We start from the raw sequence: 113,342 nt of genomic DNA on the forward strand, positions 1-113,342 counted from the left end.
TCGAAGACATGGCCGGTCTCGTGCGCGAGGACGAGGCGGTCCGGCGGGTGCTTCTCGAAGACCGTGACGACCCGGCGGATGTCCTTGCCGTCGGCGCGCAGCGGTGCGTCCAGGTTGACGACCTTCGTGGCGTCGGAGTCGACGCCCGGCGCGTCCGGGTCGGCGACGAAGTAGACGACGTCGTAGCGCGAGAAGTCGACCTGTGGGTCGGACACGGCGAGGGCGTCGCGCAGATAGGCGGCCCGGTCGGTGGCGTTCCAGTCGCGCTGTATGGCGTACGAGGTGGAGGGGTGCGGCATCTGGATCCAGGCGCGCTGGGGGTGCGGGCGGACCGTGAACCTGCCGTACGAGGCACGTTCGAAGAAACGGCTGGTGGCGGGGAAGTAGTCGCCGGTCAGCTCGGCCGGCGTGGTGGTCGGGGTGGAGTCCGGGAACGACAGGAACACCATCACGGCGTCGAGGGGACGGGTGGGGCGCACATAGGAGGAGTTCCAGGTGTCGGCGCCCTCCGAGTGGTGCGCCTCGGTGCGCGTCAGGGCGCAGGGGTCCGCGAGGGGCTCGGCGAGCGCGGGGCCGGGCACCAGGGAGGTCGCGGCGAGCGCGGTCATCGAGGTGAACGCGGCCGCGTTCCTGCGCCAGCGGGGCAGCCCTTCACGGGCGGGGCCGCGCAGGGCCCCACGAGTGAGAACCCCCAGGGGGAGCGGACGCGGCACGTCGACCTCCGGATGCGGATTTCGGGACACCGCACCCAGCCTGTGTGTATTTGTATTACTTCGCCCTGTTTGTCTGCACCAGAAGAGTGAGAGGGCTGACGGGGCGACACCCCCGGCCACTCACGGAACGTCACATGCGGTCGGCAGAGGAAGGAACCCGTCCAGATGCAGGCAGAAACGATCTGTCAGAACGGGTGGTTGTTCCGGGACACTGGACAGGGGCTGCACCGTTCCGAGGCCAGCCTCTATGATCGGCACACTTTCCTGCACCGACACGGCTTGTGCGGCCGCCCAGTCCGGCCGACCACCCGAGAGACCCATACGAAGAACGACTGCACTGCGGGAGCGAGCGGTGAGCGGAACGTCCGAAGGGCCGGCGCCCGCGGGAGACCTCGTCCGGCCGACCGTCACAGAGCGTCACGTCGACACGTCTTCTCGTCCGTCCGCCGGGTCCTCCCCCGGCACATCCGCCCCTCCCCCACCACCCGTGTCCTCCGGGTCACCGGGGACGGCCGTGGAGCCGGCGGCCCCCGACGGAACGTCACCCCGCGCCTTCCAGGCGGCGTTCGCCACCGCCCCGCTCGCGATGGCCGTCGTGGACCGCGACGGCACCGTCGTCACCGCGAACGAGTCCCTGGCCCTGCTGCTGGGCGTCGAGGCGCGCGCGTTCGCCGGGCGGTCCGCCTCCGATCTGGTGGACCTGGCCTCCGACGCCCGGACCTGGCACGCCTACCGCGAGGTGCTGCGCGGCCGGCAGGCACGACTGCGCTGCACCCGCCGGCTCAAGCACCCCGACGGCCACTCCCTCTGGGTGCAGATCACGGTCACCCCGCTGCCCCCGCAGGAGGAGGCGGTCCTGGTGTCGGTCGCCGACATCGGTCCCCGGCGTGAACTCCAGGCCCGGCTGCGGCACTTGCAGATGCACGACCCGGTGACCCGGCTGCCCAACCGCACGCTGTTCTTCGAACGGCTCACGGCGGCCCTGGAGGCGGAGGCGTACGAGGACGGCGGCACCGGCCGGATCGGGCTCTGCTATCTGGACCTCGACGGCTTCAAGGCGGTCAACGACACACTCGGCCACCGGGTCGGGGACCGGCTGCTCGCGGCCGTCGCGGAGCGGCTGACGCGCTGCGCCGACGAGGCGGGGCACGCCCGGGCCACGTCACCCCTGGTGGCGCGGCTGGGGGGCGACGAGTTCGCGCTGCTGGTCGAGGACTCGACCGGCACCGAGCAGGTGGCGGACCTCGCCGAGTCCGTACTGAAGGCCCTCCAGGCGCCGTTCGACCTGTCGGGTCAGCGGCTGTCCCTGTCGGCGTCCATCGGGGTCGTCGAGCGGCGGGCCACCGGGACGACCGCGACGGGACTGATGCAGGCCGCCGACACCACGCTGTACTGGGCGAAGGCCGACGGCAAGGGCCGCTGGACGCTCTTCGACCCGGAGCGCAACGCGCACCGCATGACGCGCCAGGCACTGTCCTCCACCCTGCGTTCCGCCGTCGAGCGCGGCGAATTCGCCCTGGAGTACCAGCCGTTGGTGGGCATGGAGGACGGCGGAGTGCACGGGGTGGAGGCGCTGGTCCGCTGGAACCATCCGCGATTCGGCATGCTGACGCCGAATCGGTTCATCGGACTGGCCGAGGAGGACGGGTCGATCGTGCAGCTCGGCCGCTGGGTGCTGGCCACCGCCTGCCGGCAGGCCCGCCGCTGGCAGCTGGACCATCCGGACGCGCCGCCGCTCTTCGTCAGCGTCAACGTCGCCGTGCGCCAGGTGTGGGACTCCGATCTGGTGGCCGACGTGGCGGAGATCCTGGCGGAGACCGGACTCGCCCCGCATCTGTTGCAGTTGGAGCTCACGGAGTCGGCGGTGATGGGCTCGGCCGGGCGCCCGCTCCAGGCCCTCCAGGCGCTCAGCGACATGGGCGTCCGCATCGCGATCGACGACTTCGGCACCGGCTACTCGAACCTCGCCTACCTCAGCCGGCTCCCCGTGTCCGTGCTGAAGCTGGACGGTTCCTTCGTCCGCGGCTTCCAGTACGAGAACGCCGACGGGACCTCAGCCCACCCGAACCCGGCCGACGAGGTGATCGTCGAGGCGCTGATCCAGCTCGCGCACCGGCTCGGACTGACCGTCACCGCGGAGTGCGTGGAGACGGCCTCGCAGGCGTCCCGGCTGCGCGGGATCGGCTGCGACACCGGACAGGGGTGGCTCTACTCCCGGCCGGTGGCACCGGACCGCATCTCCGCGCTGCTGACCTCGGGCGCCTGCCCGCTGGCCTGACCGGGCGCGGGCGGGGCGGCCGGACACGGCCACCCCGCCCTTCCCCGCCTCACCCGGTCCCCCGGGTCCGCGGACCTGCCCTCAGACCCCGGTGTCCTGGGCCTTCGGCAACCCGTAGGCGTCCGCGATCAGTTCGTAGGAGCGCAGCCGCACGTCCCCGCCGTGCGCGTTGCCCGTGATCATCAACTCGTCGGCCCCGGTGCGCTTCTGGAGGTCGTCGAGTCCGGTGCGCACCTCGTCGGCGGTTCCGTGGATGACATTGGCGTTCCAGGAGTCGATGAACTCCCGCTCCATCGGGCTGAATTCGTACGCCTCGGCCTCCTCCGGCGTCGGGACGAGTCCCGGGCGGCCGGTGCGCAGGCGGACCATGTTCAGGGCGGCGGCCAGCACCTGGCGGCGGGCCTCCCGCTCGTCGTCCGTGGCGAGCGCGGAGACGCCGATGAGGGCGTACGGGGCGTCCAGGACCGCGCTCGGCCGGAAGGACTCGCGATAGAGGTCCAGCGCCGGAACGGTGTTCTGCGCCGAGAAGTGGTGGGCGAAGGCGAAGGGCAGACCGAGCACTCCGGCGAGCCGGGCGCTGAAGCCGGACGAGCCGAGCAGCCAGATCGGCGGCCGGTGCGGGGACTGGACGCCGCCGGGCGAGGTGGACTGGACGGGGCCCGGCACGGCGTGGATCCGCGCGTACGGGTGACCGTCGGGGAAGTCGTCGTCCAGGAAGCGGGTGAGTTCGGCGAGCTGCTCGGGGAAGTCGTCGGCGCCCTCGTTGAGCCGCTGGGACCGGCGCAGCGCCGCGGCCGTGGCCCCGTCCGTTCCGGGGGCACGCCCGAGGCCGAGGTCGACGCGGCCCGGGGCCATCGCTTCGAGGGTGCCGAACTGCTCCGCGATGACCAGCGGAGCGTGGTTCGGGAGCATCACTCCGCCGGAGCCCAGGCGGATGCGGTCCGTGTGGGCGGCCAGGTGGGCGAGGATCACCGCGGGCGAGGAGCTGGCCACGCCCGGCATCGAGTGGTGCTCCGCCACCCAGTAGCGGTGGAAGCCGCGGGATTCGGCGAGGCGGGCGATCTGCACGCTGGTGCGCAGGGCGTCGGTCGCGGTGCGGCCCGCGCCCACGGTGACCAGGTCCAGTACGGAGAGGGGGACCGGGGCGGTGCCCTGTGTCGTGCCTCGGATCTCGCCCGTTTCGGCCGTCTCGTCCACCGGGGGTGCCTCCTGTTGCTGCGCGGTCGTTTCCTCTGCGCTGCCAACAGGAGGATGGCTCCGTTTATTCCTCCCACTCCTCCGGGGGCTGGAGCCCCGGGAGGCCGGAGGTGGGCGGGAGGACGTGTCTTCTTCGTCCCCTCCACCCCTGCCCGTCCCGTCCCCGGGACTCCGTGCCGGACCCCGCTCCGCAAGCGCCGGAGGGGGCTGGAACAGCCCGCGATCGCCCTACGCCTGGACGATGGGTTCCCTGGTGAAGAGGGCGCCCAGGCGGGGGGCGTTCACGCGGCGGTCCGTCAGGCGGAGTGCCTCCCAGACCGAGACCTGGTTGGCGGTGAGGACCGGTTTGCCGAGTTCCTTCTCCAGGTCGGGGATGTGCGCCACGGTGTGCAGGGCGGTGTCCGGGAGGAGGACCGCCTCGGCGTCCGGGCGGTCCACGTCGCGCGCCAGGGCGAGCACCTGGTCGTACTCCCAGGTGCCGACCTCGGCCGCGGTGACGACGCCGGAGGCGCTCACCGCCACCACCTCGGTGCCGGCCTCCTTGAGGAACGCGGCGAAGAGCGCGGCCACGTCCTCGGGGTAGGTGGCCCCGATCGCCACGCGGGTCGCCCCGATCTCCTGGACGGCGTGCGCGAAGGCGAAGGACGTCGAGGAGGCGGGGAGGCCGGCCGACCGGGCGAGGCCGCGGACCTGCTCGTGGGCGCCCTGCCAGCCGCGGACGAAGCTGCCGCTGGTGCACGCCCAGACCACGGCCTCGGCCCCGGACAGGCGCAGCTCCTCGACACCCGCCTCCAGGCGTTCCGCGGACCCCATCTCGAGCAGGGCGTCCACGCGGTGGGCGTCCTCCCCGATGTCCGTGTGGACGACGGTCAGGCGGACGTCGCTGCCGAGCAGCTGCTCCATGCGCGGGTAGTCGTCCTCGGCCGAGTGGCCGGGGTAGAGGAATCCGAGTGCGGTCATGCCCAACCTTCCTGTTCTTCCGGCAGTACCGGGTCCCTGCGGGCGGCGGAATCGATCAGCCGTTGATAGGGGCCCACCGCTCGGGTACCCAGTTGGCGCAGTGCCGCCCACATCGTCACCTGGTTGGCCGAGATCACCGGGATCCGCAGCTCGGCCTCCAGCTGGGGGATGACGTCGTACGTCGGAAGGTTGGTGCAGCTGATGAAGAGGGCGTCGGCGTGGCCGCGCGCCGCCCGGCGGGCCATGTCGGCGACGTCGCGGTACGGGACCTTCCAGATGTGCCGGGTCAGGCCCATGAAGGCGCGGTCCGTGACGGTGATGCCCGCCTCGGCGAGGTACTCCTCCAGGGACTGGGTGACGGAGACGGTGTACGGGGTGACCAGGGCGATCCGGCGGGCACCGAGTTCCGTGAGGGCGTCCAGCAGGGCACCGGAGGTGGTGAGCGAGGGGAGGGCGCCCGCCCGGGTCATCGCCTCGCGCATGGCCTTCTCCCCGGCGACCCCGCCGACGAAGCTGCCGGAGGTGCACGCGTACGCGACGACCTCGGGGGCGACCGCGTTCAGGGCGCGTACCGCGTCGCCGAGGGTCTCGTGCTCGGAGACCAGCCGGGCCAGGTCGAGACTGACTTCGACCGGCACGAACGGCGTGCGGGTCAGATGCAGGGAGACCTCGGCCGGGACCCAGCGCCACAGCTCACGGTCGAGGGCGAAGTCGAACGGGGCGACGACACCGACCCCACGCTGCGGATGCGGACCGCCGAGAAAGGAGACGTCCATGGCTGACACCGGCCTCACGAAGGGAAACAGGTGGGCAACGGACCGTGTGCGGGCCCGTGTTGACGAAGGTAGGTTCGGGTGCGAGCGTGGTCAATCCGCGCATCTCAGACGGCTTCGACCCCTGTTCGCCCGCACGTCCCCCCGGGCATCTCGCCTCAGGACACCCCAGAGAAGCGGACTCGCATTGCGAAACGGTTTCCTCCGATGAACGCCCGTATGTCCCCCACCCCGTCCTCCTCCTCGCCCCCCGGGACCACCCTGCTCGTCCTGGACGCCGATCCCCTCCCCCGCCTCGGCCGTCTCACCGGCCGCGTGCGGGTCGAGCACGCCGACGCCTCGACCCTCGCGGAGAAGCTGCCGTCCGCGGACGCGCTGCTCGTGTGGGACTTCGCCTCGGACGCCGTGCGCCGCGCGTGGCCGGGCGAGGGTCCGCGGCCCCGCTGGGTACACACCGCGAGCGCCGGTGTGGACCATCTGATGTGCCCCGAACTCGCCGCCTCCGACACGGTGGTGACGAACGGGCGCGGGGTGTTCGACCAGCCGATCGCCGAGTACGTGGCGGCGCTGGTGCTCGCCATGGCGAAGGACCTGCCGCGGACCTGGGACCTCCAGCGTGACCGTGAGTGGCGCCACCGCGCGTCGCAGCGGGTGGCCGGCACCCGGGCCTGCGTGGTGGGATCCGGGCCGATCGGACGGGCGATCGTCCGCACGCTCAAGGCACTGGACATCACCACTGCCCTGGTCGGCCGCACACCTCGCACCGGGATCCACGGGCCCGCGGAGCTGGACCGGCTGACGGCCCGCGCCGACTGGGTGGTGTGCGCCGCGCCGCTCACCGACGAGACGCGCGGCATGTTCGACGCGCGGCGCTTCGGGACGATGCAGCCCTCGGCCCGGTTCATCAACGTGGGGCGCGGTCAGCTCGTCGTCGAGCGGGCGCTCGCCGAGGCGCTGTCGAAGCGCTGGATCGCGGGCGCGGCCCTCGACGTCTTCGAGCACGAACCGCTGGGACCCGACAGTCCGTTGTGGCAGGTCCCCGGCCTGATCGTGTCGCCGCACATGAGCGGGGACACCATCGGCTGGCGGGACGAACTGGGCACCCAGTTCCTGGAGTTGTACGACCTCTGGGCGGCGGGTAAGCCCCTGCGGAACGTGGTCGACAAGAAGCGTGGGTACGTACCCGGGCACTGAACCGCCGTGGAGGGGCCGATGTCGGAACTCACCGAGCTGACCGCCGTACAACTCGTCGACGGGTACCGCAAGGGCGAATTCGGCCCCGAGGAGGTGACACGCGCCGCCCTGGACCGGGCCGAGCGGGTGCAGCCCGCCGTGAACGCGTTCGTCCGCCTCCTCGCGGACGACGCCCTGGCCCGGGCCCGCGCCTCGGCGGACCGCTGGCGGCGCGGGGAGCCGGCGGGCCTGCTGGACGGGGTGCCCGTCACGGTGAAGGACATCCTGCTGCTGCGCGGGCATCCGACGCTGCGCGGCTCGAAGACCGTGAACGAGCAGGGGCGTTGGGACGAGGACGCGCCGTCGGTGGCCCGGCTGCGCGAGCACGGCGCGGTGTTCCTCGGCAAGACGACGACGCCCGAGTTCGGCTGGAAGGGGGTCACGGACGCGCCGCTGTCGGGCGTGACCCGCAACCCGTACGACGTCGCGCGCACCGCGGGCGGCTCCAGCGGGGGCAGCGCGGCGGCCGTCGCGCTCGGCGCGGGTCCGCTGTCGCTCGGCACGGACGGCGGTGGCAGTGTGCGCATACCGGCCGCGTTCTGCGGGATCTTCGGGCTGAAACCGACGTACGGGCGGGTGCCGCTCCACCCGGCCAGCGCCTTCGGGACGCTCGCGCACGTGGGGCCGATGACCCGGGACGCCGCCGACGCCGCGCTGATGCTCGACGTGATCGGCGCGCCGGACGCCCGCGACTGGTCCGCGCTCGGACCGGCGAACGGCTCCTTCGTGGACGCCCTCGACGGCGGCGTGCGCGGGCTGCGCGTCGCGTACTCGCCGTCCCTCGGCGGACAGGTCGCGGTCGCCCCCGCGGTCGCCGCGGCGGTCCGGCGGGCGGTGGAACGCCTCGCCGGACTCGGCGCCCATGTCACCGAGGCCGACCCGGACTTCACCGATCCCGTGGAGGCGTTCCACACCCTGTGGTTCAGCGGGGCGGCCCGGGTGACCCAGCGACTCGGGCCCGAACGGCGGGCCCTGCTCGATCCGGGGCTGCGGGAGATCTGCGGCCGGGGCGCGCGGTACAGCGCGCTGGAGTACCTCGCCGCGACGGACGTCCGGATGGCGCTGGGCCGCCGCATGGGCCTGTTCCACACGAGGTACGACGTGCTGGTCACACCGACACTGCCGCTGACGGCGTTCGCCGCGGGCGTCGAGGTGCCGCCCCGCTCGGGGCTGCGCCGCTGGACGGGCTGGACGCCGTTCACCTATCCCTTCAACCTGACGCAGCAGCCCGCCGCGACGGTCCCCGTCGGCCTGGACGGCGACGGACTTCCGGCCGGGATGCAGATCGTCGCGGCCCGGCACCGGGACGACCTCGTCCTGCGGACCGCGCACGCCCTGTACGAGGCGGGCGCCGCCGGGGTGGCGCCCCCCGCGGCTCCCGCGGCGTAGCCGACGGGCCTCCGGCACGGGCGAGGCCGGTGCCGGAGACCTGCGCCCGGCCTCAGGCCCGCCGGAAGCTGAGCGTCTCCCCCGCGGCGCCGGTACGCCACAGGTCGTTGCAGGCCTCGGCCATCTCGTCGAGGCCCTCGACCAGTTGGCCCCAGACGATGCCGGGGATCCAGCCCACGTCCCCGTTCAGGAGCAGGTTGTTGCGCTCGTAGAAGAGGGCGAGGTCGACCACCGTCGTACCGGGACGGACGTCCGCGTCGTAGCCGTACGCCTTGGTACCCAGCTCCGTTCCCGCGAAAGCGAAATAACAGAGGTCTCCCGGAATAGGGGTAACTGTCGGATTTTCCAGGGGTGGCTCGGATATCGCGAAAGGGGGGAAGAGAGCGTAGATCTCATTGCGTGCGTATTTCGCGTGGTAGACGTCGCCGCTCAGCGGAAGGGCGTCCCAGACCGCCGCACAGGTGATCGGCGCGCGGTCGTCGAGGAGTTTCGCGGTGCAGTGCACATCGCGCTTGACCAGCGAGACTTCGATGAATCGATCAGCCATGCATTCCATGGTCCCCCCGAGGTCAAGTGCGCGTAGGGCACGTACGGGGCTGAAATCGATCCGAATACTTCGCATGGTCTCGGGTAGCCGCGCGGCCATGGCTCCACCTTTTGGGAAAGCACAGGAAAACAGCCGCGCACACGACAGACACCCATCCGGAACCACGCGCCGGTCGCTGCTCGCGGGGGTCGCGGCGCTCGGTGCGGTCGGTGCCGCCGGCTGCAGTCGGGTGGACACCGCGTCCTCGACCGACGGCGGCGATCTCCTCGACCGGCTGAGGGCGCAGGGCGTCGTCCGTCTGGGCATCGCGGGCGAGATCCCCTTCGGGTACATCGACCGGGACGGCCGACTCACCGGTGAGGCACCGGAACTGGCCAAGGCCGTCTTCAAGCGGCTGGGCGTCGACCGGGTCCAGCCGGTGCCGACCGAGTTCGGCTCCCTCATACCCGGGCTCAACTCGCAGCAGTTCGACGTCGTGTCCGCCGGGATGTACATCAACGCCGAGCGGTGCGAGCAGGTCATCTTCGCCGACCCCGACTACCAGATGCTCGACGCGTTCATCGTGCGCAAGGGCAATCCGAAGGGGCTGCACGACTACAAGGACGTCGTGGCGAACAAGGCGAAGTTCGCGACTGGCACGGGCTACGCGGAGATCCAGTACGCGGTCGAGGCCGGGTACAAGGAGAGCGAGATCCTGATCGTGCCCGACCAGGTCGCCGGGCTGAACGCCGTCGAGGCGGGCCGCGCCGACGTCTTCGCGGGAACCGCGCTGACCGTCCGCGAAGTGGTCAAGAAGTCCGCCAAGGCCGAGAGCACCAAGCCCTTCGCGCCGCTGGTCAAGGGCAAGCCGCACGTCGACGGCGGCGGTTTCGCGTTCCGTTCGCCGGAGACGAGACTGCGGGACGCCTTCAACGTCGAGCTGCGCAAGATGAAGGAGAGCGGCGAACTCTTCCGCATCCTGCGGCCGTTCGGCTTCACCAAGGCCGAGATGACCGACATGACCGCGAAGGAGCTGTGCCGCGGATGACATCGGGACTCTGGGAACTCGTACTCAAAGGCATCTGGGTCACGGTCCAACTGCTCTTCTGCAGCGCCCTGCTGGCCGGTGCCATGTCCTTCGTGGTCGGCATCGCGCGCACCTCGCGCCGATGGATCGTCCGCTTCCTCGCCGGCTTCTACACCGAGGTGTTCCGCGGCACCTCCGCCCTGATCATGATCTTCTGGGTGTACTTCGTGCTGCCGCTCGCCTTCGGCTGGCAGCTCGTCCCGCTGTGGGCGGGCACGCTGGCGCTGGGGCTGACGTACGGCGCGTACGGCTCGGAGATCGTACGCGGCGCGCTGAACGCGGTCGACCCGGCGCAGCGTGAGGGCGGGATCGCGCTCAGCTTCACGCACTGGCAGCGGATGCGGCTGATCCTGCTGCCGCAGGCGGTGCCCGAGATGGTGCCTCCGTTCAGCAACCTGCTCATCGAGCTGCTGAAGGGCACGGCGCTGGTCTCCGTGATGGGGATGGGCGATCTGACGTTCAGCGCCAACCTGGTGCGGCTCGCGCTGCAGCAGAGCGCGGAGGTCTACACATACGTCCTGCTGATCTACTTCGTCATCGCCTTCCTGCTCACCCGCCTGATGCGCGGTCTGGAGAAGCGGCTGAAGGCCGGGGTCGGCAAGGAGCCGGACAGCATGCCGGCGCGCGAACTGAAGCGGGCGGAGACGACCGGCGTGGGTGCCGGTGCCGGTAACGCGGGAGGTGCCTCATGACGTGGGACTGGAACGCCGTCGGCGACTTCATGCCGCACTTCTGGGACGGCCTGCTGGTCACCCTGCAGGCGCTGGCCCTCGGCTCGGTGATCGCGTTCGCGCTCGGTCTGGTGTGGGCGCTGCTGATGCGGACACCGACGCGCTGGGTGCGCTGGCCGGTCGGGGTGGTCACCGAGTTCGTCCGCAACACCCCGCTGCTGGTGCAGCTGTTCTTCCTCTTCTACGTGCTGCCCGAGTGGAACATCACGTTCTCCGCGCTGACCACCGGTGTCGTCGCGATCGGGCTGCACTACTCGACGTACACGATGCAGGTCTACCGGGCCGGTATCGAGGGCGTGCCCGCCGGCCAGTGGGAGGCCGCCACGGCGCTCAGCCTGCCGGTGCGGCGCACCTGGACGGCGGTGATCCTGCCGCAGGCGATCCGCCGCGTGGTGCCGGCCCTCGGCAACTACGTCATCGCCATGCTGAAGGACACCCCGATGCTGATGACGATCACCGTGCTGGAGATGCTCGGGGAGGCGCGGCTGTACTCGCAGCAGCACTTCCAGTTCACCGAGCCGCTCACGGTCATCGGCGTGGCCTTCATCCTCATTTCCTACCCGGCTTCCCTGCTGCTGCGAGCCCTGGAGCGACGCCTTGTCCGCTGACACGAACACCGACACCAGCCCCCTGAAGGACCTGGCCAACCCCAAGGTGGACGGCAGCGAGCTGATCCGCTTCGACCAGGTCACCAAGCGGTTCGGGGACAACACCGTCCTCGACCACCTCGACTTCCGGGTCGACTCGGGCAAGCACGTCACGCTGATCGGCCCGTCCGGCTCCGGCAAGACGACGATCCTGCGGCTGCTGATGACGCTGACCAAACCGGACGAGGGCACGATCACCGTCGCCGGCGACCGGCTCTTCCCGGCGGGCGAGAAGGAGGTCCGCGAGGTCCGCAAGAAGATCGGGATGGTGTTCCAGCAGTTCAACCTGTTCCCGAACATGAGCGTGCTCAGAAACGTCACCGAGGCGCCGGTGACGGTCCTCGGCATGTCGAAGGACGAGGCGGAGGTACGGGCCCGGGAGCTGCTCGACCTGGTCGGCCTCGCGGACAAGTGCGACGAGCGGCCGAGCCGGCTGTCGGGCGGCCAGCAGCAGCGGGTGGCGATCGCCCGCGCGCTGGCGATGCGGCCGCAGGTGCTGCTGCTGGACGAGGTGACGTCCGCGCTCGACCCGGAACTGGTCGCGGGCGTCCTCGACGTCCTCCGGGACATCGCCCGCACCACGGACATCACGATGCTCTGTGTGACCCACGAGATGAATTTCGCCCGGGACATCTCGGACCAGGTGCTCATGTTCGATTCCGGCCACGTCATCGAGTCCGGTCCGCCGGAGAAGATCTTCAGCGATCCGGAGCAGGAACGGACCCGGGAATTCCTCAGCGCCGTGCTGTGACGAGGGGGAGTGGACCGGGGGCGGACGACGGGGGTGGGCGGGAAGGCACGAGGTCCGGCGGGCGGGGCATGCCGCACGGGCCGTGACCTTGGCATATGCCAGAGTGGTGCGCTCCTGCTGAGCGCCGTGGAGCGCACCACCAATCTCGTCAACAGGCGCTCACAGAGAGCAGCTTGACGGCTATCGTGGGGTGAGCCCAGCCGTCCGGACCGACGTCTTTTTTGAGCCGGGCCATGAAGCGCAGGGGGAAACCGTGGCGCTGAAGAACGAGCCGACCGCGCCGTACCACTCGGCTCAGGACGCCCTGCGCGTCCTGGAGACGGTGGCGCGGCAGTCCACCGGCGTCACCGGCGCCGAGCTCGCCCGCCGGACCGGCCTCGGCGGTGACCGGCTGACCGCGCTGGTCAGGATGCTGCGCCGGGAGGGGTACGTCGAGCAGGTCGCCGACGGGGCGTACGTGACCGGTGCCTCCCTCAGCCGCCTGGGCTCCGCCGAGGGCCGCGACCAGGCCGTGCGCGAGACGCTCCAGCAGACCCTCGACCGGCTCCGCGACTCGGTGGGCGCGGCGGTCTACGTCAGCCGGTACATCGACGGTGAGGTGCACGTCACCCAGTACGCGGAGAGCCCGGCGACTCCCGCGGTCAACGAATGGGTCGACTTCCGTTCCGCCGCGCATGCCAGCGCGGTCGGCAAGAGCCTGCTCGGCCAGCTCGACCACAACGGCCGCCGTGACCACCTCGCCCGGCACAAGATGGCCCGCCTCACCTCGCGGACCATCACCAGCGAACGACTGCTGCTGTCCCGCCTGGACTCCCAGCCGGCCACCGTGCCGGTGCTCGACCTCCAGGAGTACGCGATCGGCACGGTCTGCGCGGCCGTCCCGATCACCGCGGGCTCCTCCGTCGGCTGTCTCGCCCTGTCCCTCCCGGTCGAGCACGCCCACCGGCTGCGCCGCGCCGCGGACACGCTGAACCGCGGAGCGGCCCCCGTCCTGCTGTCCCTCTCGATCTAGGGCCCGGCCCGCACGGCATCCCCGGACCCGGCACCCGCCGGTGCCCCCCGGGGGTGTCGCGCGGGTGGTCGGAAGCACCCCTGAGGACCAGGTAGTATTTCTTTTGTCGCCGCCCGCGGAAGCGGGAGGCGAGAGTCATGCGCCGCTAGCTCAGTTGGTTAGAGCAGCTGACTCTTAATCAGCGGGTCCGGGGTTCGAGTCCCTGGCGGCGCACCTTGATGAAGGCCCCCCAAGCGTGTGGGGGGCCTTCATGCGTGTCGGCCTACGCCGACGTGACGAACTCCGTCAGCACCCGCGCCAGCAGCCCGGGGTCCCGTGCCCCGCACAGCTCGCGCGCCGAGTGCATCGACAGCCCCGCCACCCCCACGTCGACCGTCGCCACACCGAGCCGGGCCGCGGTGATCGGGCCGATCGAGGTGCCGCAGGGCATCGCGTTGTGCGAGACGAACGGCTGCCAGGGCACCCCGGCCCGCTCGCACGCTCCGGCGAACGCGGCGAATCCCGTGCCGTCGGTGGCGTACCGCTGGTTGGCGTTGACCTTGATGACCGGGCCGCCGTCGGGCAGCGGGTGGTGGCCCGGGTCGTGCCGCTCGGCGTAGTTGGGGTGCACCGCGTGGGACATGTCGCAGGACACACAGAGTGCTCCCGCGAGAGCCCGGTCGAAGTCGTCCGCCCGCCCGCCGCGGGCGGTCACCGTCCGGCCGAGCACCCGTTCCAGGAGAGGGCCCTGGGCACCGGAGTCGGAGCCGCTGCCCACCTCCTCGTGGTCGAAGGCGGCGAGCACCGGGATGTGCGCGGGCGGCCGGCCCGCGCCGGCGGCGGCCACGAGGGCCGTGACGCCCGCGTGCACCGAGATCTGGTTGTCCAGGCGGGGTGCGACGATGAACTCCTCGTCCGCGCCCAGGTACCCGGGCGGCTGGACGTCGTGGAGCATGAGGTCCCAGCCGAGGATCTCCGAGACGTCGGCGCCGGCCGCCTCCGCGACCCGGCCGAGCAGGGCGCCGGGCCGCGGGTCGCCCAGCCCCCACAGCGGGGCCATGTGCTGCTGCCGGTCCAGGGCGAGCCCGTCGTTGACGGTCCGGTCCAGATGGATGGCGAGCTGCGGCACCCGCAGCAGCGGCTTGTCGACGCAGACCAGCCGGGTCGATCCGTCGCGCAGGGCCAGCCGCCCCGAGACCCCCAGGTCACGGTCGAGCCAGGTGTTGAGCGGCACACCGCCGTACACCTCGACGGCGATCTGCCGCCAGCCAGCCGAACCGGTGTCCGGGGTGGGCTTGACCCGCAGGTTCGGGGAGTCGGTGTGGGCGCCCACGATCCGGAACGGGGTGTGGGCCGGAGCGCCCGGCGGCACGTACCAGGCGAGCAGCGCACCCGCGCGGACGACGTACCGGCCGCCCTCGGCTCCGGCCGTCCAGTCGTCCCGCTCGCGCAGCTCCGCGAAGCCCGCCTTCTCCAGGCGCTGCGCCGCGCTCGCCACCACGTGGTACGGCGAGGGGCTGGCCCTGACGAAGGCGAGCAGGTCGTCGGCGTGGCCGCGGTCGAGCGGGTCATGCGTGGGGGACATGAGTGCCTTTCGGGTGCTGTCGAGGGTGGGTGGGGCACCGCCGGACCGTCGGGCCGGGTGCACGGTCCGGCCCCCAGGGGGTCTCTCCGATCGGTTCGAGGACCCGCCTGGGCTCGGGCGTCGGGCACGCGGGCCCCATCGGCTCACGTGTCCCGGTATCCTCCCCGCGCGAACCGGCCGGGACTCCTCGGCACGGCATCCTTCACAGCACTCCGGACGACCTCACCGGTCCTCAACTACCCCCGCAGATAGGCGAGTACGGCGAGAACCCGACGGTGTGTCCCGGCGGCCGGCGGCAGGTCCAGCTTTCCCAGGATGTTGCCGATGTGCTTGCCGACGGCGGCCTCGGTGACGACCAGTTCCCGGGCGATGGCGCCGTTGGAGCGGCCCTCGGCGACCAGGCCGAGGACCTCGCGTTCGCGGGGTGTCAGCGTCGCCAGCGGATCGCGCCGGCGGCGCAGCAGCTGCCGTACGACCTCGGGGTCCACGACGGTCCCGCCGGCCGCGACCCGCTCGACCGCGTCCGCGAACTGCTCGACCTGCCCGACCCGGTCCTTGAGGAGGTAGCCGACGCCGGTTCCGTCACCGGTGTCGAGGAGGTCTGCGGCGTAGGCGCGCTGGACGTACTGGCTGAGCACCAGCACCGGGAGGCGCGGGTCGGCGGCGCGCAGGGCGAGGGCCGCGCGCAGCCCCTCGTCCTGGAACCCGGGCGGCATGCGGACGTCGGTGACGACGAGGTCGGGCGCGTTCGCCGCCACGGCGTCCCGCAGTGCCTCCGCGTCGCCGACGGCCGCGACCACCTCGTGTCCGAAGCGGTTCAGCAGCCCCACCAGTCCCTCCCGCAACAGCACGCCGTCCTCGGCGAGTACGACTCTCAGCACGGGATCTCCATACGCAGCACGGTGGGACCGCCCGGCGGGCTGTCGACGGCCAGTGTTCCATCGAGGACGGCGAGGCGGTCGGCGAGCCCGGTGAGGCCGGAGCCGGCGCGGCCCTCGGACCCTCCCGTCCCCCCGGCCGCGTCGCCGGGCGGTACGGCTCCGCCGCGGCCGTCGTCGCGCACCTCGATCCACAGCCGCCGTCCGTGCCGGTCCCCCGCGGTGCAGCCGGCGCTGATCCACGCCCGTGCGGCACCGCTGTGCCGGGCCACGTTCGCGAGCGCCTCGCGGACGGCGAAGTACGCGGCGGACTCGACGGCTTCGGTGAACCGGGGCAGCTCGACGTCGGTCTCCACCGGGACGGCCGAGCGGTCGGCGGCGTCGGCGATCGCGTCCCCGAGGCCGTAGTCCGCGAGCACCTGGGGATGGATGCCGTGGATCAGCTCCCGCAGCTCGACCAGCGCTTCGTCGGCCTCTCGGTGTGCCTGCGCGAGACGGTCCGCCAGTTCGGGCGGGGCGTCGAGGCGGGCGAGCCCGAGGCGCACGCTCAAAGCGACCAGCCGCTGCTGGGCCCCGTCGTGCAAGTCCCTCTCGATGCGTCGGCGTTCGGCCTCGAAGGCGGCCACCAGCCGGGCCCGGGACTCCGTCACCTCGGCGAGCCGTGTCTCGGTCTCGCGTGGCGCGAGGAGCAGCCGGGCGAGGGCGGCGCGGGCCCGGGCGTAGAACGCGAGGGGCCACAACAGGGCGAGGAGCAGCAGGAGTCCGCCCGCGGCGATCAGGGACGCCTGCGGATAGCCGTCGACGAGCCAGAGCTTGGCGACGCGTGTCTCGTCTCCGGAGAGGGCGAGTTGGGCCGGGGCCGTGAGCAGGGCGCCGGGGACGGCGAACACTGCGGCCAGGACGAGCAGGTCCAGCGGCCACAGCAGGAAGGCGAGCAGCACGGTGTAGGCCAGTTCGCGCCAGGTCGCCTGCTCGGTGAAGCGGAGCCTGGCCCAGGGGCCGAGTCCCGGCCCGGCCGGGGTGCGGTGCGGGTCGACGGGTGCGGGGCCGTGCGGGCCACTCGGGGCGGGGTCCCGCACGGCGGGCCGGTCGAGCCACGCCACCCGCCGGCGTTCGAGGACGCCGACGGGTATGCCGGACAGTGCGAGCAGGCCGAGCAGGGGGAGCCCGACGAGGACGGGGGTCAGCGCCGCGCCGAGGGTGCCGAGGATCAGCAGTCCCACCGACAGGGGCGCGCCGACCAGCACGCCGCCGACGAGATATCCCGTGTACGCCACCGGTCGGATCATGCCGAACACCGTAAGGGGGCCCGTTGACCGCGCACCATCCGGCCCGCGGGAGCGCACGGGGTGGATCCGGCCACCTTCCGGCGGCCGCCGGCCGGAGCGCGTCCGGCTACGTCCGCGGGGCCCGCCCGGTCGGCGACTCCCCCGCTCCGTGGGCCGGTCGGGAGAGGAGATCCTCCCGGCCGTGGGCCCGGTACCGGGCGACGAGGCCGTCGGTGTCGGCCGTCGTCAGGGGCCGGTACGCCAGCTCGCCCGGGGGCCGCCACCACACGGGGTCCGGGCAGTGGAAGCCCTCGCTCCGCAGGCCCGCCCGGTGGATCTTGTTGGTGGCGGTGACGGGCATGCGCTCCGCGATCCGCAGGAAGCGGGGGGCCATCTTGGTGCCCAGGTCGGGCTGGGCGTCCAGGAACGCCGCGAACTCCGCGGGGTCGAAGGAGGCTCCGTCCCGCAGGGCGAGCGCCGCCATGACCTGGTCGCCCGCCACCGGATCCGGCACGGCGTACACCGCGACGGCGGCGGCGCGCCCGTACCGGGCGAGGATGTTCTCGATCATCGCGGCGGCGAGGTTCTCGCTGTCGACGCGGAGCCGGTCGTCGGTGCGTCCGGCGAAGTAGAGGTAGCCGTCCGTGTCCCGGTAGAAGAGGTCGCCGGTCCAGTACCAGTTCCGCTCCGCGGCGGGGGCGTCCGGCCGGGGGTCCGTCCCGCGGCGCCGGGCCGCATCGGCGGCGGGGTTGCGCCAGTAGCCCTCGAAGGGGCTGGCGCCACGGTTCACCAACTCCCCTATCGATTCTGCCCCGTTGAGCAGTCGGCCGTCCGGGGAGAAGCGGGCCGGCGGGCAGACGCGGCGGGTCCGTGGGTCGATCACCGCCAGGTCGTCTCCGGGGGCCGCCCGTCCGATGGCCCCGGCGGGAGTGCCGGACGTGCGCTGGATGGCGGCGCCGCCCTCCGAGGATCCGTACCCCTCCACCAGTCGCGTGCCGAAGCGTTTCTCGAAGGCCGCCGCGTCGACCGCGCCGGCCTCGGTGCCGAATCCCACGCGCAGCGGGTTGTCCCGGTCGTCGGGCCGGGCGGGCGTGGCCAGCAGGTACTGCACCGCGCGGCCCACGTAGGTGAAGTAGGTGGCGCCGCAGGCGCGGACGTCGGGGAGGAACCCGGACGCCGAGAAGCGGCGCCGCAGCGCGACGCGCGCCCCGGCCGCCAGGGCGGGCGCCCAGTCGGCGATCACGGCGTTGCCGTGGAACATCGGCATGCAGATGTAGTGGGTGTCGTCCGGGCGCACCCCGAAGTGGCCGGCGAGCGAGAGTCCGGCGGACGCGATCCTGCCCTGGGTGCAGATCGCGGCCTTGGGGGCGCCGGTCGAGCCGGAGGTGAACAGCAGCAGGAACCGGCTGTCGGGCCGCGCGGCGGAGGCGTCGGGCGTCGCCCCCTCGTACGGCGCGAGGAGTTCGCCGTAGGCGTCCGTGTCGGTCACCAGGAGCCGCACGCCGGGGAGTTCGAGGCCGGTCAGCAGCGGCAGGTGGGCCCGCTCGGTGATCAGGACGCGGCATTCGGTGTGCAGGATGTCGCGGGCGAGTTCGGCTCCGCGCCGGGTCGGGTTGATCCCGGCGACGGTGGCTCCGGCGAGGGCGGCGGCGCCGAGCCACATCGGGTACTCGGGGGTGTTGTCGAGCAGCACGCCGAGGTGCGGCGGGGCGCCGGGCGGCAGCAGTTCGGCGAGCAGCGCGGCCCGTCGGGCCGCGCCCGCCGCCATCTGGTGGTGACTGACGGTCCGGCCCTCGAACCACAGCCCCGGCCGGTGGTCGCCCCACCGCTGCGCCACGAGTTCCCCGACGGTGTGCCTGCTGGACCCCATGGGCGCGTACGGTAATTGACGGTTCGTCAGATGTGGAGAGTCGTGCGTGCGCCGTCCGCGACGGTCCTACATGCCACCGAAGAAGGAGTCCCCCGCGAACACCTCGTGGTAGGTGATCATGAAGCCGACGCAGAAGGCGACGAGGACGCCGCAGAACGCCAGCACGGCGACGGTGGCCGCCGCCGCCTTGACCGGGCTCGGCGCGTGGGCCGTGGCCTTCTCGGGGTGTGCGGCGGTGTAGTGCACGGTGACGACGTCCCCCGCGACGGTCGTCGGGCGGCCGTTGTCCTCGTCGAAACGGACGGTGCGGCCGTCACGCGTCGTGAACTCGTAGACGTGGTGCTGCGTCGTGGTGACGGAGGAATCGCCGCTGCCGCCGCTGGTCGTGGTGTAGGCGCGCAGGCAGTGACCCTCGGCGGTCAGGCCGCTGCTCCAGGCGCTGCGCAGTTCGAGCGAGCGGCGCACCACCTTGACCGCGAGGAGCAGCACCCCGGCGATGATCAGCACGGGCACGGCGTAGAAGAACACACTCATCAGGACCCCCCGGTGTTCGGACCTTGCTTCCCCGCACGCCGTCCCGGTCGGGACGGCGTGCGGGGAACCTACCCGCGCCGGGGGTGTCCGCGCCTCAAGGGAGGCTCAGAACCGTGCCGGTCTCAGAACGTCACGTCCGCACAGGAGTAGAACGCGTTCGTCGTGTCCGCGACCGTCCACACCCCGAGGATGATGTGGTGTCCGCTCTTGCCGCTCGGCAGGGTGCCGGTGTGCGAGAGCGTGGACGGGGGGCGCTGTCCGTTGTAGGGGACCGTCAGGAACGGGGTGGTCTCCAGGTCCGCGCGGGTCAGCGCGTGGTTCTGGTTCCAGCCGGTCTTGGTGATGAAGTACTTGAAGTCGGTCGTCGCGTGCATGGCGGTGAACTGCCAGCGGAAGCTGTAGCTCTGCCCCGCGCTGACCTTGGTCGTCGGCCAGGCCGCGCCCCCGGGGGTCTTGGGCTGGTCGAGCTGGCTGAAGTTGGTGTGGCCCGCGGAGCAGATCTGCCCGTCGGCCGGGCCCGCCGCCGGGAAGCCCTTGAGACCCTCGACGCTCTGCGGCTCCCACTGGATGGCACCGCAGTTGGCGACGCTGCCGCCACTGGCACACATCTTCTGCCGGCTGAGGGGCTGGTCGGTGTAGCCGTGGGCGCTCGCCCCGCCACTGGAGAGCACGAACGTGCCCGCCGTGGCGAGGCCGAGAGCCGCCGCGTACATCTTCGTCTTGCCGCTGATGAGGGACTTGTTCGTCCGTTTGCGCATGCTGCCGCTCCTGGAGGACGTGGGGGAGGTTCTCGTGAGCCGTGCGCGCGGTGTTCAGGTCTAGACCAAGTCCCAGATTATTGCGGGTAGTTGAACATGTCCATACCAATCACGGACCCGCCTACGACGACACCTCTCCGCGCCCCGTGCAGAACGCCACCGTGAGGTCCTTCACCAGCGCCTTGCGCTCGTAGTCGTCCAGTTCGACCAGTCCCCGCATGGTCAGCCGGGTCACCGTGTCCTCCACCGAGTCGACGACCGAGCCGAGCACGCTGTCCCGGTGCTGCGCGTCCAGGGCCGCGATCCGGCGCCGCTGCATCACGGCGGCGATCTCGGGCGCGTACTCGATCCGCGTCGGCTGGGCGGAGAAGACCTCCAGGCCGACCGGGGCCGTGTCCGCGGCCACCATCCGGGTCAGCGCCTCACCGACCGCGTCCGTGTTGCGCAGGGTCAGGTCCTTGACCACGGCGGGGGGCAGTTCGGCCGGCTGCTGCGAGAGCACCCGCGACAGCGCCGCCTCCACGCACTCGCGCAGATACGTCTGGTGGTCGTCGACCCCGAGCGTGGCCCGCGCGGTGTCCTTGACGCGCCAGACGACGAGCACCACCACCCGCAGCGCGACGCCGTTCGCGTCCACCACGGACATCGGCTCGCTGCGCCAGTGCCGCAGCCGGACGTCGACCCGGCGGCGCAGCACCAGCGGGTTGACCCACATCAGCCCGGTGCGCCGGACGGTGCCGCGGTAGCGCCCGAAGAGGCCCAGCACCCAGGCGCGTCCGGTCCGGCCGCGGGCGAGACCGCCGAAGCCGAACAGCCCGAGGGTGCCGGCCCCGACGTACGCCGCCCACTGCGCGGGACCGAACCCGGCCCCCACGGTCTGGGGCAGCTGCAGGGCGTCGAGGAGGGCGGGCGGCAGGACGCCGGCCCACCACGAGGTGACGGCGCAGCCTGCCACGCCGCAGGTCCCGGCGAGCACACCCGCCAGTCCCGGGAGTACACGGGCGGGCCGCTCCACGAGGCCGGGGTCGGCCTCCGGGACGGGGCGCGGCGGTCTGCCGGCTGCGGGCCGCCGGATCCTCGGCTGTTCACCGGTGCCGCGCCGCCGGCCCACGACGGCGGGCGCGAGCGGCACCGACACCGGGTCGGGGTCGTCACGGAAGAGCAGGTGGACGGGGATCTCGGTGGTCACCTCGTTCTGGATGAGCCGGACGGCCCGGGCGCCGCCGACCTCTGCGGGACCCTCGGGCCGGGGCTCCGGCGGGGTGGGCCCCCCGGGCTCGGGGGTGTGTTCCGGGGTGTGTGACGTCGTCGTAGTCATAGCTGCCTCCATGCCTCCGCGCCTGGAAGTGTGTTCACGAGCCGTGGGCGGGTCCGGCCGGTCCGAGGGGGAAGCCGGCCGTCCGGGGTCCGGGTCCTGCGCGCTCAGGAGAAGAGCCGCCGCCAGGTCTCCGGCCCGGGGTAGCCGTCCGCCGCCCCGCCGCGCCAGCCCTGGGCCCGCTGGAACGCCTCGACGTTGCGCCGGTCCGCCTCGCCCCAGCGGGACCCGGGGCCGGTCGTGTAGTGCGTGCCGAACCCCTTCTTGACGAGCTGCTTCCCGAGCTGGGTGACGTACGCGTTGTTCGCGCCGGGCCGGAACATCGCGCGCCCGGGGTAGGCGGGCACGGGGTGCGAGGTGCCCGTGCCCGGGGCTCCGGGGCTTCCGGCGACGGGCGGGATGTCCTTGCCCTTCTTGCCGGTCAGATAGGCCCAGGTGGTCGGTCCGGGCCGGCCGTCCGCGTCCGCGCCGGTCCAGCCCTGCGCCTTCTGGAACGCCTGGGTGGCCCGCTGGTCGGCGCTCGTCCAGCGCGGTCCGGGTCCCGTGGTGTAGAACCGGGCGCCGCCCCGCTCGACCAGGAGCTTGCCGAGCTGGGTGACGTAGGCGTTGTTCGCTCCGGTCCCGAAGTAGGCGGTCCCCGGGAATCGGGTCGCCGTGCCCGGGGTGGCCGGCGGCGTCGGTGTGGACGGCTCGGCACCGCCCGCGCCCTCGGCGAGTCCCTTGTAGCGGTAGGGCACGTAGTGGTCCGAGTTCGACCAGTACGCGTACGGGGTGGACTGCTTCCTCGCGTGCGGCGGGGTCTGCTCGTAGGCGACGTAGTAGGTGTGGGTGTAGTCGGTCCAGCCGCCGAAGATGACGACGTGCGAGCCCTTCTCCGGGTTGTCCGGGTTGTGGAAGAGCAGCATGTCCCCGGGCTGCAGCTGGTCGCGGGTGATCCGCACCCCGAAGCTGTCGAGGCTGCCCGTCCACTCGTTGCCCGGGAGCCCCCAGGCCATCGAGACGAAGCCGGAGCAGTCCTGCCGGTAGCCGTCCTTCCAGTACGCGCTCATGCTGTACGGCACGTCCGCGTCGATCCAGGTCTTGGCCCGGTTGATGATCTCGGCCCGGGTGGTGGTGGGAGCCTTGGCCGCCTGGCCCGGCTCGGCCGCCGCCGGTTTCCCCGAGGGGCCGTGCAGGGGCGCCTTGCTGCCCTGCGGCGTGTCGGGCTCGTCACCGGCGGGAACGCCCGGCAGGGCGGGTCCGTGCGCGGCGGCGACCGCCGGCACCGCCTGCCCGGCCGCGAGGACGGCGCCCGCCGTGGCGGCCAGCGCGAGAGCCACGGGAGTCCGCCCGGCCCGGGCGAGGCCGCGTACGTGGGAGAGGGTCGCCGGGTGGCCCACGGGGCCCGTCGCCCGGGACCCTGGGGGCAGGACGCGCCGCCAGTGAACGCATCCGGGGCAGTCGCAGTCGCTCGCGGGATCGAGTTCCTCGAATACCGGAGTCTCCATGCGCTGCCCCTCACACTCCAGATGGAAATGTCCGCATTTCTGCACAATCGTCAGTTTCTCAACTGTCGTCCGGTGTCGCATGTTGACGGTCCGAATGATGTACGGGAGCCCTCCCACCTGCTGCGGAGCACGCCCCCGCGGTCAGGAGCACCCCCGCGGGTCGGGTAGAGTTTTCGCGTCAGCAGGCGCCGCTAGCTCAGTTGGTTAGAGCAGCTGACTCTTAATCAGCGGGTCCGGGGTTCGAGTCCCTGGCGGCGCACCGACCGAAGAGCCCCCTCGTCGTGACGAGGGGGCTCTTCGTCATGCCCCGGGACCCCCGCGCGGACGCCCCCATGTGCCCCTTCTTCGCACACGCGTCCCAATTAGCGCGTATGACCGGTTAACACCGCGTTTCGCGTCTTGCGATCATGAAGGGAGACGTAGAACCCTGGGCCCGCAAGAGGCTGTCGATTTATGGCAGTTGAGAGAAGTGGGGGGCTTGGCCGGTTGCGGCATGGGGGGTTGGGGGCCCCGTTCATGGCCGGACGCCGAGGGGGGCGTCGCGCAACCGGACGACCGGGGTTCCACGTCCATACGGTGTGGACGACGCGCTGGCCCCGGTCTGCCATTGACACGTCCGCGAAGGGTCGAGGGGGACCCCCGGCGGACGAAGAGAACCGACGAACACGCGCCCGACGGCGCGTGTTGGGGGGATGACTCATGACGTCGACGCCGACGGGTGCCCGAAAGGATTTCGACCCGTCCGAGACGACCCAGCTGCGCATGCCGTCACACCGCACCGGCAGCATCCGCAGGATCAAGAACACACTGCCGAGATACGACTACGAGCACTACAGCCGGCTCGCCGGCCCGCTCACCCAGCCCGACCCGGCCAAGCCGTACCGGGTGCAGTACCGCTCCCTGCTCTCGCAGGAACCGCACCGCCTCAGGGCCGCGCTCATGCTGGGGGCCGCGCCGCTGCTCTCGCTGGTGCTGCTCGGCTGGCTGCTCCAGCCCGAGCACTGGACCGAACGCGACTATCCCGCCTACGACTTCCTGCCGGCCCTCGACATCGTGATGCTGGTCTCGATCGGTCTGATCGAGTTCTTCCGCTGCATGAACGTGCTGTCGAACGCGCACGCCACCCTGGTCGCCCGCGACCCGGTCCCGGTGGTGCCCGAGACCGGCACCAGAGTCGCCTTCCTCACCTCGTTCGTGCCGGGCAAGGAACCGCTCGCCATGGTGACGAAGACCCTGGAGGCCGCCGTCAGGCTGCGCCACCGGGGCCTTCTGCACATCTGGCTCCTCGACGAGGGCGACGACCCGGACGTGAAGGAGGTCTGCGCGCGCCTGGGCGTGCACCACTTCTCCCGCAAGGGCGTCGAGAAGTGGAACCGGCCCAAGGGCGCCCATCGCGCGAAGACCAAGCACGGCAACTACAACGCCTGGCTGGACGCGCACGGCGACGCGTACGACTACTTCGCCTCGGTCGACACCGACCACGTGCCGCTGCCCAACTACCTGGAGCGGATGCTCGGCTTCTTCCGCGACCCGAACGTCGGCTTCGTCATCGGCCCCCAGGTGTACGGCAATTACGACAACCCCATCACCAAGGCGGCCGAGTCCCAGCAGTTCCTCTTCCACGCCCTCATCCAGCGGGCCGGGAACTTCTACGGCTCCCCGATGTTCGTCGGCACCTCCAACGCCGTACGCATCAAGGCGCTGAAGCAGATCGGCGGCCTGTACGACTCGATCACCGAGGACATGGCGACCGGGTTCGAGATGCACCGCGCCAAGAACCCGGCGACGGGCCGCAGATGGAAGTCGGTCTACACGCCGGACGTGCTGGCCGTCGGCGAGGGACCGGGCGCCTGGACGGACTTCTTCACCCAGCAGCTGCGCTGGTCACGGGGCACCTACGAGACGATCCTCAAGCAGTACTGGAAGGGCTTCGCCACCATGCCTCCGGGCAAGCTCTTCAACTACACCATGATGATCATCTTCTACCCCATGTCGGCGCTCAACTGGATCCTCGCGGCGCTGAGTTGCGCCCTGTTCCTCGGGCTCGGCGCCTCAGGCGTGAACATCGACCCGACGGTCTGGCTGATGCTGTACGGCAACGCCTCGGCGCTCCAGATCGGCCTGTACATCTGGAACCGCCGGCACAACGTCTCGCCGCACGAACCGGAGGGATCCGGCGGTGTGGCGGGCATGGTGATGTCGGCGCTGTCCGCGCCGATCTACGCACGGTCGCTGATGGACACCGTGCTGCGCCGCAAGAGCTCGTTCGTGGTGACGCCCAAGGGCGACTCGGCCAGCCCCGACACCCTGTTCGGGACGTTCCGGATCCATCTGTTCTTCATCCTGGTCTTCGCCGGCTCGATCACCGCCGGCTTCGTCCTCGGCCACTCACACCCGGCGATGATCACCTGGGGCGCCGTCGCCCTGCTGATCACCGCGTCGCCGATCCTCGCCTGGCGCTGGAGCCTGCGGCAGGAGCGGCGCGGGGCGCGGACGGTGCCCGAGAACGTGGCCGTTCCGCAGCAGGCCCCGGCCCCGCCGCAGGAGCAGCACGCCCCGCACGCGCCGCAGCACAAGCCCAGTTGGGCCGCGGCGGGCGGGAGCGGTGACCAGACCGTGCAGATCGCCCTTGGGGGACGTAAGAAATGAAGGACGGTGCCCGTCGCCGCCGTGCCCGCCGCCTCGGGATCACCGGGGTGGTGGTGCTCGCGCTGGCCGGGATGAACGGACCGTGGCTGTACCGCTTCGGGACGGACAAGTACCACCAGTACACGATCAACAAGCCGGAGTACAAAGCCGACAACGGACACTGGGACGTCATCGAGTTCCCGAAGCGGGACCGCCTCAACACGATCCACGCGGCCCTGCTGCACACGGGGAAGATCCTGCTGATCGCCGGTTCGGGGAACAACCAGCAGAACTTCGACGCGAAGAAGTTCGACACGCGGATCTGGGACCCGGTCAAGGGCACGGTCAAGAAGATCCCGACGCCCGCCGACCTCTTCTGCACGGGCCACACCCAGCTCGCGAACGGCAACCTGCTGATCGCGGGCGGCACCAAGCGGTACGAGACCCTGAAGGGGGACGTCACCAAGGCGGGCGGCCTGATGGTCGTCCACAACGAGAACCCGGACAGGCCGATCACCCTGCCGGCCGGCAGCACCTTCACCGGCAAGGAGAACGGCAGGACGTTCGTCTCCAAGGACCCGGTGCTCGTGCCGCGTGCCAAGAAGGTCTTCGACAAGAAGACCGGCGCGTTCCTGCGCAACGACCCGGGACTGGGCCGCATCTACGTCGAGGCCCAGAAGAGCGGCCAGAAGTACGAGACCGGCACCCAGGACAACTACCGGATCCGCGGGCTGAGCGGCTCCGACGCCCGCAACACGTACGGGATCGCCCAGAAGCTCGCCCTGGACAAGAAGGACTTCCAGGGGATCCGCGACGCCTACGAGTTCGATCCGGTCGCCGAGCGGTACATCAAGGTCGACCCGATGAACGAGGCCCGCTGGTACCCGACGCTGACCACCCTCGGCGACGGCAAGGTCCTCAGCCTCTCCGGCCTGGACGAGATCGGCCAGCTCGTCCCCGGCAAGAACGAGGTCTTCGACCCGAAGACCAGGAAATGGACGTACACCAAGGGCATCCGGCAGTTCCCCACCTATCCGGCGATCTCCCTGATGCAGAACGGCAAGCTCTTCTACTCGGGCTCGAACGCCGGCTACGGCCCCGACGACGTGGGCCGCGACCCCGGGGTGTGGGACCTGGCGAGCAACACGTTCACCAAGCTCGGGGGCCTGAGCGACCCGAACATGATGGAGACGTCCGGGACCGTGCTGCTGCCGCCCGCGCAGGACGAGAAGTACCTGGTGATCGGGGGCGGCGGGGTCGGCGAGTCCCAGCTGTCCAGCAGGAGGACCCGGCTGATCGACCTCAAGGATCCGCACCCGGCGTTCGTGGACGGTCCCGAGCTGGAGAAGGGCACCCGCTATCCGCAGTCCTCGATCCTGCCCGACGACACGGTCCTGGTGTCGGGCGGCTCGGAGGACTACCGGGGGCGCGGCGACTCCGACATCCTCCAGGCGCGGATCTACGACCCGAAGGCGAACAGCTTCGACCGGGTCGCCGATCCGCTGGTGGGCCGGAACTACCACTCGGGCTCGATCCTGCTGCCCGACGGCCGCGTGATGTTCTTCGGCTCCAACTCGCTCTACGCGGACAAGGCCAACACCAAGCCGGCCACGTTCGAGCAGCGCATCGAGATCTACACGCCGCCGTACCTGTACCGGGACTCGCGACCCTCGCTGTCCGGCGGCCCGCGGACGATCGCCCGGGGCGCCTCGGCGACGTTCGCCTCGGCGCACGCCTCGTCCATCAGGACGGCACGTCTGATCCGGCCGAGCGCGTCCACCCATGTCACCGATGTCGACCAGCGGTCCGTCGCGCTGGACTTCACGAGGACGGCGAAGGGGATCTCGGTCACCGTGCCGAAGAACCGGAACCTCGTCGAGTCCGGCTGGTACATGCTGTTCGTGACGGACGACCAGGGCACGCCCAGCAAGGCCCAGTGGGTCAAGGTGCCCTGACAGGAGGGGCGTTGACGGGGAGGGCGCCCTCCGCTCCGGCGGAGGGCGCCCTCTCGCGTACCGAGGGGTGCCGCTACTTGGAGGCTTTCGCGAGCTTCAGCGCGTAGTCGGCCCACCAGTCGCCCGCCTTCGGGCCTCCCCTGCAGGTGCCGTCCGACTCGCCGGGGCGCTTGATCCACAGATAGGCGTCGACGAGCGGGTCGGCGGTCTTCGTCGTCGGGTTCTCGCCGAGCGCGCGGCCCGGCGGGTTGCACCAGTTCTCGTCGGGCTTGCCCCCCGTGTACGGGCCGTTGCCGTTGCGGCTGGTGTCGACGACGAAGTGCTTGTTCCCCACCTTCGACGCGAGCTGCTTGCCGTAGGCGATGGAGTCCCCGGTCGCGTAGAAGTTGGAGACGTTGACAGCGAAGCCGTCCGCCCGGTCGATCCCGGCGGCGCGCAGGGGCTCGAAGATCTGGTCGGGGTGTCCCCAGCCGGCGTTGCCCGCGTCCAGGTACACCTTCGTGTTCTTCAGGGACGTGAGCCGGGTGACGGCGCCCTTGAGCAGGTCGTAGCGCTCGCCCCGGAACTCCTCCGGGGTGCACTGGTTGACCAGGTGGAGGATGGCGTCCGGCTCCAGGATCACCGTGGCGGGGCGGTCCCCGATGCCCCGGGCCACCGCCTCGATCCAGGTCCGGTAGGCGTTGCCGTCGGCGGCGCCTCCTTGCGAGAACTGGCCGCAGTCGCGGTGCGGGATGTTGTAGAGGACGAGGATCGCGGCCCGGTCGGCCTTGTCGGCGGCCTCGGTGAAACCGCGCGCCTCCTGCTCCGGGTTCTCCGGGCCGATCCACTCGCCGGTCGGCTGTCCCGCTATCTTGCGGATCTGCGCGGCGTCGTCACCGCGGCCCGCCTTCGCGTAGGCGGCGACCTGTTCGGCCGCGTTCCCGTCCGGGTTGACCCAGAACGGGTCCGCGTTCTTCGGCTGCTGCGTGACCGGTGCCCCGGATTCCTCGTCCGTGCCGCCGCCCCCGGAGGAGCACCCCGCGAGCAGCAGTGCCGCTCCCAGCACCGCCATGGACGCCCGTGCCCCGGCACCCTTGTTGCCGTACATCCGACTCCCCCTTGGGTGCACCGTCCTAAGGGTCAATCGTGACATACCCACCGTCCGCGCCGCGGGGTCTCCGGTCCTTGTCCGGGAGCTGTTACAGCCCCGACACGACCCGGGCCGAGCCCCGGGCCCCGTCCGTCACCGGGCCCCGGGTCAGGCCGAGTTGGCCTCGGACGCCCTCTAGGCCCGGTCGCCCGTTCCCTCTAAGGTGGCCCCCAACGGCCCCAGCCCCCGGCCGGTTGTCCCGCCCCTCCGCCGAGTCCGGCGGACGGGGACCCAGACCTCCCGCGTCAGTGCCGGGTTACTCCCGCGATCCGTGCGCGCGCGGTCGAGGACCAGCCCGGTCGGCGGCTTCTCGGGGGGAGCTGGTCGCCGACCGGGCTGCGGTGACGGCGCCGGTCACCGGCCCGTGGGTGCCGGTCGGCGCGTCGGCGGTCCGGGCGTCCGGTTCACACGCCGCGTCCGGTGAGGTACGCCGACACGACCACGTTCGCCGTGTAGTTCCCGGTGGTCCTGTCGAAGGTGCCGCCGCAGGTGACCAGCCGCAGCTCGGCCCGCCCCGACTCCCTCGGCCCGTAGGCCTGCCGGGCGTCGAAGTGGTCGCGCGGGAGTACCTCGACGTCGTCCACGGTGAACTCCGCGACCGTCCCGTCGTCGCGGGCCACCCGGACGGTGTCGCCGGGCTTCACGGAGCTGAGCTTGTAGAAGACCGCGGGCCGGGTGTCGGTGTCGACGTGTCCGACCATCAGCGCGGTGCCGACCGCTCCCGGTTCCACGCCCGCCGCGTACCAGGCGACGACACCGGGCTGGTCGTACGGGGGCGGGTCGATGGCGCCCGCGCGGTCGAGCCCGCGGGCGACCACGGGGGCCTGCACGCCCATAGCGGGGATGTCGACGCGCTGGGGGCGGGCGTTGCCCAGCGGCTTGACGGCGTGCGGCAGCCGGACCTCGGGCGGGCGTCCGACGGCCGCGATGTCCCCGGTGGTCGGCGCCGACACCCCGAGCCGGATGTCCGTGACCCGGCTCCCCCACAGCCACAGGCCGAGCAGCAGCACCAGCCAGGCGATTCCGGTGAGCAGCCGGCCGGCGCCGGAGGAGCGTTCGCGTTCGGCCATGTCAGTCGCGGCCGTCCTGGCCCCGGCGTGCGCTGCGGATCGCGACGGCGACCGCGGCGACGCCTGCGAGGACCAGGCCGGTCACGGCCTGTTTGGTGCCGGGGCCGGCCTCCCGGGCGTCCACCGAGCCGAAGTGGGCGGTGGCGCCGCCGCCGGCGTGCACGGGTGCGACGGGCGAGGCGGGCGCGGTCACGGCGGGTGCGGGCGAGGCGGCAGGGTCGGCGACGGTGACGGTGCCTCTGACCCGGTCGGTGTGTCCGTCGCAGTCGATCTCGACGGGGTAGCTGCCGGGGTGCAGAGAGGTGCGGACGCGGGTCTCGCCGACCAGTCCGCCGCCGCCGGGACCGGTCAGCCGCGCGGCGGAGACGAACGCGTCGGACACCGCGGTCCCGGTCCGGCCGGCGCAGCCCATGGCGCGCAGCCGGATGTCGCTGCCGAAGGCGGGGCCCGCGGGCGTCACGGAGACACCGCCCGGTCCCGCGTCGGCCGCGTGGGCGACGGGGGTGAACGCGGCCGCGACCACCGCACCGGCACAGAGAGTGAGTCGCACTGAGCGCATCGTGAAACCTCCAGACATCTGGAGAGTCCCCCGCGCGACGGTGGCCCGCATCCTCAGCGGGCCGCCGTTGCTCCGAACGGGTCGGTCCGGCGCGTTTAGGGTTTCGGGCCCGCCGCGGGCCCCCCGCTGGTCAGACGCGCTCGACGAGGTCGGCGATCGAGTCGACGACCTGCGACGGGCGGTACGGGTACTGCTCGATCTCGCCGGGTGTGGTCAGTCCGGTCAGGACGAGGAAGGTCTGCATCCCCGCCTCCAGCCCGGCCAGCACGTCGGTGTCCATGCGGTCACCGATCATCGCGCTGGTCTCGGAGTGGGCGCCGATGGCGTTCAGTCCGGTCCGCATCATCAGCGGGTTCGGCTTGCCGGCGAAGTAGGGCTGCTTGCCGGTGGCCTTGGTGATCAGTGCGGCGACGGCGCCGGTGGCGGGCAGCGGGCCCTCGGTGGAGGGGCCGGTCTCGTCCGGGTTGGTGGCGATGAACCGGGCGCCGCCCTTGATCAGCCGGACGGCCTTGGTCATGGCCTCGAAGGAGTAGGTACGGGTCTCGCCGAGGACCACGTAGTCCGGCTCGTGGTCGGTGAGGACGTATCCGATGTCGTGCAGCGCGGTGGTCAGGCCGGCCTCGCCGATCACGTACGCGGTGCCGCCGGGCCGCTGGTCGTCGAGGAACTTGGCGGTGGCCAGGGCGGAGGTCCAGATGTTCTCGACCGGCACGTCCAGGCCCATGCGCCGCAGCCTCGCGTGCAGGTCACGGGCGGTGTAGATGGAGTTGTTCGTCAGGACCAGGAAGGGCTTGCCGGACTCCCGCAGCTTCTTGACGAAGGAGTCCGCGCCGGGGATCGGCACCCCTTCGTGGATGAGGACACCGTCCATGTCGGTGAGCCACGACTCGATGGGCTTGCGCTCTGACATGTGCTGGGTCTCCTGCCGTCCTGTGGCGTACGTACGCACTCGATCCGGGGGCGCCGGAACGACGGTGTGCCGACGCCCCCAGCCTAGTCAGGACCGTGTGATCCCGGCCGGGCCGGGATCACACGGGCGCCGATCAGCCGGCCTTGAGCGACACGCCGTCGATCACCCAGTACCAGTTGTTCCCGCCGGTGTAGCGGAACCGGACCCGGGCCGTCTTCGCCCCGGCCGGGACCTGGAGGGTCAGCTTCTCGACGCGGGAGGACGTGTCGGCGGTGTACGTCTTCACGGCGACCGGCGCGGCGCCGTCGTAGGAGACGAGGACCTCGCCCTTCTGCGGGGACTCCTGGCGGTAGTACGTGGTGTACGTGAGCGTGGCGGCGGCGCCTCCGGTGACCGGGTAGGCGGGGCTGACGAGGGTGGAGTCGAAGGTGCCCGAGAAGGTCTTGTCCTCCCATTCGTCCCCGTCGGCGACCGCGAACACGTTGCGGGCCCGGACGTTGCCCTCACGGTTCTGGTCGGCCTGCGCCTTGGTCCAGAACTCGTCCGTGGTGAAGGACCAGCCGCGCCACTCGGTGACACCGCCGGTGCCCATCGCGGAGTTGTCGACGGACCAGCCGCTCGGCGCGGTGTGGGTGAAGCCGATCACCGTGGCGCCGATGCCGGTCTCGTCGACGCGGGTGGCGAGCTGCGGGCGCAGCGTGTCGAAGTCGTCCGGGGCGGGCTGCTGCACGGGCCGTCCGTCGAGGCCCCAGGCCGGGTCGATGGCGACGCCGAGATGGGCGAGCGCGGAGGCGGCGATGTCCGGCATCTTGACGTCGTGGCGCACCGAACCGGCGGCCAGGGTCGGGCCGGTCGCGATCATGAAGGTCTGCCGTTCGGGCCAGCTGGAGCCGCCGTGGCCGCCCGCGTCGGTGTGCCCGTGGTCGGCGGTGACCATGATCAGCCAGTCCTCGGAGGCGTACGTGGCACGGGCCTTGACGGCGGCCACCATCTGCCCGACCTGGGTGTCGACGCCGTGGATGGCGTCCAGGTACTGCTGACTGGCGGCGCCGTAGCTGTGGCCCGCGTGGTCGACGTTGTCGAGCTGGACGAACACCGCGTCGGGGTTGCCGGTGCGGAGCCGGTCGACGGCGCGCGAGGTGGTGCCGGTGTCGTACTCGGCGCTGGGGGTGGACACGCGGGTGTCGACCGTGGAGGAGAAGACGGTGTCCGTCAGGGGCGCCCAGGAGGAGACGGCGTACGTGGACAGGGACGGCTTTGCGGTCTCGATCCGGGTGAGGAAGTCCGGGTACCGCGCGAAGTTCTGGCCGGTGAAGTTGTTGTCCTTCACGTTGTGCTTGTCGGGCCAGACGCCGGTGATGAGGGTGGACCAGCCCGGGCCGGAGAGGGTCGGCGCGAACGGGTTGGCGTAGATGCTGCTGGGCGCGGTGAGGCCCGCGGCCATCAGGGCGTCGAGGTTGGGGGCGTCGGCGTCCTTGACGCGGTTCAGCAGGGTGCCGTCGAGGCCGATGACGAGGACCTTGGGGGTCTTGGCGGCGGCGCGGGCGACGGACGCGAGCGGTCCGGCGGCGAGGGCGAGGCCGGCCGCGGAGGCGAGCAGGGAGCGACGGGACATGCGTGACGACACGTGATCCTCCGGGAGGGGGACGAGGGTGTGGAGCACGGATGGAACAGCGAGGGGTGACGCGGTCGGGCACGGCGACGCCCCGGCGGTTCGGGGCCAGGGGCGTCGCCGGTGTGGTGCGGGCGGCACGAATGGTGCGGGCGCGGCCAACGGCCGCTCGGAAGACGGCCGTTCGAGGTCCGGCTGTTCGGCTGCCGACGGTCCGGCCGACGGTGGTTCAGCTGCCGGTGGCGGACTTCCAGTCCTCGACGTACGTGGTGAGGTTCTTGTCGATGTCCGCCCAGTCGGGCTCGAAGACCTCGACGCCGTCCATGAGCTTGGTCAGCGCGACGGCGTTGGCGTCGGTGGCCTTCACGTCGGAGCGCGCGGAGAAGCCGCCGCCGATCTCACTGACCTGCTGCTGGGCCTCGGCGGACAGCATGAAGTCGAGGAGCTTCTTGCCGTTCGCGGTGTGCGGGGCCTTGGTGACGAGGCCGGCGGCGTACGGGAGTGCGAAAGTGGTGGGCTTGCCGGCGGCGTCGGTGGCCTTGTCGGTGGCCTGCGGGAACCAGAGCCCGAGGTTCGGCATGTCCTTGGACTGGGCGTAGTTCATCTGGACGTCGCCGTTGGCGGCCAGCAGTTCGCCCTTGTCGACCTTGGGGGCGAGTTTGCCGGTGGAGGCGGACGGGCCCACGTTGTTGGACTGGAGCTTCTTCAGGTAGGCGAGCGCCGCGTCCTTGCCGCCGAAGTCGTGGATCGCCTTGATCAGTACGGCGGTTCCGTCGCCGGCGACACCGGGTGTGGAGTACTGGATCTTGTTCTTGTACGTGCCGCCGAGCAGTTCGTCCCAGGTGGTGGGCGCCTGCTTCAGCTCCTTCTTGTTGTAGACGAAGCCGAAGTAGTTGTTGACGACGGAGGTCCAGGTGGCGTCGGCGGCCTTGTCTGCGCCGTCGACCTGGTCGGAGCCCTTGGGCGCGTACTTCTGGAGCAGGCCCTTGCCGTCGGCCTGCTGGATGAACGGCGGGAGGGTGACGAGGACGTCGGCCTGCGGGTTGGTCTTCTCACGGGCGGCCCGCTGGACCATCTCGCCCGAACCTCCCTCGACGTACTTGACCTTGATGCCGGTCTTCTTCTCGAAGTCCTTGAAGACCTGGTCGTACCAGCCGTCGCCGTTCTCGCCCTTGAGACCGTCCGCGCTGTACACGGTGACGACCTTGGCGTCGGCGGCGGCCGAGTCGCCGCCGCACGCGGTGAGCGAGCCGGCGAGGACGAGGCTGCCGGTCACGGCGGCGATCGGGGCGAGGCGGAGCGAGCGGGCGTTTCTGGGCATGACGAGGTGAACTCCTTGCGTAGGCACGGCGTTTGAGGGTGGAGCCCGGTGGGACGGATCAGCGGGTCAGCGGTAGGAGGCCTTGGTGCGGATCCGGGAGACGGCGAACAGCACGAGCACGGTCGCCGTCATGAGGACCACGGCGAGCGCGGAGCCGGTGAACAGGGCGCCGCGGTCGGTGGCCGCGTAGATCTGGACGGGAAGCGGGGTCCAGTCCGGCGGGTAGAGCATCATCGTGGCGCTCAACTCGCCCATGGACAGGGCGAAGCAGAGGCCCGCGGCGGCGGTGAGCGAGGGCAGCAGCAGCGGCAGCCGCACCCGCCACAGCACGGAGGAGGGCCGGGCGCCGAGGGAGGCGGCGGCCTGTTCGTAGGCGGGGTCCAGACGCACGACGGCGGCCGACACCGACTGGTGGGCGAACGCCGTGACAAGAACGGCGTGCGCGAGGACGACGATCCACCGGGTGCCGTTGAGCAGCACCGGAGGCTTGGAGAAGGCGACCAGGACCGCCAGTCCGACGACGACGGACGGCACGGCGACCGGCAGCATGAACAGCGCGTCCAGGAGGGTCTTCCCGCGCTTCTTCAGGGCGTGCCCGGCGAGCGCCGCCCAGGTGCCCACGACGAGCGCGAGCACGCTCGCCGTGAGGGCGGTGACCAGGCTGGTGGTGAGGGCCTGGAGGGATTCACCGCGGGTGGCGGCGCCGTAGTGCCCGGTGGTGAAGCCGGACGGGAACGCGCTCGACCAGTTCGTGGCGAAGGACGCGGCGAGGACGACGAGCAGGGGAAGGGCGAACAGGGGCAGGAAGAGGACGAAGAAGACGGCCCAGGTGGCCCACTTCCCCTTGCGGCTATGCACCAACACGGCGGCTCACCACCCGGTAGAGGCCGTAAAGGCCGACGGAGATCAGGACGTTGACGACGGCGACGACGCACGCTCCCGGATAGTCGGACTCCAGGATCGCCTTGCTGTACACGAGCATCGGCAGGGTGGTGACGCCCTTGGCCCCGGTGAACAGGACGATGCCGAACTCGTTCAGGCACAGCACCAGGACCAGGCTGCCGCCGGCGGCGAGCGCGGGCAGCACCTCGGGCAGGATGATCCGCCGCACGATCCGTGCGGGCCGCGCGCCGAGCGAGGAGGCCACCTCCAGCCGGCCGGTGTCGATGCCGGAGAAGGCGGCGAGCAGCGGCCGCATCACGAACGGGGTGAAGTACGTGATCTCCGCGAGGAGCACTCCCCAGGGCGTGGTGAGGAACTGGAAGGGGCCTTCGGCGGCGCCGGTGGCGCCCGTCCAGAGTCCGTTGGCCATGCCGACGGTGCCGTAGACGAACAGCAGCGCGAGCGTGATCAGGAAGGACGGGAAGGACAGGAAGACATCGATGAACCGGGAGACCGCCCTGCCCCCGGGGAACGGTACGAACGCGATGACCAGGGCGAGGGTGAACCCGAGGACCAGGCAGCCGGCCGTCGATCCGAGGGCCAGCCACACCGTGGTGCCGAGCGCCTCCCGGAACGCGGTCGAGGCGAACACGTCCCCGTAGGCCTGTGCCGAGGTTCCCCCGGTGTCGGGCCGGAACGACTGCTGGACGACCAGCCCGAGCGGGTAGAGGAACACCAGCCCGAGCACGGCGACGGGGGGCAGGACCCAGATCCAGGCGGGGACTCCGGTCCTGGTCCTGGTGGCCGCCGTCGCCGGGGATGCGACCGCGGCGCTAGCCATCCCGGCTCCCCCCGCCGGCCGCTCCCACGGCCTCCTTGCCGCGGACGCCCGCCGAGAGCAGTACGGCGTCCTCCGCCGCGAAGTGCAGGTCCACGGAGTCCCCCGGCACCGGCGGGTTCCGCAGCTCACGGAGGTCGGCCGTCATCCGGTGGCCCGCCACGTCCACGTACAGCCGGTGGGTGGAGCCCCGCCACTGCACCTCGGCGACGGTCCCGGTGACCTGGTTGGGGCCGGAGCCGAGCCCGACGAGGTGCGGGCGTACGCACAGCGTCGCGGTGGCTCCGGGAGCGACGTCCCCGGTCGGAACCTCCAGTTCGGTCCCGGCGAGGGACACCGTTCCGGAACCCACCGTCACCGGCAGCAGGTTCGCGTTGCCCACGAAGGACGCGGTGAACTCGGTGCGCGGCGCCCGGTACAGCTCCTGGGGTGTGCCGACGTCGCGCAGCCTGGCCCTGTCCATGACGGCGATCCGGTCGGCCAGGGTCAGTGCCTCGACCTGGTCGTGGGTGACGTAGAGGATCGACACGTCGGGCAACTCGCGGTGCAGCCGGGCGAGTTCGGTGAGCATGCCGGAGCGCAGGCGGGCGTCGAGGGCGGACAGCGGTTCGTCGAGCAGGAGGACACCGGGCCGGATGGCGAGGGCCCGCGCGATGGCGACGCGCTGCTGCTGCCCGCCGGACAGTTCCCGCGGGTGGCGCCGCGCGTACGCCGCCATCCCGGTCATCTCCAGCGCCTCGGCCACCCGCCCGCGGATCTCGCCCTTGGGGGCCCTCTGCGCCTTGAGGCCGAAGGCGACATTGTCCTCGACCCGCATGTGCGGGAAGAGGGCGTACTGCTGGACGACCATGCCGATCCCGCGCCGGTGCGGCGGCAGGTCGGTCACGTCGCGGTCACCGATGAACACCCGGCCGGCGGCGGGCCGTACGAATCCGGCGACGGCCCGCAGCGCGGTGGTCTTGCCCGAGCCGGACGGCCCGAGCAGGGCCATCACCTCGCCGGGCTCGACGGTCAGGTCGAGCGAGTCGAGGACCGTGGTGCCGTCGTAGGCGACGGACACCCGGTCGAAGCGGATCCCGCTGCTCATCACCGGTCCCCGCCGGAGCCGGTGAACTCACGCAGCAGGGCGGGCAGTTCGGCCACCGATCCGAGGACGTGCCCGGCCCCGGCGGCGCGCAGCGCGTCCTCGTCGTGGGCGCCCGTGAGGACACCGGCGACGAGTCCGGCGCCGGCGCGGACTCCGCTGAGCATGTCGTAGGAGGTGTCGCCGAGGACGGCGGTCTGCTGGACCCCGTCGGCGGCCTTGGTCCGCAGGAAGGCTTCCAGGACCATGTCGGGGTAGGGCCGGCCACGGCCGCCGGCGTCCGCCGGGCAGAGCGTGAGCGGCACCAGGTCCTGCCAGCCGAGGGCGGCGAGGATGGCGTCCTGGGTGACACGGGCGAACCCGGTGCTCAGGACGACGGTCCGGCCGCCGGCCCGGAGTTCCTCGATCGTCTCGCGGGCCCCGTCGATCGGTGCGACGGCGCCGCCGTCGACGCGTTCCCCGTACGCCTTCTCGAAGGCGGCGTTGGCGCGTTGGGCGAGGGTCTCCTCGCCGAACAGGTGCCGGAAGACGGAGATCTTGGACTCGCCCATCGTGGCGCGGACGTAGTCGAGCTTCTCCGCGTGGTCCGCGGACCCGGGCTCCACGCCCAGTTCCCCGGCGGCCGCGGCGAAGGCCTGCTCCACGAGGCCGCCGTCGGCCACGGTGGTGCCGGCCATGTCGAGCACCACTAGGCGTATCTCGTTGGGTTCGTTCGGCTCGGTCATCTCGTTCACCATCCCAGCTGGTCGGCGGTGGTCTCTGCGATCGCGGGTGAGCAGGTCATGCCGCGCCCGCCGGGCCCGGTGACCAGCCACACGCCGTCCCGGACGCGCTGGCGGTGCACGACCCGGCCGGTGTCGGTGCACTGCGCGTACACCCCGGCCCAGCGGCGCCGGATCTTCGGCAGCGGGCGTCCGAGGAAGGACTCGACGACCTCGGTGAGGTGGTCGTAGGGGTCTTCGAGGGTGTCGAAGGCGAAGGGGTGCTCGTACTCGTGGGTGTCGCCGATGGTCAGCCCGCCGTCCGCGCGCTGCACCATGAGCAGCTGCATCCGGTGCTCGGCAGCGGTCGGCGCCTGCGGCTGTCCTTCGTTGAGCGCGTCGAGCGCCTCGCTCCGGTAAGCCGGGTAGTAGCGGAAGCTGTCCGCGTCGGCGACGGAGGTGGTGAGCGGCTCGCCCAGCGGGTCGGTCTGCATCATCTGGAGGCGCACGCGCCGTACGGGCAGCTCGGGGCCGGCCAGTTCGCGGACGAGACCGCCGAGCCAGGCGCCGGTGCACAGCACCACGACGTCACCGGTGTGGACGTCGCCGTGGTCGTCACGGACCGCGTTCTCGCCGATCACCTCGCGGACCTCGCGGCCCGGCAGGAAGGTGTAGTCCGGGGACCTCAGCAGCTCGGCGCGGAGCGCGACCTGGGCGGTGCGCGGCTCGACGGCCGCGTCGCGCTCGCAGGACAGGGCGGCCTCGAAGGTCCCGCGCAGCGCGGGGTTCACGGCGCGCGCCTCACCGGCGGTGAGCAGCTTGTAGCCGCGGGCCGCCGCGTCGTCGCGGGCCAGGGCGGCCTCGGCGACGGCGATCTCGCGCTCGTTGCGCAGCGGGGTCAGGGATCCGCAGCCCCGGAACCCGAGACCCGGGACCCGCGCGCCGATCTCCTCCCACAGCTCCCGCGCCCGCAGGGCGGTGTCGAGCTCCTCTCCTCCTGCTCGGCCACTCACCCAGATCTGGCCGAAGTTGCGCAGCGAGGCCCCACGGGCCTCCGCCTCACGCTCGATCTGTACGACCTGGTGGCCGCGTTCCAGTGCATGCCAGGCGTGCAGGGTGCCCACCACGCCGGCTCCGACGACTATCACTCTCACAACGGCCACGCTCCTCGGTACGGGGGAATCGGAAGGGTCCGGACAGCAACCAGATGGTGAACTGCCTATCACATTTGGGCTAGACCCGTTATCTTCTCGTTACGAAAAGAGGCGGGCCGCAGCCCGCCTCGATCTGGCCGGAATCAGTCGCCGAGATGCGCGGTGAACGAGAACCGGTCGCCCCGGTACAGCGTCCGGACCCGCTCCAGCGGCCGTCCGTCGGTGTCCCGGGAGATCCGGTGGATCAGCAGCATCGGCAGGGCGGGCGGCGTGCCGATCAGCAGCGCCTCGCGCGGGGTGGCCAGCACGGTCTCGATCCGCTCGTCGGCGTCGCCGAACACGATGCCCAGCCGGTCGTGGAGGTAGGCGTAGAAGGAGGAGTCGGGATCGAAGTCGGTGTCGAGTCCGGGGACCCGGGCGACCGCCACGTACGTGCTCTCCAGGCCGACCCGCTCGTCGTCGGCGAGCAGCAACCGCTCCATGTGCCACACCGGTTCACCGCGCTCAAGACCCGCCTCCGCGGCGAGTGTCTCCGGACACGGGAACCGGTCCAGGGAGATCAGCGAACGACCGGGGACCCGCCCCTGTCTGCGCACGCCCTCGGTGTAACTCGCCAGCGACAGCGGCTGCTCCAGCTTGGGGCCGGCGACGACCGTGCCGCGCCCCTGCCGCCGCAGCCGCCCTTCGAGCAACAGCTCGCGCAACGCCTGCCGCACCGTCTCCCGCGCGACCTCGTACTTCTCCGAGAGGTCCCGCTCGGTGGGGAGGAGCCCTCCTTCGCCCAGCTCGTCGACGAGCCGGGCGATGTGCGCCTTCACCGCGTAGTACTTCGGAATGCGGCCGTGCTCCGGGATGCCGGAGCGCACGGGGGCGCCGGGAGCCTGGTCGTTCGGGTAGTCCACGGACACGATCGTCGCAGACGGCGCGGGCCGTGCGGCGGCCAGGTCTCAGCGGCGGCGGCCGCGCAACCGCCGTGCCACGAGGAGCAGTCCGGCTCCGAGGACCGTCAGGGCGACCGCGAGCGCGGCCAGTACCGGACGGTTCGGGGCGCCGCCGGGTCCGGTCCTGGCCAGCTCGTCCACGTCCGGCGCCGCCAGACCCGTACCGGCCGAGGCGGAAGCGCCGGCGCTCGCACGCGGGCTCGCGGTGCCGGTTCCGGGGCTCCGGGTTCCCCCGGTCTCGGTCCCCGCGCCGGGGCTCGCGCTGCCGGTGCCCGCGTCGGCCGTGGCGGTGCCGGGGTCCGTGGTGCCGCCCTCGTCGGTCTCCCGCTCCCGCCCGGTGTCCTCGCCGTCGTCCCCGACATGGAACCGGTACTCGTTCGACTCCCCCACCCAGTCGCCGTCGCCGCCGTGCCGCTGCACGACCGAGGCGCTCGCCACGACGTCGTTCGGCGCGGTCGCGGCGGAGGAGAAGGAGAGCCGCACCTTCACGGTCAGGGTGCGGCCGGGCGCCACGGTGAACCCGGGGAATCCGTCGTCGAAGGGCGCCACGTTCTCTGCCTCGTCGCTCCGCTCGAACGTCACCGGGTGCGCCCGCTCGCCCTCGTAGAACTCCATCCGCAGCTGCTCCGGCCGCAGCGTCCGGCCGCTGTCCACGAGGACGACGACGGGGTGGATCGCGCCGCAGGTGTGCGCGGTGGTGTTCGTGAGGTCGAGGTACCAGGTCCCGGAGTCGCCGCCCGGCCGGTAGTCGTCCGGCCCGCCGTGGATCCGGCTCGTGACGGGGAAGTCATGGGTGCCTGACGCCACGCACGCGGGACGCGGTTCGAGCGCGTGGGCGGGCACCGGTGCGAGTGCCGCGCTCAGGGCGAGGGCGGCCGGGACGAGCGGATGGGACGTACGCAGTCGCATGGGGAGCCTCGGGCCGATCGGTGGGGGACGGGGATCGGGAGCTTCGAAAGCGTCAGGCGGTACGGGGCAATGGCGCCGTGACCTTGACACGCCTCGACGACGCCGCCCGGCACGCCACGCACACCGGACCCCCGTTCGGCGGCGGAAATCCCCCGCCCGCCCCGGATCACCCGCCCGGACGGGCCCTGATCCCGAGCCACGAGAACCGGCCCTCCGCCACCGGACCCCCCGCCGCTCCGATCAGCCGTCCCCCCGTCCGAAGAGCGGTGCCAGCAGGAGCTGGGCCGCGCCCTCGGCCACACCGCGCGCACCACCGGGAGCCACGCCGACCGGAATCGCCGTGCCGCCGCCTTCGCGCCGGGCCCGTTCCCCGAGGACGGCGCCGACTCCCCGTACGAAGACCTCCTGGTGGGCGGCGACCGTCCGTCCGCCCAGCAGCACGAGGTCGATGTCCAGCAGGCCCACGAGGTTCGCGGCCCCGGCGCCGAGCACCCGGGCCGCCTCGTCGAGGGTGCCGCGTCCGACCGCGTCGAGGCAGAGCACCTCGATGCAGCCGCGGTTCCCGCACTCGCACAGCGGCCCGTCCAGCTGGATGACCTGGTGTCCGAACTCGCCGGCCCCGGTGCGGGCCCCGCGGTGCACGGTCCCGCCGATCACGAGTCCGGCGCCCAGGCCCGTACCGAGATGCAGGTAGGCGAAGGACCCGCCGCCCACCGACCCGGAACCGGCCCCCACCGCGACACCGAGGGCGGCCGCGTTGGTGTCCTTGTCGACGACCACCGGGAGCCCCAGCCGCCCGGCCAGCGCGTCCCGCAGCGCGAAGCCGTCCCACTCGGGGAAGCCCGTGACCCGGTGCAGGACACCGAGGGTGTGGTCGAGGGGGCCGGGCAGCGCGACTCCCACGCCCAGCGGGGACACCCCGCCGAGCAGGGCCTCCACCTCACCGGCGGCGCCCTCGACCACCGCGTCCGCCCCGGCCCCGAGGTCCAGGGGGGCACGCCGCTCGGCGACCACCGCGCCGGTGAGATCGCAGAGCACCGCGGTCAGTTCGTCCCGGTCGAGGTGCAGGCCGACGGCGTGGCCGGCCTCGGGCACGAGCCGCAGCACCGTACGGGGCTTGCCGCCGGTGGACGCGCGGCGGCCCGCCTCCGCGGCGAGACCCTCGGCCCGCAGCCGCGCGGTGATCTTGCTGACGGCCTGCGGGGTCAGTCCCGTGCGCTCGGCGAGTTCGAGCCGGCTGATCCCGGCGGCCCCGGCCGTGCGCAGCAGGTCGAGGACCAGAGCGGCGTTGTGGCTGCGCAGAGCGGGGAGATTCACCCCGGGAGTCCCGGGCCCACCGACGACCGCCGCGGCCCCCGCGCCCCCGGCCGGCCCCGCGTCCTCGGTCTCCCCGGCACCCCTGTCCCGTCCGGAGCCTCCGGGCACCCCGGTCACGCCACCGCCCCCACCCACATCGGTCCTGTTCACGGGACCCATTGTCCCCCGCGCTTGCACTTTGGCAACAGCGTTGCGAAAGTGGGAGGCATGACAGGCATGACTGGTACGCCCCTCCGTGTGGGTCTCGTCGGCTACGGCCTCGCGGGCTCCGTCTTCCACGCCCCGCTGATCGCCTCGACCGAGGGCCTGACCCTCGACACGGTCGTCACCTCCCATCCGGAACGGCAGGAACAGGCCCGCGCCGAGTTCGGCGACGGACTCCGTTTCGCCGCCACACCCGACGACCTGTTGGCCCGCGCCGGCGAACTCGACCTCGTCGTCATCGCGTCCCCGAACAAGACGCACGTCCCGATCGCGACGGCGGCCCTCAAGGCGGGCCTCCCGGTCGTCGTGGACAAGCCCATCGCCGGTACGGCGGCCGAGGCACGCGAACTGGCCACCCTCGCCGACGAGCGCGGCCTGCTGCTCTCCGTCTTCCAGAACCGCCGCTGGGACAACGACTTCCTGACCCTCCAGGGACTCGTCGCCGAAGGCGAACTGGGCGACGTCTGGCGCTTCGAGTCCCGTTTCGAGCGGTGGCGTCCGCAGCCCAAGGGCGGCTGGCGCGAGTCCGGCGACCCGGCAGAGATCGGAGGTCTCCTCTACGACCTCGGCAGCCACGTCGTCGACCAGGCACTCGTCCTCTTCGGCCCCGCGGCCTCGGTGTACGCCGAGACGGACATCCGCCGGCCGGGCGCGGCGACCGACGACGACACGTTCATCGCGATCACGCACACGAGCGGGGTCCGCTCCCACCTCTACGTCTCCGCGACGACCGCGCAGCTCGGTCCGCGCTTCCGCGTCCTCGGCTCGCAGGCGGGCTACGTCAAGTACGGGCTGGACCCCCAGGAGGCCGACCTGCGCGAGGGCAGGCGTCCCGGCGGGGTGTCCCCGTGGGGCGTGGAGCCGCAGTCGCTGTGGGGCCGCGTCGGCTCCGGCGAGTCGCCGCTGACCGGTGGCGGCCGCCCGCAGCCCACGGTCCCGGGTGCCTACCCGGCGTACTACGCGGCCGTCGCCGCCGCCCTGCGTGACGGCGCACCGAACCCGGTGACCGCGCACGAGGCCGCCGCCGCGCTCGACGTCCTGGAGGCGGCCCGCCGCTCCGCGCACGAGGGAGTGGTGGTGTCCCTGTGAACGCGCCCGCCGCACCCGAGATCGCCGAGCTGGAGGAGCAGGAGCGCCGGCTGACGCTCCCCCGCTTCACCCACGACGACGCCTGGACCCTCGGCACGCTCCTCGTCGAGCTGGCCCGCGAGCGCAACGCGCCGGTCGCCGTCGACATCCGTCGCGGGGGCCAGCAACTGTTCCACGCGGCGCTGCCCGGTTCGACGCCGGACAACGACGCCTGGATCGACCGCAAGCGCCGCGTGGTCGAGCGCTACGGCTGCTCCTCGCTCCTGGTCGGCTCCCGGTTCCGCGCGAAGGGCACGACCTTCGAGGACTCCTCCCGCCTGGACCCCGACACGTACGCGGCCCACGGCGGGGCGTTCCCTCTCACGGTCAAGGACACGGGCGTCATCGGCACGGTGGTGGTCTCCGGCCTCCCCCAGATCGAGGACCACCGCCTGGTGGTCGAGGCCCTGGAAAAGTTCCTCAAGGCATAACGACCCATGCCCCGCGCCCCGAGAGGGGCGCGGGGAACGGCGCGAGCAGCCACAACGCACCCGCGGCCGAAGGGATCGGGCCGCCCGTCCAGGGGCGCGGGAAACGGCGCGAGCAACCACGACGCACCCGCAGCGAGCATGAGGCGGAAGCCGACTCAGGGGCGCCGGGGAACGGCGCGACAAGCCACAACGCACCCGCGGCCAAGAGGAGACCCCGCCCCAGCGGACCCCCACGGCGAACCCAGCGGAGCGCTTACGCGCCCTTGAGTTCCTGCCGTTGCCGCCCCAACCCCTCGATCTCCAGCTCCACGACATCCCCGGCCCGCAGGTACGGCTTCGGCTCGGGCTGCCCCATGGCCACCCCCGCCGGCGTACCGGTGTTGATGACGTCGCCCGGGTACAGCGTCATGAAGTGGCTGACGTACCGGACGACCTCCGCGACGGGAAAGATCTGCTCGGCGGTCGTACCGTCCTGCTTCAGCTCGCCGTTCACCCACAGCTTCAGCGACAGCGCCTGCGGGTCCGGCACCTCGTCCGCGGTCACCAGCCACGGCCCCAGCGGGTTGAACGTCTCGCAGTTCTTGCCCTTGTCCCAGGTGCCGCCACGCTCGATCTGGAACTCGCGCTCGGAGACGTCGTGCGCCACCGCGTATCCGGCGACGTGGGCGAGCGCCTCCTCGTGGGACTCCAGGTAGCGGGCGGTACGTCCGATGACGACGGCCAGCTCGACCTCCCAGTCGGTCTTCACCGACCCGCGCGGCACGAGCACCGTGTCGTCCGGACCGACCACGGTGTCCGAGGCCTTGAAGAAGACGACCGGCTCGCCGGGCGCCTCCGCCCCGGTCTCGCGGGCGTGGTCGTGGTAGTTCAGCCCGATGCACACGACCTTGCCGATCCGGGCCACCGGCGGCCCGACGCGCAGCCCGGTCGCGTCCAGCACGGGCAGCTCACCGGACTCGGCGGCGGAACGGATCCGTCCGAGCGCGGCCTCGTCGGCGAGCAGTCCCCCGTCGATGTCGGGAACGAGACCCGACAGATCCCGCAGAGTCCCCTGGGCGTCGAGCAGCGCGGGTCGCTCCGACCCCGCCGTACCGACTCGCAGCAGCTTCATGATCACCATCTCCCTCGATCGCGGGCGTCGACCGACGGGTGCAGCCATCGGATGACTGGTCGATCCTCCAAGCTCGCGGTCCAGTCCGCAAGACCCCGTTCACGGACTGGACCGCCGGGACGGCAGCTCACCCGGTGTCAGACGAGGGCGGCCGCGACGGGGGCCGCTCCCGGCATGTCCCGGTAGAGCACCGCCCGCTCCACCGCGCTCCACGTCGTACTGGTGACGACGTACAGCGCGGCGGCCAGCGGCACCACGGCCACGGTGAAGAGCGTGAAGAAGGACATGAACGGCATGAGCTTGTTGATCGAGGCGAGGCCGGGAACGGGTTCGCCGTCCGTACCCACCGCTGCCGGAGCCGCCGAGGCGGTCATCCGCTTGGTCCGCCGGAAGTTGAAGGTGGCCACGGCGGCGACGACGGCGAACAGGGCCAGGTAGACGAGACCGGCGGCACCGAACAGCCCGCCGTCACCGAGCGCGCCCGCCCAGCGCCCGCCGAGGGGGGCTCCGAGGAGGGTGTGGCCGAGCAGGGAGTTCGCGTCGCCGCCGATCGTCGAGCTGGAGAACAGGTGGTACAGCAGGAAGAACGCCGGCATCTGGAACAGGCTGGGCAGGCAGCCGGAGAGCGGCGACACCTTCTCCTCGGCGTGCAGTTCCATCAGGGCCTTCTGGAACTTCTCACGGTCCTTGCCGTGCTTCTTCCGCAACGCCGTGATCTGCGGCTGGAGCGCGGCCCGCGCCCGCTGTCCGCGCGCCGAGGCCCGCGACAGGGGGTGCACGAGGAGTCGTACGAGCGCGGTGAACAGGACGATCGCGACGGCGGCCGCCGAGGCGTGGAACAGGGGCTGGAGCAGGTCGGCGAAGTTCTCGACCAGGTGCGCGAAGGCGGACAGGAACGTGGACATGGGTGAGCCCTCCGGGGGTCTCGTCGTGCCGGGGATGCGGAATACGGCATGACGGACCACGCGGGGTCACCGGGAGGGTGGAGAAGGTGGAGAGGGGTGCCCTACGCGGCCGTCGGGAGGGCGTGTCCGGGCGCCCTGGGCCGCGGGCGCCCCTGGGCGTCCGGGTCGCGTTGCGCGAGGAAGGCCGTACGGCGGGCGCGGTCGCGGATGGCCGTACGGACCCGGGTGCGGGGCACGGCGGGCGCGCAGCGCGACACGATGAGCGAGCAGGCCGCGAAGGCGGACCCGGCGGCGGCGGTCGCGGCGAGCGCGACGGTCGCGGAGAGGCTGCCCGTGTCGAACAGGGCGACCTGGAGGAGCAGCAGCACCAGGACGGCGGCGGGACGGGCGTTGGCCCAGGTACGGATCATCGGCTGCCCCTCCTCTCGTCCGTGGCGCGTGCGTCGGTCCTTCCGTTCGTTATACAGGATGCTCACCGCCGACCGTCCCGAAGCAGCCGCCGCGTCGGCCCGCCTGCACGCGCCGCGGTCGGGTCGGCGAGGCTCACCCCTCGCCGGCCCTCCCCCTCATCGGGGGCGCATCGCCGTGAGCTTCCCCCACACCGCCATCCGGTACCGGGAGGTGTAGTCGGGGGTGCAGGTGGTGAGCGTGATGTAGTACCCGGGCTCGCTGTACCCGTACGACGGGCGCACGATGCTGCGCGGTACCGGCCGGATGACTCCGCCGTCGCTCGGCGAGGTCTGCGGCAGGGTCCGGTCGACGACGTACGTGTAGACCGCGCTCTTCGTCTCGACGGTGATCGTGTCGCCGCGCCTGAGCCTCGGCAGGTACCGGAACGGCTCCCCGTGCGTGTTCCGGTGCCCGGCGAGCGCGAAGTTCCCCGCCTGCCCCGGCTGCTGGGTGCCCTTGTAGTGGCCGACGTACCCCTTGTTGAGGACGTCCGCCTTGCTGACGCCCTCCGCGACGGGAACCCGGAGGGAGAGTCGGGGAATGCCGAGGACGGCGTACGCCTGGGACCAACGGGGCGTCGTCCGGGCGCTGTCGGAGGAGGCCCCGCGCGAGGACGCCGTCCCCGTGGAGGCACCGGCGCCGCTCTTCCCGTCCTGACCCCCGTCCCCCGTTCCCGCCCCGGAACCGGAGGCGGAACCGGAACCGTAGTCGTCGCCTCCCGGGGCTGTCCCCGCCGCCCCGGGAGTTCCCGCCCTCCCCCACTCCCGCTCCAACGCCTGCACCTTGTGCTCCGCGCCCTGCCGCGCCTGCCGGTTGGTCCACCACAACTGGTGCGCGACGAGGAGGAGCAGCACCACCCCGACGGTGACGAGCACCTCGGCACCGCTCCAGACAACCCGCCGGTACACCGCCCGCCGTCGCCGCGTCCCGTGGTGCACGATCCCCGGAGCCCACATCCGACCGCCCCCTTCGCCGGCCCGCACGATAGGCGCCACCTCGTGAAGTCACCAGAGCGACGGGGCGGCTCCGCGCCGCACTCACGGGGGAACTCGGGCCGCCACGACCGGCGCACCGGCCTCCCGCCCTCACCCGCCGCACGGGGCAGGCACCCTTCCCACCCCTCCCGCATATGCCCTTGGTGACTCCCGCCGCTGTGGCCAGCACCTCTCTCTTCTTTGTCGGCCAACGGCAGTACGGTGTCATCCATGCGCCCCGACACGCCTGCCGAGAACGTCGACCACACCGCCGAAGCGGCACGCCTGGAGCGGACCGCCGGCCTCTACCCCGAGGACGCCGAACACCTGCTCGTGCAGGCGGCGGCCCACCTCGAACTGGCCGGAGACCGCCCAGCCGCGACCGCGCTCTACGACCGCCTGCTGTCCTCGACGGACCCGCTGGAGAACCCCCACCTGGTGCGCGCTCTGAAGGCGTCGAACCTCTGGGAGTACGGCCACGAGGCGGAGGCCCGCGCGATCATCGACGGCGTCCGCGCGGCGGCACCCCGGGACCCGGCGCCGTGGGTCATCGTGGCCGAGGCCCTGGAGACCCACGACGAGCTCGAAGCGGCACAGGACACGTTCACCGAGGGCGCGACCCTGCTCCTGACGGACGTGGCGGAGCCGCCGTACGCCACGCGGTCGCTGCTCTTCGGCCGGCACCGGGTGCGCCGGATGCTGGGCGCCGCGCACGACGAGTGGGACGCGCTGGCGGACACCCAGCACTCGTCCGCGATCTCCCTGGACGAGCTCCACGACCCGAAGCGGATCTGGTCGCTCGGCTCGGACAACCCGGCGGAGCTCCAGGCCGAGATCAGCCGCCTCCAGGCCGAACTGGGCGCCTACCGCGAGGCCCTCTCCCGCCCGTTCCCGGTGGCGGTCCTGCACTGGTCGGCCCCCGAACTGGCCGAACTGGTCGCCGCGTACCCGGACCTCGCCGAGGAGTACCCCTCCCACGAGGAGCACCTCGCGACCATAGAGTCCTCCCTCCGCGAACTGGCCTCGTCGGGCACCCCGAACCTGGGCATCGTCACCGCCACGGTCCCCTCCTACGAAGCCTTCGCAGCCTCCGAGGCCTCCTCCCCCTCGGACACGACCCTCCTCCCCCAGTACGCGACCACGCTCGCAGCCCGAGGCCTGGCAGTGGCCTGGCCGCCGTCGCGGGGGGCGGGGTGCTGGTGCGGGTCGGGGGATGCTTATGGGGAGTGTCACGGGGCGGAGTGAATCCGGGCTCCAGCCCTTCTTTCTCAACCCACTACTCCTTCACATCTCGCTCACGCTAACGTCACGCGTAACCAGGTTGAACTGGCGTGTCCGTACTCGTACCGGACATGTCCTTGCCCGCGAGGAACGTGTATGGCGCCCTACCAGCCTTCGTCGGACTGGCAGTTCGATGTACCCACCAGCGGAAGCAAGCGACTACCCCCGACCGCCCGGTCGTTCGAGTCGCTCGCACACCAGGGCTACGGCTTCGAAGCGGCCATCGCCGACCTGATCGACAACTCGATCGACGCGGGAGCGCGTGACGTCGTCGTGAGCTTCCTGCGGGACACTGGCGAGCGCGGCGGGCGGGACCGCCTCGTCGGCCTGCTCGTCATCGACGACGGCCAGGGGATGGACGAGGCGAGCCTGGACACGGCCATGACCGTCGGCGGACGCGAGACGTACGCCGAGGGCGCCCTCGGGCATTTCGGAGCCGGCCTCAAAGCCGCTTCCCTCTCGCACGCGGATGCGCTCACCGTGATCAGCCGGACCAAGCGCAGTCCGTCGGCCGGGCGCCGTTGGCTCACCGCCCGCGCGCAGGCCGACTTCACCTGCGACATCGTTGACGCGACGTACTGTCAGAACCTGGTCGACCGCTACGACGGGATCATCGGCTGGCACGGCACCATCGTGCGCTGGGACCAGGTCCGCGCGTTCGAGACCATCACCGCAGGTCAGACCGACCGGTACCTCAACGACGCGATCGAACGCCTGGAGACCCATCTCGGCCTGTATCTCCACCGCTTCCTCGCTCGTGAGGGTTTCCACGTGGACATCGTCGTCGAGGACGTGCACACCCGTGAGGAACTGGACCACCGGGGCGTGGAGCCGATCGACCCCTTCGGCTACCGGATCCCGGGCCGCGTCGGCTACCCCCGTACGTACGTCGCGCCGGTCGAGGGCCTCGGGGACGTCGCGCTCACCGCACACATCTGGCCGCCCAAGTCTCCGCTGGTCGCCTATCGCGGCATCGGACCGCTCGCCGAGCGCCAGGGCTTCTACCTCTACCGGAACGACCGGCTCGTTCAGGCGGGCGGCTGGAACGACACCCGCAGCCCGGAGGGGCACCTCGCTCTGGCCAGGATCGCCGTGGACCTGCCGCCCAGACCGAACGGCGTGTTCGCCCTCACCGTCAAGAAGGACGGTGTCCAGGTCACCCCCGCCTTCACCCGGGGGCTGGAAAAGGCGGCGGCCCTCTCCGGTCACACGTTCACCGAGTACGTCCACGAGGCAGCGACGACATACCGCGAGGCCGCGAAGCGGCGCACCGAGGTCAAGCGCATGACCGTCATCCCGCCGGGCAAGGGCATCGACCCGAAGGTGAAGCGCACGCTGCGCGACGAACTTCCGCAGTTGGAGGGCGACGACCCCATCACCTTCAGCTGGGCGAGACTCGACGTACCGCCCAACGTCGACTCTGCCGAACTGCTCTTCACGATCGACCACAAGGAACGTCTCGTCGTCCTCAACAGGGACTACCGGCACGCTTTCAACGGGGATCGCCATGGAGGCTCGAACGACGCCCCGGTCCTCAAGAGCCTCCTGTATCTGATGCTCAACGAGATCTTCCAGAAAGAACGGGTCTGGGCCAACCAGACCGACAAGGTCGCCCTGTGGAACAGCGTGCTCGTCACCGCGGTCCGGGCGGAACTCGCCCGCGACGAGGCGTGATCTACCCATGCCCGCCGCACATCCCCGCCATCTGAGAGGCCATCAAGCCGCCGTGATCGTCGAGAACACAACCACTCCTGACCGCCTCACAGACCTCCACGGTGAGGTCCTCGACGCGATGAGCCGACGCGGCCCAAGGCACTTCGCCAAACTCGCCTTCGCCCTCAGCGAGACCGACGACCCGGCCGACACCGACCTGGCCTGCTTCCGCGACCGCATCGGCACTGCGGATCCCGGTGACGAGCTGCTCTCCTTGTGGCAACGCAAGCTCACGGCCTGGGATTTCGAGCAGTCTCCGGCATGGTCCTCCACAGCGCCACGGACCCTGGAGCGCCGAACGGAGATCCATGCCCGGCTCGGGTTCGACGCCGACGTACGCGAGGCGCTCGACGTCGCCGTCCCCGTTCACACGGAACAGGGACCCGTCACCATCAGTCGTGAGTTCCAGCCCTGGTACACCCGCGAGTTCGCGGCGAACCGCTCCTTCTACTGGGCCTCGTACGACCGCCTGCTACGCGGCAAGGGCTGGAGCGACGCGGCGGTGGCGGGTCTGGATGAGGCCGCCCACGCGGTCGTGGAACGTCTGGCCGACCCCACGCGCGAAGAGCCCTACGGCGCGCGCGGGCTGGTCGTCGGCTACGTACAGTCCGGCAAGACAGCCAACTTCACCGGCGTCACGGCCAAAGCTATCGACGCCGGCTACCGCCTGGTGATCGTCCTCGGCGGGACCCTGAACCTGCTGCGCGGCCAGACCCAGCGACGCCTCGACATGGAACTGATCGGCCAAGAGAACATCCTGGGCGCGGCCGACCCCAACGATCCGGACGCGTTGATCGGAATCGACTACCAGGACGACGAGGACTGGCCAGCGAAGTTCGTCTCGTTCGGAGCCCGCCCCTCGCTGCTCGGTGCCTTCGACATCGAGCGCCTCACCTCTCGTGACCGTGACTACATGGCGCTGGAACGCGGAATCAGTGCCCTGGAGTTCGAGAAGCCCGACCGGACCCGACCCCTCCACGACCCGGCGAACCTGTACGCCGCCCGCGCACGCATCATGGTCGTGAAGAAGAACATGTCGGTACTGGAGAAGCTCGTCGCGGACCTCAAGAAGATGGGGCCAATCCTCGGCGAGATCCCGACCCTGATCATCGACGACGAGTCGGACCAGGCCTCGGTGAACACGACCGATCCGAGGAAGTGGGAGGACGGCGAGGTCACCCGCACTGCGATCAACGGCCAGATCAGCAAGCTCCTCACGCTCCTCCCCCGTGCTCAGTACGTCGGCTACACCGCGACGCCCTTCGCCAACGTGTTCATCGACCCGGGTGACGAGGAGGACCTGTTCCCGCGCGACTTCCTGATTTCCCTCCCTCGCCCCACCGGCTACATGGGAGTTCAGGATTTCCATGACCTGGACTTGGTCGACGAGGAGGGGCAGGCGGAGCGGCGGCACGTCCGAGGCATCTACGACTCCACGGGTGACCGGCTCCAGGAGGCACTTGACGCCTTCGTCCTCAGCGGTGCGCTGAAGCTCTACCGGTCCGAGGCCGGGGTTCCTTCCGGCCCGTTCCGGCATCACACGATGCTCGTGCACGAATCGGTCCGGATGGCCGAGCACGCCGCTCTCGCCCTGCGCATCAACGGCATGTGGGAGCGTGCGTCGTACACGGGCCCCGAGGGGCACGGACGGTTGGAAGCCCTCTTCGAGAAGGACTTCCGTACCTTCACGGACGACTCCCTGCCCACGCCCGCGACGTACGCGGACGTCAAGCCGTACGTCTCCCAGGCCCGCCGCCTCATCAACCAGGGTGGCGGCCCTGTGATGGTCGTCAACGGCGCGAGCGAACGCGACTACGCACAGCCCGACCTCGACTTCGACCGCACCCCGAACGTCTGGAAGATCCTTGTCGGCGGCACCAAGCTGTCCCGGGGCTTCACAGTCGAGGGCCTGACGATCACGTACTACCGGCGCACGACGCAGCAGGCCGACACCCTGATGCAGATGGGCCGCTGGTTCGGCTTCCGACCCGGCTACCGCGACCTCGTGCGCCTCTACATCGGCCGCGAGGAGACCCTCGGCCGCGCGCGCAACGCCAAGACCGTCGACCTGTACGAGGCTTTCGAGGCGATCTGCAGGGACGAGGAACTCTTCCGCGCCGAACTGACCCGCTACGCCCCCCTGGTGGACGGCCGCCCCCAGGTGACCCCGGCGCAGATCCCCCCTCTGGTCGCCCAGCACCTGCAATGGGTGAAACCGTCGGCCCGCAACAAGATGTTCAACGCGGAGCTGGTGGAGGTGCGGTCGCCGGGCATCCCGATCGAACCGGCGGCGTACCCGCAGGACGCCAAAATGACAGCACGGAACACCGAGCGCTGGAATCCGGTTCTCTCCGCGTTCGGCAGCACTCTGACGACGTGCCGTCTGCTTCCAGACGCCACCTCGCCTCTGTCGCGAAGCTTCCAAGCAGCTACCACGATCGTGTCGCACGCCCAACTACTCTCCATCCTCAGCTCGCTGGAATGGGAAGCCGGCAATGTACTCACCCCGCATCTGAACTACCTGTCCCAACTTGACGGCCGCCTGTCCAGGGTCGATGACTGGCTGGTCATCGCCCCTCAGCGCACACCGCGCAACCGGATCGAGGCTTCCTTGCTGGGCCACGGGCCCTTCTCTCTGTTCCGTCGAAGCCGTCAGGCAGGAAAGGCCTCCTTCGGACGTATCTCAGGCATGGAACATCGCTCGTACGCGCAGCAGTTGATCGACAGCCCGGACATGGCCGATCCTGGAGACGCTTCCGCCGCGCTCGGCGCGACTCGAGGCGTTGCACTCCTGTATCCCGTCATTGAAGGCGCTCAGGACGAAGAATTGAGAGCGGTCGCCGCGACGGGCAGTGCGCCGGCCGACCAGGTCATCATGGCGTTCACAGTAATCCCGCCAAAGGCAGCCATCGATACGACGCAGCGGCTGGTGCGCTTCCAGACGAGAGACTCCAGCCGCCCGGATGCCGTTATTGTCAACGCGTTCTGACGCACTCCAGCCAACACCCACCTAATCAACCAAACGACGGGGTGGAGCATGCTTCCCTTTGAAGAGGCGGACATCAAGGCCGCAACGTCGATCGCGCTGCGACAAGCAACAGCCGGGCCCGACCTTGAACTCGACAAGATCTACGAGCACATCAAGGCGCTCGACCCCTCAGGCCGACGCTTCGCCAAAGTCCTTCGTGAGACCATCGACCAGCTGCTCAATGGCGAAGTCACCGGACGCTACGACTGGAAGACGCTCTTCAAGACTGAGAAGACTCACGCCGGGACGCTGGTGGAGATCAACCTGCAGCGGGAGTTCAGGTTCGCTGACGGTGACGCCATGGACTACCAGATTGCCGGCATTGACGTGGACTGCAAGTACTCCCAGCAGTTCGGCGGCTGGATGATTCCGCCTGAGGCGGTGGGTCATCTGTGCCTGGTCGCCTGGGCGGACGACTACAAGTCCGTCTGGAGTGCTGGCCTTGTCCGGATACGCGATGAGTGGCTGAATTCCGGGAGCAATCGCGATCTCAAGCTCACGATCAAAGCGCACCATCGGGACAAGATCCAGTGGTTGTGGCTCGACGAACCGCTACCCGAGAACGTACTCCTGCACATGGATGCCGTGGACCGAGACGCGGTGTTCGCAGCAGGCTCGGGACAGCGCCGCTTGAACGAACTCTTCAGGCGCGCCCAGAGACGACGCATCGGTCGCAACGTCGTGCGCACGGTCGCACAGCAGAAGGACTACATGAAGCGGGTCCGCGGTAACAGCGGCAGCCGGTCTGCGCTGAGGGCCGAGGGCATCCTCATCATGGGGGACTACGCCAGCCACCGCGAGATCGCCGGCCGGCTCGGGCTCCCTCTCCCGGAAGAGGGCGAATTCGTCAGCGCACGAGTGGTTCCCTCGCCGCCTCATCACGGAGATTCCAACAGAGTCACACTGGAGGGAAGACAGTGGGTTCTCGCCCAGCCAAGTGATCCACTTGAGCCGGCGCCCGCTCTGCCGTCACACACCAGGGAGGCCTGACACGAGATCGCGTACACTTGTGGGCCTCGAATTCCCAGGCGATGTGGCCGTACGCGGAAGGTCGGCCAGACATCCCCGCCACCCCGCCGTCTCTGTTCCCCAGGTAGATCAGCACAGATGACCAATCCAACCCCAGAACCAGATTCGTCACAGACCTCCTGGGTACCGCCAGAGGGTTCCTGGGCGTCGTCCGCCGCACGACGGCGCAACATGCAGGCAATCCGAAGCCGGGACACCACTCCAGAGCGCCTGGTCCGTCAGCTTGTGCACGCTCAGGGGCTGCGATACCGAGTAGCGGCGCGTCCTCTCCCGGACCTACGCCGCACCGCAGACATGGTCTTCCGGCCGGCGAAGGTAGCCGTATTCATCGATGGGTGCTATTGGCACGGCTGTCCTCAGCACTACGTTCCCCCTAGGACCAATCCCGGCTACTGGTCCGACAAGGTGGCCCGGAACATGGCCCGTGACCGTGATACGGACGAGCGTCTTCGCTTGGCCGGCTGGCTCGTTCTACGTTTCTGGGAGCACGAGGCGGCGGAAAGGTGCAGTCAGGTCATCTGCCATACGGTGGCAACAAGACGCCAGGCCCCACCCGACAGCCCGCCCGGCACTCCTACTGCGCGAGAGACATCTTGAGCACGTGCCTGGCAATGACGTTGTCCCCAGCATGAACTCATAGGCGATCGCCGCGAGTTTCTGCACATCGCGCCCGTTCTGCGCGTACTGGAGGATCATGTCCGCCTCGGAGCAAAGCCGCTGCGTCCACTCTTCACGCGGACAACCAAGAAGGAACTGGGTCTCCCCCCCCATTTGAACCGCTCGTCCGCTTCGTGGAACTTCCCCCACTGCACCGTGAGTTGTATACCACGCTCAAGGGAAACCCGTCTGCTCGCCGGGGCGACCTGGCTTCTCTCGGCAAGGCAGCGATGCGCGTGCTCATGGCCGCGATCAGTCCGGCCCTGCTGGCCCCAAGTGACAGCACGTATGACCCACTCGCCTTTCAGCTGCCGGCGATAGACGTCCCAGATGGCGATTCTCTGCACGCTCTGATCCAGCGGATTCCTCGGTATGAACTTTCACCCAAGTGCGCGGAAACCGTACGAACTGTCGCAAGTAATGCTCGGGCCGGTCGCAAGACGCTGATCTGGACTGGGTTCATCCGAAGCCAGAAGACCCTAAAGAGTTGCTGGCACCACATGCCCCAGCGTCCGTCTACGGAGCAACGCCTGCAAAGGAGCGTGAAGCCGGACTGAGCCGATTTCGTACGGACCCGTCGTGCATGGCTTTGATCTCCCATCCCGCGACCCTTGGTGAAGGCATCAGCCTCCACCAGGTCTGTCACGACGCCGTGCATGTGGATCGTGACTTCATGGCGGGCCGTTTCCTCCAGAGCCTTGACCGCATTCACCGGCTGGGGTTGCCTCCGGACACCAAGACAAATGTCACCGTCCTAGCGGCCCGTGGGACGATCGATGAAATCGTCGCCATGCGTCTCGAGAAGAAACTGCATTTCTTGGGCAGCGTGCTCGACGACCCTGCGGTACGCCAACTCGGCGATCTCCAGGAGGAGGAGACCACGGGTCTGGGCATGGACGCCGAAGACATCCATGCCCTCCTGGCGCACTTGGACAGTCCGCTCCCATGAAATACGGCTGGGGTGCGAGCCCGTTTCATCGCGCTCGCACCCCTAAGCCGACCCCAATTCCCCCGAATGTTACCGACTGTTACCGCGCTTGCGGTCGGCCTCGAGCACTTCGATGATCGATTCGCCGATGGCCTGCGCTACGGGCGGTGGAAACGCGTTTCCGACCTGCCGGTACTGGGCCGTCTTTCCGCCCGTGAAGTCCCACTCAGTCGGAAATCCCTGAATGATCGCTGCCTGTCGAACCGTAAGCATGGGACCGTCGGCGCCGAAAAGATCCCGGTCTTCAGTGCCAGTCGGCTGCCCGTTCACCGGCGCGTTGGCCACGCCCATGCCCGAGACTCCAAGAGCCCGCCAAGCCTTCTTGGCCCGGCTGGGACCGAGATCTGCGCCGCCGTGCTTCTTGGATCCGCCCACAAGCGTGGGAGCCACATCCTTGACGGCGTCTTTCTTCCAGTCCTCAAACACGCGACGTGCCTCGGCGGCCCGAGTCCCTGCCAAAAAAGGCTCGATGCGCTGTGCCATCGTTTCCTCAAGCGCATCAAACACGTTCACCCTCTTAGCGCTGGGCGCCGGAGCTTCGTACTTCAGATCCTTGAGGACATCCTTCCGGAAGGCGACGAGGATGGAACGGGGCCGCAGCTGCGGAACGCCGAACTTCTCCGCCTCGTAAACCTTCCACGCCACAACCTTGTAGCCGGGCAGACCGTCGACCCCGGGTTCCATTTCCTCTAGGCTCGCCTGAATCCGTGACCTGTAGTCGTCGAACTTGGCGTCCATGAGGCCCCGCACATTCTCGATCATCACGGCCCGAGGACGGATGAGCTCGGCCAGGGCCAGGATGCGGGGGAAGAGATCGCGCTCATCGTCCTCGCCGAGCTGCTTGCCAGCATGGGAGAACGGCGGGCATGGGACGCCTCCGGCGAGCAGATCCACTTCACCTCGCCGGTATAGACCAGCGCTCTTCTTCAGATCACGCTCAGGCTCGAAGTCCACCACGTCTTTGCAGAGCACATCGCAGTTGTCGCGCTCCCAATCCCACTTCGGGTGCACCTCGATGTTTTCCTGCAGGGTCGCCGCCGCGTACTTGTCGATCTCAACGAGGGCAAGGTGCCTGAATCCGGCCAAGTGCAGTCCGATCGCCTGTCCGCCAGCGCCAGCACAGATCTCGATCGACGTGTAGCCCCGGTCAGTCCCGGTCATGGCCCCTCCTCTTGCACGAATTCCAATGACGCCCGACACGACCGTCATCACAGAGGGTTACATGACCCACTGACATCGCGAGTCGACACGGCGGCACACACCAGTGTGCGGCATGCCCTGTCGCACCTGTCGCACCTTGGCTACCAACTGCATGGCAATTTCGAATGCTCGTACGATACAAGCGAGGCGAGGAACTAGACGAGGCGCGATCCTCCGCAAGCCGCCCCGCAACCTAGCCGCATCAAGCTCCGCCGGGGATGGCCCGTCCGCATCCCAGGCACACCGTGAGCAGGATCGCGGAGCATGCCTGCCCGTATACGAAACGTCACCACGCATGTCGCAGGAACTCCCTAGAAGGATTCTGGCGCACTCCCGATCCACTGCGGGACTTGATTCGCGGATCTGCCAGATCTGTCGTATCCGGGCCTCACGCCGCCTCGACGTCTGACTCGTATCGGGTCTGAGCCCGGTCAAGCACGTCGTCCGGGTCTCGGCCCTACTCGGCGAGCCAGTGGAGCAGATCTGCGATGGCCTCGGTCGCCGATTCCTCCAGCGCGGCATAGGCCGGCACCACCAGCGAGGCCGTACCGGCCATCCGCCGGTACTCCTCAATGAGCGCGGCTGCCCGCTGAACGGATGCCACTGACAAGAAGGGAAGGCCGACACCCTTCGACGCGATCTTGCGCCCGCGTTAGCCTCGGTCTCGATCGACAGCCGCGCGGCGATCGGCATTGCGGCGGTGTGGGCAGCAGCAGGAGGCAGTCATGGCGAAGGTACCGGCCGCGGTGGTGGCCGCAGGGGGGCTTGTCGGGGGGTACGGGGTTGCCCGGTGGACCCGGAGGCGGGAGCTCGGCGGGGTCGTGCTGGCCGCCGCCGGGGCCGCCGCCGCGCAGCAGTGGAAGCGGCAGGCCGGTGGGAAGGCCGCCGGGGTGCTGACCGCCACCTACGTCGCCGCCTTCGCCGGGTCGCATCCGCTGGCCAAGAAGGTGGGCGCCTGGCCCGCCGTCTTCGGTGTCGCCGGAGCCGTGGCGCTCGCCTCCTGGGCCGTCTCCGACCGTCGGGGCTGAGCGCGGGCCGAGGGGCCGGTCAGGCCGCCCTCTCCCCCCGGAAAGCCCGCCGGTACGCCTGGGGGCTCGTGCCGACCACCCGCTTGAAGCGTTCCCGGAACGCCGTCGGGGAGCCGAAGCCCGCTTGGGTCGCGATGCGTTCGACCGGGTGGCTGGTCGTCTCCAGGAGGTACTGGGCGCGGCGGACCCGGGCCAGGTGCAGCCACTGCAAGGGCGTCGTGCCGGTCTGTTCGCGGAATCGGCGGTTGAGGGTGCGGGTGCTCGTGCCGGCCTCGACGGCGATGTCCTCCAGGGTCAGTTCGCGTTCCGCGTTCTCCTCCAGCCAGGCGAGGAGCGGTTCCATCGTCGTGCCCGCCGGTGCCGGTGGCTGCGCGTGGACGATGAACTGGGCCTGTCCGCCCTCTCGTTCGAGGGGCATGACCGACAGCCGTGCCGCGTCGGCCGCGACTGCCGAGCCGTGGTCGCCCCGGATCATGTGCAGGCACATGTCCAGGGCCGCCGCCGCGCCCGCCGATGTCAGGAACTGACCGTTGTCGACGTAGAGGACGTTCGGGTCGACGGTCACCGCCGGGTGGCGGGCCGCCAGTTCCGCCGCCGCCCGCCAGTGCGTCGTCGCGCGCAGACCGTCCAGGAGGCCCGTGGCCGCGAAGACGAACGCCCCGACGCAGACAGACGCGATCCGGGTGCCGTTCGCGGCGGCCGCGCGCAGCGCCTCCGCGACGCCCGGCGGGAGGGGCAGTGACAGGTCGGACCGCCCCGGCAGGACGATCGTGTCGGCCTCCGCCAGCGCGTCCAGGCCGTACGGCGCGCGCAGCGTGAAGGCACCCGCGCTCACCTCCGCGCCCGGCGTGACCGAGCAGACACGGGTCCGGTACGCGGGCCGGCCGTCGGGCAGTCTGGCCCAGCCGAAGGTGTCGATCGGGGCGGAGAGGTCGAACGGGATGACCTGGTCGAGCGCCAGTACGGCCACGGTGTGCATGGCTGGAGCCTAGGCATACGACGGGTTCCCGTCTCCCGTCACCCCCGGACGATTGAACGATTGCCCCTGACCCCGACCCCTTCCGGCGCCGACCTTCCGTCGGGTCCCGTGGCTCGCGAGCCGTGCCCTCGCCCAGGCCAGGAAGCCGGTCCGCCTGCTCAGCCGCCCTGCTCTCCAACCTGGCAGGAGTGCTGGCCAGAATCTGTTGCCCTCTGGCAAAAGCGCCACTTCTGCAAGATCCCTCCCGGCTCCTACCCTCGCCCCGTGACCAAGTTCCTCCTCGCCGTCCATGTCATCGCCGCGATCGTCGCCGTCGGGCCCGTGACCGTCGCCGCGAGCATGTTCCCGCCGGCCGCGCGCCGGGCCTTCGGTGCGCCGGGCGATGCCGACGCCCTCGCGACCACGCGGCTGCTGCACCGCATCTGTCGTGTGTACGCCGTCGTCGGCGTCGCCGTCCCCGTGTTCGGGTTCGCCACGGCGAGCAACATGGGCGTGCTCGGCGACACCTGGCTGATCGTCTCCATCGTGCTGACCGCGCTCGCGGCCGGCGTGCTCGCCCTGCTCGTGCTGCCCCGCCAGAGCGCCGTCCTGGAGACGGCCGAGGGGGACGGAGCGGTGGTGGAGGAGGCACCGGGAGAGCGGGCAACGGCCGCCCGTGCGGCCACCGTTCGGCTCGCCATGGTCACCGGGATCTTCAACCTGCTGTGGGCCACCGTCACGGTCCTGATGATCATCCGCCCCGGGTCCACGACAGGGGCCTGACGATCGGCGCCGGGCAGCGGCCTAGGATCCGCGCATGGACGCACAGCAGCAACATCAGTCGGCGCCCGGCGCCTACCTGGCCTTCGTGCAGGGACGGTTGACCGAGGACGGATGCGCCACGCGGTGGGAGGACTGGGCCGGGGTGCCCGTGCTCGTCGGGCGGCGGGCCGAGTTCCGGATGAGCTGGATGGCCACGAAGCTGCATCTGTTCACCGTGGCCGCGGCGGTCCCGGAGATAACCGTGCCCGTCGTCGCCGCCTTCACCGAGCAGGTGATGCAGTACGCCAAGGACACCAAGGGCGGTCTGCCCGTCGGCCTCCAGAACGGCGTCGGCGCCTTCCCTGTGCTGGTCAGCGACCGGGTCGATCCGGCGGCCGTGCAGTGGGCCGAGGCGCAGCAGCGGGTCAAGTTCGCCTGTATGACGCGGCCCGTCGTCGTCGACAGCGCGCGCCAGTACGTGGGGATGTACCGCGGCAAGCCGGCCCTCGGCCGCGTCTACGCCTCGTACTTCATCGAGAAGGGGACGCGGTACTTCCACGCCCCGTGACACCCGGTGAATCCGGTGGGCCCGGGCGGTCGCGGTGAGCTCGGGCTGTCCCGGTGGCCCCCCTCAGGTCCGGTGCCCCAGCACGTTCACCACCCGCCCGTTCGGATCGCGGACGAAGAACCGTCGTACGCCCCATTCCTCGTCCCGCAGGTCCCGCACGATCTCCGCGCCCGATGCGAGGACCTGCGCGTACACGGCGTCGACGTCCTCGACCTCCACGCTCAGGTCGGGGACGACGGGCGCGGTGCGTTCCTCGGTGAGGAAGCTGATCTGGGCGGTGGGGTTGGCCGGGGAGGCGAGGGTCATGACCCAGCCCTGGTTCATGACCTCCTCGAAGCCGAGGAGGCCGTAGAAGTCGCGGTTCGTCGTCATGTCCTGCTCGGAGGGGACCTGGAAGTCGGGGACGATCCGGCGGACGGTCATCGGTGGTGCCTCCTGACGGCTGGGCGGGGCGTGGTGGCGTGCGATGGCGAGTTGGGCGGGCGTGGCGTCCCGCGGTCCGGACACCCTGTCCGCCCGCACCCCTGTCCGCCCGTGCCCTGTCCGGCCGTGCCCTGTACGGCCTCACCCTGCCCGCCGGCGTCACGAACGGTGGGCGTGGGCGAGCACCATCCACTCGTCGAGGTCGGCCGGCTCCGTCCAGTCTGTCCTGAACCGACGGGCCACCGCAGCCACGACCAGGACACCCGACGCGCCGATCAGCGTGAAGAACGCCCAGGTGAGCGGCCAGGCGTCGACGAAGCCGTCGGGCACTCCGGGATGCGTGCGCAGGGACACGTACAGCAGGGCCGCCGGTGGGGCCGCGACGAGCAGCAAGGGCCAGGCGAGAGCGTCGCGGTGGCCGACGTAGGCGGCCAGGAGCAGCAGGCAGACGGCGAGGGCGAGGACGCCCGTGCCGGTCACCGGGGTGGTCTCCGGCGTGGAACCCGGTGCCGCGGGGCGGTTGCGCAGGTCCCACGGGAGGCACAGGAGGTACGCCGCGCCGGAGAGGGCGGCGCCGAGCACGCGCGTCAGCCAGCGTTCCGGCCAGGGGCGCGTTCGCAGGGGGCGGAGCAGCTTCTCGGTCATGCGTACGAGGGTTACGTGCGCGGCGGGGGCCCGACAGAGTACGCGTACTCAGAACCGGAAACTCGGAAGGGCCCCGCACCGGACTCAGTCGGCGGGCGTCGACGGGGTCGAGGACGTCGTGCCGGTGCTGGAGGGGGCCGTCGACAGGGGGGCGGCGATGTCCTCGAGTCCGCGGCGCTCGGCGTTGACGGCGAAGAACACGGCGACCAGACCGGCGGCGCACATCAGGCCGGCGCCGATCTGGAAGGCGAGCACCGTGTCGCCGACGACGCCGGACTCGGTGAGGTCGGCGAAGACCAGCGGGCCGCTGATGCCGCCGGCGGCGGTGCCGATGGCGTAGAAGAAGGCGATGGCCATGGCCCGGGTCTCCATGGGGAAGATCTCGGAGACGGTCAGGTAGGCGCTGGAGGCGCCGGCGGAGGCGAAGAACAGCACCACGCACCAGCAGGCGGTCATCGTCACGGCGTTGAGCGAGCCCTGGTCGAACAGCCAGGCGGTGCCGAACAGGAGGACACCGGAGAGCAGGTACGTCGAGGAGATCATGACCCGGCGGCCGACGGTGTCGAAGAGCTTGCCGAGGAGCAGCGGGCCGAGGAAGTTGCCGGCGGCGATGACCGCGAAGTAGTAGCCGGTGCCGCCCGTGGGGACGTCGAAGAACTTGGTGAGGATGGCGCCGAAGCCGAAGGTGATGGCGTTGTAGAGGAACGCCTGGCCGATGAAGAGGGCGAGACCGAGCACGGCGCGCTTCGGGTAGCGGGCGAAGACGGTCCGGGCGATGATCCCGAAGCCGATGCTCTTGCGCTGCTCGATGGTGATCTCGCCCGCGGGCGGCGGCAGATCCTTGCCCGTCTCCTTCTCCACCTCCTCCTCGACGGAGGTGACCAGTTCGTCCGCCGCCTCGCCCTGGCCGTGGATGAACTGCCAGCGGGGGCTCTCCGGGACGTGTCGCCTGACCAGCAGGATCACCAGGCCGAGCACGACGCCGAGGGCGAAGGTGAGCCGCCAGCCGAGGTCCTTCGGGAAGATGTCCGTGTTCAGCATGAGGATCGACAGCAGGGCGCCGCCGATCGCGCCGAGCCAGTAGCTGCCGTTGATGATGAGGTCCACCCGGCCGCGGAACTTGGACGGGATGAGCTCGTCGATCGCCGAGTTGATGGCCGCGTACTCGCCGCCGATGCCGAAGCCGGTGAGGAAGCGGAAGGTGAAGAACCACCAGGCGTCGAAGGACAGCGCGGTCAGGGCGGTGGAGGCGAGATAGACCACCAGGGTGACCATGAACAGTTTCTTGCGGCCGTAGCGGTCGGTCAGCCAGCCGAAGAACAGGGCGCCCGCGCAGGACCCGGCCACGTAGAGCGCCGCCGCGATACCGGTGACCTGCGCCGAGGTGATGGAGAGACCGCTGCCCTCCTCGGAGAGACGGCCCGCGATGTTGCCGACGGTGGTGACTTCCAGGCCGTCCAGGATCCAGACGGTGCCGAGGCCGATCACGATCATCCAGTGCCAGCGGGACCACGGCAGCCGGTCCAGCCGGGCGGGCACGCTGGTCGTGATGGTGCCGGTGGACGCGGGCGTGGGGGCCGGCGAGGCGGGTGCGGTCATGGGGTCCCTCTCCGTCGAGCGAACTCCGCACGTGTTCCCCGATCTCCGCCCGCTTACGCCCCCGCCGTCGCCGCCCCGGTCAGGCCCCCAGCGCCTGGGACACCGTGTAGATCAGCAGGCCGACGAGCGAGCCGACCACCGTGCCGTTGATCCGGATGAACTGCAGGTCGCGACCGATGTTCGCCTCGATCTTCTTCGTCGTGTGTTCGGCGTCCCAGCCGGCGACCGTGTCGGTGATGAGCGAGGTGATCTCCGTGCGGTACGTCGTCACCACGTACACCGCGGCGCCCTCCACCCAGCCGTCGACCTTGGCCTGCAGCTTGGGCTCGGTGGCCATGCGGGCGCCGAGGGAGAGCAGGGAGGCCCGCACCCGCAGCCGCAGTTCACTGCGCTCGTCCTCCGCCGCGGAGACGATCATCGACCGGACGGCGGTCCAGGCGGACGCGATCAGGTCCTGGACCTCGCCGCGGCCGAGCACCTCGCCCTTGAGTCGCTCCACGCGGGCCCGGGTCTCCGTGTCGGACTGCAGGTCGGAGGCGAAGTCGGTGAGGAAGCGGTCGAGGGCGCCGCGGGCCGGGTGGGCCGGGGAGTCGCGCATCTCGGTGACGAAGCGGAGCAGCTCCCGGTAGACGCGCTCGCCGACCTTCTTGTCGACGAAGCGGGGCGTCCAGCCGGGGGCGCCGCCCTGCACGGCGTCCATGACCTGCTCGTCGTGGAAGACCAGCCAGTCGTGGGCGCGGCTGACCACGAGGTCGACGACCCGCCGGTGCCCGCCGTCCGCGACGACCCGCTCCAGCATCTTGCCGATGCCGGGCCCGATCTCCTGGGCGTCGGCGCGCCGGGTGATGGCCTCGCCGACCACGGCCTGCACGTCCGAGTCCCGCAGCACGGTCAGCGCGCCGCGCAGGGCGGCGGCCAGCTCGGCGGTCACCCGGTCCGCGTGCTCGGGGTCCGCGAGCCAGACGCCCAGCCTGCTGCCGATGCCGACGGCCCGCAGGCGCTGGCGTACGACCTCCTCGGAGAGGAAGTTCTCACCGACGAACTCGCCGAGCGAGACGCCCAGCTGGTCCTTCTTGGTGGGGATGATCGCGGTGTGCGGGATGGGCAGGCCGAGCGGGTGCCGGAAGAGGGCGGTGACGGCGAACCAGTCGGCCATCGCGCCGACCATGCCCGCCTCCGCGGCAGCCGCGACATAGTCGGCCCAGGCGCCCGCACCCTCGTGCGAGGCCCACTTCGCCAGCACGTACACCAGGGCGACGAGGAGCAGCAGGCCGGTGGCGGTCGCCTTCATCCGGCGCACTCCGCGCCGTTTCTCGATGTCGGAGGCGCTGAAGGTGTTCATCGCGCGGCCCGGCGGCGCGGCGGGCGCCGTGGTGTTCGTGGTGCCCCCGGGGCGGGCATGCTCCATGCCGTCCGGTTCGCCCGATTTCGTGCGTTCCATTCACTCCACCCGTCCACAGAACCCGACCCACCCCGTAAATATTGTCTCTTTCCCCTCTCTTCTTGACCGACTACTGGAACGGCACACGAGTTCCCGGCGTCTGTTCGGATGGGGATTCGACCGGTGGGACCCAAAGGGGGGTGCGTCGGTGCTCCTCCGGGCCCATGCCGCATCATGGGGTGATCACATCGGAGCATTTCGCTCCCATCGTTTCGAGGAGAGACGCACCGCATGACCAAGCGTCACGGTTATGCCCTGCTCGCCGCGGTTCTCGCCGTGGTCGTGGTCCTTTCGGGGGCCATCTACATCGGTGTCGCCGCCGACGACGGCAGCGGCACCCGGACCGACGTCGCCGCCGGGCGCACGTCGCACAACTCCGCCGCGCCCGCGTCCACCGGAACCTGGGTCGGCGCCTGGTCGGCGTCCCCGGCCGGAGCGGAGCCCGGCACCGAGACCGACGGCATGGCCGGCCGCTCCGTGCGCAACGTCGTGCACGCGGCCGTCGGGGGCACGGGCGCCCGCATCACGCTGTCCAATCTCTACGGACAGCAGCCGCTGGCCCTCGCGCACGCCACGATCGCGGTCGCCGCGACCGACAACAACGCCGCCGCCGCGGCCGACACCATGCGCCGCCTCACCTTCGGCGGCGCGACGGCCGTCGTCATCCCGGCGGGCGGTCAGGTCATGAGCGACGCCGTCCGGGTACGCATCCCGCGCGGCGCGGACCTCCTCGTGACGACGTACTCGCCGACGCCGTCCGGACCGGTCACCTACCACCCGATGGCACGCCAGCTCTCGTACGTCGCGCAGGGCGACCGTACGGAGGACGTGAGCGGCACCTCGTACACCGAGCAGACGCCGTACTGGCGTTATCTGACGGCGGTCGACGTGCTGAGCGACGAGGCGACGGGCACGGTCGTCGTCCTCGGTGACTCGCTCACCGACGGCGTCACCTCCACCGTGGGGGCCAACCGGCGCTGGCCGGACGTCCTCGCGGAGCGGCTGCGCGCCTCGGCCGGGACCGGTGAGACGCCCCGCTACAGCGTCGTGAACCAGGGCATCAGCGGCAACCAGATCCTCGCCGCGGGCCTCGGCCGTCCCGCCGACAACCCCAGCGGGCTGAGCCGCTTCGGGCGGGACGTCCTCGACCGTACGAACGTCAAGGCCGTCGTCATCGACCTGGGCGTCAACGACATCCTGCGCAACCCGAGGCAGGTCGACCCGCGCACCATCACGGCGGGCCTGCGGACCCTGGTCCGGCAGGCGCACGCCCGCGGCCTGCGGGTCGTCGGCGCCACCCTGATGCCCTTCCAGGGCCACCGGGGCTACACCCCCCAGCGGGAGGCCGTCCGTGAGGCCGTGAACGCCGAGATCCGCGCGGGGAAGGTGTACGACGCCGTCGTCGACTTCGACGCGGCCCTGCGCGACCCGTACAACCCGCGCCGGCTGCGGACCGACTACGACTCGGGGGACCATCTCCACCCGAGCGACCGGGGCTTCCGGCGGATGGCCGAGGTGTTCGACCTGCAGCAGCTGAAGGGTTCGGCTCCGGCGGAGCTGTGATCCGGCCCCTCACGCCCACCGGCGCGCTCGCGACAGCGGGCGCGCCGCGGCCGTCCACGAGGACACCAGGGACGCCGAGGACATCCCGGCTCCAGGACTCACGGCAGCCGCGGCCCCCCTCGACGGACCCGGAGGCCGCGGGAGTTCAGTAGTCGCCGAAGTGCCGGCGGTGGCGGTCCTCGCGGCGCTCCCGGTGACGGTCCCGGCGCTCCTCGTGGCGTTCGCGGCGCTCCTGCTCCCGCTCGTCGCGGTACTCGTGATGGTCCTCGTGCCGGTCGCGGATCAGGTCCCGCGCGTCGTCGAGAACGTCGAACACGTCACCGAGGCGGCCGCCCTGCGACCCCTGGAGCTCCTTGCGGGCCGCACGCCGCTCCAGCTTCTCCTGGCGGCGCTCCTCCCGCTGGCGCTGGCGCTCGGCGCGGGTGAGCTTGCGCTCCACACCGACGCCGCCCCAGAAGGCGAAGCCCGTGACGATCACCCGGGGTGCCCCGGGATCGCCCGGCCGGCCCTCCTCGCGGTGGTCGAAGCCGCCCATGATGCCGATACCGCGGACGACGACCTCGACGCCCGGCGGCACGATGACGTTCATCCCGCCCATGACCGCGACGCAGTTGACGACGACCTCGCGGTCCGCGAAGTTCGCCTCGCGCAGGTCGATCTCACCGCCGCCCATGAAGGCGAAGGAGTTGAAGCGGCGCGGCACCGTCCAGCGGCCCTTGCGCTCGAACCCGGACAGCACGGCCACGCCCCACGACGAGGAACCCTCGCCGCCCACGATCCGCGAACCCCAACTGCCGTCGTCCACCGGCTGCTTGACCATGGAGATCGGGGCGGCGACCGCCGCACCCGGCAGATCGCGGGTGATCGGCGTCAACTCACCGTAGGTACGGGCCTTGTACGTCGCCTCCAGCCGCTCCTCGAACTCCTCCATGTCGAGGCGGCCTTCGGCGAGGGCGTCCCTCAGCTGCTCGGCGACCCGTTCACGATCGGCGTCGGAGGCGCGCAGCCCCGGGAGTTCGTCGTCCGTCATGGACAGCAGCCTACGAGTTCCCCGGCCCGCTCGCCATGCCGCTCGCCGCCTTGGACACGCCTGAGGGCCCGGCTCACGAGAGACGTCATGAGACCGCTTTCTCCGCGTACATGCGGCTGATCACGGCCTCGATGTCCGGCTCCCGCACCGAGAGGTCCACGAGCGGGTACTCCGCCGCGATCCGCGCCACCAGCGGAGCCGCCGAGAGCGCCGCGGGGAACGCCAGCCACTGGCGCGGCCCCTCCACCTTCACGACCCGCGCCGACTCCACCTCGATCGGCGGGAGTTCGCGCTCCAGATCGACGACCAGGGTCCGCTCGCTCTCCCCCACCTCGTGCAGCCCGGCCAGCGGACCGTCGTACATCAGCCGCCCGTGGTCGATGACCATCACGCGGCGGCACAGCTGCTCGATGTCGGTCAGGTCGTGCGTGGTGAGCAGGACGGTCGTGCCGCGGTCCGCGTTCAGGTCCCGCAGGAACTCCCGTACCCGCGCCTTGCTGATCACGTCGAGCCCGATGGTCGGCTCGTCCAGGTAGAGCACCTCCGGGTCGTGCAGCAGCGCCGCCGCGATGTCGCCGCGCATCCGCTGGCCGAGCGACAGCTGCCGCACGGGAACGTCCAACAGGGCGCCGAGTTCGAGGAGTTCGACGCAGCGGTCGAGGTTCTCCCGGTACCGCGCGTCGGGGATGCGGTACATGCGGTGCATCAGCCGGTAGGAGTCGATCAGCGGAAGGTCCCACCACAGCGTCGTGCGCTGCCCGAACACCACCCCGATCCGGCGGGCCAGCCGGGTCCGCTCCCGGGACGGGTCCAGCCCCGCGACGCGCAGCCGGCCGCCGCTCGGGGTGAGGATGCCGGTCAGCATCTTGATGGTCGTCGACTTGCCGGCGCCGTTCGGCCCGATGTAGCCGACCATCTCGCCGCGCGGCACGCTGAACGAGATCGAGTCGACCGCCCGCACCTGCCGCCGCTCACTGCGCAGGAAACCCGTCCGCTTGCGCACGTCGAAGACCTTCTCGACGCCGTCCAGCTCGATGAAGCCCGCGCCCGGACCCGTGGGCCCGCCGCCCCGGCCCGCCGGTGCGCTGTCCGGACCGGTGGGTCCGCCGTCCTCGGTGATGGCCACGCCCGTTCCCCTCACGTCTAACTTCCCGTACTGCGGTAGGCGCGCAGCCCCGCGCGCCAGGCGATCCCGGCGAGCGCGCAGCAGAGCGCCGCCACGAGTGGTGGTGTGAACGCGACCCACGCCGGCAGGTCGAGCGGATACGGCCGCCCCAGCACGTACAGCGCGGGCAGCCAGTTGACGAAGGCGAGCGGGAGCACGAAGGTCACCCCGCGCACCATGTCCTTGGCGAAGACGGTCGGCGGGTACTGCAGGAGCGTGCTGCCCCCGTAGGTGAAGGAGTTCTGCACCTCGGAGGCGTCCTGCGCGACGAACTGGAAGGCCGCGCCCGCCACGAACACCGCCGAGAAGATCACGCCGCCGCTGAGCAGCATCACCGGGACCAGCAGCACCTTGAGCGGCGTCCACTGGATGTCGAGGACGACGAGGGCGTAGCCGAGGACGAGCAGGCCCTGGACGATGCGGCCGAGGCGGCGCAGCGCGAACCGGTCGGCGGCGACCTGCGCGAGGACGGGCGCCGGCCGCACCAGCAGGGTGTCGAGCGTGCCGTCGCGGACCCGCCGCCCGAGCCGGTCCATCGAGCCGAGCGCGAGGTCGGCGAGCCCGAAGGCGGTGCCGGCCACTCCGTACAGGAAGGCCACCTCGGGCAGTCCGTAGCCGCCGATCCGGTCGACCTGCGAGAACATCAGCAGGATCGCCACGAAGTCCAGGGCGGTCGCGGCGAAGTTCCCGAGCGCGGTCATCGCGAACGACGCCCGGTAGGCCATCGTCGAGCGCATCCACATCGCCGTGATCAGCCGGTAGGCGCGCAGCCCGTCGCACAGCCGCTCGTACGGCCCCTGCCGCGCGAAGGGCTCCGCCGCCCACCGCGGTGCCCCGCTCACGCCGGGCGCCCGCTCCAGCACCTTCTCCTCCACGGGGTCAGCCACCCTGCACCACCACCCTCCGGGTCGCCGCCGACTGGAGCAGCCGCCCCGCGGTGAGCAGGGCGAGCGCCCAGGCGGCCTGGAACGCGTACGTGCCGAGCGGGTCGGCCGTGCCGAGCAGGACGTCCACGGGTGCCTGGATCAGCGACGACCACGGCAGGGCCCGTACGACCTCGCCGAGCGTGCCCGGGAACACGTTCAGCGGCAGCAGCATCCCCGAGCAGAACACCCCGGCGATCATGGTGAGCTGCGAGACACCCGCGCCGTCGAGCAGCCAGAACGCCGACAGCGCCACCAGGAAGCGGATCGAGAACCCGACGACCACCCCGAGCGTGACCGCGACCAGGAAGGCGAGCCAGGTCAGCGGATCGGCGGGCAGCGCCAGGTCGAAGAAGAGCGCCCCGAAGGCCAGCGGGACCATCCCGCGGCCCAGCAGGTGGAACAGCGCCCGTCCCATGTCCTGCGCGAGCCACCACAGCTGCAGGTCCGCCGGCCGGTACAGGTCGATCGCGATGTCACCCGTACGGATGCGCTCGATCAGCTCGTCCTCGAAGCCGCCGCCCATCACCGCGACCACCATCAGCAGCGCCTGGCTCAGCCACACGTAGCTGAGCGCCTGGGCCTGGTCGTAGCCCCCGAGGTGCGGCCTGGTGTCCCACAGGGCGATGAAGATGTAGGCGAGGATCAGCCCGAAGACGGTGTTCGTGAAGACCCCCGCGGCCGTGGCGACCCGATAGGTGGCGTACCGCCGGAAGCCGCCCGCCGCGACGGACGCGTACAACCGCGCCGTGCCCACAACCCGTCCTCCTTCCGCGCGTTGAGCCAAGTTGAGCCAAAGCGCAGGAGCCTAGCCCCGGCCTCGCGCCCGCCGCCAGGCATTTTCCGGCGCGACGCGTGCCGGGATCAGGGAACGAAACGCAGGGTGCGACAGTCTTCAAGAGGGGCGCACCAGGCGTATGAGGCGTAAGAGGTCGTACGGCGACGTACGACGTGAAACAGGAGTCCGGCGAACAGATGAGTGACGAGCCGCAGCCGCAGCGGAACGACCAGGGCTGGGCACCCAGGGAACCGGAACCGGGCCCCCGCCCGGCCGGCGGACCCGCGGCGGGACCGGGCGAGCCCGGCGCGAAGCGGAAGGAGAAGCGGAAGCGGACCGGCTGGCGCCGGCTCATCCCGACCTGGCGGATGGTGCTGGGCACCCTCGTGTGCCTGATCCTCGTCGTGGTCGGCCTCTTCGCGCTCGGCTACTACCTCGTCAAGATCCCGCCGGCGAACGCCGCGGCGACCAAGCAGAGCAACGTCTATCTGTACGCCGACGGCAGCCAGCTCGCCCGCGACGGCGACGTCAACCGGGAGAACGTGTCCCTCGCGCGGATCTCCAAGGACGCCCAGCACGCCACCCTCGCCGCCGAGGACCGGGACTTCTACACCGAGTCCGCCATCGATCCCAAGGCGATGATCCGCGCGGGCTGGAACACGGCCACCGGCAAGGGCAAGCAGTCCGGCTCGACCATCACCCAGCAGTACGTGAAGAACTACTACCTGGGCCAGGAACAGACGGTCACCCGCAAGATCAAGGAGTTCTTCATCTCGATCAAGCTGGACCGGGAGAAGAGCAAGGACGACATCCTCGAGGGCTACCTCAACACCAGCTACTACGGCCGCAACGCCTACGGCATCCAGGCCGCCGCGCAGGCCTACTACGGCGTCGACGCGCAGAACCTGACCGTCGCCCAGGGCGCCTACCTCGCCGCGCTGCTCAACGCGCCCAGCGAGTTCGACGTGATCGCCCACCCCGAGAACAAGGCGGCGGCGCTCGCCCGCTGGAACTACGTCCTCGACGGCATGGTCAAGAAGAAGTGGCTGACGCAGCCGGCGCGCGCCCGGGTCACCTTCGAGCCGCCCAAGCAGGCCAAGGGATCGGCGGGCATGTCCGGCCAGCGCGGCTACCTCGTCCAGGCCGTCAACGACTATCTGACCTCGAACAAGATCCTCGACGAGGACACCCTGACCACCGGCGGCTACCGCATCACGACCACCCTGCAGAAGCCCAAGCAGGACGCCTTCGTGAAGGCAGTGAACGACCAGGTCATGGACCGGCTCGACAAGAAGAACCGCAAGGTCGACTCGTACGTCCGGGCCGGCGGCGTCGCCATCGACCCGTCCAGCGGCAAGGTCCGCGCGATGTACGGCGGCATCGACTACACCAAGCAGTACGTGAACAACGCGACCCGCCGCGACTACCAGGTCGGCTCCACCTTCAAGCCGTTCGTCTTCACCTCGGCCGTGCAGAACTTCTCCACGACCCAGGACGGCCGCATGATCACCCCGAACACCGTCTACGACGGCACCGACAAGCGCCCGGTGCAGGGCTGGAACGGCGGCACCTACGCCCCGGAGAACGAGGACGGCGTCTCGTACGGCGACATCACCGTCCGCACCGCCACCGACAAGTCGGTCAACTCGGTGTACGCGCAGATGGCCGTCGACGTCGGCCCCGCCAAGGTGGAGAAGACCGCCGTCGCGCTCGGCCTGCCGGCGAACACCCCCGACCTGACGGCGTCCCCCTCCATCGCCCTGGGCCCGGCCACCGCCAGCGTCCTCGACATGACGGAGGCGTACGCCACGCTCGCCAACCACGGCAGGCACGGCACGTACTCCCTCGTCGAGAAGATCACCAAGGACGGTGAGGACGACGTGGAGCTGCCGAAGGAACAGACCACCCAGGCGGTGAGCCGCGAGGCCGCCGACACGACGACGTCCATGCTGCAGAGCGTCGTCGACGGCGGCACCGGGCAGGCCGCGCAGGCCGCCGACCGGCCCGCCGCGGGCAAGACCGGCACCGCCGAGGAGGACACGGCCGCCTGGTTCGCGGGCTACACCCCCGACCTCGCCACCGTCGTCTCCGTGATGGGCCAGGACCCCGAGACCGGCGCCCACAAGTCCCTGTACGGCGCGCTCGGCCAGGCCCGCATCAACGGCGGCGGCTACCCCGCCCAGATCTGGGCCCAGTTCACCAAGGACGCCCTCGACGGCACCGACGCGTCCGACTTCGACCTCCGGCTCCAGCCGGGCGCCGAGGAACAGGAGGACGTCCCCTCCTTCGAACCCAGCGAGCCGGACAGCACCGGGGGCGACGACGGCGGCACCACCGACGGCGGGCAGCAGACGCCGGGCCAGGACCAGGGACAGACACAGGGCGCCAGCCAGTCACCGGGCCGGACCAACGGCCAGACCCAGGGGCAGACCGCGGGTCAGAACCAGGGCCAGACCAACGGCGGCGCCGACACCGGGGGTGGCGCTACGAACGGCACCGGCGGCGGCGACGGCGGGGGCACCACCGACGGCGGCACCACCGGGTCCACCACGGACGGCGGCACCGACGGCGGGGCCACGGACGGCGGAACGGGCACCATCGCGGGCGAGGGCCCGCTGAACCCGCTCACCTCCAGAAAACCCTGACGGGCCGGGCGGCGCGCCGAGACAGCCCCGGAAGGGGGGCGCCTCCGCGCGCCGAACCGCACGGAACACCGAACCGCACGGAACGCCGAACAGCACGGAACACCGATCCGCACCGGCCATCGGCGAACGGGTCAGATCCCCAGGTCCTTGATGATCTTCGCCACGTGCCCGGTCGCCTTCACGTTGTAGAAGGCCTGCTCGACCTTGCCCTCCTCGTCCACCACCACGGTGGACCGGATGACGCCGACGACCGTCTTGCCGTACAGCTTCTTCTCGCCGAAGGCGCCGTACGCCTCCAGGACCGACTTGTCGGTGTCCCCGACCAGCGTGACCTTCAGGTTCTCCTTCTCGCGGAACTTGGCGAGCTTCTCCGGCTTGTCCGGGGAGACACCGATGACGTCGTAACCGGCGCTCGCCAGCACGTCGAGGTTGTCCGTGAAGTCGCACGCCTGCTTCGTGCAGCCCGGGGTGAGGGCGGCCGGGTAGAAGTAGACGATGACCTTGCGGCCCTTGTGGTCCGCCAGGGAGACGTCCTTGCCGTCGGCGTCGGGCAGGGTGAAGGCGGGGGCGGTGTCGCCGGGCTGCAGTCGCTCGCTCATCGGAACCTCACGTGGCCAAGGGGATGGAATGGATACGGAACGAGCGTAATGGGGGGTGCCGAGGGGTGCGGCGCAGCAGGAGCTGACAGACTGTCCGAACCAGACAGTCACAACACGACCACGGAGGCAGCGCGGTGTCGGATACGTCGGACACGTCGGATACCAGGACTCCGGCGCAGATCGAGGCGGACATCAAGAACCGCCGCGCAACGCTCGCCGACACGCTCGACGAGATCGGCGTGCGGGTCCACCCCAAGACGATCGTCGGAGACGCCAAGGCCAAGGTCGCCTCCAACATCGACCACACGCTGGGACGCGCCTACGTCGGCGTGAACCGCGTCGTCGGTGATGTGAAGGGGCAGTTCGTCACCGAGGAGGGTGCGCCCCGGCTGGAGCGCATCGTGCCGGCGGCCCTGCTGGCGGTCGGCGTCGTCGGGCTGCTCGTGCTGGGCACGCGGCGGGGCAAGCGCTGACCCGCCCGGCTACGGACGGCTCGGGGACAGGTAGGTTCTGGGCGTGAGCGCCAATCGGGAACAGCACAACACCCACGACGACAAGTTGCCCATCCGGATGCTGCACGACCGTGTGCTCGTGCGGCAGGACGCCGCCGAGGGCGAGCGGCGTTCGGGCGGCGGCATCCTGATCCCCGCGACGGCGGCCGTCGGCCGCCGTCTTGCCTGGGCCGACGTCGTCGCGGTGGGCCAGAACGTCCGTACGGTCGAACCGGGCGACCGGGTCCTGTACGACCCCGAGGACCGCGCCGAGGTCGAGGTGCGCGGGATCGCCTACGTGCTGATGCGCGAGCGGGACCTGCACGCCGTGGCCGCGGACCGGTTCGAGGGGTCCGAGGACTCGACGGGCCTGTATTTGTAGGGGCGAATCCCGCTCGAAGGGGCTGGTGACCATGGTCACCAGCCCCTTCCGCATTCTTTTGCTACGGTGGAAACACCCCCGACGAGACGCGCCGTACCGGGACAAGGGCAAAGACGACGCACTTCGGTCCATCCGTCGTCCTGTCTCCCGGAGGTTCCCCGTGGCCTGGGTTCTGCTGCTCGTCGCCGGTCTGCTCGAAGTGGGCTGGTCGATCGGAATGAAGTACACCGACGGTTTCACCCGCCTGGTCCCGAGCGTGCTCACCGGCGCGGGAATCGTCGCCAGCATGGTCCTCCTCTCGTACGCCGCGAAGACCCTCCCCATCGGCACGGCCTACGGCGTCTGGGTCGGCATCGGCGCGGCCGGCGCCGCCGTCCTCGGCATGCTCCTCCTCGGCGAACCGGCCACAGCGGCCCGCATCTTCTTCATCGGCCTGCTGCTGGTGGCGGTGGTGGGGCTGAAGATGACGTCGGGGCATTGAGTTCCGGGCATCGGGCGGACGCCGGGCCCGTGTCGGGCGTGACCGTCCGATGAGCTGCTCGTTGATTCGTTCGAGGTTGCGAACATGCGACCGGGGACGGGGGCTTGGCCTTGCCGAACGAGTACGACCGAGACGCTCTGATCGCGGCCGTCGGTCAGTCGCACACCTGGAACGAACTCATGCGCCGTCTGGGATTCCGGCCAAGCGGAGGCCGGCGGCGCGTGCTCCAGGAGCGGGTGGCGGCCTACGGCATCGACACCAGCCACTTCAGGCGGCGCAGCCCCTGGTCCCGCTACCCGGACGCCGCGATCGCCGAAGCGGTGGCGTCGTCCACGACCCTGCGCGACGTCGTCCTCAAACTGGGGGCGACCCCGGCGACCGGGACCCTCGCGCATATCCGGCGCCGCATCGAAGCCGCCGGCATCGACGTCCGACATTTCCCGGGCATCGACCGCGCGCGCCTCGACCTGCCCTTCACGCCGGACGAGGTGCGGGCCGCTGCCGCGTCCGCCGCCAGTATCCGGGGCACCGCCAGGACACTCGGCGTCCCTGACGACAGCCGCTCCAGAGCCGCGCTCGGACGGATGCTCCGGGAGCTGGACGTCGACACCTCCCACTTCCGCAACGCCCGCCTGTCGATCCCCGAGGACGCGCTGCGCGCAGCCGTACCGACCGCGACGAGTTACGCGGACGTGATGCGTGCGCTGGGTCTCGACGTGAACGACACCAACCACCGCCGTGTCCGCCGTAAGGTCGCCCAACTGGGCCTCGACACGCGTCACTTCCGGCGACGTGCGTGGGGTGCCACACCTCTGAGGGAGCGGGCACCGGTGGCGGAGAGGGTACTGGTGGTCCTTCCCGTGGGATCGGTACGCCCCAACCGGGCCCGGCTGCATTCCGCACTCCAGGAACTGGGCGTGCCGTACGCGTGCGCCTCTTGCGGGAACCCCGGGATCTGGATGGACCGGCCGATCACTCTCCAGATCGACCACGTCAGCGGCGACTGGTTGGACAACCGGGCGGAGAACTTGCGCTACCTGTGTCCGAACTGCCACGCGTTGACGGAGTCATGGTGCCGTCGTAAGGGGAGGACATCTCTCGTCGGCCGACGTGTCCCCGTAGACTGAACGCCGCCGGTTCGAAGGTCAGGACCGTTGCGAGCGGCCGTGATGGAATTGGCAGTCATGCTGGGTTTAGGTCCCAGTGGGTTCACACCCGTGTGGGTTCGAGTCCCACCGGCCGCACTGCCGAAAAGCCATGGGCCCCGTCCGCCGAGGACGGGGCCCACGCTCGTTCACGTCAACCCAGCAGTTCCCGTACCACCGGTACCAGTTCGCGGAACGCCTTGCCTCGGTGGCTGATGACGTTCTTTTCCGCGGGGGTGAGTTCCGCGCAGGTGCGGGTGTCGCCCTCGGGCTGGAGGATCGGGTCGTAGCCGAAGCCGTGGGTGCCGGACGGGGTGGCGCGGAGGGTGCCGAGGAGCCTGCCCTCGACGACGCGTTCCGTTCCGTCCGGCAGGGCGAGTGCCGCCGCGCAGGCGAAGTGGGCGCCGCGGTGCGGGGCGTCGATGTCGGAGAGCTGGGCGAGGAGCAGGTCCAGGTTGGCCTGGTCGTCGCCGTGCCGGCCGGCCCAGCGTGCGGAGAAGATTCCGGGGGCGCCGTTCAGGACGTCGACGCACAGGCCCGAGTCGTCGGCGACGGCGGGCAGCCCGGTCGCGCGGGCGAGGGCGTGGGCCTTCAGCAGGGCGTTCTCGGCGAAGGTGACGCCGGTTTCCTTGACGTCGGGGATCTCGGGATAGGCGTCCGCGCCGACGAGGTCGTGCGTGATGCCTGCGTCGGCGAGGATCGCCTTCAGTTCGGTGAGCTTGCCGGCGTTGCGGGTGGCGAGGATCAGGCGGGTCATGCCCGCCAGTATCTCCGAGCGGGCCGCGGCCGCGGGACGGGTGTCCGGTCCCGCGGGCTGCGGCGGTCCGGTCCCCGTGCCGTCCCGGGCGGCGCTACGGCGTGCAGACCTTCGTCAGTTCGCCCGCCGCGTCCGTGACGGGGCTGATGTCGGGGGTGTCGTCGCCGTTCCGTACGGCGGTGCGGACGTTGGCGACGGCCTTGTTCAGGTTGTCGACCGCCTTGTTGACGTCGGCGTTGTCGGTCTTGTCGCCGATGTTGTCGAGGTTGTTCTCGATCGAGTTGAGGGAGGCGTCGGTCTGCGACGGATCGTTGGCCGCGTTCTCGACCGCCTGTTGGAGGTCGGTGACGCTGTCGGCTATCGAGTCGGCGGTCTGCACGCAGTCGAGCGCCTTGTTGACGGCGTCGCAGCCGACGGCCGCCGGCAGGACGACGAGTGCGGCGGTGACGGCGAGTGCGGCGGTACGGCGACGAGTGCGGTGGCGCGCGGCCATGGAACGGTCCCTCCCCGTGGGCATGATGGCGTTCGGCCGCGTCGGCGGCCGGTGCGTCCCGCGGTGGGGTCGTCCCGATCCGCCTGACGTGGCCGGCGGGCGCACGGCTGGACCGTGCGCCCGTACCCCTTAGAACGCGTGGAGTTAACGCGCGGTTGCCTCACCGGTCGATTCGAGTACCGCGCGCTGGACGGCGGCGAGTTCGTCGCAGCCGGCGACGGCGAGGTCGAGGAGGGCGTTGAGTTCCTTGCGGTCGAAGGGCTCGGCCTCGGCGGTGCCCTGGACCTCGACGAAGCGGCCGTCGCCGGTGCACACGACGTTCATGTCGGTGTCGGCCTTCACGTCCTCCTCGTAGCAGAGGTCGAGGAGGGGGACGCCCCCGACGATGCCGACGGAGACGGCGGAGACGGTGCCGGTGAGGGGCTTGCGGCCGGCCTTGATGAGTTTCTTGCCCTGGGCCCAGGTGACGGCGTCGGCGAGGGCTACGTAGGCGCCGGTGATGGCCGCGGTGCGGGTGCCGCCGTCGGCCTGGAGGACGTCGCAGTCGAGGACGATGGTGTTCTCGCCGAGCGCCTTGTAGTCGATGACGGCGCGCAGGGAGCGGCCGATGAGGCGGCTGATCTCGTGAGTGCGGCCGCCGATCTTGCCGCGGACGGACTCGCGGTCGCCGCGGGTGTTGGTGGCGCGGGGCAGCATGGAGTACTCCGCGGTGACCCAGCCCTCGCCGCTGCCCTTGCGCCAGCGGGGGACGCCTTCGGTGACGGAGGCCGTGCAGAAGACCTTGGTGTCGCCGAAGGAGACGAGGACGGAGCCCTCGGCGTGCTTGCTCCAGCCACGCTGGATGGTGATGGGGCGCAGCTGTTCGGGGGTGCGGCCGTCGATGCGAGACATGCGGCTGAGCCTATCGGCACACGGGTGAGGGGCTGTCCGCCGGTGACGGAAGCAGCCCCTCAAGGGTGAGCCGGGTCGGCCGGGGCGGGGCGCCGCTCGCGGGGAGCGAGAGCGGCTCGCGCCTCAGCGGGTCCGGGTGCTCACATCATGTCTTCGATCTCGCCGGCGATGGGGTCCGCGTCGGTGCCGATGACGACCTGGATGGCCGTGCCCATCTTGACGACGCCGTGGGCGCCCGCGGCCTTGAGGGCGGCTTCGTCGACCAGCGAGGCGTCGTGGACCTCGGTGCGCAGGCGGGTGATGCAGCCCTCGACTTCTTCGATGTTGTCGATGCCGCCGAGCCCGGCGACGATCTTCTCAGCCTTCGTGGCCATGTCGTACTCCCTGATCAGAACCGCTTTGTCGCAGTAACCCACAGTTGGCCCATCTTCGCGAGCGGTCGTGTCGTGGGTGCCGAATGATGGCGAGCACGACAGAGCGACGCGTCGTCAACTGGTCTACACCAGTTGACGGGCAGTCGCCAAACCGGCCCGGCCCGGAGGACGCCCATGAGTGCCGTGAGTGCCGTCTCACCTGCGCGCAACCGCTGGAACAAGGCCTTCCAGGGTCTGCAGAAGATGGGCCGGAGTCTTCAGCTGCCGATCGCCGTACTGCCTGCCGCCGGCATCCTCAACCGGCTGGGCCAGCCGGACGTGTTCGGGGCGGACGGGCTCGGCTGGGACAACGTCTCGAAGGTGATGGGAGCGGCGGGCGGCGCGCTGCTCGACGGTCAGCTCGGTCTGCCCATGCTGTTCTGTGTGGGCGTGGCCATCGGCATGGCGAAGAAGTCGGACGGTTCGACGGCGCTCGCGGCGGTGGTGGGGTTCCTCGTCTACTACAGCGTGCTGCGCGCGTTTCCGGAGGACTGCCCGGGAGGCAGCACGGCGATCAAGCTGGGCTGTCAGCTGGAGGACAACTCCGTCATCGAGTTCACCTACCAGAACCCCGGGGTGTTCGGCGGCATCGTGATCGGGCTGCTGTCGGCGTACTTCTGGCAGCGGTTCCACCGTACGAAGCTGGTGGACTGGCTCGGCTTCTTCAACGGGCGCCGGCTGGTGCCGATCATCATGGCGTTCGTGGCGATCCTGTTCGCCTCGTTGTGCGTGTGGGTGTGGCCGCCGATCGGTGACGCGCTGGAGAACTTCAGCGACTGGCTGGTCGGGTTGGGCGCGTGGGGCGCGGGCGTGTTCGGCCTGGCCAACCGGGCGCTGCTGGTGATCGGCCTGCACCAGTTCCTGAACGTGCCCATCTGGTTCCAGTTCGGCAGCTACACCAAGCCGGACGGGGAGGTCGTGCACGGTGACATCAACATGTTCCTGGCGGGCGACCCGAACGCGGGGCAGTTCACCTCGGGCTTCTTCCCGATCATGATGTTCGCGCTGCCCGCGGCGGCGCTGGCGATCACGCACTGCGCGAAGCCGCATCGCCGCAAGGAGGTGGGCGGTCTGATGCTGTCGGTGGCGCTGACGTCGTTCGTCACCGGCATCACGGAGCCGCTGGAGTACTCGTTCCTGTTCATCGCGCCGCTGCTGTACGTGGTGCACGCGATCCTCACCGGCGTCTCGATGGCGGTGACGTGGGGTCTGGGCGTGCACGACGGCTTCAGTTTCTCGGCGGGTCTGATCGACTACGTCATCAACTGGAACCTGGCGACGAAGCCGTGGGCGATCGTGCCGATCGGGCTGTGCTTCGCGGCCGTGTACTACACGATCTTCCGGTTCGCGATCACGAAGTTCGACCTGAAGACGCCGGGGCGGGAACCGGAGGAGGACGTGGAGGACACGACCAAGGCGTAGCCCTCTTCCGCCGGAGGGGCCGCCCACCAGCACCGCTCTCCCCCAAGGGCCCCCGGACCACCTGGTCCGGGGGCCCTTCGGCATGACCGGAACCAGTTCTTCCCGTTATGGCCGAGACCACAAAATCAGCGGGTTCCTTATCCAGCCTTCACCGTGCTACAACAGGTCTACACCACTGAGTGGTGTAGACCACGCGAGGCCGACGAGTCGCCGCGTACCCCCAAAGACGCCGCCGTCCTCATCACTGTCCCCTGGGCGGCGCCTTGCCTACTGGAGGAAGTTGATGACCACGGCCAGCGCGGCACCCGCCGCGGAGAAGAAGGGCAGGGGCGCCGGCGTGATGGCGGTCCTGCAGCGCATCGGCCGGAGCCTGATGCTGCCGGTCGCCGTGCTGCCCGCCGCCGCACTGCTGGTGCGCCTCGGCAACCCTGACATGCTGGGTCGCCCGTCGTTCCCGACGTTCCTCACCAAGATCGCCGGCTTCATGGCGGCCGGCGGCAACGCGATCCTCGACAACATGGCGCTGCTGTTCGCGGTGGGCATCGCGATCGGCTTCGCCAAGAAGTCGGACGGTTCCACCGCTCTCGCCGGCGTGGTCGGCTACCTGGTCTTCAAGAACGTGCTCGCCACGTTCACCGACAAGAACCTGCCGAAGGTGGCCACGGCCGTCGACGGCAAGGTCGTCATGGTCGACGCCCCGGTGGACGCCAAGGTGCTCGGCGGTGTCGTCATGGGCATCGTGGTGGCGCTGATATACCAGCGCTTCTACCGCACCAAGCTGCCCGACTGGGCCGGCTTCTTCGGCGGCCGCCGCCTCGTCCCGATCCTGTCCGCCTTCGCGGGCCTGATCCTCGGCGTCGTCTTCGGCTACATCTGGCCGGTCCTCGGCACGGGTCTGCACAACTTCGGTGAGTGGCTGGTCGGTTCGGGCGCCGTCGGCGCGGGCATCTTCGGTGTCGCCAACCGTGCGCTGATCCCGATCGGCATGCACCACCTGCTCAACTCCTACCCCTGGTTCCAGGCGGGCGACTACCACGGCAAGAGCGGCGACATCTCCCGCTTCCTGGCGGGCGACCCGTCGGCCGGACAGTTCATGACCGGCTTCTTCCCGATCATGATGTTCGCCCTCCCCGCGGCCTGCCTCGCGATCGTGCACTGCGCCCGCCCCGAGCGCCGCAAGGTCGTCGGCGGCATGATGTTCTCGCTCGCCCTGACCTCCTTCGTCACCGGCGTCACCGAGCCCATCGAGTTCACGTTCATGTTCATCGCGCCGGCGCTCTACGCGATCCACGCGGTCCTCACCGGTGTCTCCATGGCTCTGACCTGGGCGCTCGGCATGAAGGACGGCTTCGGCTTCTCGGCCGGCGTCGTCGACTTCGGCCTGAACATCGGCATCGCGTCCAACCCGTGGGGCCTGGTCCTGGTCGGCCTGTGCTTCGCCGCGGTCTACTACGTGGTCTTCCGCTTCGCGATCACCAAGTGGAACCTCCCGACGCCGGGCCGCGAGTCCGACGAGGAACTCGCGGAACTCCTGAAGGCCGAGGCCAAGTAACACCGAGCCTCCTCCCGTACAGCGGAATTCCCCGGACCGTCCGACGGTCCGGGGAATTCGGCATGCCCAAAATGATGGACCCACCAAAAAAAGCCACCACCCCGAACGGACAAAGTGACCACCGTCACTGATCATTCGACCTTGATCATTTGATTGTTCTGCGTCTACGGTCGACATCGGGCCGGCCACGAAAACGACCAAGAAGGCCGGCCGAGACCAGAACAAGTGGGGAAATCGATGAGTCTTCAAGCTCTTCGCGAGATGCAGTTCACCGCGCTCACCGACGAGGAGGCCGCCGCCGCCTCCGGTGAGGGCAAGCCGAGTCGGGCCCGTTGCGAATGGATCTTCGCGCAGATCGGGAATCCGATGTCGTGCAGTTACGGGGATTACTACAAGCTCTGGAAGTCGCTGGGCTGCGACAAGCTGTAAGGACGACCGGTGCCCGCCCCTGCTCGGGGGCGGGCATCTCCATTTCCCGCCGGCAGGCCCAGGAGATCCAAGCTTGAAGTGGCAGAGCTACCACACCCGTCAGTCCGGGGAGACGGACTGCGGCCCCTCGTGCGTCCGCACGGTGCTGTTGCGGCACGGCGTCGTCATCGACACCGCGATCCTGCGCGAGGCGATCGGGCTCGCCGAGCAGGGTTCGAGTCTCCTCCGGCTCCGTGACGCCCTCGCGGGATACGGCGTCGACAGCGAACTGCTGCGACTGGACATCGGCGGGCTGGCCCAGGCCGTGCGGTTGGCGGGACCTGCGGTCATCCTGATGGACGACGAGGGGTACCGGCACTTCGTCGTCGTGCACGAGGTCACCCCCCAGGGCGACTTCATCGTCGGCGACCCTCTGATGTCCCGGCCGATGCGGCTGCCGCCCGCGACGCTGGCCGAGCTGTTCCACGGCGAGGTCCTGGTCACGGACCGCCCGGCCGCACGGCCGTCGCCAATGGCGCGACTCCGGCGGCCCGGGCCACCCGGGCTGCTGCGTCAGACGGTCCGGGAGCACCGCGGACACCTCACGGTCGTCCTCGTCACCACCGTGGTCGTCTCCCTCGTCGCCCTGCTGAACAGCCTGTTCGTGCAGGTGGCGGTGGACCGGGTCATGGGGGACGGGAACCGCGGACGACTCGCTCTCCTGTCGGCCGAGTTCATCGGCGTCGCGATGGCGGCGGCCGGCATCCAGTTCCTGCGTGGCCGGGTCATCGTCGCACTGAGTCAGTCCCTGCAGCGGACGCTCTCCGAGCGTTATCTCGGCAAGCTCCTGCGCCTTCCGGCCCACTATTTCAAGAGCCGTAGGCCGGGCGATCTGGTCAGCCGTATCGACGACGTCCAAGAGATCCAGGGACTGATCACCGCTGCCGCCGTACGCGCCGCTGTGGATCTCTGCGTCGTGTTCTCCGTCGGCACTTATCTACTGGTGTCGAGCCCCACCCTCTTCCTTTTCCTGATCCCGCCCGCGACGGTCAATCTACTCAGCTCCTTTCTCCTCTTTCCACACATCAGGAGCGCCGCCGAGGAGGCTCTCCAGCGCGATGCGACCCTGAAGTCCGAGACGCTCAACGTACTGCGGGGACATACGGAGTTCATCGGCTACGGACGTCGCGAATTCGCCTTCGGACGGATGGCACGGGCACTGGAGCGCAGAATCACGTCGGAGACCAGGCTGGGGCGCCTGGAGAACATCAACGCGGTGATCAAGACGGCCACCCAGACCGTTTTCACCGTGGTGATCGCGTGGGCCGGCCTCAGCCGCATGCTCTCCGGCTCCCTCACCGTCGGTCAGGTCTTCGGATTCCTCACCATGTCCGGCTACTTCCTCGGCGCCATGGACTCCGTCGCCTCGCTCCAGGTCACCGCCCAGCGCACGTCGGCCGCTCTCGGCCGGTACCGGGACGTCATCCTCCAGCGGGACGACGCCCGTCAGGGACTGCCGGACGAGGAGGCGCAGACACCGCTGGAGCCGGCCGACCTGCGCGTGAGGGATCTGGGCTTCACCCACGAGGGCTCCGGCCGCGCGGCACTCTCCGGCATCACCCTGGACATTCCCCACGGCACCAGCGTTCTGCTGCGCGGCGCGAACGGCTCGGGAAAGAGCACCCTCCTCGCCCTGCTCGCGGGTACGCACACCGGATATCGCGGCAGCATCACCCTCGGCGGTGCCGAGGTCGATCGGATCCGGGAGGCCGACCTGTGCCGTCGCGTCCTCTATGTGCCCGAGAATCCCGTCCTGCTCACCGCCTCGCTGCGCGAGAACCTCACGCTCGGCGTCGCCCACCCGACGGCGGACATCATCGAGGCGTGCCGTGTGGCCTGCTTCCTCGAGGTGCTCGACACCCTCGCGGGAGGACTGGACGCACCCCTCCGGGAGAGCGGCGCCGGTCTATCCCGCGGGCAGATCCAACGGCTGTCGATAGCCCGGGCCGTTCTGCACGCCCCGGACGTCTATCTGTTCGACGAGACGTTCAGCGGCGTCGACCGCGAGACCTTCGGCCGTGTCTGGGGAAATCTGAAATCGGTGAAGGGAACGAAGGTCCTGGTCTCGCACGGGCATGTCCAGGACATCGACTTCGACCTCAGCCACACCCTCGGCTGACCCCGGCCGCTCGGCCGCCCCCACGGGAAAGGCATCACCCCCCGATGAAATTCGCTCAGCTGCTCGATCTCGTCCGTACGGACGGCGGACTCCCCGCGTCCCGGTTCGCCGACGACCTGGCCCTCATCACCTCCGTCTCCCTGGACCTCGCGGAGACCGAGCTGGCCTCGTCCGATCCCGCGCTGCTGGCGGCTTCGTACGAGGAAAACCGGCCCGCGGCCGTCACCGTCGTCGTCCTCAGCCGCGACGAGGAGGACCGCATCGCGGGCACGCTCGGCGCTCTCGTCCACGACGCCGACCACTGCCTGCTCATAGACTCGGGATCCACCGACGCCACCGTGGAGCGCGCCCGCGCGGCCCGCGCCGACATACGCGTCCTGAACGCCGCCTGGGTCGACGACTTCGCGCACCACCGCAACCTCGCCTTCGACCACGTCACCGAGGGCTGGATCCTGCACGTCGACGCCGACGAGGTCCTCGCCACCGACCACGCGGGCCGTATACGGCGGGCGCTCGGCGTCCTGGACCACCTCCTGCCCGAGGCGGACTTCGTCGTCTCACCGACCATCGCCGACATCGACGGCCCGACCTACACCAACACCCAGCGCGCTCTGCGCTCCGGCAGTGCCCTCCGCTTCCGCGGTCGCGTACACGAGCACCCGTACGACGCCTCGGGGAACAGTCCGGCGCGCATCGGCATCGACGCGCGGCTCGACCACGCCGGCTACCTGCCGGAGGTGGTCGAGGCCCGCGGGAAACGCGACCGGTACGGAAGGCTCTGCCGCCTGGCCGCCGCCGATGAGCCGGGTCACCCCAAGTGGGTCTTCTACGAGGTCCGCGACACCCTGGACTACCGGACCACGTCCCGTCAGGACCTGATGGCCGCCTTCGCCCGGCTCGAGAAGGCCTTCGAGGGGTCCGAGCCCGGCGTCGGGCCGGACTACCGGTCGGAGCGCACGATCGACGCGTGGGCCCTGCTGTGCGAACTGGCGATCCGGTTCGGCGGAGCCGAGGAGATCCGCTCGTACAGTGCGCTGCTGGCCGGTGCGGGGCGGGCCGTGGAGGCCACGTACTACCGCACCGTGCTGGAGTCGAGCCGACTGCTCGGGCGTCTGTCCGCTCTCGTCGACGGCATCAGCGCCGTCGAGCCGCACGAGGAACCGGCCAACCGGCACCTGATGGCCCGGCTCTTCGAACTCCAGGCCACCCTCGCACTCTCCAGCGGACGCTACGAGGCGGTCGAACCGGCCTACGGCAAGGCGGTCGCGCGCGGCGCCGGGCAGAGCGTGACCGAGGACTTCGCGATGCTGGGCCGCCTACTGCCCGGCCCGGGGAGCGGAACCGGGCAGTAAGGACCTCACACCTCGTACGTCACCCGAGGCACCGCCAGTTCCAAGGGCCCCGTGTACGCCGTGCGGGCGTCGGCGAGGTTGGTCCGGGGGTTCGTCCAGGGGGGGATGTGGGTGAGGACGAGGCGGCGGGCGGCGGCTCGGGTGGCGGACTCGCCTGCCTGGCGGCCGTTGAGGTGGAGGTCGGGGATCTCCTCCTTGCCGTGGGTGAACGCCGCCTCGCACAGGAACAGGTCCGTGTCGCGGGCGAGTTCGTCCAGCACCTCGGTCGGCCCGGTGTCCCCGGAGTACGTCAGCGACCGCCCGCCGTGCTCCAGCCGGATCCCGTACGCCTCCACGGGGTGGCGCACCCGCTCCGTGTGCACGGTGAACGGGCCGAGCTCGAAGGTGCTCGGCTTGACGGTGTGGAAGTCGAAGACCTCGCTCATCGAGGACGCGGACGGCGTGTCGGCGTAGGCCGTCGTCAGGCGCTCCTCGGTGCCCTCGGGTCCGTAGACGGGGATCGGGTCGCAGCGGCCGCCGTCGTGACGGTAGTAGCGCGCGACGAAGTACGCGCACATGTCGATGCAGTGGTCGGCGTGCAGATGGCTGAGGAAGATCGCGTCGAGGTCGTAGAGACCGCAGTGGCGCTGCAGCTCGCCCAGGGCACCGTTGCCCATGTCGAGGAGCAGCCGGAAGCCGTCGGCCTCTACGAGGTAGCTCGAACAGGCCGATTCCGCGGACGGGAACGACCCCGAGCAGCCGACGACGGTGAGCTTCATAAGAGCTGGAACCTCCGCGCTGGCAGGTTGTGCAGAGAGTAGGTGGGGGGCGCAGGTACTCGGGTTGCGGATACGGGAACGGGAGTCGTGCGGTTCGTCGAGCCTAAGGCGCGTCAGGGCCGGTCGCTCCTCCGCCAGGGGCTGTTGTGGGCGAACTCACCTGTGGTGTCACCGGTTCGGATGGACCTTGGGTCAACCGGGGTCCGTACCGGTCGGGCGTGGGCAGATGCGCGCCGGTACCTTCTTCGGTATGGACAGCTCCTGGTGGCTCGCGTCGGCCGCGGTGGTACTGCTCGCGCTGATCGCGGCGGTGGTGGACGGATGGGGGCGCCGCGGGCGCCGGCCGGCCGGGCGGCAGCGTCCCCCGGGCCGGCCCACGGGTCCGCGCCGGGGGGCGAGGCTCCGCGGCGGACCGCTGCCCAAGCCGGCGGAGATCTGGTGGGCGAACGTGCCCTACGAGGACGGGCCGGGGGCCAAGGACCGGCCGTGTCTGGTGCTGACGGTGCGCGGGAAGCGGGTGACCGTCGCGAAGATCACCAGCAAGCACCACGACGAGCGGCCCGGTGTGATCCCGCTGCCCCCGGGTGCTGTCGGGGACGCGCAGGGGCGCCCGAGCTATCTGGAGACGGACGAACTGCGCGAGGTGTCGCTGCGGGACTTCCGGCGCCGGGTGGGCGTGGTCGAGCCCGCGCTGTGGGACCAGGTGCGGAACCTGGCGGGCTGAGACCGCCGGGAGCCGGTCGGCAGCGGCGACCGGCCCTCCCTTGCGGGAAGAACGAGGCAGGTGGAGCGTGAAACGCCGGAGGGCGTGGAGACCAGGGTTCCGGTCTCCACGCCCTCCGGCGTTTCACGCTCTTCGACGGGCGCGCCGTCCGGGCTACGCCCAGAGCTGGCCCTGCAGGGTCGCGATCGCCTCTTCGGTCGTCGCCGCCGTGTAGACGCCCGTCGACAGGTACTTCCAGCCGCCGTCGGCGACCACGAAGACGATGTCGGCCGACTCGCCGGCCTTGACGGCCTTGGCGCCGACGCCGATCGCGGCGTGCAGCGCGGCGCCGGTGGAGACGCCCGCGAAGATGCCCTCCTGCTGGAGGAGTTCCCGGGTGCGGGTGACCGCGTCCGCCGAGCCGACGGAGAAGCGGGTGGTGAGGACGGACGCGTCGTACAGCTCGGGGACGAAGCCCTCGTCCAGGTTGCGCAGGCCGTAGACCAGGTCGTCGTAGCGGGGCTCCGCGGCGACGATCTTGACGTCCGGCTTGTTCTCGCGCAGGAAGCGGCCGACGCCCATGAGGGTGCCCGTGGTGCCGAGGCCCGCGACGAAGTGGGTGACGGACGGGAGGTCGGCGAGGATCTCCGGGCCGGTGGTGGCGTAGTGCGCGCCGGCGTTGTCCGGGTTGCCGTACTGGTAGAGCATCACCCAGTCCGGGTGTTCGCCCGCCAGTTCCTTGGCGACCCGTACGGCGGTGTTGGAACCGCCCGCGGCCGGGCTGGGGATGATCTCGGCGCCCCACATGCCGAGCAGCTCACGGCGTTCCTGCGAGGTGTTCTCGGGCATCACGCAGACCATGCGGTAGCCCTTGAGCTTGGCCGCCATGGCGAGCGAGATTCCGGTGTTGCCGCTGGTCGGCTCCAGGATCGTGCAGCCCGGCGTCAGGCGGCCGTCCTTCTCCGCCTGTTCGATCATGTGCAGGGCGGGCCGGTCCTTGACCGAACCCGTCGGGTTGCGGTCCTCCAGTTTCGCCCAGATCCGGACGTCCTCGGAGGGCGACAGCCGCGGCAGGCGCACCAGAGGGGTGTTGCCCACCGCGGCGAGCGGGGAGTCGTAGCGCATCGGGGACCAGCGGCCGATCAGGCCATGCCGCCGGCGACGGCCGGCAGGATGGTGACGCTGTCGCCGTCGGTCAGCTTGGTGTTGATGCCGTCGAGGAAGCGGACGTCCTCGTCGTTCAGGTAGACGTTGACGAAGCGGCGCAGTTCGTCGCCGTCCACGATCCGGGCCCGGATGCCCGCGTGACGGGTGTCGAGGTCGGCGAAGAGCTCGGCAAGGGTCGCCCCGCCGCCCTCGACGGCCTTCTCGCCGTTCGTGTAGGTGCGGAGGATGGTGGGGATGCGGACCTCGATGGCCATGTCTGCGGGCTCCTGTCGGAAGGAAAGTCAGGTCGGAAGACGCGCGGCGGCGCGGGCGGTGCGGGTGGTACGGGGCATGCGGTGCCGCGGCTCTCGGCCGTACGGCGGCGGGTCAGCGCGTACAGATGGCGCTCTGCAGCCTGCACAGGTCGACGTGCAGCCGCGCCACGAGCAGGGCGCCCGGCGTCTTGTCGCTCACGTCGTGGAAAACCATGGGCTCATCGTATCGATTCCCGGTACGGGTCCCGGAGTGTGATCTCGCATTCCGGACGATTTCTGACCGATGCGTGAGATCAGTACGCCTCCACGACCTTGACCTCCTCCTCCGTGACCTCGCCCTCCACGATCCGGTACGAGCGGAACTGGAAGGGGCCCGCGGCGTCGGTGTCGGCCGTGGAGACGAGCACGTAGTGGGCGCCGGGCTCGTTGGCGTAGGAGAGGTCGGTGCGGGAGGGGTAGGCCTCGGTCGCGGTGTGCGAGTGGTAGATGACGACGGGCTCCTCGTCGCGGTCGTCCATCTCGCGGTACAGCTTGAGCAGGTCGCCGGAGTCGAACTCGTAGAACGTGGGCGAGCGGGCCGCGTTGAGCATCGGGATGAACCGCTCGGGGCGGTCGGTTCCCGCCGGTCCCGCGACGACGCCGCACGCCTCGTCCGGGTGGTCCTGGCGCGCGTGCGCGACGATCTGGTCGAACAGGGCCTGGGTGATGGTCAGCATGCTGGCCAGGATAAGCAGAAGGGCCGCTCCGTACCGAGGGGTGGTACGGAGCGGCCCACATGGTGAACCGTCGGGTGGTCCGCGGAGCCGGCCCGGGCGGGCGCCTCCCGTCGGACCGGCGACGGTCTGCCCAGGTCAGCCGACCTTTTCGAGCTCCGGCTCACGGCGCTGCGTGATCTGCGGGTTGCGGGCCTTGAGGACCGCCCAGCCGATGGCGAGGGCGGCGGCCCAGACGGCCATCACGTAGAGGCAGACACGGGAGTCGGCGTCGTAGGCGATGAGTCCGGTGACGAAGAGGAGGAACGCGACCGCGACGTAGCTGCACTTGGCGCCGCCGGGGGCCGGGAAGGACGAGGCCGGCAGGCGGCCCGCGTCGACGGCGCGGCGGTAGAGGATGTGGCTGACGAGGATCATCAGCCAGGTCCAGATGCCGGCCGCGGTGGCCACCGAGGTGACGTAGCCGAAGGCCTTCTCGGGGACGACGTAGTTCAGGATCACGCCGATGCCCATGAAGAGCACGGAGATCGTGATGCCGAACGCCGGCGTCTTGGTGGACGACAGCTTGTTGAAGATCCGCGGGGCCTCGCCGCTGTCCGCCAGGGTGCGCAGCATGCGGCCCGTGGAGTACATGCCGGAGTTGCAGGAGGACAGCGCGGCGCTGAGGACGACGAAGTTGACGATGCCGGCGCCGGCCGGGATGCCGATCTTGGCGAAGGCCTCGACGAAGGGGCTGACGCCCGGTGCGAACTCCGTCCACTTCACGACGCAGAGGATGACCGTGAGGGCACCGACGTAGAAGAGGGCGATGCGCCAGGGCAGGGTGTTGATGGCCTTGGGGAGGGTCTTCTCGGGGTTCTCGGACTCGCCCGCCGTGACGCCGACGAGTTCGACGGCGAGGTAGGCGAACATGACGCCCTGGAGGGTCATCAGGGACGAGCCGATGCCCTTGGGGAAGAAGCCGTCGAACTGCCAGAGGTTGGCGACGGAGGCGGTGTCACCGGCGGAGCTGAAGCCGAAGGTGAGGACGCCGAGGCCGATCACGATCATGCCGATCAGCGCGGTGACCTTGACCATCGAGAACCAGAACTCGATCTCGCCGAAGAGCTTCACCGAGATGAGGTTCGCGACGAACAGGACGACCAGGAAGACCAGGGCCGTCACCCATTGCGGGACCGCAGGGAACCAGTAGTGGACGTAGATCGCGGCGGCGGTGAGCTCGGCCATGCCGGTCACCACCCACATGAGCCAGTAGGTCCAGCCGGTGAAGTAGCCGAAGAACGGGCCGAGGAACTCGCGGGAGTACTCCGCGAAGGAACCCGAGACCGGGCGGTAGAGCAGGAGTTCGCCGAGCGCCCGCATGATGAAGAAGATGATCACGCCCGCGAGGGCGTACATCATGATCAGGCTGGGGCCGGCCTTGGCGATGTTCGCCCCGGCTCCCAGGAAGAGGCCGACGCCGATGGCGCCGCCGATGGCGATCATCTGGACCTGACGGCTGCCGAGCCCGCGCTCGTACCCCTCTTCGGGGGCGTCGCCGCCCACGGCCTCACTGCCGTCGTACTGCTTGTCGACCTGCGATGAGGTCATGTGTGGTGCGCCTTTCTCCATGCCGGTCCGAGCCAGTCCCTTGGCTACGGATCGGTTTCCGATCCCCCCGGATACGTGGAGCTGTGCCTGGCCGGCGGTCCGCCGGCTCGGTGGCGCACCCGGCGGGACGTGGGTGGTGTCCCGTCGGGCGGTCGTGAAGATTTATCACGGCCGCAACGTCGGGAGAGGGAGGGCGCTGTTGCGCAGACCACAGGAAGAACCGGACAAAACGTCGAACCGCGCCCCATAGGGCGCGGTGGTGGTGACGCGATCGTTATCCGGATTTGAGCGTCCGTTGAGCGAACACCGGAGGTGTTATGTCCGGACAGGTCGGGGCATAGCGGCCGAGGGTGCGAAGGTTCAGGGCATCAGGGTTTCGACCAGGGTCTCCTGGAGACCGCCGAGCCAGAGGTACGCCATGACCATCGGCTTGCGCGGGTCCTCGTCCGGGAGCCGGTAGAGGAGGTCGGTGTCCTCCTCGTCGACGACGTCGAGCCGGGAGCCGATCGCGAGCCGCAGGTCGTTCAGCGCGCGCAGCCACTGCTCGGACTGGGCGGCGTCCAGCTTCAGGACCGCTCCCCCGTCGCCCGGGGTCAGACCGTCCAGCGAGCGGATGACGGCGAGGGCGTTCTCGCGCTTGCCCGCGCGCAGGTCGTTCTCGGTGAAGCGGCGGAACTCCGAGGAGTGGGCGCGCTGCTCCTCGGCCTGTTCGGCGGAGGCGGCCTCGACGCCGGGGCCGCTGTACGCGTCCGGGAAGAGGCGCCGGAGCACCGGGTCGGCGGGCGGTTCGCTCGGGCCCTCCGCGAACAGCTCGGCGAGCGGGTCGTCCGGGGCGTTCTCCGCCGGGCCGGGACCGATGAGCTCCAGGAGCTGGACGGCGAGGGAGCGGATGATGGAGATCTCGACCTCGTCGAGGGCGACGGCCGCGCCGCCGCCGGGGAGCGGTTCGAAGTGTCCAGGCATGGAGTGGGTTCGCTGCTTCCGGTCCTGCGGGCGGTCGGTGGACAGGGTCCGGCTGCTTCCGGTCCTGCTGGGGAGGTCCGGCTACTTCCGGTCCTGCTGGAGGGTGGCCCACAGACCGTAGCCGTGCATGGCCTGCACGTCGCGCTCCATCTCCTCGCGCGAGCCGCTGGAGACGACCGCCCGGCCCTTGTGGTGGACGTCCATCATCAGCTTGGTCGCCTTGTCCTTGGAGTAGCCGAAGTACGTCTGGAAGACATACGTCACGTAGCTCATGAGGTTGACCGGGTCGTTGTGGACGATCGTGACCCAGGGGACGTCCGGCTCGGGTACGGCGAAGACCTCCTCCGCCGACTCGGTCTTCTCGATCTCTAGAGGTGCGGGAGCCGTCACAGCGCCCATGCTGCCACCAGAGGGGGGCAGCCGCACAAACGGGGACCGGGAAAAAGGGCGCGACTCCCCCGGACGACCGGAGACACCCCGGAAATCGTCAAAGTGACGAGATGGGGGTACGATCCCTGCCATGAACACAGCGGACCTTGGGCTGCCGGTGGATGTTCCGTCGACGGCTCTCTTCACCGACCAGTACGAGCTGACGATGTTGCAGGCCGCCCTCGCGGCCGGGACCGCCGATCGGCGGTCCGTCTTCGAGGTCTTCACGCGGCGGCTGCCCGAGGGGCGGCGCTACGGGGTCGTCGCGGGCACCGGACGGGTCCTCGACGCCGTCGAGAACTTCCGGTTCGACGCGGACGTGCTCGCCTTCCTGGGCGAGCGGGGGATCGTGGACGAGCCGACCCTGGAGTGGCTCTCCTCGTACCGCTTCGGCGGGGACGTCTGGGGCTACCCCGAGGGCGAGGTCTACTTCCCCGGGTCGCCGATCCTGCGGGTCGAGGGCAGCTTCGCGGAGTGCGTGCTCCTGGAGACCGTGATCCTCTCGATCCTCAACCACGACTCCGCGATCGCCGCCGCCGCCTCCCGGATGGCCTCCGCCGCGGGGGACCGGCCGCTGATCGAGATGGGCGCCCGGCGCACCCACGAGCTGGCGGCGGTCGCCGCCTCGCGCGCCGCGTACGTCGGCGGCTTCGCCACCACGTCCGACCTGGCGGCCGGCTTCCGGTACGGCATCCCGACGGTCGGCACCTCGGCCCACGCCTTCACCCTGCTCCACGACACCGAGCGGGACGCCTTCCAGGCCCAGGTCGACTCGCTGGGCCGGGGCACCACCCTGCTGGTGGACACCTACGACGTCGCCGAGGCCGTCCGGACGGCCGTCGAGGTCGCCGGGACCGAGCTGGGCGCGGTCCGGATCGACTCCGGTGACCTGCTGCTCGTCGCCCACCGGGTGCGGGAGCAGCTGGACGAGCTGGGCGCGCGGGACACGAAGATCGTCGTCACCTCCGACCTGGACGAGTACGCGATCGCCTCGCTGGCCGCCGCGCCCGTGGACGCGTACGGCGTCGGCACCCAGCTGGTGACGGGGTCCGGCCACCCCACCTGCTCGATGGTCTACAAGCTGGTCGCCCGCGCCGAGTCGGCCGACCCGACGGCGCCGCTGGTGCCGGTGGCGAAGAAGTCCTCGGGCGGCAAGACCTCCATCGGCGGCCGCAAGTGGGCCGCGCGGCGGCTGGACGAGCACGCGGTCGCCGAGGCCGAGGTCATCGGCACCGGGCCGGTCCCCGCGGAGCTGGCCGACCAGCAGCTCCTGGTGGAACTGATCAAGGGCGGTCAGGTCCTGGCCCGCGAGTCCCTCGACGTCGTCCGGGACCGGCACGCCGCGGCCCGCACCCGGCTCCCCCTGTCGGCGGCCCAGCTCTCGCGGGGCGAACCGGTGCTGCCCACCGAGTACGTCTGAGGTGCCGGAGGCGGGTGGGGTGCGTGGGGCGCCGCGCATGAACCTCCGGTGAGCGGGAATGCAACGGCCAGCGGGCCCGGCCGGGCCCGCGGACGCCGCACAGTCCCCCGCCCGCCCGGGATGTCTGCCGGACAGCCCCTCCCGCACCGCCCTTCGAGTCTCTACGCTCGGAAGTTCAACGGCCCGGCCCGCACACCCAGTTCGCCGACGTTCGCCGACCCCATAGCCGAAGGACACCGCCCATGCGCCGCGCCTTGATCGTCGTAGACGTGCAGAACGACTTCTGCGAGGGAGGCAGTCTCGCGGTGGCCGGGGGCGCCGACGTGGCCGCCGCCGTCACGGAGCTGATCGGGCAGGCGCCCGCCGGCTACCGGCACGTGGTCGCCACCCGCGACGCGCACATCGCCCCCGGCGGCCACTTCGCCGACAACCCCGACTACGTGCACTCCTGGCCCGCGCACTGCGTGGCCGGCACGGAGGGCGTCGGCTTCCACCCGAACTTCGCTCCGGCGGTCGCCTCCGGCGCGATCGACGCCGTGTTCGACAAGGGCGCCTACGCGGCCGCGTACAGTGGCTTCGAAGGGGCCGACGAGAACGGGACCGGGCTGGCGGACTGGCTGCGGGCCCACGGGATCGGCGAGGTCGACGTGGTCGGCATCGCGACCGACCACTGTGTGCGGGCGACCGCCCTGGACGCGGCCCGCGAGGGGTTCCGCACGACCGTACTGCTCGATCTGACGGCCGGGGTCGCGAAGGAGACGACGGACCGCGCGCTGGAGGAGCTGCGCGCCGCCGGCGTGGAGCTCACGGGCAAGCCCGTGGTCTGAGCGGAGCGGATCCGGCCGGAAGGGCCCACGCCCGGCCCTCGGCCCGGCGCACGGAGCACGACAGCCCCGCCACATTCCGTCACATCCCACTGCTTTCCATGACGCTCCGTAACGCCTGTCACGGTCGCCGCCGCGATCACGGCTGCGTTCGCGACCGAGGTCACGGCTGCGTTCACGGCTGCGGTGCCGGGCGTCTGAGCAGCGCTCTGATCGGGTGCCACAGCTCCTGGGTCAGCTCGGGGACGGCGCTGTCGGGTGCCGTCCGCCATATCAGCCCGTCCGGATGGTGCAGGACGGCGGTGATCTCGTCGGGGGTCGGCGGAGCCGCGTTGCCCCGCAGGTAGACGGTGCGCAGGCCGAGGTTCCGCAGCCGCGTCAGGGCGCGGGCGCGGTTCTGCGCGACGACGAGGAACCGGACACAGCCGCTGCCGGAACCTGCCGGACTGGGCAGGTTCAGCGCCACCACGACGCTGCCGTTCGGCAACTTGCAGAAGCCTCCTGCGGCCATGCGGTCACACCCCCGTGCGATTCGGTGTCAATAAGCCAGGCACAGGACGCACCTAAACACGATCGGCGGCAACCCGCCAGGGGGTTGCCGCCGATACGCTTCTGACCTGCGGAAATGCTGACTACTTCACCGCGGGACCGACCTTGAGGGAGATCGTCGAGCCGTCCTTGGCCTCCTTGACGATCTCGATCTTGGTGTTGGTGTCAGTGACCTTGACGCCACCGGTGGGGTTCCGGTTGTCGTAGTAGTCACTGGTGTGGTCGTTGAAGACCGAGACACCCTTCGACGACGGGATCTTCGTCGCGACGTCCGCGTTGTGCAGCGTGATGCCGTCCGTGCGGAACGTGCTGAAGGGCGAGTCGTAGGCCTGCATGCGGTTGCGCATCAGGGTGCCGTTGTCCCACCACAGCGCCTTCGGGTGCGAGTCGATCGGGAGCGCGAGACCGACACCGGGGTGCTGGCTGGTGTTGTTGTCCGCCTGCGAGGTGTCCCACTTCCAGATCAACAGGCCGTTCTGGTACGGGTAGTGCTCCACCCAGTCCGGACGGGTCGTCGAGAAGCCGAAGTTGTACGGGCCGACCTTGAGGGTCTTGTCGTACGACACGTACTGGCGGTTCTCCGCGATGTAGTACTGCGCGTAGTCCTTGGTGAACGACGCGCCGATGCGGGAGAAGCCGGCCGCGGTCCACGCGGCGTCCGCCGACTCGGCGTTGTCCGAGAAGAGCGCCGAACCGTCCGCGGTCACGCTGATCTCGTCGGCCGCGAAGCCCTTCTGGGCCACGCCACCGTCGGTCTGGTAGCGGAAACGCACGTCGATCTTCTTGCCCGCGTAGGCGTCGAGCGGGTACGACAGCTTCGCGTAGGCGTCGATCGTGCCGGTGAGGGCGGGCTTGTCGCTGCCGTCACGCGGGATCGCGGCACCGTCCACGGTGCCGTCGAGAGCGGTCCAGTTGGCACCGCCGTCGGTCGAGACCTCGGTGTAGAGGTAGTCGTAGTTCGCCTCGATGTCGTACCAGCCGTCGAGGGTCAGCTTCGCCGACGACTTGCCCGTGAGGTCCACCGACCGGGTCAGCGTGTTCTTCAGGTTGTCGCCGCTGCCGCTCCACCACTGGGTCGCGCCCTGGGCCGGGTTGACGACCGTGGTCGTCACTTCCTTGTCCGGCAGGGTGACGAGGAGCGCCTGCTTGTTCCAGGTGTTGTACTCGGCGATGCCCAGCTTGTGGGTGGACTGCTTGCCGGCCTTGGCGGTGTCGTAGTTCAGCCAGCCGAGCTGCAGCTTGTCCCAGGCGTTGAAGTCGCCGGGCAGGTCACCGATGGAGTCCTTGCCGGTGCCGAGCCAGGAACCCGAGGACATCAGGGTCCAGAAGCCGGTGGAGTTGTCCCCGCCGGCCGTGTCGTAGTGGTCCGGCAGACCGAGGTCGTGGCCGTACTCGTGCGCGAAGACGCCGAGTCCGCCGTTCTCCGGCTGGATCGTGTAGTCGCCGACCCAGATGCCGGTGTCGCCGATCTGCGCGCCACCGAGCTTGTTGTCGCCGGGGCCCGTGGCGCCCGCGTCGGTGCCGAACGCGTACCAGCGGTGGGCCCAGATCGCGTTGGTGCCTTCGACGCCGCCACCGGCGGACTCGTCCTCACCGGCGTGCACGATCTGGAAGTGGTCGATGTAGCCGTCCGGCTCGTTGAAGTTGCCGTCGCCGTCGTAGTCGTACCGGTCCCACTGGTCGAACTGCTTCAGGTCCGCCTTGATGGCCGCGTCGGACTGCCCGGCCTTCTTCTGCTGGGCGACCCAGGCGGTGACGCCGTCGCTGACGACGTTCCACACGCTCGGGCAGTTGGTGGAGCCGCAGGCGTTGTTGCCGTACCGGGCCTCGTTGTACGGGACCTTGACCCAGTCGGCGACCTCGCCGTCCACCGAGTAGCGGCCCGAGGACTGCTGCTCGTAGAACTTCTTCATCGACTCGGTCTTCTTGCCGGTGCCGAAGTAGAGGTCCTGGAAGTGCTTCTGGTTGTAGTCCGCCTGCCAGGCCGTGCTGTTGTCCTTCTTGCGGTCCGGCTTGGCTATCTTGTTGTGCAGCGGGCCGGCGGAGCCGCCGTACTTCGGGTCGGTCTTGTCGCCGAACTCCACCAGGATCGTGAAGATCTTGTCGGTCTTCTCGCGGCCCAGCTCGACGTACTTGCTGGAGCCCTTCTTGCTCTTGAGCTGAACGACCTTCGAGCCGTTGCGGTCCTTGACCGAGGCGTCGCCGGATATGACCTGGTTCAGGGCCTCCTGGCGCTGTGCGTTCTGCGTCTTGCTCAGCGGGCCGTCCAGGTCGTGGTCGACCGTGTTCTTGGCCGGCTGCGGGTCGTGGCGGTCCACGACCGGTGACTTGGCGGCCGAGTCGGCCTCCGCCACGGCAAACGTCGAGAACGTGGCGGTGGCCGCTGCGAGGGCGACGCCCACCGCTGCTGCTCTGAACGTCCATGGTCTGTTGGTCACTTGATGTCCTCCCCCGCGCCCGTTCACGCGGAGGGGGTTCCGGGTCATGGAGGTCCGCGCGCGCAACGCGATTCAAGTGACGACATTTGACCGGAGTTACCAAAGAAAAAACAGATCTTGACTTGAACCTGGCAAGTGCATTATGCGGAGCGGTCGTTCGCTATCCGGACGCGCTCACGGACCCCCAACCGGCGCGCCGAGATGTCCACTTGGTGGACGTGATGACTCCGTGCGCCCCCTGTGCTCCGGCACCGTGGGTAAGGTCACGCTTACCGGTCGTTCCTGTCGGGCATGCAGGCGATTAGAGTCGATTGGCGGAGCGTCGGGAAGTCGGCGGAAAGCCAAGTCGACACCGTTGTCCCACCCCCGATTCCTGTCCGCACCCTCCCCCGTCGCGAGAGGCACCCGGGGGGAGGCACTCCATCCGAGGACACGATTGCCATGCCTCGTCCGACCGCCGCACAGCTTGCCTACGGTTCCTGCACCGTGATCTTCTCCACTCTCGCCATGCTGCTGCTGTCACAGACGAGTTCGAGTCTGGGGATCGTGCTGATCACCCTCTCGGCGCTCGCTCTCGGACTGCTCGTGGCCATGACGGTCCCGCTCCCCAAGCAGGCACCGTCCGCCGCCGCCCCCGTTGTCCGCGAACAGGTGCCGGCGCAGCGGGAGACCGCGTCCGTCTCCGCGGCCCCCGGCCGCCGCGTACGCGAACACGCGGAGCGCTGACGCCGCGCGCGGACGCCCCGGAGGCGTCGATCCTCGATCACGAACGGCGGGCCCGTACTGCACGGGCCCGCCGTTCGTGATCGAGGAACCTGACCGCCGCCGCGGTCACGTGGTCAGCCGGTGCGGACCACCACCGTCTTGGCCGCCTTGTCGTGCAGGCCCTGCTTGTAGGGCTTGTCGAAGAAGCTCCAGCCGCCCGCGATCGCCGTCCAGATGCACGCGCAGCAGAACGCGAACGGCAGCCACAGGACCAGCGCGCGGACCAGCGAGGTCTGCACGGAGGGCGTCGAGCCGTTGTCGAGGTTGGCGACCCGGTGGTTGAACAGCTTCTTGCCGACGGTCTGCCCCGTCCGGCTGATCATCACCGTGTCGTAGGCGACGTAGAGCACGGCGGCCACCAGGGACTGGCCGAAGGACTTGCCGTACTCGATCTTGTCCGAGTCGACGTTGTACTCGGTGACGCCGAACGCCCAGGACAGCAGCCACACCACGATGCCGACGAGGATCATGTCGAGGATCCGCGCGAGCACGCGCTTGCCGCTCTCCGCGAGGGGCGGCATCCCGGCGAGCGGATCGCCGCCGTAGGGTCCGCCACCGCCGTAGGGGTCCCCGCCCTGGCCGTACGGGGGCTGCTGACCGCCGTAGGGTCCGCCGCCGGGGGGCTGCTGACCGCCGTAAGGGGGCTGTTGGCCGCCGTAGGGCGGTGGCTGACCGCCGGGGGGAGGCTGGCCGCCGGGCGGGGGCTGCTGGGCCCCGTAGGGCGGCGGCTGGCCGTCGGCCGGCGGCGGGTCGTACGGGGAACCCCCGCCCTGCGCGGGCGGGGGCTGCTTCGTGAACGGGTCGTCGTCCGGCTGGCCAGGACCCGGGGGCGGCGGTTCGCTGCTCATGGCCCGAGTCGACCGCGAACCCCGGGCCTCCGCATCCGGCGAGGGGCCGTCCGGGGGACGGATTCCGGGATTCCCGGGGTGCCGTCCCCTGCGGGTCAGTGCTGGGCCACGAAGGTGTGGGCCGCCTTGTCGTGCCAGCACTGGCGCCAGGGCCGGTCGAACAGACCCCACAGGACGCCGACGACACCGACGACCAGGAGGCCCGGGACGCTGAAGACCAGCCAGCGGCCGAGGGCCCGCCCGAACGTCGGCGGTTCGTGGGCCTCGATGTCGCGCACCTCGACACCGCACAGCTTCTTGCCCAGGGTGCGGCCCCACTTGGCGGTGGGCAGGGCGTCGTAGAGGACGCCGAAGACGAGGAGCACGGCGAGGATGCCGCCGAAGCAGACGGAGGTCGTGCCGTCGAGGAGCCAGACGGTGACCTTCTCACCGGACAGCTTGGCCGCGTCGATCTTCTCGTCGATGTGGTCCATCGCCCGGGTCCCGAGCGGCACGGCGGCCACGCCGGTGACCGCCGCGAGGACGACGGTGTCGAGCAGGCGGGCGGCCAGCCGCCTGCCGATTCCCGCCGGACGGGCCGCCGACTGCCGGCGCGCGGCCGCCTGGAACACGTCCTCCACGGGAGGCTTCCACGGGGTGACCGGCGCCCCCTCCTCGGCCGGTTCCCCCGCGAGCCGGTGCACCTGCTGGGCCCAGGACGGCTGCCCGCCACCGGACCCGGGGGCCATCGGCGTGGCCGGGCCCGGCTGTTGGGGCACGACGGGAGAGGCGGGCGCCGCGGGGGCGGGCGCGGCCGTGGGGGCGGGCGCCGGGGCAGGAGCCTGGGCGGACGCCTGAGCCGCGGCCGCCTGTGCCGCCTGTCCGGCCCCGAATCCGGCACCGGCCGAAGGGCCGGAGGCGGCGGGCGCCGCCTCCGGCGTACGGCCCGTGCCAGCGCCCGGCGCCGTGCCCTGCCGGTCGGTGCGCGGGGAGAGCGCGCGGATGGCCATCGTCCCCTCGGACGTGACGGGGCTCCGGTCAGCGGCGGGACGTCCGGCCGCGGGCAGCGCCCGGCCGTCGGCCGTGCCCGGACCCGCCTGCCCCGCGGCGCTCGTGCCGCCGGTACCGCGCGCGGCGCCCTGCCCCTCGGAGTCGGCGGGCCGCACCGGCTCGGTCGGGCGGCGGAAGACCACCGGGCCGCCGGCCGCGGGCGACGGTGCGCCGCCCGCGGGCCCGGCGGGCGGGATCGTCGCCGTGCCGTCCGCGTGGACGGGCACGCCGTCGGGCCGGGACGCCGTGTCGGCGGGCCCCGCCGAGCGCGGCACCCGCGGGTCGGGTCCCTGCGGAGCGCCCCACGACACCCTGCGGTCCTGGTCGCCGCCGAAGCCGGTCTGCCGGGAGCGGTCGGCGCCCCACGCGGCGGCGGGCTCGGGCCGGCTGCCGTGCTGGGCCTCTGCGGGCGTGGCGGTGCGGGGCTCGGGGTCCTCGTCGAAGAAGTGCGGGCCGGTCTCCTCCGCCGGGGTCGGGGCGGGCCCCGGGACCTGGCCGGGACGCACTCCCGCCGGAGCGACGAGCGGTTCGCCGGCGGACGGCGCCGGGCGGCTGGTGCCCGGCACCCAGGCGGCGCCGTTCCAGTACCGGACATATCCAGGAATGGACGGGTCCGGGTAGTACCCCTCGCGGGGCCTGTCGTCGCCGGGTGCCGGAGTTGGGGCGCTCATGGCCGTCGTCCCGTATCTGCTCGGGGGTCGTGTTGGGGGTCCACATCTACCAGAACGGCGGGCGTGTCACGGCCTGTCCCGCCGTACCCACCCCTTTCGGGCAAGGATCCGCCACCTCGTGGCAGCGAAGTCACGAAGCTGTCCGGCAGGTGCCCGGGAACGAGGGGGACGGGCCCGGAAAAAACTTCTCCCGACCCGCGTAATGGTCCGGCCCGGACGCGCTCTCCACTCGTACGGGCCCGCCCAGGGGCCCGTGCACGACGAAGGGAAGGGCATCGACATGCACACCGTGGTGGAACGCGAGCTGGAGCTCAAGCTCGTCCTGTCGCCCGAGCGCAGCATCCCTGTGCCGGCCCGGCTGACGTACCGCACCGACGACCCGTACGCCGTCCACATCACCTTCCACATCGGCTCGGACCATCCCGTCGAGTGGACGTTCGCCCGTGAGCTGCTCGTCGAGGGCGTGTTCCGGCCGTGCGGGCACGGCGACGTGCGGGTGTGGCCGACGAAGGTGGGCGGCCGGTCCGTCGTCCTGATGGCGTTGAGCTCACCGGACGGCGACGCGCTGCTCGAAGCGCCCGCCGCGCAGGTGTCCGCCTGGCTGGAGCGCACCCTGAGGGCGGTCCCCCCGGGTTCCGAGGCCGAGCAGCTCGGTATCGACGCCGGCCTCGCCGAGCTGCTCGCGCCCTCACCGAGGCTGTCGGCCACGCTGGAGCAGGGTGCGGCCGCGGCGGCCGACGACCTGTGGCTGCGCGACCCGTGGCCGTCGGACGAGTCCGTGGACGGTGAGTAGCCCTTGGGGTCTCAGAAGAGCTTGCCCGGGTTGAGGATGCCGAGCGGGTCGAACGCGGCCTTGATCGCCCGCTGCATCTCGACGCCCACCGGGCCGATCTCGCGGGCGAGCCACTCCTTCTTGAGGACGCCCACGCCGTGCTCGCCGGTGATCGTGCCGCCGAGTTCGAGGCCGAGGGCCATGATCTCGTCGAAGGACTCGCGGGCCCGCCGGGACTCGTCGGGGTCGGCGGCGTCGAAGCAGACGGTGGGGTGGGTGTTGCCGTCGCCCGCGTGCGCGCAGACGCCGATGGTCAGGGCGTACTTCTCGGCGACGCGCTCGATGCCGTCCAGCATGTCGCCGAGCCGGGAGCGCGGCACGCACACGTCGTCGATCATCGTGGTGCCCTTGACGGCTTCGAGCGCCGTGAGCGACAACCGCCGCGCCTGGAGCAGCAGTTCGGACTCGGCGGCGTCCTCCGCGGGGACCACCTGGGTGGCGCCCGCGGCCTCGCAGAGCGCGCCCACGACGGCGAGGTCGGCCGCCGGGTCGTGCGTGTCGAACGCGGCGAGCAGGAGCGCCTCGGTGGTCTCGGGGAGGCCCATGTGGGCGAGGTCGTTGACCGCCTTGACGGTCGTACGGTCCATCAGTTCGAGGAGGGAGGGCACATGGCCGCCCTCCATGATCCGGCAGACGGCGTCGCAGGCGGCCCGGGCCGATCCGAACTCGGCGGCCAGGACGAGCTGTTGCGGCGGCTGCGGCCTGAGGGCCAGCGTCGCGCGGACGACGATGCCGAGCGAGCCCTCGGAACCCACGAAGAGGCGGGTGAGGTCGTAGCCGGCGACGCCCTTGGCGGTGCGGCGCCCGGTGGACATCAGCCGGCCGTCCGCGAGGACGACGTCGAGACCGAGGACGTACTCGGCGGTCACCCCGTACTTCACGCAGCACAGGCCGCCGGAGGCGGTGCCGATGTTGCCGCCGATGGTGCACATCTCCCAGCTGGAGGGGTCCGGCGGGTAGTACAGGCCGTGTTCGTTGACGGCGCGGGAGAGCGCGGCGTTGACCACGCCCGGTTCGACGACGGCGACGCGGTCGACCGGGCTGATCTCCAGGATGCGGTCCATCTTCACGAGGGACAGCACGACACAGCCGTCGGAGGCGTTCGCCGCGCCCGACAGGCCGGTGCGGGCGCCCTGCGGGACGACCGGGACGCGCAGGGCGCTCGCGACGCGCATGACGTGCTGGACCTGTTCGACGGTGCGCGGCAGGACGACCGCGGAGGGGACGCCCGCCTCGCAGAAGCTCGCCATGTCGTTCGCGTACGCGGCCGTGACGTCCGGGTCGGTGAGAACGGCCTCGGCCGGCAGGCCGCCCAGCAGGCGTTCGACGAGGCCGCCGGTCACTGCCGTGTCCTCATCGCGCGGGGCTTCGATACGGCTCATGATCACAGGGTCGCACCCGGGGCCATCGGTGTGAACCCCATCCGCGCGGGGCTTGGCAAGCCGGGGTGTGGTCTTCGTACTGACGCACAGTGAGCGGCATGGACATCGAAGAGCGACAGCCGGTGCCCGCAGGGCCGGGACCGGGGCAGCCCGTGGGTCCGCGATCCGGGGACGCCGCGGGTCCGGGATCCGTGGAGCCGGACGGGCCGGCGGAGACGGGGGGCCCGGGTGCGGGCCGCTCGCCGCTCGCCCGGCGCGTGCTGATCGGTGCGGCCGTCGGCTGTGTCGTGCTCGGCGGTGTGCTGGTGCTGCTGCCCGCCACGGGCCCGGGCGGCGCGCCGCCGCCCTCCCCCGGTCCGGTGGCGCGGGCGATGACCGCGGTGGGGGCCGGCGCGCCCGCCGCGCTGCCGGATCTGGCGGCGCTCATCGGTGACCGCGAGACGCATCTGCGGGCCCATCCGCGCGACGACCAGTCGTGGGCGGTGCTCGGGGCCGCCTACGCGGAGCAGGCCCGCCGGACGGCGACGGCCGCCTACTACCCGAAGGCCGAGAAGGCGCTGCGCACCTCGCTGGACGTGCGGCCGAAGGACAACACGGCGGCGCTGGACGGGCTCGCCGGGCTCGCGGTGGCGCGCGGTGACTTCCGGAGCGCGAAGCAGTGGGGGGAGGCGTCGGTGAAGCTGGCGCCGAAGCGGTGGACGGCGTATCCCGCGCTCGTCGAGGCCTACACCGGGCTCGGCGACCCCAAGGCGACGCGCAGGGCGCTCGACAGGCTGCTGGCGCTGCGGTCCGGTCCGGTGACGCAGGCCGTCGCGGCGCGGGCCTACTGGGACCGCGGCTGGCGGGAGGACGCGGGGGCGGCGATCGCGGACGCGACCGCCGGTGCGACGACGCCCTCCCAGCAGGCGGCCTTCCTCCAGCAGGGCGGACAGCTGGCGTGGGAGCGCGGTGACGTCCAGGAGTCGCTGGACCACTACCGGGCGGCGGTGAACACCGACCCCGACGAACACGGGGCGCTCGCCGGCCAGGGGCGCGCGCTGGCGGCGCTCGGGCGGACCTCGGAGGCGCTGCGCGCTTATCAGACGGCGCTCGCCAAGCGGCCCGCGCCGCGCTATGCGCTGGAGCTGGGCGAGCTGTACGAGAAGCTCGGGCTTCCCGGGGCGGCGCGCGTGCAGTACGACCTGGTGCGGGAGCTGGTGCGGCGTGACGCGGCGGGCGGGGTGGACGACGAGCTGGTCCTCGGGTTCCTGGAGGCGGACCACGGTGATCCGCAGGAGGCGGTGCGGCGGCTGCGGGCCGAGTGGGACCGGCAGCCGGGGATCGCGGTCGCGGACGCGCTCGGCTGGGCGCTGCACCGGGCCGGGGACGACGCGCAGGCGCTGACCTTCGCCACCCGGACCATGGACAAGGAGCACGGCGGCGAGGTGCGCAGCGCGCTGTACGCGTACCACCGGGGGGAGATCGAGCGCGGTCTGGGGAAGGCGGGTCCGGCCCGCCGGCATCTCGCGGAGGCGCTGCGGATCAACCCGTCCTTCTCACCGCTCCTGGTGCCCGCGGCGCAGCAGGCGCTGGCCGCGCTGGGCGAACCGCCGGCCGGGGGCCTGCCGGAGCCGTCGGACCACGAAGCGGATTCCGGGGAGTCCGGTGAGTCCGGTGAGTCCGGTGAGTCCGGTGAGAGTACGGGGGCGGCCGGTGCGCCGGGAACGGCGGCTCCGCAGCCCGCGCCGCGTCCGTCGTCGTCGGGTCCCGCCGTCGCGCCGGCCGCTCCGCGGTCACCCTCGGCTCCCGCGCCGGGCCCGTCGACCGCACGCTGACCACCCCGGTCGGCGGGGCGTGATCGGCGCCGGACACGCCTCGGGTCCGGTGGATGCCGCGCCTCCACCGGACCCGAGGGGGTCGACGTGTCCGGGGGGCCACCCGCAGGCGGCCCGCCCTCGGCAGGTCAGAGGTTGCCGCGCTTCTCCTGCTCGCGCTCGATCGCCTCGAAGAGGGCCTTGAAGTTGCCCTTGCCGAAGCCCATCGAGCCGTGCCGCTCGATCATCTCGAAGAAGACGGTCGGACGGTCCTGGACCGGCTTGGTGAAGATCTGCAGCAGATAGCCGTCCTCGTCGCGGTCGACGAGGATCTTCAGCTCGCGCAGGATGTCGACGGGGACGCGGGTGTCGCCGGCCCACTCGCCGAGGGTGTCGTAGTACGAGTCGGGGGTGTCGAGGAACTGGACCCCGGCCGCGCGCATGGTGCGGACGCTCTCGACGATGTCGTTCGTGTTCAGCGCGATGTGCTGGACGCCCGCGCCGCCGTAGAACTCCAGGTACTCGTCGATCTGCGACTTCTTCTTGGCGACGGCGGGCTCGTTGATCGGGAACTTGACCTTGAGCGTGCCGTCGGCGACGACCTTCGACATGAGGGCGCTGTACTCGGTCGCGATGTCGTCGCCCACGAACTCCTTCATGTTCGTGAAGCCCATGACCTTGTTGTAGAACCCGACCCACTCGTTCATCCGGCCGAGTTCGACGTTGCCGACGCAGTGGTCGACGGCCTGGAAGGTGCGCTTGGCGGGCGGCTCGACGATCGGGTCGGCGGCCGCGTAGCCCGGCAGGTAGGGGCCTTCGTAGCCGGTGCGCTCGACGAGGGTGTGGCGGGTCTGGCCGTACGTGGCGATCGCGGCGAGGACGACCGTGCCGTGCTCGTCCTTGACCTCGTGGGGCTCCACGATGCCGCGGGCGCCGTGCTCGACGGCGTACGCGAACGCGGCGCGCGCGTCCGGGACCTCGATCGCGAGGTCGACGACGCCGTCGCCGTGCTCCGCCACGTGCTCGGTGAGGAACGTGCCCCAGGGTGTCGTGGGGCGGATCACCGAGGTGAAGACGAAGCGCGCCGAGCCGTTCTCGAGGACGTACGACGCCGTCTCGCGGCTGCCGTTCTCCGGTCCGGAGTAGGCGACGAGCCGCATGCCGAAGGCCGTGGAGTAGTAGTGCGCGGCCTGCTTGGCGTTGCCGACGGCGAAGACGACCGCGTCCATCCCCTTCACCGGGAAGGGGTCGGCCTGCCGGGCGGTGTCGGGGGTGTGGTGTGTGGTCTGCGTCATGGCCGCAGACTCCCGCCGTTCCGCAAGGTGCGCAATAGTTCGCGTATCAGCTGAGCAATCTGTACAGCGGATGGACCGCACCGGCGGGCTTTCTGTACACGATGACCATCCCGGAGGCACGTGTGGCGATCGATCATCTGGACGGGCGACTGCTCGTCCTGCTCGCGCGGGAGCCGCGCATCGGTGTCCTGGAGATGTCCAGGCGGCTCGGGGTGGCGCGGGGCACCGTGCAGGCCCGGATGGACCGCCTTCAGTCGAATGGAGTCATCCGGGGCTTCGGTCCCCAGGTCGACCCGACCGCGCTCGGCTACCCGGTCACCGCGTTCGCCACCCTGCAGATCCGGCAGGGTCAAGGGGCCGACGTACGGGCCCACTTGGCGACCGTGCCCGAGGTCCTGGAGCTGCACACCACCACCGGCAGCGGGGACATGCTGTGCCGCCTGGTGGCCCGCTCGAACGCCGATCTCCAGCGGGTGATCGACCGGGTTGTCGGATTTGATGGCATCGTCCGGGCGTCCACGGCGATCGTCATGGAGAACCCGGTCCCGCTGCGGATCATCCCGCTGGTGGAACAGGCAGCGACCGAGCACTGAACCGAGCGACCGAGGTGACGTGGCGTGAACTTCTGGGAGTACCTGAGCAGCCGCCATGAGCAGCTGCTCACGGACGCCTACCAGCACGCCAGCGCGGTTTTCCAGTGCATGGTCGTGGCGACCCTCATCGGGGTGGTGATCGGTGTCCTCACCTATCGCAGCGACTGGGCGGGCAACCTCGCCACCACGACGACCTCGGCGATCCTGACCATCCCCTCGCTCGCCATGATCGGTCTGCTGATCCCGATCGTGGGCCTGGGCGTCCCGCCCACGGTCATCGCCCTGACGCTCTACGGACTGCTGCCGATCGTGCGCAACGCGATCGTCGGTCTGCGCGGCGTCGATCCCTCGCTGGTCGACGCGGCCACCGGGATCGGCATGTCACGGGTGGCCCGGCTGGTGCGCGTGGAACTGCCGCTGGCCTGGCCGCCCATCCTCACCGGCATCCGGGTCTCCACCCAGATGCTGATGGGCATCGCGGCGATCGCGGCCTACGCCTCCGGTCCCGGACTCGGCAACGAGATCTTCCGCGGCATCAGCTCGCTGGGCAGCAAGAACGCTCTCAACCAGGTGCTCGCCGGCACGGTCGGGATCATCATCCTCGCGCTGCTGTTCGACGCCGCGTACGTCCTGATCGGCCGGCTGACCATCCCGAGGGGGATCCGTGCCTAAGACCGCCGACACCACCGGGCGCACCGAGCGGCCCGACACCGCCGATGCCGCCACCGCCTCGTCGACCACGGGCGCCACGATCGAGCTGGAGAACCTCACCAAGCGCTACCCCGGCAGCCGCGACGCGGCCGTGGACAGCGTCAACATGGAGATCAAGGCGGGCGAACTCGTCGTGTTCGTCGGCCCGTCCGGCTGCGGCAAGTCGACCACCCTGAAGATGATCAACCGGCTGATCGAGCCGAGCAGCGGCCGGATCCGGATCGGCGGCGAGGACGTCACCGACATGGACCCGGTGAAGCTGCGCCGCAAGGTCGGGTACGCGATCCAGTCGTCCGGACTGTTCCCGCACATGACGGTCGCCCAGAACATCGCGCTCGTCCCGAAGATGGTCGGCTGGCCGAAGGCGCGGATCAAGGCGCGGGTCGAGGAGATGCTGGACCTGGTGGGCCTGGACCCCTCCGAGTTCCAGGGCCGCTATCCGCGCCAGCTCTCCGGAGGCCAGCAGCAGCGCGTCGGGGTGGCGCGGGCGCTCGCCGCGGACCCGCCGGTGCTCCTCATGGACGAGCCGTTCGGCGCGGTGGACCCGATCACCCGCGACCACCTCCAGGACGAGCTGATCCGGCTCCAGCACGAGCTGCACAAGACGATCGTCTTCGTGACGCACGACTTCGACGAGGCCATCAAGCTCGGCGACCGGATCGCGGTCCTGCGCGAGCACTCGCACATCGCGCAGTTCGACACCCCGGAGGCGATCCTCACCAACCCGGCCGACGACTTCGTCTCGGGTTTCGTGGGCGCGGGCGCCGCCCTGAAGCGGCTGAACCTGAGCCGCGTCCGGGACGTCGAGATCACCGACTACCCGACGGTCACCGTCGACGACCCGCTCCAGGACATCTTCGGCAAGCTCCGCTCCAGCGGCACGAACGAGATCCTGCTGCTCGACAAGCGGGGCCGCCCCTACAAGTGGCTGCGGCGCGGGGACCTGATGCGCGCCAAGGGGTCGCTGGCGCGGGCGGGCACCCTGGTGCACGACACGGTGACCCGGGACGCCACCCTGCGGGACGCCCTGGAGGCGGTCCTCACGGACAACTCGGGCCGGGTGCCGGTCACCGGGCGGCGCGGCGAGTACACCGGGGTGGTCGACATGGAGACGCTGATGAACTCCGTGCACGAACTCCTGGAGGCCGACCGGCTGGAGGCCATGGAGCACCAGCACGAGCTGGAGGAGGCACGCGCCCAGCAGACCCAGTTCGAGCAGGAGGGCGTCGACGGCGGGGAGGCGAAGGCGTGAACACTCCCCCGACGGAACACCGCCCCGAGGGCGAGCACGAGGTGAAGGGGCTCGCCTTCCGCGACGACAGCGACGGCGACGGCGAGGGCGAGCGGGAGGCACCGCCGTCGGCCGAACCGCCCAGGCGGCGGATCGGCTGGCAGAAGCTCACCTTCCTGCCGGCCCTGCTGATCGCCCTGCTGCTCGGCACCTGGCTCTGGTTCCAGCAGGCGGACCTCGACCCGATCTCCAAGAACGCGCTGTCGAACGGCCAGGTGTCCAAGGCCCTGTGGCAGCAGATCCAGCTGACGGCGATCTCCACGTTCTTCGTGCTGATCATCGCGATCCCGCTGGGGATCCTTCTCACCCGCAAGGCGTTCCGGAAGGCCACTCCGATCGCGATGACGATCGCCAACATGGGACAGGCGACCCCGGCGATCGGTCTGCTGGCGCTCCTGGTGATCTGGCTCGGCACCGGCCAGAAGTCGGCCCTGATCGGCATCACGATCTACGCGATCCTGCCGGTCCTGTCCAACACGATCGCCGGCCTGAACGCGAACGACCCGACCCTGCTGGAGGCGTCCCGCGGCATCGGCATGTCTCCGCTGGGCGTCCTCACCCGGGTCGAACTCCCGCTGGCGGTCCCGCTGATCCTCGCCGGCGTCCGTACGGCACTCGTCCTGAACGTGGGCACCGCGACCCTCGCCACCTTCGGCGGAGGTGGCGGGCTCGGCGTCCTGATCACCACCGGCATCACCACCCAGCGCATGCCCGTCCTGGTCCTCGGCGCCGTCCTCACGGTCGCTCTCGCCCTGCTGGTCGACTGGCTGGCGTCGCTCGCGGAGCTGCTGCTGCGGCCGCGCGGCCTGGAGGTGGAGAAGTGACCGCGCCCACGAGAAGGACCCGTACCCTCGCGCTGTTCGCGGGACTGCTGGTGCTGGCGTCCGGGTGCGGGCTGACCAGCGGCTCCCCGATGACCGACGACGTCGAGCCCGGCACCGTGGGGAAGGGACAGCCCCTCAAGGGCGCCACGCTCACGGTGGCGTCCAAGGAGTTCACGGAACAGCTGGTCCTCGGCGCGATCATGGGCATCGCGTTCCAGGCGGCCGGCGCGAAGGTCATCGACCGCACCGGTATCCAGGGGTCGATCGGCACGCGTGAGGCGATCAAGAACGGGGACGCGGACGCGACGTACGAGTACACGGGCACCGCGTGGATCACCTACCTCGGCAACAGCAAGCCGATCCCGGACCCGCAGAAGCAGTGGCAGGCCGTGCACGACGCCGACACGAAGAACGGCGTGGTCTGGCTGCCGCCGTCCGTCCTCAACAACACCTACGCGCTCGCCATGAACCAGGCCAACTTCAAGAAGTACGGGACGAAGACGCTCTCCGACGTGGCCGCGCTGTCGAAGTCGGACCCGGGCGCCGTCACCCTCTGCGTGGAGAGCGAGTTCGCCAACCGGGCCGACGGACTGCCGGGCATGGAGAAGGCGTACGGCATGTCGATCCCGGCGAAGAACATCACGCAGATGGACACCGGGATCATCTACACCCAGGTGAAGAAGGGCAGTTGCACGTACGGGGAGGTGTTCACCACCGACGGGCGCATCAAGTCGATGAATCTGGAGGTGATGCAGGACAACAAGAAGTTCTTCCCCAACTACAACGCCGCGCCCGTGGTCAACGCCAAGGCCTTCAAGAAGTATCCGCAGATCGCCCAGGTCATCGAGCCGGTGACGAAGGCGCTGAACAACTCGGTGGCGCAGGACCTGAACGCCAAGGTCGACGTGGAGGGCCAGGATCCGCACGAGGTGGCCCTCGACTGGATGACGTCGGAGGGGTTCGTCAAGCAGAAGTGAACGGGAACCGCGAACTCGGCCGATCCGCACGGCGGTTGACCGGTCGGGGCGTTCCTCGGCCATCCCGGGACGTAGTTGCAAAGAAACCGTTGCAAGCAAGTCTTTGCAACGCTATCTTTGTAAGCATGACGGAGCAGCAGCCACCGCACCCCCCGAACGCCCCTCTCCCGCCGGAGCCGCCCCTGCCGCCGGCACCGCCGCAGCACCGGCGGCTCGACGCCCGCTCCCTGCGCGGCCTCGCCCACCCGCTGCGCATGGAACTGCTGAGCAGCCTGCGGCGCCGGGGCCCGGCCACCGCGTCGATGCTCGCCGAGCGGCTGAACGAGTCCAGCGGGGCGACCAGTTACCACCTGCGTCAGCTCGCCGCGCACGGCTTCGTCGAGGACGCGCCGGACCGGGGCAAGGGGCGCGAGCGCTGGTGGCAGGCGGCCGACCAGGGGCTCGGTTTCGACGAGGAACTGCTCAAGGACCCGGACCCGGCGGTGCGCGGGGCGGCGGACATGTTCCTGCACGAGGTCGCCACCAGCCACGCCCGCGAGCTGTCGACGTGGCTCGGCACGCGGGACGACTGGTCCGACGACTGGACCCGCGCCACCGACATGAGCGACTTCACGATCCGGCTGACCCCGGCCCAGTCCCGCGAACTGATCGAAAAAATGCACGCCCTGCTGGAGAGCTACGCCGCCCTCGAACGCCCCGAGACCGACACCGAGTCGGCCCAACTGCGCTTCCACACCCACGTGTTCCCGCAGGCGTCCGACTGATCCGGCGGGCCGCGTCCGCACCCGCTCACCCGAGGAACCCCGATCCCTCCACCCCACCCCGCCACTCGACCCCGACGCCCGACCCCATCGAAGAGAGGTCACACCGATGCACCCGGACACCGGACTCCAGCTGCACCACCTGCGCGCCGCCGAACTGCGGGCCGAGGCGGACGCCTACCGGCTCACGGCCGAGGCCCGACCCCACCGGCTGCGCGCCCGCGTCGGATGGACCCTCGTGGAGGTCGGCCTCCGCCTGGCCTCCGCGCCGAGGACGGCCGCCGCGGCCTTCTGAGAGCGGGCCGCGGGCGGATCCGTCAGCAGCTCGGGACCGAGCCCTTGCCCTTCTCCAGGGAGACCAGCGACTCGACCGCGCCCTGCAGGCTCGTCACCGGGACCAGCCGCAGCCCCTTCGGCAGCTCAGACTTCGCGTCCGAGCACTCCGCCTTCGGCACGAGGAACACGGTCGCCCCGTCGCGGCGGGCCGCCTGCGTCTTGAGGGCGACCCCGCCGACCGCGCCGACCTTGCCGTCGGCGTCGATCGTCCCCGTACCCGCGACGACCCGGCCGCCCGTGAGGTCGCCGCCGCTGCCGTCGCCGTCCAGCTTGTCGACGATGCCGAGCGAGAAGAGCAGCCCGGCACTCGGTCCGCCGACGTCGGCGAGCTTCAGCGTGACCTTGACGTCGCCCTTCTCGTGCAGATAGCCGAGCGCCGCCTCGGTGGCGGTGTCCTGGGACTTCTTCATCTCGTTCGCGTTGTGCTGCTCGATCTCCTTGACGCTGCCGCCGCTCGGATAGACCGAGTCGCGGGGCATCACGGCCTTGTCGGTGGCGAACCAGCCGCTGAGCACGTCCCCGAGGGAGATCTTCGCGTCGGGCCCGGTGGCCTCGATCGTCGTCATCCGGAGCTGGCCGCGGGTGTCGCGGGTGGGCGCCCCCGTGATCGTGATCACCGGGTCGCCCTTGTTCTCGCCGAGGACGTTCGCCGTCAGGCCGGGCTGCGCCAGGGAGAAGGGCAGCGGCGCGAACACCGCCGTGGCGAGGAGGGCCACGACGGGGAGGGCGCAGACGGCGACGGCCTTGGGGCGCGTGAGGCGAGAGAGCACGGGTTCAATCTAACGTCCCCTGCCGCCGGGCCCTCCGGACAGGTCCCACGGGGCGAGGCCGGGCAAGGGCCGCCCCGGGTCGGAGGGGCGGTACGGGCCGCCACGCGCCCGCGTTCGGGAACCGTGTCCGTAGGGACACGGCCAGGGCGCGGGGCGACGGTTCCCGCAGCACCCCGGGCGGTGGGGCCTCCGTCGACGCAAGGCGCTTCAGTCGAGGCGCCGGCGCGTCACGGAGGGCGTCGGCGCCACCCGCTGCCGGGTCAGCGCAGGGCGTCCGCGACCTCGCGGGCCGCGTCCATCACGCGCGGCCCGACCCGCTCCGGCACCGCGTCCGCGAGCATGACCACCCCGACACTGCCCTCGACCCCCGTCACCCCGATGAGCGGCGCCGCGGCCCCGCTGGCGCCCGCCTCCAACTCCCCGTGGGTGAGCGTGTACCCGGGATCCCCCACCGGCGCCTGCCGGGCGGCGAGGATCGCGCGGCCCGCGGCACCCCGGTCCAGCGGATGCCGGAACCCGGCCCGGTAGGCCACGTGGTAGTCGGTCCACGTGGGTTCGACGACAGCCACGGCGAGCGCCTCCGTCCCGTCGACGAGCGTCAGATGGGCCGTCGCACCTATGTCCTCGGCCAGGGCGCGCAGCGCGGGCAGCGCGGCCTCCCGCACCAGAGGGTGCACCTGGCTGCCGAGGCGCAGGACCCCAAGACCGACCCGGGCGCGACCGCCGAGGTCCCGCCGTACGAGCGCGTGCTGCTCCAGCGTGGCGAGCAACCGGTACACCACGGTCCGGTTGACGCCCAGTTTGTTCGAAAGCTCGGTGACGGTCAGCCCGTGGTCCGTGTCGGCGAGCAGCTTGAGGACGCGCAGTCCCCGGTCGAGCGTCTGAGAGGTCTCCGCGGTCACGACGCCCACTCCTTAGTGGTGAGGTCGACGGCCCTCGCTCGGCGGATGCGTCACCGAGTCCCGTCGGCGACGCGCTCGAGAGGCCGCCGGTCGGCTGGCGACCCGGGCTCTTCCCGGGCGGAGTCGCTTCACGGCTGCGCTCCGCGGCGGCGCTGCCACGGGGCGTGTGCGTAGCGGGACAGTAGCGAGCCGGTCCGCTCAGCGGAAGTCTCCGTCCAGAATCCGGGCATCGGCTCGTACGGACTGATTCCGTTTGTCCCGGAACGTGGAGCGCGCGGAACTCCGCGTACACCGCGCGTGCACGCAGCGCACCGGCGAAGGCGCACGCCGGTCCGAGGAGTTGCGCGCCCCTGAAAGGGAAGCCGCCGCGCAGGGGGGCGGGTTCCGGATGACCGCCGCGCCGAGGTAACCGGTTCTCCATGTGCGTCCGCGGTCCGGGGGTCCGGCGCCGGGGCCGACGATCGACCGGCCCGGGAGCACACGCCGACGGCACCGCTCACGGGCCGCGACGGACACGGGTGTCAGGTGGTGTCAGACGCCGCCGCAGGTGCCCACGGACACGGATGTCGCGTGTCCGGCGG

General features: G+C 70.8%; 108 protein-coding genes, 3 tRNA genes and 1 riboswitch (1 of these 112 only partly in view). Of the genes, 48 read left to right on the plus strand and 63 right to left on the minus strand.

Annotated elements, in window-relative coordinates; genetic code table 11:
- On the minus strand, window positions 1-743 hold the 5' portion of the coding sequence (locus tag B0675_RS04540) for a M6 family metalloprotease domain-containing protein (RefSeq protein WP_107482558.1). The gene continues 718 nt to the left of window position 1, outside the view; 743 of the gene's 1,461 nt are visible here — the first part of the coding sequence; the start codon lies at window positions 741-743; its stop codon lies off the left edge, out of view.
- 322 nt (window positions 744-1,065) lie between these two features.
- Between B0675_RS04540 and B0675_RS04545 the strand changes: the two genes are divergently transcribed.
- Window positions 1,066-2,991, plus strand: coding sequence for an EAL domain-containing protein (locus B0675_RS04545; RefSeq protein WP_081217438.1), 1,926 nt, complete (start codon window positions 1,066-1,068; stop codon window positions 2,989-2,991).
- 81 nt (window positions 2,992-3,072) lie between these two features.
- On the opposite strand, the gene B0675_RS04550 is transcribed toward B0675_RS04545, so the two are convergent.
- The 3 genes from B0675_RS04550 to B0675_RS04560 all read right to left on the minus strand — a co-directional run bounded on the left by B0675_RS04550 (window position 3,073) and on the right by B0675_RS04560 (window position 5,924).
- Window positions 3,073-4,188: an LLM class flavin-dependent oxidoreductase gene (locus B0675_RS04550; RefSeq protein ID WP_081217439.1), complete on the minus strand. Its 1,116-nt coding sequence runs from the start codon at window positions 4,186-4,188 to the stop codon at window positions 3,073-3,075.
- Window positions 4,189-4,416: 228 nt separating this feature from the next.
- On the minus strand, window positions 4,417-5,148 hold the full coding sequence (locus tag B0675_RS04555; RefSeq protein WP_081217440.1) for an aspartate/glutamate racemase family protein: 732 nt from the start codon (window positions 5,146-5,148) through the stop codon (window positions 4,417-4,419).
- Window positions 5,145-5,924, minus strand: a complete 780-nt coding sequence (locus B0675_RS04560; RefSeq protein ID WP_081217441.1) for an aspartate/glutamate racemase family protein — start codon at window positions 5,922-5,924, stop codon at window positions 5,145-5,147. Before B0675_RS04560 ends, B0675_RS04555 begins: the two co-directional genes overlap by 4 nt.
- Window positions 5,925-6,128: 204 nt before the next feature.
- On the opposite strand from B0675_RS04560, the gene B0675_RS04565 reads away from it, so the two are divergent.
- Together B0675_RS04565 and B0675_RS04570 are read left to right on the plus strand one after the other, a co-directional pair.
- On the plus strand, window positions 6,129-7,115 hold the full coding sequence (locus B0675_RS04565) for a D-2-hydroxyacid dehydrogenase (RefSeq protein WP_241539695.1): 987 nt from the start codon (window positions 6,129-6,131) through the stop codon (window positions 7,113-7,115).
- Between the two features lie 18 nt (window positions 7,116-7,133).
- Complete coding sequence (locus B0675_RS04570; protein WP_081217443.1) at window positions 7,134-8,543, plus strand: amidase; 1,410 nt, start codon at window positions 7,134-7,136, stop codon at window positions 8,541-8,543.
- Window positions 8,544-8,595: 52 nt separating this feature from the next.
- Here the strand turns inward: B0675_RS04570 and B0675_RS04575 are convergent, their stop codons facing one another.
- The gene (locus B0675_RS04575; RefSeq protein ID WP_081217444.1) at window positions 8,596-9,090 is read right to left on the minus strand and encodes a DUF3830 family protein; all 495 of its coding nucleotides are present in this window, start codon (window positions 9,088-9,090) and stop codon (window positions 8,596-8,598) included.
- Window positions 9,091-9,187: 97 nt separating this feature from the next.
- On the opposite strand from B0675_RS04575, the gene ehuB reads away from it, so the two are divergent.
- From ehuB to B0675_RS04605, 6 genes are all read left to right on the plus strand, one after another.
- Window positions 9,188-10,117 carry an ectoine/hydroxyectoine ABC transporter substrate-binding protein EhuB gene (gene ehuB / locus B0675_RS04580; protein ID WP_081217445.1) on the plus strand — a complete coding sequence of 310 codons (930 nt, stop codon included), beginning with the start codon at window positions 9,188-9,190 and terminating at the stop codon, window positions 10,115-10,117.
- Window positions 10,114-10,848, plus strand: coding sequence for an ectoine/hydroxyectoine ABC transporter permease subunit EhuC (ehuC, locus tag B0675_RS04585; protein WP_081217446.1), 735 nt, complete (start codon window positions 10,114-10,116; stop codon window positions 10,846-10,848). Before ehuB ends, ehuC begins: the two co-directional genes overlap by 4 nt.
- A complete protein-coding gene (gene ehuD, locus B0675_RS04590; protein ID WP_081217447.1) occupies window positions 10,845-11,495 on the plus strand; it encodes an ectoine/hydroxyectoine ABC transporter permease subunit EhuD in 651 nt (216 codons plus the stop codon). Before ehuC ends, ehuD begins: the two co-directional genes overlap by 4 nt.
- Before the next feature lie 22 nt (window positions 11,496-11,517).
- Window positions 11,518-12,285: an ectoine/hydroxyectoine ABC transporter ATP-binding protein EhuA gene (gene ehuA / locus B0675_RS04595; protein ID WP_081221585.1), complete on the plus strand. Its 768-nt coding sequence runs from the start codon at window positions 11,518-11,520 to the stop codon at window positions 12,283-12,285.
- A gap of 253 nt (window positions 12,286-12,538) precedes the next feature.
- Window positions 12,539-13,297 (plus strand): IclR family transcriptional regulator C-terminal domain-containing protein, encoded by a 759-nt coding sequence (locus tag B0675_RS04600; protein WP_081217448.1) that lies wholly within the window; start codon window positions 12,539-12,541, stop codon window positions 13,295-13,297.
- Between the two features lie 139 nt (window positions 13,298-13,436).
- Window positions 13,437-13,510 (plus strand) — tRNA-Lys (locus B0675_RS04605).
- Window positions 13,511-13,559: 49 nt separating this feature from the next.
- Here the strand turns inward: B0675_RS04605 and B0675_RS04610 are convergent.
- From B0675_RS04610 to B0675_RS04645, 8 genes are all read right to left on the minus strand, one after another.
- Window positions 13,560-14,861: a M18 family aminopeptidase gene (locus tag B0675_RS04610; RefSeq protein WP_081217449.1), complete on the minus strand. Its 1,302-nt coding sequence runs from the start codon at window positions 14,859-14,861 to the stop codon at window positions 13,560-13,562.
- Between the two features lie 236 nt (window positions 14,862-15,097).
- On the minus strand, window positions 15,098-15,742 hold the full coding sequence (locus tag B0675_RS04615; RefSeq protein ID WP_081217450.1) for a response regulator transcription factor: 645 nt from the start codon (window positions 15,740-15,742) through the stop codon (window positions 15,098-15,100).
- Complete coding sequence (locus B0675_RS04620) at window positions 15,736-17,028, minus strand: sensor histidine kinase (RefSeq protein ID WP_081221586.1); 1,293 nt, start codon at window positions 17,026-17,028, stop codon at window positions 15,736-15,738. Before B0675_RS04620 ends, B0675_RS04615 begins: the two co-directional genes overlap by 7 nt.
- A 106-nt stretch (window positions 17,029-17,134) precedes the next feature.
- The gene (locus B0675_RS04625) at window positions 17,135-18,877 is read right to left on the minus strand and encodes an AMP-binding protein (RefSeq protein WP_081217451.1); all 1,743 of its coding nucleotides are present in this window, start codon (window positions 18,875-18,877) and stop codon (window positions 17,135-17,137) included.
- Between the two features lie 66 nt (window positions 18,878-18,943).
- On the minus strand, window positions 18,944-19,411 hold the full coding sequence (locus tag B0675_RS04630) for a DUF3592 domain-containing protein (protein WP_081217452.1): 468 nt from the start codon (window positions 19,409-19,411) through the stop codon (window positions 18,944-18,946).
- 122 nt (window positions 19,412-19,533) lie between these two features.
- Complete coding sequence (locus B0675_RS04635) at window positions 19,534-20,142, minus strand: lytic polysaccharide monooxygenase (RefSeq protein WP_107482751.1); 609 nt, start codon at window positions 20,140-20,142, stop codon at window positions 19,534-19,536.
- 148 nt (window positions 20,143-20,290) lie between these two features.
- A complete protein-coding gene (locus B0675_RS04640; RefSeq protein WP_081217454.1) occupies window positions 20,291-21,487 on the minus strand; it encodes an SPFH domain-containing protein in 1,197 nt (398 codons plus the stop codon).
- 104 nt (window positions 21,488-21,591) lie between these two features.
- Window positions 21,592-22,971, minus strand: coding sequence for a peptidoglycan-binding protein (locus B0675_RS04645; protein ID WP_081217455.1), 1,380 nt, complete (start codon window positions 22,969-22,971; stop codon window positions 21,592-21,594).
- Window positions 22,972-23,156: 185 nt separating this feature from the next.
- On the opposite strand from B0675_RS04645, the gene B0675_RS04650 reads away from it, so the two are divergent.
- The 3 genes from B0675_RS04650 to B0675_RS04660 all read left to right on the plus strand — a co-directional run bounded on the left by B0675_RS04650 (window position 23,157) and on the right by B0675_RS04660 (window position 27,554).
- A tRNA-Lys gene (locus B0675_RS04650) sits at window positions 23,157-23,230 on the plus strand.
- A gap of 440 nt (window positions 23,231-23,670) precedes the next feature.
- Entirely contained in the window at window positions 23,671-25,620 is a 1,950-nt protein-coding gene (locus B0675_RS04655; protein WP_081217456.1) for a cellulose synthase catalytic subunit, read from the plus strand.
- On the plus strand, window positions 25,617-27,554 hold the full coding sequence (locus B0675_RS04660; protein ID WP_081217457.1) for a kelch motif-containing protein: 1,938 nt from the start codon (window positions 25,617-25,619) through the stop codon (window positions 27,552-27,554). The genes B0675_RS04655 and B0675_RS04660 overlap by 4 nt, the downstream gene beginning before the upstream one ends.
- A gap of 73 nt (window positions 27,555-27,627) precedes the next feature.
- On the opposite strand, the gene B0675_RS04665 is transcribed toward B0675_RS04660, so the two are convergent.
- From B0675_RS04665 to B0675_RS04730, 14 genes are all read right to left on the minus strand, one after another.
- Window positions 27,628-28,641, minus strand: a complete 1,014-nt coding sequence (locus B0675_RS04665) for a glycoside hydrolase family 6 protein (protein ID WP_081217458.1) — start codon at window positions 28,639-28,641, stop codon at window positions 27,628-27,630.
- Window positions 28,642-29,087: 446 nt separating this feature from the next.
- Window positions 29,088-29,753, minus strand: a complete 666-nt coding sequence (locus B0675_RS04670; protein ID WP_081217459.1) for a class F sortase — start codon at window positions 29,751-29,753, stop codon at window positions 29,088-29,090.
- Window position 29,754: 1 nt separating this feature from the next.
- Entirely contained in the window at window positions 29,755-30,312 is a 558-nt protein-coding gene (locus B0675_RS04675; protein WP_081217460.1) for a hypothetical protein, read from the minus strand.
- Window positions 30,313-30,442: 130 nt separating this feature from the next.
- Window positions 30,443-31,222: an HAD-IIA family hydrolase gene (locus B0675_RS04680; RefSeq protein WP_081217461.1), complete on the minus strand. Its 780-nt coding sequence runs from the start codon at window positions 31,220-31,222 to the stop codon at window positions 30,443-30,445.
- A 133-nt stretch (window positions 31,223-31,355) separates the two neighbouring features.
- The gene (locus B0675_RS04685) at window positions 31,356-32,837 is read right to left on the minus strand and encodes an alkaline phosphatase family protein (protein WP_179165244.1); all 1,482 of its coding nucleotides are present in this window, start codon (window positions 32,835-32,837) and stop codon (window positions 31,356-31,358) included.
- Window positions 32,838-33,063: 226 nt separating this feature from the next.
- The gene (locus B0675_RS04690) at window positions 33,064-34,155 is read right to left on the minus strand and encodes a 2-aminoethylphosphonate ABC transporter substrate-binding protein (protein ID WP_081217462.1); all 1,092 of its coding nucleotides are present in this window, start codon (window positions 34,153-34,155) and stop codon (window positions 33,064-33,066) included.
- A 66-nt stretch (window positions 34,156-34,221) separates the two neighbouring features.
- On the minus strand, window positions 34,222-35,019 hold the full coding sequence (locus B0675_RS04695) for an ABC transporter permease subunit (RefSeq protein WP_081217463.1): 798 nt from the start codon (window positions 35,017-35,019) through the stop codon (window positions 34,222-34,224).
- Window positions 35,006-35,878, minus strand: a complete 873-nt coding sequence (locus B0675_RS04700; protein ID WP_081217464.1) for a 2-aminoethylphosphonate ABC transporter permease subunit — start codon at window positions 35,876-35,878, stop codon at window positions 35,006-35,008. The genes B0675_RS04695 and B0675_RS04700 overlap by 14 nt, the downstream gene beginning before the upstream one ends.
- Complete coding sequence (locus B0675_RS04705) at window positions 35,871-36,962, minus strand: ABC transporter ATP-binding protein (protein WP_081217465.1); 1,092 nt, start codon at window positions 36,960-36,962, stop codon at window positions 35,871-35,873. Before B0675_RS04705 ends, B0675_RS04700 begins: the two co-directional genes overlap by 8 nt.
- Window positions 36,962-37,684, minus strand: coding sequence for an HAD family hydrolase (locus B0675_RS04710; protein ID WP_081221588.1), 723 nt, complete (start codon window positions 37,682-37,684; stop codon window positions 36,962-36,964). The genes B0675_RS04705 and B0675_RS04710 overlap by 1 nt, the downstream gene beginning before the upstream one ends.
- A gap of 5 nt (window positions 37,685-37,689) precedes the next feature.
- Window positions 37,690-38,814 carry a TIGR03364 family FAD-dependent oxidoreductase gene (locus B0675_RS04715; RefSeq protein WP_081217466.1) on the minus strand — a complete coding sequence of 375 codons (1,125 nt, stop codon included), beginning with the start codon at window positions 38,812-38,814 and terminating at the stop codon, window positions 37,690-37,692.
- A 143-nt stretch (window positions 38,815-38,957) separates the two neighbouring features.
- On the minus strand, window positions 38,958-39,716 hold the full coding sequence (locus B0675_RS04720) for a GntR family transcriptional regulator (RefSeq protein ID WP_081217467.1): 759 nt from the start codon (window positions 39,714-39,716) through the stop codon (window positions 38,958-38,960).
- A 45-nt stretch (window positions 39,717-39,761) separates the two neighbouring features.
- Complete coding sequence (locus tag B0675_RS04725) at window positions 39,762-40,664, minus strand: hypothetical protein (protein ID WP_081217468.1); 903 nt, start codon at window positions 40,662-40,664, stop codon at window positions 39,762-39,764.
- Between the two features lie 240 nt (window positions 40,665-40,904).
- Window positions 40,905-42,131: an ROK family transcriptional regulator gene (locus B0675_RS04730; protein WP_241539696.1), complete on the minus strand. Its 1,227-nt coding sequence runs from the start codon at window positions 42,129-42,131 to the stop codon at window positions 40,905-40,907.
- A 57-nt stretch (window positions 42,132-42,188) separates the two neighbouring features.
- On the opposite strand from B0675_RS04730, the gene B0675_RS04735 reads away from it, so the two are divergent.
- Together B0675_RS04735 and B0675_RS04740 are read left to right on the plus strand one after the other, a co-directional pair.
- Window positions 42,189-43,274, plus strand: coding sequence for a Gfo/Idh/MocA family oxidoreductase (locus tag B0675_RS04735; protein WP_081217470.1), 1,086 nt, complete (start codon window positions 42,189-42,191; stop codon window positions 43,272-43,274).
- The gene (locus B0675_RS04740; protein WP_081217471.1) at window positions 43,271-43,744 is read left to right on the plus strand and encodes a heme-degrading domain-containing protein; all 474 of its coding nucleotides are present in this window, start codon (window positions 43,271-43,273) and stop codon (window positions 43,742-43,744) included. Before B0675_RS04735 ends, B0675_RS04740 begins: the two co-directional genes overlap by 4 nt.
- Before the next feature lie 253 nt (window positions 43,745-43,997).
- Here B0675_RS04740 and B0675_RS04745 read toward each other — a convergent pair whose 3' ends face one another.
- The 4 genes from B0675_RS04745 to B0675_RS04760 all read right to left on the minus strand — a co-directional run bounded on the left by B0675_RS04745 (window position 43,998) and on the right by B0675_RS04760 (window position 47,166).
- Window positions 43,998-44,855 (minus strand): fumarylacetoacetate hydrolase family protein, encoded by an 858-nt coding sequence (locus B0675_RS04745; RefSeq protein ID WP_081221589.1) that lies wholly within the window; start codon window positions 44,853-44,855, stop codon window positions 43,998-44,000.
- Window positions 44,856-44,992: 137 nt separating this feature from the next.
- Window positions 44,993-45,760 (minus strand): YidC/Oxa1 family membrane protein insertase, encoded by a 768-nt coding sequence (locus tag B0675_RS04750; RefSeq protein ID WP_081217472.1) that lies wholly within the window; start codon window positions 45,758-45,760, stop codon window positions 44,993-44,995.
- Between the two features lie 101 nt (window positions 45,761-45,861).
- Window positions 45,862-46,170 carry a DUF6412 domain-containing protein gene (locus B0675_RS04755; RefSeq protein ID WP_081217473.1) on the minus strand — a complete coding sequence of 103 codons (309 nt, stop codon included), beginning with the start codon at window positions 46,168-46,170 and terminating at the stop codon, window positions 45,862-45,864.
- Between the two features lie 156 nt (window positions 46,171-46,326).
- Window positions 46,327-47,166 carry a class E sortase gene (locus B0675_RS04760; RefSeq protein WP_081217474.1) on the minus strand — a complete coding sequence of 280 codons (840 nt, stop codon included), beginning with the start codon at window positions 47,164-47,166 and terminating at the stop codon, window positions 46,327-46,329.
- Between the two features lie 249 nt (window positions 47,167-47,415).
- Here B0675_RS04760 and B0675_RS04765 point away from each other — a divergent pair, with 249 nt between their 5' ends.
- From B0675_RS04765 to B0675_RS42530, 6 genes are all read left to right on the plus strand, one after another.
- Window positions 47,416-48,429 (plus strand): SEC-C domain-containing protein, encoded by a 1,014-nt coding sequence (locus B0675_RS04765; protein ID WP_081217475.1) that lies wholly within the window; start codon window positions 47,416-47,418, stop codon window positions 48,427-48,429.
- A 132-nt stretch (window positions 48,430-48,561) separates the two neighbouring features.
- Window positions 48,562-50,139: an ATP-binding protein gene (locus B0675_RS04770; protein WP_081217476.1), complete on the plus strand. Its 1,578-nt coding sequence runs from the start codon at window positions 48,562-48,564 to the stop codon at window positions 50,137-50,139.
- 118 nt (window positions 50,140-50,257) lie between these two features.
- Window positions 50,258-53,167 (plus strand): Z1 domain-containing protein, encoded by a 2,910-nt coding sequence (locus tag B0675_RS04775; protein ID WP_241539892.1) that lies wholly within the window; start codon window positions 50,258-50,260, stop codon window positions 53,165-53,167.
- A gap of 48 nt (window positions 53,168-53,215) precedes the next feature.
- On the plus strand, window positions 53,216-54,196 hold the full coding sequence (locus tag B0675_RS04780) for a NaeI family type II restriction endonuclease (protein ID WP_081217478.1): 981 nt from the start codon (window positions 53,216-53,218) through the stop codon (window positions 54,194-54,196).
- Window positions 54,197-54,313: 117 nt separating this feature from the next.
- Window positions 54,314-54,832 carry a very short patch repair endonuclease gene (locus tag B0675_RS04785; RefSeq protein WP_081217479.1) on the plus strand — a complete coding sequence of 173 codons (519 nt, stop codon included), beginning with the start codon at window positions 54,314-54,316 and terminating at the stop codon, window positions 54,830-54,832.
- 643 nt (window positions 54,833-55,475) lie between these two features.
- Complete coding sequence (locus B0675_RS42530) at window positions 55,476-55,841, plus strand: hypothetical protein (protein WP_081217480.1); 366 nt, start codon at window positions 55,476-55,478, stop codon at window positions 55,839-55,841.
- Window positions 55,842-55,910: 69 nt separating this feature from the next.
- Here B0675_RS42530 and dcm read toward each other — a convergent pair whose 3' ends face one another.
- Window positions 55,911-57,041 (minus strand): DNA (cytosine-5-)-methyltransferase, encoded by a 1,131-nt coding sequence (gene dcm / locus B0675_RS04795; protein WP_081217481.1) that lies wholly within the window; start codon window positions 57,039-57,041, stop codon window positions 55,911-55,913.
- A 496-nt stretch (window positions 57,042-57,537) separates the two neighbouring features.
- Window positions 57,538-57,684: a hypothetical protein gene (locus B0675_RS41295; RefSeq protein ID WP_179165245.1), complete on the minus strand. Its 147-nt coding sequence runs from the start codon at window positions 57,682-57,684 to the stop codon at window positions 57,538-57,540.
- Between the two features lie 121 nt (window positions 57,685-57,805).
- Here B0675_RS41295 and B0675_RS04800 point away from each other — a divergent pair, with 121 nt between their 5' ends.
- Window positions 57,806-58,108, plus strand: coding sequence for a hypothetical protein (locus B0675_RS04800; protein WP_081217482.1), 303 nt, complete (start codon window positions 57,806-57,808; stop codon window positions 58,106-58,108).
- A gap of 19 nt (window positions 58,109-58,127) precedes the next feature.
- Here the strand turns inward: B0675_RS04800 and B0675_RS04805 are convergent, their stop codons facing one another.
- On the minus strand, window positions 58,128-59,087 hold the full coding sequence (locus tag B0675_RS04805; protein ID WP_081217483.1) for a helix-turn-helix domain-containing protein: 960 nt from the start codon (window positions 59,085-59,087) through the stop codon (window positions 58,128-58,130).
- Window positions 59,088-59,351: 264 nt separating this feature from the next.
- Between B0675_RS04805 and B0675_RS04810 the strand changes: the two genes are divergently transcribed.
- Together B0675_RS04810 and B0675_RS04815 are read left to right on the plus strand one after the other, a co-directional pair.
- Window positions 59,352-59,849: a DUF2269 family protein gene (locus tag B0675_RS04810; RefSeq protein ID WP_081217484.1), complete on the plus strand. Its 498-nt coding sequence runs from the start codon at window positions 59,352-59,354 to the stop codon at window positions 59,847-59,849.
- 34 nt (window positions 59,850-59,883) lie between these two features.
- Window positions 59,884-60,396: a levansucrase gene (locus B0675_RS04815; RefSeq protein ID WP_081217485.1), complete on the plus strand. Its 513-nt coding sequence runs from the start codon at window positions 59,884-59,886 to the stop codon at window positions 60,394-60,396.
- 63 nt (window positions 60,397-60,459) lie between these two features.
- Here the strand turns inward: B0675_RS04815 and B0675_RS04820 are convergent, their stop codons facing one another.
- The 4 genes from B0675_RS04820 to B0675_RS04835 all read right to left on the minus strand — a co-directional run bounded on the left by B0675_RS04820 (window position 60,460) and on the right by B0675_RS04835 (window position 64,471).
- Complete coding sequence (locus tag B0675_RS04820) at window positions 60,460-60,819, minus strand: VOC family protein (protein ID WP_081217486.1); 360 nt, start codon at window positions 60,817-60,819, stop codon at window positions 60,460-60,462.
- A gap of 159 nt (window positions 60,820-60,978) precedes the next feature.
- Window positions 60,979-61,464, minus strand: a complete 486-nt coding sequence (locus B0675_RS04825) for a hypothetical protein (RefSeq protein WP_081217487.1) — start codon at window positions 61,462-61,464, stop codon at window positions 60,979-60,981.
- Between the two features lie 84 nt (window positions 61,465-61,548).
- Window positions 61,549-63,063 carry an MFS transporter gene (locus B0675_RS04830; RefSeq protein ID WP_081217488.1) on the minus strand — a complete coding sequence of 505 codons (1,515 nt, stop codon included), beginning with the start codon at window positions 63,061-63,063 and terminating at the stop codon, window positions 61,549-61,551.
- Window positions 63,064-63,142: 79 nt separating this feature from the next.
- Complete coding sequence (locus tag B0675_RS04835; protein WP_241539894.1) at window positions 63,143-64,471, minus strand: DUF445 domain-containing protein; 1,329 nt, start codon at window positions 64,469-64,471, stop codon at window positions 63,143-63,145.
- A 264-nt stretch (window positions 64,472-64,735) separates the two neighbouring features.
- Between B0675_RS04835 and B0675_RS04840 the strand changes: the two genes are divergently transcribed.
- A complete protein-coding gene (locus B0675_RS04840; RefSeq protein ID WP_081217490.1) occupies window positions 64,736-66,067 on the plus strand; it encodes an SGNH/GDSL hydrolase family protein in 1,332 nt (443 codons plus the stop codon).
- A 145-nt stretch (window positions 66,068-66,212) separates the two neighbouring features.
- Here the strand turns inward: B0675_RS04840 and B0675_RS04845 are convergent, their stop codons facing one another.
- From B0675_RS04845 to B0675_RS04860, 4 genes are all read right to left on the minus strand, one after another.
- Window positions 66,213-67,097 (minus strand): DUF1707 domain-containing protein, encoded by an 885-nt coding sequence (locus B0675_RS04845; RefSeq protein ID WP_081217491.1) that lies wholly within the window; start codon window positions 67,095-67,097, stop codon window positions 66,213-66,215.
- Window positions 67,098-67,182: 85 nt separating this feature from the next.
- Window positions 67,183-68,133 (minus strand): ABC transporter ATP-binding protein, encoded by a 951-nt coding sequence (locus tag B0675_RS04850; RefSeq protein WP_081221590.1) that lies wholly within the window; start codon window positions 68,131-68,133, stop codon window positions 67,183-67,185.
- Window positions 68,134-68,240: 107 nt separating this feature from the next.
- Entirely contained in the window at window positions 68,241-69,104 is an 864-nt protein-coding gene (locus tag B0675_RS04855; protein ID WP_241539895.1) for an ABC transporter permease, read from the minus strand.
- A 37-nt stretch (window positions 69,105-69,141) separates the two neighbouring features.
- Window positions 69,142-69,942, minus strand: coding sequence for an ABC-2 family transporter protein (locus tag B0675_RS04860; RefSeq protein ID WP_081217493.1), 801 nt, complete (start codon window positions 69,940-69,942; stop codon window positions 69,142-69,144).
- A 218-nt stretch (window positions 69,943-70,160) separates the two neighbouring features.
- Here B0675_RS04860 and B0675_RS04865 point away from each other — a divergent pair, with 218 nt between their 5' ends.
- Window positions 70,161-72,608, plus strand: coding sequence for a transglycosylase domain-containing protein (locus B0675_RS04865; protein ID WP_081221591.1), 2,448 nt, complete (start codon window positions 70,161-70,163; stop codon window positions 72,606-72,608).
- A gap of 131 nt (window positions 72,609-72,739) precedes the next feature.
- On the opposite strand, the gene bcp is transcribed toward B0675_RS04865, so the two are convergent.
- Window positions 72,740-73,207: a thioredoxin-dependent thiol peroxidase gene (gene bcp, locus B0675_RS04870; protein WP_081217494.1), complete on the minus strand. Its 468-nt coding sequence runs from the start codon at window positions 73,205-73,207 to the stop codon at window positions 72,740-72,742.
- A 134-nt stretch (window positions 73,208-73,341) separates the two neighbouring features.
- Between bcp and B0675_RS04875 the strand changes: the two genes are divergently transcribed.
- The 5 genes from B0675_RS04875 (at window position 73,342) to B0675_RS04895 (ending at window position 75,805) form a co-directional block, all read left to right on the plus strand.
- Window positions 73,342-73,680, plus strand: a complete 339-nt coding sequence (locus B0675_RS04875; RefSeq protein ID WP_081217495.1) for a DUF3618 domain-containing protein — start codon at window positions 73,342-73,344, stop codon at window positions 73,678-73,680.
- 43 nt (window positions 73,681-73,723) lie between these two features.
- Window positions 73,724-74,080 carry a co-chaperone GroES gene (locus B0675_RS04880; protein WP_081217496.1) on the plus strand — a complete coding sequence of 119 codons (357 nt, stop codon included), beginning with the start codon at window positions 73,724-73,726 and terminating at the stop codon, window positions 74,078-74,080.
- Window positions 74,081-74,135: 55 nt separating this feature from the next.
- A riboswitch (guanidine-III (ykkC-III) riboswitch) is annotated at window positions 74,136-74,203 on the plus strand.
- Window positions 74,204-74,240: 37 nt separating this feature from the next.
- Window positions 74,241-74,561, plus strand: coding sequence for a quaternary ammonium compound efflux SMR transporter SugE (gene sugE, locus B0675_RS04885; protein WP_081217497.1), 321 nt, complete (start codon window positions 74,241-74,243; stop codon window positions 74,559-74,561).
- Between the two features lie 104 nt (window positions 74,562-74,665).
- Window positions 74,666-75,688: an HNH endonuclease gene (locus B0675_RS04890; protein ID WP_241539697.1), complete on the plus strand. Its 1,023-nt coding sequence runs from the start codon at window positions 74,666-74,668 to the stop codon at window positions 75,686-75,688.
- A gap of 33 nt (window positions 75,689-75,721) precedes the next feature.
- Window positions 75,722-75,805, plus strand: a tRNA-Leu gene (locus tag B0675_RS04895).
- A gap of 55 nt (window positions 75,806-75,860) precedes the next feature.
- Here the strand turns inward: B0675_RS04895 and rdgB are convergent.
- From rdgB to B0675_RS04915, 4 genes are all read right to left on the minus strand, one after another.
- Window positions 75,861-76,463, minus strand: a complete 603-nt coding sequence (gene rdgB / locus B0675_RS04900) for an RdgB/HAM1 family non-canonical purine NTP pyrophosphatase (protein ID WP_081217498.1) — start codon at window positions 76,461-76,463, stop codon at window positions 75,861-75,863.
- A gap of 94 nt (window positions 76,464-76,557) precedes the next feature.
- A complete protein-coding gene (locus tag B0675_RS04905) occupies window positions 76,558-76,956 on the minus strand; it encodes a hypothetical protein (RefSeq protein WP_081217499.1) in 399 nt (132 codons plus the stop codon).
- 144 nt (window positions 76,957-77,100) lie between these two features.
- Window positions 77,101-77,847 carry a ribonuclease PH gene (gene rph, locus B0675_RS04910; protein WP_081217500.1) on the minus strand — a complete coding sequence of 249 codons (747 nt, stop codon included), beginning with the start codon at window positions 77,845-77,847 and terminating at the stop codon, window positions 77,101-77,103.
- Between the two features lie 140 nt (window positions 77,848-77,987).
- Window positions 77,988-78,221, minus strand: coding sequence for a PTS glucose/sucrose transporter subunit IIB (locus B0675_RS04915; protein WP_069920430.1), 234 nt, complete (start codon window positions 78,219-78,221; stop codon window positions 77,988-77,990).
- Window positions 78,222-78,395: 174 nt separating this feature from the next.
- Here B0675_RS04915 and B0675_RS04920 point away from each other — a divergent pair, with 174 nt between their 5' ends.
- The 5 genes from B0675_RS04920 (at window position 78,396) to B0675_RS04935 (ending at window position 85,173) form a co-directional block, all read left to right on the plus strand.
- Window positions 78,396-79,682 carry a PTS transporter subunit EIIC gene (locus tag B0675_RS04920; protein ID WP_081217501.1) on the plus strand — a complete coding sequence of 429 codons (1,287 nt, stop codon included), beginning with the start codon at window positions 78,396-78,398 and terminating at the stop codon, window positions 79,680-79,682.
- A 283-nt stretch (window positions 79,683-79,965) separates the two neighbouring features.
- Window positions 79,966-81,234, plus strand: coding sequence for a PTS transporter subunit EIIC (locus B0675_RS04925; RefSeq protein WP_081217502.1), 1,269 nt, complete (start codon window positions 79,966-79,968; stop codon window positions 81,232-81,234).
- A 237-nt stretch (window positions 81,235-81,471) separates the two neighbouring features.
- On the plus strand, window positions 81,472-81,663 hold the full coding sequence (locus B0675_RS41300; RefSeq protein WP_179165246.1) for a hypothetical protein: 192 nt from the start codon (window positions 81,472-81,474) through the stop codon (window positions 81,661-81,663).
- Between the two features lie 73 nt (window positions 81,664-81,736).
- Entirely contained in the window at window positions 81,737-83,821 is a 2,085-nt protein-coding gene (locus tag B0675_RS04930; RefSeq protein ID WP_179165247.1) for an ABC transporter transmembrane domain-containing protein, read from the plus strand.
- Window positions 83,822-83,865: 44 nt separating this feature from the next.
- The gene (locus B0675_RS04935) at window positions 83,866-85,173 is read left to right on the plus strand and encodes a glycosyltransferase (protein ID WP_081217504.1); all 1,308 of its coding nucleotides are present in this window, start codon (window positions 83,866-83,868) and stop codon (window positions 85,171-85,173) included.
- Window positions 85,174-85,178: 5 nt separating this feature from the next.
- Here the strand turns inward: B0675_RS04935 and B0675_RS04940 are convergent, their stop codons facing one another.
- Window positions 85,179-85,931, minus strand: coding sequence for an MBL fold metallo-hydrolase (locus tag B0675_RS04940; RefSeq protein ID WP_081217505.1), 753 nt, complete (start codon window positions 85,929-85,931; stop codon window positions 85,179-85,181).
- A gap of 250 nt (window positions 85,932-86,181) precedes the next feature.
- Here B0675_RS04940 and B0675_RS04945 point away from each other — a divergent pair, with 250 nt between their 5' ends.
- Window positions 86,182-86,655 (plus strand): type II toxin-antitoxin system PemK/MazF family toxin, encoded by a 474-nt coding sequence (locus tag B0675_RS04945; RefSeq protein ID WP_081221593.1) that lies wholly within the window; start codon window positions 86,182-86,184, stop codon window positions 86,653-86,655.
- Window positions 86,656-86,808: 153 nt separating this feature from the next.
- Here B0675_RS04945 and B0675_RS04950 read toward each other — a convergent pair whose 3' ends face one another.
- From B0675_RS04950 to clpS, 7 genes are all read right to left on the minus strand, one after another.
- Window positions 86,809-87,759: a cysteine synthase gene (locus B0675_RS04950; protein WP_081217506.1), complete on the minus strand. Its 951-nt coding sequence runs from the start codon at window positions 87,757-87,759 to the stop codon at window positions 86,809-86,811.
- A gap of 17 nt (window positions 87,760-87,776) precedes the next feature.
- Window positions 87,777-88,055, minus strand: coding sequence for a MoaD/ThiS family protein (locus tag B0675_RS04955; RefSeq protein ID WP_081217507.1), 279 nt, complete (start codon window positions 88,053-88,055; stop codon window positions 87,777-87,779).
- 112 nt (window positions 88,056-88,167) lie between these two features.
- Entirely contained in the window at window positions 88,168-88,269 is a 102-nt protein-coding gene (locus tag B0675_RS42535; protein WP_323178196.1) for a putative leader peptide, read from the minus strand.
- 79 nt (window positions 88,270-88,348) lie between these two features.
- Window positions 88,349-88,771: a M67 family metallopeptidase gene (locus B0675_RS04960; protein WP_081217508.1), complete on the minus strand. Its 423-nt coding sequence runs from the start codon at window positions 88,769-88,771 to the stop codon at window positions 88,349-88,351.
- Between the two features lie 135 nt (window positions 88,772-88,906).
- On the minus strand, window positions 88,907-90,358 hold the full coding sequence (locus B0675_RS04965) for an amino acid permease (RefSeq protein WP_081217509.1): 1,452 nt from the start codon (window positions 90,356-90,358) through the stop codon (window positions 88,907-88,909).
- 360 nt (window positions 90,359-90,718) lie between these two features.
- A complete protein-coding gene (locus B0675_RS04970; protein WP_081217510.1) occupies window positions 90,719-91,321 on the minus strand; it encodes a DUF2017 domain-containing protein in 603 nt (200 codons plus the stop codon).
- An 81-nt stretch (window positions 91,322-91,402) separates the two neighbouring features.
- Window positions 91,403-91,720 carry an ATP-dependent Clp protease adapter ClpS gene (gene clpS, locus B0675_RS04975; RefSeq protein ID WP_081217511.1) on the minus strand — a complete coding sequence of 106 codons (318 nt, stop codon included), beginning with the start codon at window positions 91,718-91,720 and terminating at the stop codon, window positions 91,403-91,405.
- Window positions 91,721-91,841: 121 nt separating this feature from the next.
- Between clpS and B0675_RS04980 the strand changes: the two genes are divergently transcribed.
- Window positions 91,842-93,170 carry a nicotinate phosphoribosyltransferase gene (locus tag B0675_RS04980; protein ID WP_081217512.1) on the plus strand — a complete coding sequence of 443 codons (1,329 nt, stop codon included), beginning with the start codon at window positions 91,842-91,844 and terminating at the stop codon, window positions 93,168-93,170.
- A 242-nt stretch (window positions 93,171-93,412) separates the two neighbouring features.
- A complete protein-coding gene (locus B0675_RS04985; RefSeq protein WP_081217513.1) occupies window positions 93,413-93,997 on the plus strand; it encodes an isochorismatase family protein in 585 nt (194 codons plus the stop codon).
- A 172-nt stretch (window positions 93,998-94,169) separates the two neighbouring features.
- Here the strand turns inward: B0675_RS04985 and B0675_RS04990 are convergent, their stop codons facing one another.
- Together B0675_RS04990 and B0675_RS04995 are read right to left on the minus strand one after the other, a co-directional pair.
- Entirely contained in the window at window positions 94,170-94,505 is a 336-nt protein-coding gene (locus B0675_RS04990; protein WP_081217514.1) for a hypothetical protein, read from the minus strand.
- Window positions 94,506-94,626: 121 nt separating this feature from the next.
- A complete protein-coding gene (locus tag B0675_RS04995) occupies window positions 94,627-96,981 on the minus strand; it encodes an immune inhibitor A domain-containing protein (RefSeq protein WP_081217515.1) in 2,355 nt (784 codons plus the stop codon).
- A gap of 441 nt (window positions 96,982-97,422) precedes the next feature.
- On the opposite strand from B0675_RS04995, the gene B0675_RS05000 reads away from it, so the two are divergent.
- Complete coding sequence (locus B0675_RS05000; protein WP_081217516.1) at window positions 97,423-97,707, plus strand: hypothetical protein; 285 nt, start codon at window positions 97,423-97,425, stop codon at window positions 97,705-97,707.
- 113 nt (window positions 97,708-97,820) lie between these two features.
- Here the strand turns inward: B0675_RS05000 and B0675_RS05005 are convergent, their stop codons facing one another.
- A complete protein-coding gene (locus B0675_RS05005) occupies window positions 97,821-98,594 on the minus strand; it encodes an RDD family protein (RefSeq protein ID WP_081217517.1) in 774 nt (257 codons plus the stop codon).
- Window positions 98,595-98,689: 95 nt separating this feature from the next.
- Window positions 98,690-100,294 carry an RDD family protein gene (locus B0675_RS05010; protein WP_081217518.1) on the minus strand — a complete coding sequence of 535 codons (1,605 nt, stop codon included), beginning with the start codon at window positions 100,292-100,294 and terminating at the stop codon, window positions 98,690-98,692.
- A gap of 280 nt (window positions 100,295-100,574) precedes the next feature.
- Here B0675_RS05010 and B0675_RS05015 point away from each other — a divergent pair, with 280 nt between their 5' ends.
- A complete protein-coding gene (locus B0675_RS05015; RefSeq protein WP_081221594.1) occupies window positions 100,575-101,087 on the plus strand; it encodes an SsgA family sporulation/cell division regulator in 513 nt (170 codons plus the stop codon).
- Between the two features lie 11 nt (window positions 101,088-101,098).
- On the opposite strand, the gene B0675_RS05020 is transcribed toward B0675_RS05015, so the two are convergent.
- Entirely contained in the window at window positions 101,099-102,514 is a 1,416-nt protein-coding gene (locus B0675_RS05020) for an FAD-linked oxidase C-terminal domain-containing protein (RefSeq protein WP_081217519.1), read from the minus strand.
- Window positions 102,515-102,606: 92 nt separating this feature from the next.
- Between B0675_RS05020 and B0675_RS05025 the strand changes: the two genes are divergently transcribed.
- Window positions 102,607-104,322 (plus strand): BTAD domain-containing putative transcriptional regulator, encoded by a 1,716-nt coding sequence (locus B0675_RS05025; RefSeq protein WP_107482560.1) that lies wholly within the window; start codon window positions 102,607-102,609, stop codon window positions 104,320-104,322.
- Between the two features lie 128 nt (window positions 104,323-104,450).
- On the opposite strand, the gene hppD is transcribed toward B0675_RS05025, so the two are convergent.
- Window positions 104,451-105,596, minus strand: coding sequence for a 4-hydroxyphenylpyruvate dioxygenase (gene hppD / locus B0675_RS05030; RefSeq protein WP_081217521.1), 1,146 nt, complete (start codon window positions 105,594-105,596; stop codon window positions 104,451-104,453).
- A gap of 122 nt (window positions 105,597-105,718) precedes the next feature.
- Between hppD and B0675_RS05035 the strand changes: the two genes are divergently transcribed.
- The 7 genes from B0675_RS05035 (at window position 105,719) to B0675_RS05065 (ending at window position 111,048) form a co-directional block, all read left to right on the plus strand.
- Complete coding sequence (locus B0675_RS05035; protein WP_179165248.1) at window positions 105,719-106,189, plus strand: Lrp/AsnC family transcriptional regulator; 471 nt, start codon at window positions 105,719-105,721, stop codon at window positions 106,187-106,189.
- A 24-nt stretch (window positions 106,190-106,213) separates the two neighbouring features.
- On the plus strand, window positions 106,214-106,861 hold the full coding sequence (locus tag B0675_RS05040) for an ABC transporter permease (RefSeq protein WP_081217523.1): 648 nt from the start codon (window positions 106,214-106,216) through the stop codon (window positions 106,859-106,861).
- 79 nt (window positions 106,862-106,940) lie between these two features.
- Window positions 106,941-108,152, plus strand: a complete 1,212-nt coding sequence (locus B0675_RS05045) for a betaine/proline/choline family ABC transporter ATP-binding protein (protein ID WP_241539896.1) — start codon at window positions 106,941-106,943, stop codon at window positions 108,150-108,152.
- 41 nt (window positions 108,153-108,193) lie between these two features.
- Window positions 108,194-109,015: an ABC transporter permease gene (locus tag B0675_RS05050; RefSeq protein WP_241539897.1), complete on the plus strand. Its 822-nt coding sequence runs from the start codon at window positions 108,194-108,196 to the stop codon at window positions 109,013-109,015.
- An 89-nt stretch (window positions 109,016-109,104) separates the two neighbouring features.
- Window positions 109,105-109,992: a glycine betaine ABC transporter substrate-binding protein gene (locus tag B0675_RS05055; RefSeq protein WP_081221595.1), complete on the plus strand. Its 888-nt coding sequence runs from the start codon at window positions 109,105-109,107 to the stop codon at window positions 109,990-109,992.
- Between the two features lie 125 nt (window positions 109,993-110,117).
- On the plus strand, window positions 110,118-110,756 hold the full coding sequence (locus B0675_RS05060; protein ID WP_081217526.1) for a helix-turn-helix domain-containing protein: 639 nt from the start codon (window positions 110,118-110,120) through the stop codon (window positions 110,754-110,756).
- Window positions 110,757-110,862: 106 nt separating this feature from the next.
- Window positions 110,863-111,048 carry a hypothetical protein gene (locus tag B0675_RS05065; RefSeq protein WP_081217527.1) on the plus strand — a complete coding sequence of 62 codons (186 nt, stop codon included), beginning with the start codon at window positions 110,863-110,865 and terminating at the stop codon, window positions 111,046-111,048.
- A 22-nt stretch (window positions 111,049-111,070) separates the two neighbouring features.
- On the opposite strand, the gene B0675_RS05070 is transcribed toward B0675_RS05065, so the two are convergent.
- A complete protein-coding gene (locus B0675_RS05070; RefSeq protein WP_081217529.1) occupies window positions 111,071-111,859 on the minus strand; it encodes a S16 family serine protease in 789 nt (262 codons plus the stop codon).
- 260 nt (window positions 111,860-112,119) lie between these two features.
- Window positions 112,120-112,761, minus strand: a complete 642-nt coding sequence (locus B0675_RS05075; protein WP_081217530.1) for a helix-turn-helix domain-containing protein — start codon at window positions 112,759-112,761, stop codon at window positions 112,120-112,122.
- Between the last annotated feature and the right edge of the window lie 581 nt (window positions 112,762-113,342).

The sequence above is a fragment of the Streptomyces sp. M41(2017) genome, from assembly GCF_002078175.1.
In the GTDB taxonomy this organism is placed as follows: Bacteria; Actinomycetota; Actinomycetes; order Streptomycetales; family Streptomycetaceae; genus Streptomyces.

Coding starts and splice junctions, on each gene's coding strand:
- B0675_RS04555 (WP_081217440.1), bottom strand. CDS start 5,148: ATGACCGCACTCGGATTCCTCTACCCCGGCCACTCGGCCGAGGACGAC.
- B0675_RS04560 (WP_081217441.1), bottom strand. CDS start 5,924: ATGGACGTCTCCTTTCTCGGCGGTCCGCATCCGCAGCGTGGGGTCGGT.
- B0675_RS04565 (WP_241539695.1), top strand. CDS start 6,129: ATGAACGCCCGTATGTCCCCCACCCCGTCCTCCTCCTCGCCCCCCGGG.
- B0675_RS04570 (WP_081217443.1), top strand. CDS start 7,134: ATGTCGGAACTCACCGAGCTGACCGCCGTACAACTCGTCGACGGGTAC.
- B0675_RS04575 (WP_081217444.1), bottom strand. CDS start 9,090: ATGGCTGATCGATTCATCGAAGTCTCGCTGGTCAAGCGCGATGTGCAC.
- ehuB (WP_081217445.1), top strand. CDS start 9,188: ATGGCTCCACCTTTTGGGAAAGCACAGGAAAACAGCCGCGCACACGAC.
- ehuC (WP_081217446.1), top strand. CDS start 10,114: ATGACATCGGGACTCTGGGAACTCGTACTCAAAGGCATCTGGGTCACG.
- ehuD (WP_081217447.1), top strand. CDS start 10,845: ATGACGTGGGACTGGAACGCCGTCGGCGACTTCATGCCGCACTTCTGG.
- B0675_RS04610 (WP_081217449.1), bottom strand. CDS start 14,861: ATGTCCCCCACGCATGACCCGCTCGACCGCGGCCACGCCGACGACCTG.
- B0675_RS04620 (WP_081221586.1), bottom strand. CDS start 17,028: ATGATCCGACCGGTGGCGTACACGGGATATCTCGTCGGCGGCGTGCTG.
- B0675_RS04625 (WP_081217451.1), bottom strand. CDS start 18,877: ATGGGGTCCAGCAGGCACACCGTCGGGGAACTCGTGGCGCAGCGGTGG.
- B0675_RS04630 (WP_081217452.1), bottom strand. CDS start 19,411: ATGAGTGTGTTCTTCTACGCCGTGCCCGTGCTGATCATCGCCGGGGTG.
- B0675_RS04640 (WP_081217454.1), bottom strand. CDS start 21,487: ATGACTACGACGACGTCACACACCCCGGAACACACCCCCGAGCCCGGG.
- B0675_RS04645 (WP_081217455.1), bottom strand. CDS start 22,971: ATGGAGACTCCGGTATTCGAGGAACTCGATCCCGCGAGCGACTGCGAC.
- B0675_RS04655 (WP_081217456.1), top strand. CDS start 23,671: ATGACGTCGACGCCGACGGGTGCCCGAAAGGATTTCGACCCGTCCGAG.
- B0675_RS04660 (WP_081217457.1), top strand. CDS start 25,617: ATGAAGGACGGTGCCCGTCGCCGCCGTGCCCGCCGCCTCGGGATCACC.
- B0675_RS04665 (WP_081217458.1), bottom strand. CDS start 28,641: ATGTACGGCAACAAGGGTGCCGGGGCACGGGCGTCCATGGCGGTGCTG.
- B0675_RS04670 (WP_081217459.1), bottom strand. CDS start 29,753: ATGGCCGAACGCGAACGCTCCTCCGGCGCCGGCCGGCTGCTCACCGGA.
- B0675_RS04675 (WP_081217460.1), bottom strand. CDS start 30,312: ATGCGCTCAGTGCGACTCACTCTCTGTGCCGGTGCGGTGGTCGCGGCC.
- B0675_RS04680 (WP_081217461.1), bottom strand. CDS start 31,222: ATGTCAGAGCGCAAGCCCATCGAGTCGTGGCTCACCGACATGGACGGT.
- B0675_RS04685 (WP_179165244.1), bottom strand. CDS start 32,837: ATGTCCCGTCGCTCCCTGCTCGCCTCCGCGGCCGGCCTCGCCCTCGCC.
- B0675_RS04690 (WP_081217462.1), bottom strand. CDS start 34,155: ATGCCCAGAAACGCCCGCTCGCTCCGCCTCGCCCCGATCGCCGCCGTG.
- B0675_RS04700 (WP_081217464.1), bottom strand. CDS start 35,878: ATGGCTAGCGCCGCGGTCGCATCCCCGGCGACGGCGGCCACCAGGACC.
- B0675_RS04705 (WP_081217465.1), bottom strand. CDS start 36,962: ATGAGCAGCGGGATCCGCTTCGACCGGGTGTCCGTCGCCTACGACGGC.
- B0675_RS04710 (WP_081221588.1), bottom strand. CDS start 37,684: ATGACCGAGCCGAACGAACCCAACGAGATACGCCTAGTGGTGCTCGAC.
- B0675_RS04725 (WP_081217468.1), bottom strand. CDS start 40,664: ATGCGACTGCGTACGTCCCATCCGCTCGTCCCGGCCGCCCTCGCCCTG.
- B0675_RS04735 (WP_081217470.1), top strand. CDS start 42,189: ATGACAGGCATGACTGGTACGCCCCTCCGTGTGGGTCTCGTCGGCTAC.
- B0675_RS04745 (WP_081221589.1), bottom strand. CDS start 44,855: ATGAAGCTGCTGCGAGTCGGTACGGCGGGGTCGGAGCGACCCGCGCTG.
- B0675_RS04750 (WP_081217472.1), bottom strand. CDS start 45,760: ATGTCCACGTTCCTGTCCGCCTTCGCGCACCTGGTCGAGAACTTCGCC.
- B0675_RS04755 (WP_081217473.1), bottom strand. CDS start 46,170: ATGATCCGTACCTGGGCCAACGCCCGTCCCGCCGCCGTCCTGGTGCTG.
- B0675_RS04760 (WP_081217474.1), bottom strand. CDS start 47,166: ATGTGGGCTCCGGGGATCGTGCACCACGGGACGCGGCGACGGCGGGCG.
- B0675_RS04765 (WP_081217475.1), top strand. CDS start 47,416: ATGCGCCCCGACACGCCTGCCGAGAACGTCGACCACACCGCCGAAGCG.
- B0675_RS04770 (WP_081217476.1), top strand. CDS start 48,562: ATGGCGCCCTACCAGCCTTCGTCGGACTGGCAGTTCGATGTACCCACC.
- B0675_RS04775 (WP_241539892.1), top strand. CDS start 50,258: ATGAGCCGACGCGGCCCAAGGCACTTCGCCAAACTCGCCTTCGCCCTC.
- B0675_RS04780 (WP_081217478.1), top strand. CDS start 53,216: ATGCTTCCCTTTGAAGAGGCGGACATCAAGGCCGCAACGTCGATCGCG.
- B0675_RS04785 (WP_081217479.1), top strand. CDS start 54,314: ATGACCAATCCAACCCCAGAACCAGATTCGTCACAGACCTCCTGGGTA.
- B0675_RS42530 (WP_081217480.1), top strand. CDS start 55,476: ATGGCTTTGATCTCCCATCCCGCGACCCTTGGTGAAGGCATCAGCCTC.
- dcm (WP_081217481.1), bottom strand. CDS start 57,041: ATGACCGGGACTGACCGGGGCTACACGTCGATCGAGATCTGTGCTGGC.
- B0675_RS04800 (WP_081217482.1), top strand. CDS start 57,806: ATGGCGAAGGTACCGGCCGCGGTGGTGGCCGCAGGGGGGCTTGTCGGG.
- B0675_RS04805 (WP_081217483.1), bottom strand. CDS start 59,087: ATGCACACCGTGGCCGTACTGGCGCTCGACCAGGTCATCCCGTTCGAC.
- B0675_RS04815 (WP_081217485.1), top strand. CDS start 59,884: ATGGACGCACAGCAGCAACATCAGTCGGCGCCCGGCGCCTACCTGGCC.
- B0675_RS04820 (WP_081217486.1), bottom strand. CDS start 60,819: ATGACCGTCCGCCGGATCGTCCCCGACTTCCAGGTCCCCTCCGAGCAG.
- B0675_RS04825 (WP_081217487.1), bottom strand. CDS start 61,464: ATGACCGAGAAGCTGCTCCGCCCCCTGCGAACGCGCCCCTGGCCGGAA.
- B0675_RS04830 (WP_081217488.1), bottom strand. CDS start 63,063: ATGACCGCACCCGCCTCGCCGGCCCCCACGCCCGCGTCCACCGGCACC.
- B0675_RS04835 (WP_241539894.1), bottom strand. CDS start 64,471: ATGGAGCATGCCCGCCCCGGGGGCACCACGAACACCACGGCGCCCGCC.
- B0675_RS04840 (WP_081217490.1), top strand. CDS start 64,736: ATGACCAAGCGTCACGGTTATGCCCTGCTCGCCGCGGTTCTCGCCGTG.
- B0675_RS04845 (WP_081217491.1), bottom strand. CDS start 67,097: ATGACGGACGACGAACTCCCGGGGCTGCGCGCCTCCGACGCCGATCGT.
- B0675_RS04865 (WP_081221591.1), top strand. CDS start 70,161: ATGAGTGACGAGCCGCAGCCGCAGCGGAACGACCAGGGCTGGGCACCC.
- bcp (WP_081217494.1), bottom strand. CDS start 73,207: ATGAGCGAGCGACTGCAGCCCGGCGACACCGCCCCCGCCTTCACCCTG.
- rdgB (WP_081217498.1), bottom strand. CDS start 76,463: ATGACCCGCCTGATCCTCGCCACCCGCAACGCCGGCAAGCTCACCGAA.
- B0675_RS04905 (WP_081217499.1), bottom strand. CDS start 76,956: ATGGCCGCGCGCCACCGCACTCGTCGCCGTACCGCCGCACTCGCCGTC.
- rph (WP_081217500.1), bottom strand. CDS start 77,847: ATGTCTCGCATCGACGGCCGCACCCCCGAACAGCTGCGCCCCATCACC.
- B0675_RS04915 (WP_069920430.1), bottom strand. CDS start 78,221: ATGGCCACGAAGGCTGAGAAGATCGTCGCCGGGCTCGGCGGCATCGAC.
- B0675_RS04920 (WP_081217501.1), top strand. CDS start 78,396: ATGAGTGCCGTGAGTGCCGTCTCACCTGCGCGCAACCGCTGGAACAAG.
- B0675_RS04925 (WP_081217502.1), top strand. CDS start 79,966: ATGACCACGGCCAGCGCGGCACCCGCCGCGGAGAAGAAGGGCAGGGGC.
- B0675_RS41300 (WP_179165246.1), top strand. CDS start 81,472: ATGAGTCTTCAAGCTCTTCGCGAGATGCAGTTCACCGCGCTCACCGAC.
- B0675_RS04935 (WP_081217504.1), top strand. CDS start 83,866: ATGAAATTCGCTCAGCTGCTCGATCTCGTCCGTACGGACGGCGGACTC.
- B0675_RS04940 (WP_081217505.1), bottom strand. CDS start 85,931: ATGAAGCTCACCGTCGTCGGCTGCTCGGGGTCGTTCCCGTCCGCGGAA.
- B0675_RS04945 (WP_081221593.1), top strand. CDS start 86,182: ATGGACAGCTCCTGGTGGCTCGCGTCGGCCGCGGTGGTACTGCTCGCG.
- B0675_RS04950 (WP_081217506.1), bottom strand. CDS start 87,759: ATGCGCTACGACTCCCCGCTCGCCGCGGTGGGCAACACCCCTCTGGTG.
- B0675_RS04955 (WP_081217507.1), bottom strand. CDS start 88,055: ATGGCCATCGAGGTCCGCATCCCCACCATCCTCCGCACCTACACGAAC.
- B0675_RS42535 (WP_323178196.1), bottom strand. CDS start 88,269: ATGGTTTTCCACGACGTGAGCGACAAGACGCCGGGCGCCCTGCTCGTG.
- B0675_RS04960 (WP_081217508.1), bottom strand. CDS start 88,771: ATGCTGACCATCACCCAGGCCCTGTTCGACCAGATCGTCGCGCACGCG.
- B0675_RS04965 (WP_081217509.1), bottom strand. CDS start 90,358: ATGACCTCATCGCAGGTCGACAAGCAGTACGACGGCAGTGAGGCCGTG.
- B0675_RS04970 (WP_081217510.1), bottom strand. CDS start 91,321: ATGCCTGGACACTTCGAACCGCTCCCCGGCGGCGGCGCGGCCGTCGCC.
- clpS (WP_081217511.1), bottom strand. CDS start 91,720: ATGGGCGCTGTGACGGCTCCCGCACCTCTAGAGATCGAGAAGACCGAG.
- B0675_RS04980 (WP_081217512.1), top strand. CDS start 91,842: ATGAACACAGCGGACCTTGGGCTGCCGGTGGATGTTCCGTCGACGGCT.
- B0675_RS04985 (WP_081217513.1), top strand. CDS start 93,413: ATGCGCCGCGCCTTGATCGTCGTAGACGTGCAGAACGACTTCTGCGAG.
- B0675_RS04990 (WP_081217514.1), bottom strand. CDS start 94,505: ATGGCCGCAGGAGGCTTCTGCAAGTTGCCGAACGGCAGCGTCGTGGTG.
- B0675_RS05000 (WP_081217516.1), top strand. CDS start 97,423: ATGCCTCGTCCGACCGCCGCACAGCTTGCCTACGGTTCCTGCACCGTG.
- B0675_RS05005 (WP_081217517.1), bottom strand. CDS start 98,594: ATGAGCAGCGAACCGCCGCCCCCGGGTCCTGGCCAGCCGGACGACGAC.
- B0675_RS05010 (WP_081217518.1), bottom strand. CDS start 100,294: ATGAGCGCCCCAACTCCGGCACCCGGCGACGACAGGCCCCGCGAGGGG.
- B0675_RS05015 (WP_081221594.1), top strand. CDS start 100,575: ATGCACACCGTGGTGGAACGCGAGCTGGAGCTCAAGCTCGTCCTGTCG.
- B0675_RS05025 (WP_107482560.1), top strand. CDS start 102,607: ATGGACATCGAAGAGCGACAGCCGGTGCCCGCAGGGCCGGGACCGGGG.
- hppD (WP_081217521.1), bottom strand. CDS start 105,596: ATGACGCAGACCACACACCACACCCCCGACACCGCCCGGCAGGCCGAC.
- B0675_RS05055 (WP_081221595.1), top strand. CDS start 109,105: ATGACCGACGACGTCGAGCCCGGCACCGTGGGGAAGGGACAGCCCCTC.
- B0675_RS05060 (WP_081217526.1), top strand. CDS start 110,118: ATGACGGAGCAGCAGCCACCGCACCCCCCGAACGCCCCTCTCCCGCCG.
- B0675_RS05065 (WP_081217527.1), top strand. CDS start 110,863: ATGCACCCGGACACCGGACTCCAGCTGCACCACCTGCGCGCCGCCGAA.